Consider the following 115,343-nt stretch of genomic DNA (forward strand, 5'->3'; position numbering starts at 1 on the left):
AGAAGGTAGCTTCCTGGGCGGCCTTGCTGTGGCGGGTTTGCTGGTTTTCCTGAAATACAACAGCTCCAAAGGCAAAAAAGGGACCGTAGCCAAAAAAGAAACCGTGAGCATATGGCCTCACCAGCGTGTGCCGGACATTATTGTGATGGCGGCCATTGCAGGATTGCTGGGCGCCAAAGTGTTTCATAATCTTGAGAACTGGAACGATTTTGTACAGGACCCCATCGGGGCTTTACTTTCTTTTAGCGGCCTGACGTTCTACGGCGGCCTGATAGTAGCTACCGTCGTGATTCTGCGGTATGCCCGTAAAAAACAGATCGGCATCAAACACCTGATAGACAGCGCTGCGCCTGCGCTGATGCTGGCATACGCCATCGGCAGAATGGGCTGCCAGTTTGCCGGCGACGGTGACTGGGGCATTTACAACAGCGCCTATATCACCGATACAACCGGCCATGTAGTACAAGTGGCGCCGGCTGAATTCAGCAGCGCCGTACAACGGAACATTGCCTTCTTCCGGCAGCAATACAGCGATACCGCCCACATTCCCCATGCGGCATTTGCAAAGCCGGCTGCCCTGAGCTTTCTGCCTGACTGGTTTTTTGCTTCCGGTTATGCGCACAACGTAGTAAATGAAGGGGTGCCCCTGCCGGGTTGCGACGGACCTTACTGCCGTGTGTTACCCGTTGGCGTATACCCTACACCGTTATATGAGATCCTGGCCTGCCTGCTACTGACCGGTGTACTGTGGGCGATCCGCAAAAAAATAACCGTACCCGGTGTTATCTTTGGTATCTACCTGGTACTGAACGGCCTGGAACGTTTCTTTGTTGAAAAGATCCGTGTCAACACGAAATACAATATTTTTGGTTTTCATCCCACGCAGGCGGAGATCATCTCTTTCCTGTTGATTGTCGGAGGCATAGTCTGGATTTGGTATTGCCGTAAAAAAAATGCAGCTGTCGCGACGGCTGCCTGATATTGAGTATGCAACGTCATTCAGCACTGATACCCTTGTCGCATGAGCATAAACGCCTGTTATTCGTATGCCGCTACCTGAAAAAGGACGCGGCGCCCTATGAAGGTTTTCCTCTGGAAACACAGGCCCGGTTTGAATACATGGTGAAAGTGTTTCAGGAATTAATGGTGCCGCACATCCAAAAGGAAGAATATCTCTTTGAGAAATGTGCCGGTCATGATTCCCGGGTGGATGCACTGATTGCTGAGCTGCAGGAAGAACACCGGGTCATCTCCGGCATGTACAGCGCCATTACCGAAAGCACCCGGCTGGAAGATGACATGGACAAAATAGCCAACAGCCTGGAGACCCATATCCGGAAAGAGGAACGGGTGTTTTTTCAGCTGGTCCAGGAAATATTGCCCGGTATTCTCGAAAATATCCGCTGGGAAAAATAAAAAATGCTATATCTTGTTATAAGAACAATGAGAGGTTTCCGTAAACAGGCGCAGCCTTTGCGAGGACCGATCCCTTTTATCTGTGCGCCTTGATGGCAGCCAACTGTAGTAATTTTATCCCTGTCTTATTAAGACCTTGCATGTCCATTTTTTGTTGAGCTGTTAAACCATCAAACGGTTTTATGTGGAAGGTTTTTGCATACTATTTATTCATTTGTTTAGCAGTCGTTTCCCGGGCTTTTGCCGGCGTCGGGGAAGATAGTCTGAACCGCTACGACATGCTCGATCCGGAGGACAAACTCTCTGCTTCGTTCACTTACCAGCAGGGGAATGTAGTCCTGAACAACGGTATGGTGCTGTCTGTGCCGGAAGGATACCGCTTCCTGGACGCAGTACAGGGACGCACACTGGTGGAACGTCTCTGGGGCAACCCGCAGAACCCCGGATTCCTGGGGTTGTTATTGCCAAAGCCCGGCAGTCAGCCGGAGAATATCCTCTTCGGTATTGAAATTTCCACGGACGAAACAGGGTATCTCAGTCAACAGGAAGCCCGGCAGCTTAACTATACCACCTTGATGCAGAAGATGCAACAGCACCTCCTGCAGGAAAATAACTGGCGCAACAGGAAAGGGCTGAGCACCGTGACGGATATGTACTGGGCAATGCCGCCGGCTTACAACGAAACCGACAACACCCAGCACCTGGTCCGTATCCTGCAACTGGGAAAAAACGCGTCCATCCTTAATTACGAAATGCGGATACTCACCCGTACCGGCGCCCTTTCGCTCACAGCCGTGGCCAATACCAGCCAACTTACTGCCTTGCAGGCACTGATGCCTGCTATGGTGGCAAATATCCACCTGCCGGTAGGGCAACGTTACCTGGACTTTAATCCGCATACTGACCAGATCGCCACATGGACGGAGAGAGTGCTGCGGATGGGAGAGATCCTCGATGCCGGTCATTTTTTTGAATGGCTGCTGAATACCTGGTTGTTCATAGCTGTATGCCTGGTCATGGTCTCGTTTATATATGTCATGCAGTATATCCATCGCCGCCGGGAGCTGCCTAAGCAGTTTTTTCATGTGGATGAGCGACTGAACTAAGGATGCCTGTCTGGATTTGCTTTCTTCCCTTGGGAAGATGCCCGCCAGGATTTACCCCCTTTTCTCTTAATTCTTATCCTTCGAGGGCTTGTCCGAACGCATTCGGCCCTTTTCGATCGTCGAAGCATGTGCCTATGGTCCCCTTGTAGAAGGCTTGTCCGAACTTATTCAGCCCATTTCTCTTTTCCGGAAGAGCTCGCATTTCCAGCAGGTAGTCACGCTTTTCACGCCGTCCTGTTGCGTCCGCTAATCTTGCTAATTCCACTGGTCCCTTCTTTTTTACCGTCTGTACCCTCCCTCATACCTCCGGAACTTCTACGGCTTCGGGGCTGAAACATTTCCTTTTTTAGGTCGTCTTCTTATTGTTCCGGTTTACTTATTACCGCTCATCCCTGGTTATTGACCGTTTGTGTAACAATTAGGTACTATGTATTGCATGATACCTACTTTTACAATGTAGTTGATAAGCTACTGTAGTTGACAAACCACTGTAGTATATTAACCAAGGTTCTCTAAGAATGGAAAATCAGCAAACCAACTGAGCAGTAACCGGGAACGATCTAATCTAAAAAACCAGAAAAATTCTAAATCCGCCCTTATATGAAATCAATTTTTAAAGCGTTTGCATTAACAGCGGGAATGATAAGCGCTGTGTTAACTTCCCAGGCACAAAACGGGCCCAAAGTGGCCGGCAAAGTCATCCGGGCAGGTGAGCAACCAGTGGAGTTCGCCACCGTAACACTCTTAAAAGCCGGGGACTCTTCTCTTGTAAAAGGAGCGATCGCAGATATCAATGGTAAATATGAATTCGAACAAATAAAACAAGGTAAATACCTGATCGCGGCAGCAGCCGTAGGGATGAACAAAGCCTACAGCAAACCGTTTGAGGTAGGTGCCGGCGGTGCGGCGGTTCCCGCCCTGACCATGGAAGCCGCTTCCAAAAGCCTGAAAGCAGTCGATGTAACCGCCCGCAAACCTTTCGTAGAACAGAAAGCCGATAAAATGGTGGTGAACGTGGAAAGCAGCATCACCGCCGCAGGCGGCAACGCCATGGAGGTATTGGAGAAATCCCCCACCATCAACGTGGACAAGGACGGTAACATCTCCATGAAAGGCAAAGGTGGTGTGATCATTATGATTGATGGTAAACCTACCAATATGTCCTCACAGGAAGTGACAGAGCTGCTGAAAAGCATGCCCGCTTCCAACGTGGAACAGATAGAACTGATTGCCAATCCTTCCGCCAAATACGATGCCGCCGGTAATGCCGGTATCATCAACCTGAAACTGAAAAAGAATAAAAACTATGGTACCAACGGAAGCGTGAACCTGGGCGTTTCCCAGGGTATCAGAGGCCGCGCCAACGGCGGGATCAACCTGAACCACCGCAATGAAAAAGTAAACCTTTTCGGTTCCTATAACTACAATCACCGGGAACAACAGCAGGACCTGGGCGTATATCGCACCATGACCAACGAAGGCCGCTACCAGGTATTTGACCAGCGCAATATCTCTGAACGTAAGTCAGACTACCAGGCGGTGAAACTGGGGATGGATTATTTCATCGCTAAAAATCACACCATCGGCGTAATGGCCGACCTGGCACGCCGCGACCGCCAAAGTCCCAGCAATGCTACTACCAAAATAGGAAATGGTTCCCTCATCGATTCTATCCTGCGTACGCATACAACGGATAACGGAAGATGGCAGCGGGGCGCCTACAACCTCAACTACCGTGGTATCCTCGATTCTACCGGCAAAGAGCTGAACATTGACGTGGATTATGCCCGCAATACGAACGAACAGGCGTCTTCCATCTTCGCCATTACCCGCGATGGCGCTGACAAAGCGTTGCTGGGCAGCGATACTTCCCGTAACAACCAGCCTTCCCGCATAGAAATTAAAACGGCGAAAATTGATTATGTGCATCCGCTGAAAGGAGGCGCAAAACTGGAAGCCGGTCTGAAAACCAGCTTCGTGACCACCGATAACGACGCCCGCTTCGATTCGCTGCGCCTTGGCCACTGGATCATGGATGAGAACCGTTCCAACCACTTTATTTATAAAGAGAACGTCAATGCAGCCTATGTGAATTTCAGCAAACAGTTTAAAAAACTGCATGTACAGGTAGGGCTGCGTGGTGAACAAACCAGTATCAGTGGTAATTCAACATCTACCCAAAACCAGCAGGAGAAAGTGGTGAAGAACGATTCCAGCTACTTCAACCTGTTCCCCAGTGCTGCACTGACTTACCAACTGAATAAAAACAACACGCTGGGCCTGACGTACAGCCGCCGCGTTCAGCGTCCGGATTACGAAGAACTGAATCCGTTCGAGTATTACCTGGATCGTTATACCAAGGCTGCCGGTAACCCCGGCCTGAGGCCACAGTTCTCCAACAACTTTGAAATCACGCATACCTTCAAAGAGTTCCTCATCACCTCACTGGGATACACGCATACCAAAGACATGATGACGCAGATACTGGAAGCAGCAGTAGACCGGGCCAGCGGAGACACTTCTGCCGTGCGTTACAGGTACCAGAACGTGGCCAAGGCCGACAACTTTAACCTGAACATATCTGTACCGATGCCGATCACCAGGTGGTGGAGCTCTTTCACAACAGTGTCTGTCCTATATAATATGTACGAAACGGTGGTGGACAAAAACAATGTGAAACTTTCTTCTGCCGGCTTCTTTGGCCGTACGCAACAGACTTTCACCCTTGCAAAAAACACCACTGCCGAAGCCACTTTCTTTTATGTGTCACCGCAGGTAGCAGAAGAAGGGCTGTTCCGAATGAAGTCCATGTGCTCCCTGGACCTCGGTGTACAACAGAAAGTGCTGAAGGGAAAAGGAACGCTGAAACTGAACGTGACAGACGTTTTCAATACCCAGTATTTCCGTGGTTCCTTTGACAACGCCGGCAGGACCACCGCACTCTATAGCAGAAACGATGCCCGGCAGGTACGACTTTCGTTCAACTACCGCTTCGGCAACACCAATGTAAAAGCCGCCCGTAACCGTCAGACCGGCCTGGAAGCAGAACAAAACCGTGTTAAACAGGGAGGGAACTAAAGATGGTTTTTTAGGTATATATAAGGATGGAAAAACGCGGCCCTTTTCGTCAGGGCTGCGTTTTCTACCACTTTACCAGAAAATCAGCGTTTCGTCACAAAAAAGCAGGGTTTGGTGGATTTTTAAACAGGAAAAGCACGCTTCCCGGTAATTTTATAAAAAAATTTTTAAGAAGAAATTACAGGTATACATCTATATAAAATATTTATAATTAGATAATTACGTGTATTTCTTCCCCAGGCCCTGAGTGTCAGTCGTAGAAAATCCATAAAGAAAGGCCTTACCACATGCAACCTTTTTTACAATCATTGTCTTTATAATGAAAGCATCAGCAAACAACTTGAATCAGACGCCAATAGACGGGAATGTAATAGACCGCTGCAAAAGAGGGGATGTTCGCGCATTTCGCGAACTGTATAATGCTTATGCCGCTGCCATGTACAACATCTGTCTGCGTATGACCAATAACGTTAGTGATGCGGAGGATACCTTACAGGAAGCCTTCATACAGGTACACCGTAACATCGGCAAGCTGGAGCGCGAAGCGAGTGTGACAGCATGGATTAAAAGGATAGTGGTCAACCACTGCCTGAACAATCTCAGAAAGAAAAAAGTGTACTTTGAAGAAGTGGAAGAGGTGGAAGTAGCAGAAGAAGCAGGTATAGACGAGGATTCCTTCACCTGGACCGTGTCCGCTGTCAAATCAGCCATACACGGACTGCCGCAGGGATACCGAACCGTACTGAACCTCTATCTGTTCGAAGACTACTCTCACCGTGAGATCGCCGACATGATGGGTATTACGGAATCTACCGTAAAAACCCAGTACATGCGGGCGAAAGAGAAAGTAAGACAAATTGTAAAACAGCAAAATCTCATTCGTTAATGCCGGAAAATTTCGAAAGTTTTATCCAACAGCACCGGGACGCATTTGAGGAGCCCGGACCCTCACCCAAAGTGTGGGACGCGTTGGAGAGAGAGTTGGAGGGAAGCCGTAAAGGCAGAATAGTGTCGATGATGGGCAGAAACTGGTTTAAAGCTGCCGTGATCGCAGTGCTGTTGGTCAACGCCGCCGTACTGTTTTATATCGCGAAACATAAACAGCATCAGCAGCAGGACCTGGCCGTGGTGATACCGGAAATACAGGAGGCCAAAGTGTATTATACCAACCGCATCAACGAAAAGCTGGAACTCATCAACGCTTATCCCGCCAATGAGCTGGGGCTTGACAGCGCAGCACGACAAGAATTGCAGTTACGTAACGATACCTATAAAACACTGGAGAATGAGCTGAAAAACAATCCGGGCAACCAGAGAATCCGGGGTGCCATGATTCGTTATTATCAGCTTAAACTGGAGCTGCTTGACAAAATCCTCGAAGAGTTGCAAGATAAGCACGCAACTCCCCCCACTCACACAAAAAAACAATATGAAGCTGAAATTTAATTTACTGCTGTGCCTTGTATTGCCACTGTTCACTTTTGCCACCAAAGGCGGCGTAACGTATAAAAAAACCATCAACAAGGAATTCACCGTTAGCGCCGGCACGGCTTTCAGCCTGAGCAACAAATACGGCAAGGTGGTATTCCATGCCTGGAATAAAAATGAAGTCAAGGCGGTTATCACGATTACCGGTTTCGGTAATAATGATCAGGAAGCACAGGGGATCGCAGAAAGCGTTAGCATCGATGCCGTCCAGAACGGTGCCAACCTGAGCCTCAATACCGTATATACCGCCGCCCAATCCGGCTCCTGGTTTTCCTGGGGCAACAAGAAGGATTCCAAGGACTATGTTAACATAGACTATGACGTGTATATCCCCGAAAGCCTCTCCCGCCTGAAGGTAGAGAACCACTTCGGGGATGTGATAGCAGACCGGCTGAAGTTCCCTGCAGAACTGGTGCTCAATTACTGCGCTTACGATATCCGCGACGCTGAAGATCTGCAGCTGCGGGTGAACTACTGCGATAAAGGGCGTATCGGCAAAGCCAACAGCGTGGTGATAAAGGGAAACTACTCCGACCTGAAAGCAGAGCAGTTGGGCCAGCTGGAAGTAAGTTCCAACTACAGCAACTATACCATTACCAACCTGGGAACGCTGAAGATCGCTGCCAACTACGACAACTATAAAATTCAGCGGGTAGACAGGGTGAATGGTCATGTGACTTTTTCCGACACCAACATCGGTGACCTGGTGGAAAATATCAACATGAAGATCACCTATGGAGACCTGAACATCACAAAAGTGCTGCCCGGTTTCAAAGGAGCTGACCTGGTGCTGACTTTCTCCGACCTGAAACTGAATCTGCCGCGTAAACTACCGCTGCGACTGGATTTCGTGATGGTCAACGGCGGGCTGAGCACCAGTGGCCTTGAACTGAAAAATGTGAATTCGAATAAAACATCTTCCACCCAGATTTACAAAGCACAGGCCGGTGGTGGTGGCGAGGGTTCACCCGTCATCAGAATCAGAGGCACCAACGCAGATGCCAATGTGACCGGCTACTGATCATATTACTGTATTCACGACGAAAAAAACCATTCTAAAACCTGATTATAAATCGTTTCTAAAAAAATCCACATGAAAACAATCTTTAAGTATGTAGCACCAGCCACCTTGTTGGTAGCCCTTTGTGTAGCGTTGGTTTCTTTTACCGGTATCCGTACGGAACGGGTAAGGGGAAACGGCCAAATGAAATCTGAAACCCGGACTGCCGGCAACTTTGACAAGATCTCTACCGGCGGCGTGTACCATATAGAACTGCAACAGGGCGGCACCAACAGTATCTCGATCGATGCAGAGGAAAACCTGTTACCCTATATAGAAACAAGGATCTCCGGTGGTGAGCTGGAAGTGTATACCCGTAAAGGGGTGAATATCGATCCCACCCAAAAGATCATTGTGCATGTGACCGTACAGCAGGTAAAAAAACTGTCTGCCAGCGGCGCCTGCAGCTATACCGGTAAAGGACGTATCAAATCAGACGACCTGAAGCTGGTTTTCAGTGGCGCTACCCATGCTGACCTGGACCTGAGCGCGAGGAACCTGGAAGTGGGCATGTCCGGCGCCAGCCGTGTGGACCTGAAGGGAAACTGTGAAAAGGTAGCTTACCGGGCTTCCGGCGCCGCTAATATCGATGCCCTGGATTTCCAGACCGATGAGGCTGAAATTGGTATCTCCGGTAGTGGTGAAGCGAAAGTGGCCGTGGCGAAAAAACTGAACGTGAGCGTGTCCGGTGTGGGCAAGGTAAGATACAAAGGCAATCCCGCCGTTAGCCAGTCCGTTTCCGGTATGGGCAACGTGCGTCAAATTTAATTTTTTTTAGATTTAGATTTATATATGTCGGGCAGGTAGTTCACTACCTGCTTTTTCTTTTTTATATTTGCCGTTCCAAGATAAAAAAATTAAGATATGCCGTCCTTTGATATTGTTAGCAAAGTAGATTTACAGACGCTGGATAATGCGGTTAACACTGTGAAAAAGGAGATCACCAACCGGTTTGATTTCAAAGGTTCACATGTGGTAATAGAACTGAACAAGAAAGAACTGGTGCTGAACATAGAAGTAGATAGTGATATGAAGCTGGGGCAGGTACTGGACGTGCTGATTTCACGTTCCATGCGTCAGGGGCTGGAAGCCACCATTTACGACCAGAGCAAGGAGCCTTATCAGAGTGGGAAAGTATATAAAAAGGAAGTGCCGATCCGGAATGGCATCAAACAGGAAGATGCCAAGAAGATCGTGAAACTGATCAAAGACTCCGGATTAAAGGTACAAGCCGCCATAATGGACGACATTGTGCGCGTAACCGGCAAAAAAATAGATGATTTACAGGATGTTATACAGAAATGCCGGGAGGCTAATCTGAGTATACCTTTACAGTATATTAATATGAAATCCTGATTTTTTTACAATAAACTTTGGGTGTTAAAGAAATTTGGTTACCTTTGCACCCTGTATTTACAATAATATTTGATATGAAACAGGGAATCCATCCGGAAAATTACAGATTTGTGGTATTTAAAGATATGTCAAACGGACACAGCTTTTTAAGCCGTTCCACTGCTCCTTCCAAAGAAAGCGTAAAATGGGAAGATGGCAATGAGTATCCGTTGATTAAGTTGGAAATTTCCAATACATCTCACCCTTTCTATACTGGTAAGAATGTGTTGGTGGATACCGCAGGACGTATCGACAAATTCAACAAACGCTACGCTAAAAAAGCATAGTTCGTTTGCAACAATATTTTTACAAAGAATCCCATCGGCTTATCGATGGGATTTTTTATTTTTAGCCCCTATGGAGCGTCACTACATTCTTTTTGACACGCCCGAACGCGACTTATTATACCCTTTTACGCATACAAGACCCGTTGCCGCCTGCAGAGTTGGTATTCTCACCATCCAGGAGAAGTGGGAGCATTGGTTGGGGACTGGTGTCAGTCACTATACCGTGCCGCATTTGCAGGAGAAATTTCCGTTGCGCCGTGGAGAGGACACTACCGTAAATGTGCTGATCAGCGGGCATATTCTGCCTGATGCGGAACTGGTGGCGGCTATTATGGCCTTACGCCCGGAGGAGGAATTATACAAGGACAATCACCTGGTAGCGAAGGTGGCGCAGGGGAAGGAAGTACACCTGTTGCCCGCTGCCAGCCGAAAAAGTTATACAGGCCCAGTGACGGGCATTTTCAGGCCCTGGGATATTTTTTTGCAGAATGACCGGGCCATCCGGGAAGATTTTGTCATGCTGACCAAAGGGCGCACCTCCGCGCCGCTGCCGGAAGGCATCCAGGTATCCAACCCGGAGCAGGTGTTCCTGGAACCGGGCGCCCAGGTATACAGCAGCATACTCAACGCTGCTACTGGTCCGATCTACATTGGCCGGAATGCCCTGGTGATGGAAGGGAGTATGGTCAGAGGACCGCTGGCGATGGGAGAAGGAGCCGTCCTGAAAATGGGGGCTAAGGTATATGGGGCGACTACCCTGGGACCTTACTGCATCGGTGGCGGAGAAATTAAAAACAGCGTATTTTTCGGCTATTCCAATAAATCACATGACGGATATGTAGGTGACGCCGTGATTGGCGAGTGGTGCAACCTGGGCGGCAATACAACCTGTTCCAATGTGAAAAACAACGCGGGGGTGGTGAAAGTGTGGATGGAATCCAAACAAAGCGCGGAGCCGGCAGGGCAGAAGTGTGGTGTGATGATGGGCGACTACAGCCGTTGCGCTATCAATACCATGATGAATACCGGAACGGTAGTAGGCGTGTCCTGTAATATTTTCGGCGCCGGATTTCCACCTGTTTTCCTGCCTTCCTTTACATGGGGGCACCAGGTGGGAACGGCCGCTTACCGGCTCCCTGAAGCGCTGAGGGATGCCGCCGCCTGGATGGGCTTTAAAGGGCGGCAGCTCGAAGACGCCGACAGGAGGATATTGGAAGCCGTTTTCAGGGAAACAAACACACAACGACCATAAAACTTAATATCACAGTACATGAGAAAAAAAATTGTTGCAGGTAACTGGAAGATGAACCTCACGCTGGCACAAGGCGAGCAACTGATCAACGACATTCTGCAGGCCGGCCTGAAACTGGCGGAAGGACAGGAAGTAGTGGTGGCAACACCTTTCCCGTATCTGACCAAGGCGAAGTCCCTGCTGAAAAACTATCCCGGCTTTTTCGTAGCAGCACAGAACTGCGCCAGCGAGAAATCCGGCGCTTATACCGGCGAAGTGTCCGCTGAGATGCTGCAGTCAGTAGGCGTGGATTACGTGATCATCGGTCACTCTGAAAGAAGGGAATACTTCCAGGAAAGCAACGCGATACTGGCAAAGAAAATTGACCTGGCGCTGGCAGCCGGCATCAAGCCGATTTTCTGTTGCGGTGAGCCACTGGAAGTGCGTCAGGCGGAAACGCAGAATGCATTTGTGGCCAAACAACTCGAGGAAAGCCTGTTCCACCTGACCGAAGAACAACTGAAAAACGTGGTGATCGCCTATGAGCCGATCTGGGCTATCGGCACCGGGCTGACCGCCAGTGCAGCGCAGGCGCAGGACATGCACGCTTTCATCCGTTCACAGATCGCTAACAAATTTGGTCGTGAAGCAGCGCTGCACCTGACTATTCTCTACGGTGGCAGCGCCAAACCCGGCAATGCGGCGGAACTGTTTTCCAATCCCGATGTGGACGGCGGCCTGATTGGCGGCGCTTCCCTCGTGGCGAGTGATTTCGTGGCCATTATCCAGCATTTGGGTTAGTATTTTTTAGCAAAATAAAAAACGAACAGGGATGGGCTGAAAGGCTTGTCCCTGCTTTGTCTAGTGGTGTTTTGATAATAAACTGCGTATTTTTTTAGTATAAAATGCTAAAAAAATTAGTATTTCCAAAAAAAGGTTGTATATTCGTATTGTCATTCTAACAGTCAGTGTTAAAATATCAGGTTATGAATACGAATTATGAAACTTCGGAAGCGTTATTTGATTATTTGCTGGTAGTGAATCCGGATGTTGTGGTAGCGAAAGATGTAAACCGTATACGGCAGTTTATCGCAACATCCCTTGAAGATGCTGCGAGCATTACCTCACCGGTGTACATTCCCTTATTCAGGTCCGAGTTTCCGGCGCGTTTTGAAAATGACTTTATAGACATGGTGGAAGAAGTAGCCAAGCGCCAGTCCGGTTTTGCGATTTACACGTCGCGGCTGGAGGCGGTAAGGCATACAGACGGCCGGCAGAGTATCTGTGTGAATGTGGCCAATCCGAAGCCACTGGTGGAGTTGCACAAGAGCATCATGCAGTGTTTTGATCTCAAACCGCAAACATTTAAGCCGGGTATGACGATCGCGCGCGGGCTCGATGAGGTGGCGGTAGGCAAAGTATTGCCGGCATTAACGCAACGGTTATTTGTGCGGAGTTTTAACTGCCATTGTTTTACCCTGCTGAAGCGGCCGGTAACAGGTGGCAAATATCAACGGGTGCGGGATATCGTATTTGGGGATATTGAACACATGACAGGGTCTTTGTTCAATTATGCTGCTTAGCAGTGCAAACTTTTATAAATCATTGTCTGAATCGGGAAGAGCCGGATTGGAGATGCATTGGATGGAAATTGAACGGACTGTATCATGAATGCCCGCAGTGGTAAGGCTTGCAGGCTATTATTTTGTGACCCCTGTTTCTTCAGTTTTCATCTGTAGTTTGTTTCCCTCAAGTTAACCATTCTCAGTCTTTCCTTCAAGGTGTGGCGGCTGTCATGGCATGTCTATTTCAGCGCCCCGGAATTAATCGTTACATTCGTTTGACCAGCCACCTATATGGCCAATGGATCGTATTGTCCGTATTCATCCTGATTCAGACACTTTTGAGATAACCATGGACATCATTATGACAACCAAATCAATCATACACAAAGAGATCGTCGTGAGAGGCCGCGTGCAGGGAGTGGGTTACCGGGCTAATGCGAAACACATAGCAGATTTACTGGGAGTGCAGGGACAGATCAAAAACATGCCGGACAAAGCCGTGTGGATTCTGGCAGAAGCGGAAGAACCGGTGATGGAGCAGTTCCTCTCATGGTGCAGAAAAGGCCCGGCCATGGCTAAAGTAACGGAAATGGAGATCAGTGGGGGGCCGGTGCAGCAGGTGTCCGGCTTTACTATTCTTCATTAACGGCCGCGTCGGTTGATTTTTTCAGTTACTCCTGATCCTGGCGCCATTCCCGTTCAATCCTGATCTACTGAACACATCGATACATAGCATTATAGTTGCTATCCTTCTATATAAACCTGGTTAGATAACAGGTTCTGGTGTTCCTTTCCTATGCCCGGACTACCGCTTTCCCTATTGTGCGGTAGTCCTGAAATAAAGAAAAGCGCAAAGAATACGACGGGCCGCTGATGCAACTCCAGCCGTATCATTCTTTGCGCTTTTTCTATGATGAAGAACGATCGTTGGGCTTTTGTAAAGAAGGACTAATCTTCGATATTGATGTTCAGATTGCCGGGTTCTGCCTGCCGGATGTAAGTCCGTTTGTTTTTCAGGTAGGCGCCGTATTTTTCCGCAACACTGTCGGATTGTTTAACACCATTGATGAACAGGCCATTGGCATTCTTTTCAATGGTAAAGGACTGTTGATTGTCTATCAGTTTATCTGCTGCCATTTTATCGATCATTTCGCGGTATTTCTGCGAAGTGGTATTGGCTTTCTCCCGGGCGATTTCTGCGTTTCTGCGGGCTTTGTCCGCTTCATGGCGGGCTTCTTCTGTCTGACGGAACATGTGTTCCCGTTGCTCATCCATGTGTTCTTGCCGTTGTCTTTGACGGGACAGGGAGGAATCGCGCATGGCGTACAGCTTTTGCCTGTTGGCGGCGACGGACTGGTCGCGCATACGGCTCATGTCTTTCAATTGACGCGCCCTGTCAGCTTCCATTTTTTTCCGGTTAGCGTCCCATTCCTTCCGGAATTTTTCACTTTGTTTCCGGAAGTTTTTGCTGTTCTTTTTCCAGGCTTCATTATCAAAGTCGAACTGGAAGTTCATGCTGTTTTTTATGTCTTGTTGCATCTGTGACCAGTCGATGCTTTTCAGTGCTTCTCTGGCCGCTTCCTGCGCTGCCTGTGCTTCCTGGGCGATCGCTTTCCAGTCTACCTGGTCTACTGCTGCCTTTGCGTCTGCCTGGATCTTTTTTACATCTACTTCTTTCAGCTGTTGCATGGCTTTTTCCACGCTTTGCTGTGCCAACTGCAGTTGTTTCCTGACAGTGGCTTCAGACTGGCGGGCCTGGCCTTTTGGAACGCTGTCCCAGGGGGCCATAGGAGCCATCGGTGCCATAGGAGGCATGGGCGCCATTGGTGCTGTAGGGTAGATCATTTGTCCCTTGCCGTTCATCACGATCACATTTTGTGGTGTTTGTATGTTGGCCGGGATCGGAGGCACAGGAGCCTCCGGCGCTGAAGGCGGTGGTTCGGGAGCCTCCGGAATCTCATCTACAGCCGGTGGGGTAGGCGGTATTTCCTGTGTTGTTGGTGGTGGCGTGGGAGGAGCGGGAGGAGAGGGGGGCATCGGCATCGCCGGGATGCTGGTGTCGGCAGCCACAGCGGTTTCCGGCAGTTTCTTGCCGGCGTCTTTGCCCCTGGCGGGATTGAGCCAGGCAATAGATACCAGGGCTGTAGCGATGATGAGGACTGCCAATAATTTCTGACTATAGTTAAGATGTTTTGTTTTCATCTCCATGATTCTTTTGATGCGGTGAAACAGATGTTGTTTATCGTCTGCAGCAGCCATGGCCAGCGGGTTGGAAGTTAACCGGTACGTTTCCAACGCCATCAGTGCTTTGGCGTAATGCAGGGGTTGGACGGTGCCTGCAATGACGAGGTCGTCGCAACAGTGTTCCCTTTCCTGGCGGATAATACGGGAAATCAGCCAGACGAAAGGATTGAAGAAGAGAATGGTTTCAACGATTGATTGGAAGATATTTAACAGATAATCATTGCGTTTTACGTGTGCCAGCTCGTGCAGCAGGATGGCTTCCAGCTGTTCTTCCGACAGGTTGTTGACCATGGCGACGGGTAGCAGGATCACGGGTTTCAGGAATCCCAGCATAACCGGTACGTGGATATAACGGGAAACCAGCAGCTTCACCGGACGGGATAACTTCAGTCTGCCCATCAGCCGCTGCAGGTGTTTTTCCCAGACTTCTCCCATCGGCTCCACCATGCTGGTACGGATATGATGCAGCTGCACCAGGTCGGAAGAGAGTTTGATGGTCATGAGCAACATACCGATGAGGTATAAAGTGACCAGTACCGGAAAACATTGTTCCAGGCTGGGAAACAGCGTTACCATTTGCAGCTGGCCGGTATAGGTCGCCACCGGTGGTGCCGCCTGGGCAGGCAGATCCGCAGCATCGGCAGGGACATATTGTACCAGCAGCTGTTGGGCTGCCGAAATGGTTTGCCACTGCTGGTAAAAAGTAATGAGGAACCAGGCAAATATGCCGGAAAGCGCGAAAAACGACAGGTTGTACTTAATACGGGCACTAGCCATGGGCCATAGCTTCAGCACTACCCTCAGGCAGGCATATACGAAAAAAGCTTGCCATAAGGCATGCAGTATGCTCCAGCCAAGCGCACGTACCAAATCGCCGGTGATAGGTAATAAGTTCATAGTAGTAGCTGTTTTACCGTTTTATCGCTTTTGTTGTTTTTCTATTTCCGCCAAATATTCCCTGATTTTTTCCAGTTCCGCATCGGAGGAGCGGTGCTGTCCCAGCGCCTGCATCACCAGGCTGCTGGCCGATCCGCCGAATACAGTGTCTATCATTTTATTTAACAGCTGCTGCCGGGTTTTTTCCTGCGAAACAGCCGCTTTATACACATGTGTTTTACTGCTGGTGTCACGCTCCAGCAACTCCTTGTCATGCATGATCTGCATCAGCTTCAGTGTGGTGGTGTAACCGGCATCTTTTGTGGCAGAGAGAATATCATGCACCTCCCGTACGGTGCAGGGGCCTTTCTCCCAAAGGATGCTCAGTATTTCCAATTCACTTTCTGTTGGCTTTATTTGTTTCACAGTCACGATGTTTTATCAAGGATGATTATTATTGTACGAATATCTTCGTAGCTAATGTACGATTGTTTTCGTAAATGCAAAATTAATTATCCGGAAAATTGATAAACCTGATAAAAAGCGGATGAGCGGTTTAGCGGCCCCTTAACTGTTTGGTGGTCTGCCGGCTGCCGTCGGGGCTCCATCCGGGGGCGTCCAGCAGGTAGTGCCAGGCTTCGCGCAGGGAGCGGGCCCGCCGTAGGTCGTGCCAGATGTCCAGCCATTCGTGGGTGGCAATACGGAAGGGATTATAGGTATGGATATTTTTGGTGAGACCGTATACCGGCCGCTGCTTTTCCGGGGTGAACGTGCCGAACAGGCGGTCCCAGATAATAAGCATCCCGCCATGGTTGCGGTCCAGGTAGTCCAGATCGGAGCCATGATGCACGCGGTGATGGGAGGGGGTATTGAAGATAAACTCGACCGGCCGCGGTAGTTTGTTGATCACCTCGGTATGTATCCAGAACTGGTAGATCAGGCTGATGGCCTGCATGCTCAACACCATCACAGGATGAAATCCGGCAAGGGGCATCCATAGCCAGAACAGGAAGGTGCCGGTAAGGTTGCCGGTCCAGGTTTGACGCAGTGCCGTTGCCAGCGTATATTTTTGGGAAGAGTGGTGAATAACGTGGGAAGCCCAGAAAAAGCGGACGGTATGGCTGCTGCGGTGGAACCAGTAATAGCTGAAGTCATCAGCAAAAAAACACAATACCCAGGCCCACCAGGTAAACCCGAGCGTAAAGAGCCGGTATTGATAAACAAAGAGATAAATGCCGAGGATAACGCCCTTGGTAAACAGGCCGATGAAAACATTGCCCAGCCCCATGGCAATGCTGCTGAGGGCATCTTTGGGTTCGTAGAGGTTGCGGTGGTCTATCGTGGTAATGATAATTTCCAGCAGTATCAACAGCACAAAGCCGGGAATGGCGTACATGATCAGGTTAGGAGGCATAAAAAGAAATTTGGCTATCCAGGTATTTGGTTATTTAATTTACGATTTTTTGATCGTCTTTAAATCACCCCATGCCTGAATAGCCAAATAAAGCCTGTTGTATCTCTTATTTTACCAGTTTTTCCGCCCTGCCGACAGCAGAGGTGCCAAACCAGCCCAGGATCCTGGTCTGCCCGGAAGGAGTGGTATTATCCACGTTCGATTTTACGTTTTCAAGTACCTTGGCAAACAGTCCGCCGGCATTCACCTGGTTGTCTACCTGCGTCAGGAAATCATGACTGCGGCGGGTGAGAGACCGCAGCTTAACGATCACTTTTTCGTTCTGCTGGAACGGTTTGTCGTAATCGGTGATGCTTTCTGCGATAGGCAGGATAAAGGTGGCGCCATCAGATACGCCTTCATCATAGGAACCGTCTATGGAGAAAGCATCCTCCAGGCGACGGGTGGTGTCGGTGCGGTAAGAGCGGATCCAGTAGTAGTCTACCGCACCGCCTTCAATGTCTTTGGCGTGCATGGTGGCGTAATAACCTTCCTTTCCTGAAAGAGATTCTTCCTTGGTCTTGAATTTCAGGGTGATGGAATCAACCGGGGGGACCCTCTTAATGGTATCGTACGCTTCAAAGATCTCTCCTTTGTACTTAACATGCAGTTTGTACGCATGGCCTACAATGCCGATCGGACTGTTGGTGGCGTCGTAACTGTAAGCGTTCTGTTTAAACGCGAACGGGTATGATTTGCCGTTGGTCAGATCGTACAGGATGATGGTGGCATCGTCGATAATGGGCGCCGGATTATTGTTCGTAAAAGGCACCGACATGGTAAACTTGATCGTCTGCGGGCCTGCCTCATTGGTGATCCAGGCGTCGAGCACAGGATAGGATTTACCCGGGGCCACATCCAGATCTATTTTATCCTCGCAGGCAGTAAGCGCTGCAAACGCTGATATGATGAATAATGACAGTTTTTTCATGTAATTTCTTTTTTAGACAGATTAAAATTTGAAGTTGTACGTGATACCCGGAATGATGGAGCCGATAATCGACAGGCGAACGGCTTCCCGTTTGTTCGGATCATCTTCATTCTGCTTGAAGTAAATACTGTAGGCGTTTCTGCGGGCATATACGTTGTACAGTGAAAACACCCATTCTCCTTTCCAGCGTTTCAGCTGTTTGCCCTTAAGGGTGAAGGAGAGGTCCAGCCGGTGGAATGCCGGCAGGCGGTAGTTGTTCCTTTTTTCTGTGCTGTTGTATGGGATGTCCCAGTCCTGGAACTGCAGCCTGTTGTCGGCATAGGTGCCGGGCGTACCGGAAGCATATACCCAGTTGGCAGACAGGGAAGTCCTTTTGGTAAAGGTATGTGTGAGCACAAGGTTAATGTTGTGCGTACGGTCGTAGCGGTTCAGGAACCATTCGTTGAGGCTGATACCTGGTGTTTTCCTTTCGGAACGGGACAGCGTATAGCTGATCCAGCCGGTGGTTCTGCCGATATCTTTTTTAGCATACAGCTCGAGACCGTAAGCGCGGGTCTGAGAGGGGAGCAGGTCTGCCTCGATCAGCTGGTTCAGCTGCAGGTTGGCATTGTCGATATAATCCAGTTGATGATCGGTGGTTTTGTAGAAAGCCTCTGCGGAAAACTCGTAGGAGTCGTTCGGAGAATTGTAAAAGTAACCGATGGTATACTGGTCAGACAGGCTGGGTTCGATGTTGTTGGTGCTGGGGGTCCAGATATCGAGCGGTGTGGGAGACGCTGTGTTGGACAGCTGGTGCATGAACTGTGTTGTCCGGCTGTAAGCTACTTTCACGGCGTTCTGGTCGTTGAACGCGTAACGCGCGCTGAGGCGTGGTTCAAAGTAGTAATATCCCTTGATCAGTTCATTGGCGCCGTATTCTTTGCTGCCAACGAGTGTTCTGCGGATGCCGGGCGTGGTATCGTTGAAATAGTAGGCGGTTCCTTTACCCAGCAGCTGGTAGGCTGACAGGCGGCCACCGTACTGGATACCGAATTTTTTGCTGGGTTTCCACTCGTGGTCGATGTATACGGCAGATTCCAGCGCATGTTTATCAGTCAGCTCTTTCACCCGCTCTTTCTCGCCTTCCGTGCCGATACCGGTACCAGGACGGAAAGTGTAGTAGATGCCCTGTACGCCGAAATGCAGAATGTTATTGGTGTTCAGGTAGTAGGTGAAAGATGGTTTCAGACCGTAGTTGATAATGTTGGACGTCCATTTATAGCCCTGCAGCTGTTCGTCCTGTTGTTTTTTGGAACCGTTGCTGAAATTGAGGCTGTAATCGTATTTGGAGTAGTAGGTGGTGAGGTTCATGAAAAGGCGGTTGGTAAACACATGGTTCCAGCGCAGGGTGGCGGTGGCGTTGCCCCAGTTCATGTCCACGTCTTTACCCAGCCCGAACTTGTCTCTGCCGAAGTAGCCGCTGAGGAAGAGGGTATTGTTTTTATCGAATTTGTAGTTGGCTTTGGCGGTCAGGTCATAGAAATTCAGTTTGGTATCCTTCATGTCGCCTTTTACAAAGGGTTTCATGAGGATATCGATATATGATCTTCTGGCTGCCACGATAAAAGAGGACCTGTCTTTTACCAGCGGGCCTTCAACAGACAGGCGGCTGAAGATGTTGCCGATACCGCCGTTGATATTAAAGTTCTGGTTATTGCCGTCTTTCATGCGGATATCCAATACAGAAGAGGTGCGGCCGCCATACTCGGCGGGAAAGCCGCCTTTGATGAGGTTCAGGCTTTTCACCGCATCCGGATTGAAGACGGAGAAGAAACCGAGCATGTGGCTGGAGTTGTATACCGGGGCTTCGTCGAGCAGGATGAGGTTTTCATCGCTGTTGCCGCCGCGTACATTGAAGCCGGACGAGCCTTCACCTACGGTCGTTACGCCGGGGAGGGTCTGGATAGAACGCAATACATCTACTTCTCCCATGAAAGCGGGCATTTTTTTCATCTGGGCGATGTCCAGGCGATTGATGCTGGTATTGAGCGTATTGACTGCCCTTTCCTGCTTCTGGCCGTTAACGGTGACTTCATTCAGTTGGCTGCTGCTACTTTCCAGGCGGATGTCCAGTGTTTTATTGCTATAGAGGCTGACAGTTGTTTTAACGGGCGCATATCCCATATATGAAAACTGCAGCTCATGCTCCCCGGCAGGGAGTGTAAGGGAAAAGAAACCGTATTGGTTGGTAACCGTACCCACAGCGGTACCGGGTTTACCGATGGAAATTCCCACCAAACTTTCCCCGTTCTGTTTGTCTTTTACATAACCGCTAACGGTATATCGTTGCTGTTGTGCGCGTGTCGGACCCATTGCCAGTGCTAAGACCAGCAAAGTCATCAACATGGTGACCAAAGTTTTCATAATAGGTAAATCTCGATTTTAAATGACGTTCCTGTTTTTGTGACGTTGCTAATAAGACGTGGTGGGGAATCTGTACCCCTATCGGGATTCAGATTATTTTTTTGATTAATAATAGGGGGCGAAGATAAAGCGGAAAAGTGAAAAAGAATATTGAGGCTGAAGCCAGGGGCTTGCTCCAATCTCAATATTCGCTACAGGACTGGTTCTGAGGGCAATAAATCAATCAAGGATGTCACAATGGAACCCGAGCCGGTTCACAAATTCGATAATCGTTCTTTCCGCCAGTTGCTGAGGGCTGATCACTCTTAAAACCTTGTCACAGTCTTCAATGTCCACGCTGCAGGCATTTACGCTAAAGCTGGAAGAAATGGCGTCAACTACGTTGTCTTTATCCTTAACAGTGTTAATATTTGTACGGAATATTCCAATCATGACGTTTAGATTTGAATTTTGCGGAATATATTTGTGCAAATTTGCTACTGTTTATCCGTATAGCTGTTACACGAAAAGGATAAAAACTTATACGAAACGGATTATTTTATGGCTGTAGTAATCAAAAATGGACTTAACGAAGTATTGCTGCAGGAAGGTTTTCCTTTTTCGCCGGAAGAGTTGAATGCTACCCGGAACATCGTAGAGGAGCGAAAAGAGCAGCGGCTCGACTTCGGTGCTTATAATATACAGGAGTGCCGGTTTGACGGTATTCACCTGATCATCTGCACGGCGGAAGTGTACGAAACCCTGACGGTGGCGTCGGACGATATCATGCCCCATGTTTCCATGCTGTTTATGGAACAGGGTGATGTACGCGCCCGCATATACGGACAACGGGCGCCGCACCGGTTTTCATCGCTCGAACACAATATCATGTACTCTCCCTACCGGGAGGAGACGGCTGAACTGAGAAAACAGGATGGCATCCAGGTGCTGGGGATGAGTTTTACCCCGGAACGTTTCCTGGAGCTGGCCGACAGCAACGGGCAGACACTTGGTAAAATGGCCGACCGCGTAGCCAATAACAAAAGCGTGGCGCTCGCAGAAAAAATAAATCCGCGTATCACGCCCCGTATGAAAACGATATTGGCGGAAATACGGCAGTGCCAGTTCAAAGGGGGACTGAAAAAGCTGTTCCTGCAATCAAAAGTGCTGGAATTGCTCGCACTGCAGTGCGACCAGGTGGAAAATGACTTCGGTCATGGGGCGGTGATCCATAATATCAGCACCCGTGAACTGGAACAGTTGCAACACGCCCGCTACCTGCTGTTGCAGAACCTGCAGGAACCACCAACGCTGGCGGAACTCTCCCGGCTCAGCGGCCTCAATGAATTCAAACTGAAGTCCGGTTTTAAGACCGTTTTCGATAATACTGTTTTCGGTTATTTCAATGACCATCGCCTGGGTATGGCGCGCGAACTGATACTGGCAGGCGGTAAAACCCTCGCGGAAATCGCCGATGATGCCGGCTACTCTTCACCACAGCATTTCAGCAGTGCGTTTAAGAAGAAGTATGGCGTAGCGCCTTCCAAACTGGAACTGTGATGGCCATGATGATCGCTGATTCCGCTGATTCACGAAGATTAGCTTTATAAATATAATATGACATAATATAATAATAAGAGGACAGCCCGCCGATATTCGGCGGGCTGTCCTCTTATTTGCATGGGTGTAAACTTAGTTGACTTAATGTAGCCAGCTATTTTCCGATCCGCTTTTATTACGACGGTTTATTCGTTTTGGTCTTCGTGAATCAGTAAAATCAGTGATCATCATGGCCAGCACAGTGCCGGTTTAGTAGGCGACGGTAAACCGTTGCCGGATATGCGCCGGTTTTTCCAGTTCGTCGATAAGGGCGATGGCGTAGTCGGCGGTGGAGATTTTACTTTCGTTGTTGGCGTCGAGGAGCAGCTGGTCGCCACCGAGGCGGAATTTGCCGGTACGTTCGCCGGGTGCGATCATGGCAGCGGGACTTAATACGGTCCACTGGAGATCTTTATCCTGTTTGATGACTTTATATGCTTCGCGGGTAGCACTGGCGCCTTCTTTCCATGCAGCCGGAAATTCGGGGGTGTCCAGCAGTTCTACGCCGGGTGCCACTTCCAGGCTGCCGGCGCCGCTCACGGCAATCAGCCGTTTAATACCGGCCTGTTTCAATCCACCGATGATGGCGCGGATCGCTTTTACATAGGTCGCAGTATCATGGGCGCTGTAAGCGCTGATGACAGCGTCGTTGCCCGCAACAAGGGACGCTACTTCCGCTTCGTTGGTCACGTCGCCTTTCTTTACGGTCAGATGATCGTTTTTAACCTGTATTTTTTCCGGGTTGCGAACAATGGCGGTTACTTCATGACCTCTGTTCAATGCTTCGTTTAAAAGGGCGCTGCCAATGAATCCTGATGCGCCGATGATAGCTACTTTCATGTTGAATGCGTTTTTGTAGTGATATAATTACAGCCAGTGTTGACCGATTGTTTAACTGTTTTATTTTTTGTTACAGTTTTGTAGGGCAAATGTACGGGACTTTTTACTGTAACAAAAATAATTACAGTAATTTTTTAAAAAATGGCGGACAATATGGACTCTGTAGATGGTAAGGTGCTGGTTATCAATTAATTATTTAATATCAGCCATCTATTTCGTCGTTATTGTCCGCCAGGAGGCTGGTGAACGTCCGCGGGGGCGTACATCAGCCGGGTAGTTATTTCAGTACGTATACCTGCCGGGTTTTAGCGGCAGGTGGCGTCATGGTTTTTTCTTTGACTACCGGTGGCACTTCTTCCCTGGTATGGAATTTTTCAGACAGGGTAGGCGCAATTACCAGTGAAACGATGGACATCAATTTGATAAGGATGTTCATAGAAGGGCCGGAGGTGTCTTTAAACGGATCACCAACGGTATCGCCTGTTACAGAGGCTTTATGTGGTTCTGATTTTTTGTAGAAGGTTTCGCCGTTGATTTCCACGCCTTTCTCGAAGGATTTTTTAGCATTGTCCCAGGCGCCGCCGGCGTTGTTCTGGAAGATACCCATCAGTACACCGCTGACGGTGGCACCGGCGAGGAAGCCGCCCAGTACTTCAGGACCGGCGATAAAGCCGATGAGCAGCGGGGAGATCAGGGCGATAGCACCTGGCAGGATCATTTCACGGATAGAAGCTTGTGTGGAGATAGCTACGCATTTATCGTATTCCGGTTTACCGGTGCCTTCCATGATACCGGGTATTTCACGGAACTGGCGGCGTACTTCTTCCACCATGGCCATGGCAGCGCGACCTACCGCGGCGATGGCCAGCGAGGAGAAGATGAACGGGATCATGCCACCTACAAAGAGACCTGCCAGTACATCGGCTTTATAGATATCGATGCCCTGGATGCCAGCTACTCCAACAAATGCTGCAAACAGCGCCAGGGCGGTGAGAGCAGCGGAAGCGATGGCAAATCCTTTACCGGTAGCAGCAGTCGTGTTACCAACGGCATCGAGGATATCGGTTTTTTCACGTACGTCTTTCGGCAGTTCGCTCATTTCTGCGATACCGCCGGCGTTGTCAGCGATAGGACCGAAAGCGTCGATCGCCAGCTGCATGGCGGTGGTGGCCATCATGCCAGCCGCAGCGATCGCAACGCCATACAGGCCGGCGAAAGCGTAGGAGCCGTAGATGCCCAGTGCCAGCACCAGGATGGGCAGTGCCGTGGATTCCATGCCTACAGACAGGCCGCCGATGATGTTGGTGGCAGCGCCGGTGGCTGACTGGCGGATGATGGAACGTACCGGACGTTTGCCCATGGCGGTATAATATTCTGTGATGATGCTCATCAGGGTGCCTACTACCAGGCCCACCACGATGGAACCAAATACCTGTGTTTTGGTGAACTCATGGCCACGCAGCACCATCGGACCTTCAGGCAGTATCCAGCTCACGAGGAACCAGGAAGCGATGGCGGTGAGGATAATAGAGCCCCAGTTGCCCATATTCAGCGCTTTCTGTACCACGCCGGTATTGAGGCCGGCGCTGTCGCTGATGCGTACGAAGAAAGTACCGATCATGGAAAAGATGATGCCGGTACCTGCAATCATCATCGGCAGCAGGATGGGGGCAAGGCCGCCAAACATATCCTGGGAGGTTGTTTCAGAGCCCAGTACCATGGTTGCCAGTACTGTGGCCACATAGGAACCGAAAAGGTCGGCGCCCATACCAGCTACGTCACCCACGTTGTCACCCACGTTGTCTGCTATGGTAGCGGGATTGCGCGGATCGTCTTCGGGGATGCCTGCTTCCACTTTACCTACCAGGTCGGCGCCTACGTCGGCCGCTTTGGTATAAATACCGCCGCCTACACGGGCGAAAAGGGCGATGCTCTCAGCACCCAGCGAGAAGCCGGTCAGCACTTCGATGGTCCGGATCATTTCAGCTGTATTGGCGGCCGCTCCGAAGTAGGACTTGAGAATAATGAAGAGGGAACCGAGTCCCAGTACAGCCAGACCGGCAACACCCATACCCATGACGGAGCCGCCGGTGAAGGAAACGCCCAGCGCTTTGGCAAGACTGGTACGGGCTGCCTGTGCTGTACGCACGTTGGCTTTGGTCGCTATTTTCATTCCGATGAACCCGGCGGTAGCAGAGAAAGCAGCGCCTATGATAAAGGCGAGGCCTATCGACCAGTGGGAAGTATGATGGGAAGCTCCCATGTAACCCAACAACAGCGCAGCTATGATGACAAAGTATATCAGTACTTTATACTCCGCTTTTAAAAATGCCATAGCGCCTTCCGCAATGTGCTGCGCTATTTCTTTCATCTTTTCATTACCCGCATCCTGGCGGGAAACCCAGGAACTGCGGACTGCAGTAAATAACAAGGCCAGTAATCCAAAACAGGGAACGAGGAAAACGATACTCATAGAAGCGTATTTAAATTGCTCGGTTGAAAAAATAGCGTATTGATTGAATAAATGTTATCCAATAAATATAGATAATAAAATTTTGAATTACGAATTCGGGGTAAGGAATTACCGCAGGCAGGTAAGAAATAACAGAGAAGGGCGTATGGTGGCTCCTCTTAAGGACAAAAAACACGCTGGTAGGTGCATTCGGTTGCAGGAAGGGCGCATGGCATTGGGCCTGGAAGCCGGAGCAGTAAAGCAGGTGGGAGCGGTTCGTTGGGGAATGAGCCGGCGCGAGGTATTGGTGTTGGCGCCTTAATAAAAACACTCCCTGAAGGCCGCTCCCAGGCAGGCAACAATATCCCCTGCGGTCATGGCTTCCTGTGATAGCTGCGCAGCTGCCAGGTCCCCGGCATAGCCATGCAGCCATGCGCCCAGCAGTACCGCCGCTTTGGGCGCATAGTCCTGCGCCAGCAGGCCGGTTAAAATACCGGTGAGCACATCGCCGCTACCGCCGGTAGCCATACCGGGATTGCCGGTGGCGTTAAAATATACGGCGCCGTCGGGACAGGCAATAGCGGTATAACGTCCTTTCAGCAGGATGTAGAGCTGCAGCCGTACCGCCTGTTTGGACAACAGTTCCAGCCGCTCAAAATCATTGGCAGAGGGACCGAAGAGCCGCTCAAATTCTTTGGGATGAGGCGTGAGGATAGAACCTGCGGGAACCTGGTATAACAGTGACGGATATACGGAAAGAAGATTCAGCGCGTCTGCATCGATCACCATCGGACGTTTATAGGTGCTCAGCAGTTTTTCGAAAGACCGGGCGGTAGCTGCCGCAGTGCCCAGTCCCGGCCCAATGCCGATAGTTTTGTAACGGGCGTCGGCCTGTTCATGAAAATGCGCGCTATGGTCCTGCACCTCATCGGTGACAGTCATCGCGGCGGGCTCGCTGATCTGCATAATATCATACCCGCAGCGGGGGACATGGCACGTCAGGAGGCCGGCGCCGGCGCGCAGACAGGCTTTGGCGCTCAGTACGGCGGCGCCCATTTTACCATGACTGCCGGCAATCAGCAGGGCATGGCCAAAGGTGCCCTTGTGCGCAAAAGGTGGCCGCGGCGTGTATATTGTATGCATCATCTCCTTATCGGCCAGATGATAGCGTGCAGGCGTGTGCGTTATATATTCCGGGGACAGCCCGATGGGAAGTATCTGTACATCGCCCACCAGCGAGGCGTTTTCCGGCAGGAGAAATGCCAGTTTATGAAACTCGAAGCTCAGGGTGTAATGGGCCTGTACGACGGGCGTATTGCGGCAACCGGCATCTGCCATCAGCCCGGAGGGCATATCAATGGCAACAATCGTATGACGCCCGTGCTGGTCATTGATCTTGTGGATGATACCCGCCAGCCAGCCTTCAATGGGTTTGTTCAGCCCGGTACCAAAAATAGCGTCCACGATCACGGCAGTCGCGGGCAACTCAGGAAAACCGGTAACATCGGCTATTTCGCGGATACGGCCGGCATATTGCTGCTGCAACCGGCGGTAGTAATATACATAGTCTTCACTGGCCCTGTTGCCGTATTCCAGCAGGCAGGCGGTCACCTGGTAACCTTCTTCCAGCAGCCGGTGTGCGATCACCAGCCCGTCGCCGCCGTTATTGCCTTTGCCACAGAAAATATAAAAGGGGTGGGAAGGGGCAAAGCGGTCCAAAAGCCAGTCAGCACACCTGCCCGCAGCCCGCGCCATCAGGTCGGTACTGCTCACGGGCTCCTGTGCGATGGTAAAAGCGTCCGCCTCCCGGATCTGTGCAGCGGTGAAGATTTTCATATCCTGCTGTTGAACAATAAAAGTAGCGCAAAAATAAGGAACATAAAAAAAACGGATCATGCTTGCCTCATGATCCGTTTACGGGTTATTAGCGTTTCCGCTATGTTAGAAGGTGAATCTTGCAGATACGCCTCCAATTTCTTCTCCGATGAAGTTGGTCGGGCCAACAAACTGAACGTAAGGTTTCAGGTCGGCGCTCAGGTTCAGCGGTATATTCTTGAAAGTCCATTCCACACCAATGATACCGTCCAGGCCCGGAGACACATAAGTACCTTTGCCTTTGTCGACATAACGGTCCCAGTCATAATCACGGCGGTCATAGAAACCTACGTGCGCACCACCACCGGCATACATGTTCAGTTCCGGTCTGCCGATGTTCCAGTGATATTCATACAGACCAGTGAAGGTAACGTTGGTCTTGTGTCCGTGATTGGTGGTTACCAGTCCTTCAATGGCGTGAGGGCCCTGGATGAAATGTTTGATGGTAAAACCCACAACCCATGGATTCAGGCGGATGCCCAGGGCGGTGTTGTAGTTTTCAACGCTGTTGCCGTAGCTTTTCTTTTTTTGCGCGTTAGCCTGTACTGCCAACAGGGCAAACAAGCTGAAAAATAACACGACTTTTTTCATAGATGTTGCTATTTATTGATACAAAAATGTATGCGACTATTAACGTTGGCTATTCGCTCTAAAGTATATGACGGGCGAATAAAAAATCGGCTTAGCCTTGCAATAACAGTGCCAATACATCATTTGCTTTTCTTGATCAGGGTAACGGGCTTTAATAAACGAAGAAAGACAAATCCGGCTATACCGGCTATCAGGGAGGCCGCGATCACGGAAATAATGGAGATGATCTGATGTTCCCGCTCCACGTAGGCCAGCGAGGAGATAAAAATAGACATGGTGAAACCGATGCCGGCAATCAATCCTACGCCAATCAGCTGCATCCAGCCTGATTTGGAAGGGAGGCTGGCCAGCTTCAGTTTTACAGCGGAAAACGACAATATAAAAATACCCAGCGGTTTACCCAGTACCAGCCCTGCAATAATGCCATAACTGATGTCATTATGTAATGCGCCGAGCACATCTGACGGCAGTTGTATCGCGGTATTGGCCAATGCAAAGATGGGCATGATGACAAAGTTCACCGGATCATGGAGGTCGTTCACCATGTCCGCTATTTTGTCCTGCGGTATACAGAAGGCCAGCAATACGCCGGCAATCGTGGCGTGTACGCCGGAGTTGAACAGGCAGTACCAGAGTACCAGGCCCGGAATGAAATATAATATCGGCCGCTTTATTTTCAGGAGATTAAAAAGGATGGGTACCAGCAGCACACCGCCGGCTATCAGCAGATAATTCATATCCAGGTGCGGCGTGTAGAAAATGGCGATGGTGAGAATGGCGCCAAGGTCGTCGATGATGGCGAGCGCCATCAGGAATATTTTCAGGCTTACCGGCACACGGTTGCCCAGCAGGGAGAGAATACCGAGAGAGAAGGCGATGTCTGTTGCCATCGGGATACCCCAGCCATGGGAGTATTCGGTGCCGCTGTTGAACAGGCTGAAGATGAGCGCCGGGAACAACATGCCGCCGATGGCGGCGAGTACCGGCAGGATGGATTTACGTAAGGAAGAGAGTTCGCCTACTGTGAGTTCTCTTTTTATTTCCATGCCTACGAGGAAAAAGAAGAGCACCATCATGCCGTCGTTTATCCATAACAGGTAGGAGTTGGGTAAATGGAGGGAGCGGTACTGATAGTGATGTCCGCCGGCCGGATCGAAAAGGGCATTCCAGAAGTCGATATAACCCGCCTGCCACGATGAATTCGCCAATATCATAGACACAAGGGTGCACAGGATCAGGATGATACCTACGGCACGGCTGTCTTTTAAGAAAGTGTAAATCGGGGAGAGGAGAGTCTTGAATGCGCTTTTGATCATATTATTTCATTATTTGATTATCGGGCCATTGAAGGGATTTGCGTTCCTCTTCAATGGCCAAATAACAAAAATAATCAAATAATTACTGCATTAGTTCATATTTCGTCTTGGGCTTGCGTTTAATGTCCCAGTGAAAATTCTCCAGCTGCAGTTGCTCTTTGGGCCTTTGGGTGAAGGGGTATACCGTGCCTTCAGGGTCTTTGATAAGCACGACTTTGTCCACTTCCCCTTTTTTGAAGAATATATTAATGATGGCGCATTGCGCTTTGTTGACGCTCATATACGCGCCAGCCTCATCTTTTACGTAGTTGATGGTTTCGGCATTTCCTTCCACGTGCATCCAGTCCAGTGATTCGCCGAGCACATAGCCGGTGATAGTGTTGCCTTTCACCTGGTTATACATATCGGGGCCGGCCTCGTTGATGATAAAAGCATTTTTGATCATCAGCACTTTGTCGGCCGCCTGGTTTTTGGTAAACATCAGCATGGTGTCTGCGCTGAGCTGACTGGTATTATTGGACCACATCACCGGATCGCGGAAGAAGCGGAAGATGGAGTCTTTGGTAGAATAATACACACTGTCGGCCACGCCCTGGAGGGAGTCGGAGAACATGCGTACGTGGTGATAGGCCAGGATATAGCGCTGGTCGGCGGTGTCTTTGCCCGGAGGGGCGGACAGTGCCATGCTGTCTGCATGGTGTTTGATGCCGGGCAGCGAGTCTCTCATGACGATGTTGGGCGGCTGCGCCATCTTCACCATTTTCACCCGGTTGGAGTCCAGTTTGTCCCTTGTTTTGGCCAGCACGCTGTCGGCCACGAACATCATAACGGCGCCGGGGACGCTGTCCAGTTGTTTTTTGGCGAGGGAATCGCCCTGGTTAATGAGGGTGATGGGTATATGTTCTTCAGGCGGTCTGACGGTCCTGACGGCACGCAGCGGCTCTTTCACGGGTTCTTTCCTAAGGCCTGCCACAGATGGGATAGAGAGGCTGTCGCCCGGCCGGATGATGCCTGTGAAGAGGGTATCTGCGGCGAGGTACATGGTGTCTTTGCCTTTTTCCATGATGAGCAGCGGCTTCTGGGTGGCCAGGAGGGTCTTTGCTATCTGGTTGACGGTGCCGTGGTTGGCCAGCAGGGACATTTTGCGGACGGTGTCTTTATATACCATGTTACCGGTGGCGTAGGCCATGCCGGTGAGCTTGTCCATTTCGATGTTATCGGCGGTGAGGGTGCCGGTGCTGTCTTCGATGGTGGGGCGGTTGCCGAAGTTGCCATAGCCTTTGTCGGTATCGTAATAACCGCTGGTGGCGTACATTATGCGTTTCCCTTCATTGATGGTGGTGGGCGCGATGATGTTGGCGATTTTTGTTTCGGTATTGTACAGCAGGGCGTCGGTGCTGAGGGTATAGTCGGGGTCTACCAGCACCACGTTACGCTGGAAGTGCATCTCTTTGGTTTCCGTGTAGTAGTATCCCTCATCGCTGGTGAGGACGCTTTTGCCGTTGACAAGGCGGCCGGTTTTTACATAGCTTCCTATTTTGGCGTTCATGTCGTATTGCAGTTCCGGTCCGGTGATGGTCACTTTGCCGTCGGTGAGGCGGGCATTTTCCCGGAGGATGGCGATGCGGGTATTACCGTCGTAGTTGAGGTAATTGCCGTAGATATGGACGCTGTCAGCCTGATTGATATGTACGTTACCGTAGGCGTCCACGATATTGGTTTTATTGTTTTTAACGGCGCTGTCGCAGAAGAACAGGGTGGTGCCCTGTTTGAACCGGGCATGGCCGATAAACCGGGTGACATTGATCGTGTCTTTCTCGATGAGCTGCAGGGTGTCTGCTCCCAGGATTTCGATCACGGTCCCTTTTTTAGGCTCCTGTTGCGCCGGGAGCTGGGCATGGGCGGGCAAAATGGCCGCCAGGCACATCACTGCCAGTAAAAGGACTGATCTGATATATTGATTCATGTAGTACTGTTATTGTACCGCTGCAGTATCGGAAGGCAGTGGTTTCGTTTTATCTTTTTTGCCGAACAAAGAGAAATGCACATAACGTTTCGGGTTGACGCGGAGGTCTTCCAGCAGTTTATTCAGGTTGCCGAGAGAGTACTGCAGGTTGTTATACACCTTTTTATCGTTCAGCAGCAGGCCGGCAGTACCGTCGGTGGTATTGAGTTTGGCCATGGTGGTGTTGAGGCTGGTGGCAGTTTGCTGCAGTTGTTGTAATGTTTTGTCGATGTTGCCGTTGGCCAGTGCGCCGGTGGCTTTTTGGGCGTTGTCGAGGATACCGCTGATTTTTTCATTGTTGGCCTTCAGGTTGCCGCTGACGGAGGCGAGGTTATTGACCGTGGCCTGTATGTTTCCTTTCTGCGGGTCCAGCATGGCGCTGAGGGAGGCGGAGGTATGGGAGAAATTGCGCATGGTGGTGTTCAGGTTGCGCATGGTTTCCTGGAGGTTGCCTTTGGCGGTGGTGTCGAGGATAGCGCTAACTGCCAGCAGTACGGTGTCGATATTGGACAGGGTGCCTTCAAGTTTTTTCACCAGCGGGGTGATTTGTTCTTTGATGGCGTCTGTCATGGTGCCGTCTACTGCGGCGTAGATGGTGTCGCCGTCGGCCAGGTATTCCGTGGCGTTGCCGAGGTCCATCTGAACTGTTTTGGTGCCCAGCAGGTCGCTGCTGATGCGGGCGACGGAGTTGCGGGGGATGTCTACTTTTTTCTTGAGGGTAAGGGTCACCAGTATTCTGGATGGATCGTGGTCCATAACATTCAGCTCCGATACGTTTCCTACCACCAGTCCATTTACCTGTACGGCGTTGGAGGGCTGCAGTCCATTCACCTGTTTATAGACAGCATAAATGGTTTTTGTTTTTGAAAACAGGCTCTTTCCCTTCAATAAATTAAAGCCCAGTACGAGTAAGGTGATACCCAGCACGGTAAGTATGCCTACCTTGGTTTCATTAGATAATTTGAGCATGAGATTCGTATACGTTCACCGCAAAAATAATCAAAAAGCATGCACGGGGCGTAGGTAGCAGAAAATGTTGACAATAAAAAAGAGAAGTGGGGGAATGGGGGGATCGGGGAGGGGGAAAGGGAATGATCAGCAGGAAGTTACGAAAGCATCTCTGAATCCGAGCCTGCGGGCTTTTCGTACAGCCGTGGAGGCCTGGCGGTCTGTTTTAAAGTGCCCCCAGGTGTATCGGTGCATTTTTTTTTTATTCATGACGATCTGTTCATGGCTGATGTTTCCGTGGAGCTTCCTGAAAATGGAAGCTCCCGGTGTATATAATTTGTCGGTGGTCATCAGTTGAACGCAGTACTGGTCGTCAGGCTGCGGAACGGAACTTTTGCCTTTACCGGCTGGTTTGCGGATGTTATTGAATGCCTGCGGGCGGCTGGCAGTGGTTTCTTCGGTGGTGGAAGAGCGGCGGTTGGTAAAGCGTTCCAGCTCGTCGCGGTACCGTTTGATGGCTTTAAAGATGCCGAGGGCCAGTTCCTGCTGTCCACCGGAGGAGTTGAGGTATTCTTCCTCTTCCGGGTTGCTGATGAAGCCCAGTTCCACGAGTACGCTGGGCATGGCGGTGGCCGAGAGCACCCAAATGCCTTTTTCATTCCGTTGACGGGCGCCTCTGCTGATGCGGCCGGCTTTGGTGAATTCGTCCTCGATGAGGGTAGACAGCCGGAGGCTCTGGTCGAAGTAGGCGTTACGCAGGGTATTGAGGAGGATGAATGTTTCCGGGTCCTCGTCTGCGAGTTGTTTGGTTTCTTCGGAGTCAGCGTCCAGTACGATCACGGAGTTTTGTTTAAGGGACTCCATTTTCGCGTTGTTCTTACTGGTAGCCCATATGTATGTCTCTGTACCTTTGGCGTTGCTTGGGTAATAAGCGTAAATGGGTCGTTTTACGGGTATTTTCTTTTTCCCTTTCCGGTGGTAAACGGTCTTGTAGCCGGTCACCTTTCTGATTTTGCCGGTGGAATTACAGTGGATAGACACGAAAAGATCTCCTTTGGCATCGTTGGCGATCTGTGCTTTTTTGCGGGGATCGTCGAAGCGGTCTGTTTTTCGTGTATACACGACCTTTACATCCGGGAGGTTGTCTTCCAGGATTTTGCCCAGTTTCAGGGCTACGGCCAGCGTCACCTGTTTTTCTGTGGAGTAGCTTCCTCTTGCCCCGGGGTCTTCACCGCCGTGACCGGCATCAATTACAATAGTGCGGATAGGGTTTTCCTGTTTCTTTGAAACTGGATTGTTTTTTGCCTGAATAAAAAAGGTACAGGTGAAAAGAGTTCCCAGTCCTAAAATCCAAAATCGGTTCCAGCGCATGATTCTCATTTTAATGGGTGCTGTTATCACAAAAAATAAAAAAAAAGTTTATCTGTTAAATTAGTAATTCCTTTGCTCCATGTGTGTTTACAGTTATTTTCCCGTCGTTGGCCATCAAACTTTACAAGTGGTCATTTGTAATAAATTGTATAATTTCTTGTAGGTTTGTGCCCGCCTTAACACATGAGCTCTAGCTACAAAAATAATTATAAAAAGTTTTTACGGCAGACATACCTGGCTTTTGCAGGTGTGGTTATCGCCGTTCCCTTTATTATAGATGCATCAGGGGTCGGAAGGCCACACGCATCGCTGACTTTTAACAAAACTTTGGCAGATGCCGTTCCTGCCCGCAAAGACACTGTAAAGCCCAAAGCGCTTAAAGTGACTGCCAAACCGGGCGTTGATACCAACGTGGTGTCAAAAGACCAGGATACGACCGGAGCGGTGAGCGTGGACACCGTTTTTATCCCCAAGGTGTCCAAAGATACGCTGGATGCGCCGGTAACCTATAAGGCAAAGGACTCTATTATCCTGATGGTGCCCGACAAACGTTTTTACCTGTATGGTACTGCCAGCACCAAATATAAAACGATCGATCTTTCTGCCGAAAAAATGAATTTCGACCAGGCCACGGGCGTACTGGAGGCTACCAATGCCAAAGACACCGCAGGCAAGATCATCGGCCGGCCCGTGATGAACGACGGCGGCCAGAGCTTTGAGTCCGACACGCTCCGGTACAATTTCACCTCCCAGAAAGCAAAGATCTACAATACCCGCTCCCAGTACGGCGAAGGTTATATCCACAGTGAACTTACCAAAAAGGCCGCGGATAATACCATTTTCGGCTTTAAAAACGGTTATACTACCTGTAACCTCGACACGCCGCACTTCAGCTTCCGGGCCCGTAAAATAAAGGTTATCCCTGACAAACTGGTGATTTCCGGGCCGGCAAACCTGGAAATTATGGGAATTCCCACCCCGCTGTACATCCCGTTTGCCATTTTCCCGATCACGCAGGGCCAGCGTTCCGGTATCCTGCCGCCGCAGTATGTGGTGAACCAGCAGAAAGGGATGGGCCTCGAAAACGGCGGTTACTATTTCGGCATGGGGGAGCACCTGGACCTTACCCTGCGGGGAGACGTTTACTCCTACGGCAGCTGGAGCCTGACGGCCAGCCCTACCTACCGCAAACGGTATAAATATAATGGTGGCCTTAACCTGAGCGTCGCCAACACCCGCTTCGGAGACCCGGCAGTACCGTCTGAGTTTACCAAGTCCCGCGACTTCCGTATCACCTGGAACCACAGCATGGACAGCAAGGCCCGTCCGGGGGTGAACTTCGGCGCCAGCGTGAACTTCGGTAGCTCTTCCTATAACAGGTTCAACGTATTTGACTATAGCACCCGTGTCAACAACAACATCGGGTCGTCTATCACCTTCTCCAAAACATGGCAGGGCAAGCCCTACAACCTGACCCTGGGCCTGAACCACTCGCAGAACCTGGCCACCCGCGACGTGTCTATCTCTTTCCCGGACGGTACCTTTACGGTGAACACCATCTACCCGTTCCAGCCGAAAGAAATGGTAGGCACGCCTAAATGGTACGAAAAAATCGGTGTTTCCTATAATGCCGTACTGCGTAACCAGGCCAGCTTCAAGGATTCCCTGTTCGGCAAACAGGCCATGTTCGACGCGATGCAGACGGGCATGCAGCACACCATCCCGGTGTCTTTCTCCATCCCGATCCTGAAAACGCTGACCCTGTCGCCGGGTATCAACTACAGTGAGTACTGGTACACCAAAAAGATGACAAAGAGATGGAGAAACGATAAAATTGTTTCCAAAGACTCTATCGGCGGTATCGATACCAGCTACCAGGCCGGTTTCTTCTCTGCCCGTGATATCAGCGTGAGCGTGTCGCTGTCTACCGCCGTATATGGCATGTACGCTTTCAGTAAGAACTCAAAAGTGAAAGCCATCCGCCACGTATTACGCCCTACCATCAGTGCCAGCTACCGGCCGGACATGTCCAGTCAATACTATTATTATTACTATTATAATCGCCTCCATGACTCTACCAGGGTGTCTTATTTCGATGGGTCTATTATCGGGGTCCCTTCCCCCGGCGCCTTTGGTGGTATCAACTTCGGGTTGGACAATAACCTCGAGATGAAGGTGTTCTCGCGGAAAGACACATCAGGCAACCATGAGAAAAAGGTGAAACTGCTGGACGGCTTCGGTATCAACGGCAGTTACAACCTGGTGGCAGACTCTTTTAAACTCTCCAATTTCAGTCTCTACGCCCGTACCAACCTGTTTGACAAGGTGAATATCTCCGCCAGCGGTACCCTGGACCCCTATGCGACCGACGGTCGCGGCCGCCGTATCGACAAGTTCGTGTGGCAGCAGGGGAAAATCAGCCTTGGCCGGTTGACCAATGCCAGCATCTCCCTGAGCACCTCTTTCCAGTCGAAAGACAAGAAAGGACAGGACAAACAGAAAAAGATCGATTCCCTTGAAAATATTTCCAATGCAGATGCCGCCATGGCGGCGCAGCAGCGGCAGTTGCAGATGATGCGTAACAACCCCGGTGAGTACGTGGATTTTGACATTCCGTGGCGGCTGGACCTGTCTTACAGCTTGTCCTACACCAACCAGCTGATTCCAGACTCCGGCGGCGTGATAAAGCGTATAACCCAATACGTTAGCTTCAACGGAGATTTCAGCCTGACCCCCAAATGGAAGGTGGGCCTGAACAGCGGCTTTGACTTTACCAATATGCAGATCGCCTATACGAACATGTATATATCGAGGGACCTGCACTGCTGGCAGATGTCGATTAACCTGATACCGTTTGGTACCTTCCGGCAGTTCAGTATCACCATCAACCCGAAAGCCGGTATCCTGCGGGATTTGAGGATCAACCGATCGCGGCAGTTCTACGACTTTTAGCCTGCTGGCTATATATCTTATTATTCAGATGGAAAAATGCAGCGAGGGATCGCTGCATTTTTTTATGCTCGTCAAATTCCGGTGTTATTTTCTCTTCTTTTTAGATGATCTCTGCATGATAATGATTTCATAATATTAAACCCGTCTATGTATTTTTAATTTTATTTCCTGTTGCGTAATTTAAAGTCGATATCGATCTGCCATAATCCAATGATCTGATGAAGCTAACCGGAGTCAACGAGGAAACGTTATGGAATAACGTGATAGCAGGCGATCAGCAGGCTTTCAGGGTACTGTATGAAGCGTCGGCTGATATGCTCTATGCCTATGCATTGCGATATTTTCCCGATAGGGAGATGATCATGGACTGTATTCATGATCTGTTTACTGACCTGTATCTGCAGCGCCGCAACCTGGCGCGGCAGGTCAATATCCGTTTTTACCTGTTGGTTTCTTTCCGGCGTAAACTGAATGCTTCCCTTAAGAAAAACGCCCGGTTCTCCTTTCAGGCAGACATGTCCCAAGCTGAAAGCTATTTCCAGCTTACCTTTGAAGCCAACGACGCGCAAAGCAGGATCATTGCAAAGGAAGAGCAGCAGGGCGCGCTGCACCGGCTGGCCGCTGAGATGAACAAGCTGCCGGCGCGGCAGAAAGAAATCCTTTACCTGAAATATAACTGTGAACTTTCCTACGAGGAGGTAGCCCGGCTGATGCAGATATCCGTACCTACCTGCAGGACCCTTGCCTACAGGGCTATCCGCCAGCTGCGGCAGGACATGCCGGTCACCACTATGCCGGCTTTCGGCTTGTTGCTGCTTACCTGCCTGAAAAATTTTTAAAATTTTTTTCCGGAAGAAGTCTATAAAAACGAAACAGCCTGCTCTGTTATATAGGGGCAAATAGTAGCTATGGATATCAACAACCATTCATATGGCAGAGAAGACGACCTACCTGGAGGTGCCGGGGACGATAAAGAGAAAATGATCTCCATCGTACGTGCGTCCGGTAACGAGCTGTTGTCCGTAGCTGAGAAAGCCGGTCTGTGGGAACGTATTGCCGCCGATATCACGCAGCCGCCGGTGCGGCTCTGGTGGCAGTCGTGGAAGGTGGCCGCCGCCGTCGCTTTGCTGCTGACGGCCGGAATGGGCTGGTGGCAATGGCAGCGCACGCAGGAGGCGCTGCCGGCTCTGGTGGCTTTTGCTACTGATCAAACTTATGCCCGGGGCGATTCCACGATGATCCGGATGATACTGGGCAACCAGCAACAGCTGAACATCCGTAATACACGTGCAGCCATCACCTATCAGGCAAAAGGCACACAGTTGCGTGTAGACTCGCAGGAGGTAAGGCAGGAGCTGGCCGCCGGCCGGCAGGTGTTTAACACGCTGCTGGTGCCTTATGGCAATGTGGCGTCGCTGCAGCTGGAAGACGGTACCAAAGTATGGCTCAACGCCGGTTCCCGCCTGGTGTATCCTGCAGCATTCGTGTCCGGTAGGCGCGAGGTGTTCCTCGAAGGGGAAGCTTATTTTGAAGTGGCCACTGACGCGGCCCGCCCGTTTAGTGTATACGCCAACGATATGAAGATCGCCGTATTAGGCACGGCATTTAATATTTCGGCTTACCGGGAAGATATCGCCTCGCAGGTAGTCCTCGCCAGCGGCAGCGTACAGCTGGAAGCTTTCAGAGGACCGGGGAAAACGGCGGCGCCGGTACAGCTTTCTCCGGGTAACAGAGCCTCGTACACCGGTGGCGATGGACATATGACAGTGGATAATGTGAACGTCGCCGGGTACATCACCTGGAAAGACGGGATAATAGTAGCGGAACACACATCTTTACTTGAAATACTCAAAAAACTGTCCAGGTATTACAATCAACCAATAACAACAGACGCGCGGTCGGGCAATGAAACATTTTCGGGTAATCTTGACCTGCAGAAAACACTGAACGATGTACTTGACATAATAGCAGCTTCCACTTCATTGAAGTACGAAAAACAAGGGGGGACAATCATTTTTAAAACCAGATAAACATCAGCGAAAAGCCAAAAAAAACCGGAAGATGCGGTAACATCTTCCGGTGAAGACTGCCTGCGGTAACAGGCAGCCCGGCTAACTATTTCATTAATTAAACCAAACAAATGTATGCAAAAATTTTACGTTTGTTGGCGCTACCTGCCCGCGGGCATAGTGCCAGCCAAATTATGGCATGTTATGCGGCTAATCATAATCCTGTTGTTCGTAGGGCTGGTGAGCGCCTACGGAAAAACTTACTCGCAGAATACCCCGCTTCATGTGCGGGTGACCAACGCTCCGCTGCCGGAGCTTTTCCGGCAGATACAAGCACAGAGCAACTGGCGTATTTTCTACAAAGATGAACTGCTGCGTGGTGAGAAAAACATCACGTTGCATCTGCGCGGTAAAAGGCTGGTGGAGGTGCTGGACAAAGCCCTCGATGGCACCAGTCTCGGCTACACGATCGTAGGCACCCAGGTGGCGATCGTTCCCAAAGAAGAACAGCCGGTACGCCCGCTGAAACTGGCACGGGAAGACAGTATGCTGACCATCAAAGGCCGTGTGTACGACACGCACGAGCCGCCGGTAGCGCTGCCCGGTGTTTCTATCGGCGTAAAAGGTTCTTCCCGTGGCACTACCAGCGACGCAGATGGTTACTTCACCATCCAGGCGCCCAGAAATGCTACGCTGGTGTTTAGCCTCGTGGGATTTATTGCGACGGAGTACAACGTCCTGCGCAGCAACAACGGCCTATCCATTTCATTGAAAGAAAAAGTGTCGGCCCTCGATGAAGTAGTCGTAGTGGGGATTACAGAGCAACAGCGTAAACACATCGCGAGCTCGGTGGCTTCCCTTAATGTAAAATCGGCCATGAGCGGCAAGCCTATCACCACCATTTCCCAATCGCTGCAGGGCGGTGTGACCGGTCTGCAGGTAAGCCAGGCGTCCGGTCTGCCCGGCGGGGATGCTGCCACCATCAAGATACGCGGCATCACCTCCCTGAACGGTTCCAACCCGTTGGTGCTGGTAGACGGTATCCCGATGGACATGAACTATATAGATCCGCTTACGGTAGAAAGCGTGACCGTATTGAAAGATGCTGCTGCCGCCTCAATCTACGGCGCCAGAGCCGCCAGCGGCGTGATCCTGGTCACCACCAAAAGAGGGACGCCCGGCCGTGTGGCTGTCACCTATGACGGTTACTACGGTGTGCAGTCACCCACTAAAATGCCTGCGCTGGTAGACGCTCCCCAATATATGCGCATGTACAATGAAGCACTCGCCAATTCCGGTAAAACACCCCTGTATTCCGAAGAAGATATTCAACAAACCATTGCCGGCACTGATCCGGTAAAATATCCGAATACCGACTGGCAGAAAGTCATTGTCAACAAAAGAGCGCCTATCACCAGTCATTCCGTAGGGGTGAGCGGAGGTAACAGCCTTGCCCGTTTTGCGCTGAACGCCAACTACCAATACCAGGATGGTATGACACCGCTGACCAGCAGCAGGAAGTATAACATTCGCGCCAATACTTCCGTGTCGCTGACCAAGAATTTCCAGATCAATATGGACCTGCTGGCCATCAAACGTAATATCCTGCTGCCTAACAGAACACTGGGGCATGACGGTACCCGCTTGCTGGAAGATGTGTTCCGCGTGCCGCCTACCATTCTTCCCAAATATCCGCAGAAGGAGGGTTCTTCCGAGATCTATGGCCGCTACGTTGATATCGTGAATCCGCTGGCCTACGCAGAAAAAGGCGGTCGATTTGTCAATGAATACGGGCAGTCCAGCATCAACCTGCAACCCAAATGGGAGGTGATACCGGGGCTGAACCTGCGGGGACAGTTCAGCTACCGCCTCAACAGCGATTTGCTGGGCAGCCTGCGCGACAACTATAATTTCTTCGACTATTATACCGGCCAGCTGCTGCAAACGTGGACACAGCAACGCGCTTACTCACAGGCCAGGACTACGTACTATTACATTGCCGCCAATGCTGATTACACGCTCGATGTAAAAGATCATCACTTCTTCCTGATGGCAGGGTATTCGCAGGAAGAGAAAAATACAAGTGCCAGCTCCGCCGGAACTTATTTGTATATCAACTCTCTGTTATCGTCTTATGCCAAATTGAATTACTCTTACCAGGACCGGTATCTGCTGGAACTAACCGGCCGTATGGACGCTTCTTCCAAATTTGCCAAAGGCCATAAGTATGGTTTCTTCCCTTCGGTGGCGTTTGGCTGGAATATCAGTAAAGAGAAATTTATGTCTTCCGTGAAGGCGGTCAGCAATATGAAGCTGCGCGCTTCCTATGGTCAGCTGGGCAATGAATCGGACGTGGAATTGTACCAGTATCAGACGACCATCAACTCCGGTTCCGGTCTGGAGACCAACTACGGTAATCCGGACCTGAGCTGGGAAACAGTGAATATGGCTGATGTGGGATTAGACATCGGCTTGTTTAACAACAAGCTGGAGATTGTGGTGGATTATTATAATAAACTCACCAAAGACATCATTCTGCGGCCACCGCTGTCCTATACCGGCGGCTTTGAAGGCAAGGTGCCTGTCAACGCCGGCAAGCTGCGGAACACAGGCTGGGAAGCATCTGTGAACTACAACGGTAACATCGGCAAAAATGTGGCGGTGTCTTTCCGGCCGGGCGTGACCTATAACAAAAACGAGATCGTGTCCCTGTTGAGCGGCCCTTATGTCAGCTCCACCACCATTCAGCAGGAGGGCGGCCCATATGGCGGCATCTTCGGCTATAAAACCGCAGGGTTGCTGCAGGAGAGCGACTTTGATAAAGATGGTAATCCGCTGATACCGGTGTTGCCAGGCGCCAAACCCGGTGATATCAAGTACCTTGACCTTAGTGGCAATAAAGTCATTGATGGGTCTGACCAGACGTTAATTGGTAATCCGCTCGCGCGGCTGAATTACTTCGCCAATTTCCGGGTGGCGTACAAAAACTTCGATCTCGAATTTTTGTTGCAGGGTACCGGTAAGTCTGATGTGGTGCTGGAAGGTATGTTGGCATTGCCAATGGACAATAGTAAAGACGGTGGTGTGCCTACCCGTTTTTATGCAGACAACTACTGGACACCCCAACGCACCAACGCTATGTTCCCGCGTTTGAACACGTTGCCTACCAACAACAAGTTATCCTCTGATTTCTGGTTCCAGAACGGCGCGTACATGCGGGTGAAGTATGTTCAGCTGGGGTACAATTCGCAGGCAAACTGGCTGAAACGTGTTGGTATCCGTGGTTTGCGGGTGTATGTGAACGCGCAGAACCCGATCACCTTCACCAAAATGAAGCTCACTGATGCCGAAAGCCAGGGAGATCAGTGGACCTATGGTATCATGAAGGCATTTATTGCCGGTATTAATGTTCAACTTTAATAATGGTCGTATGAAAAAGATATATGCAGTCATTTTTTCAGCCGTGATGCTGACATGCAGCTGTGAAAAATTTCTCACCCATGATGACCCGGTGAGTGTAACGGATGATAACTGGTGGAGGACAGAAGCCAATGCCACCGGTGCGTTAGGATCGGTGTATGCCGGTTTGCCTGGAGGTTCCGGCGGGCGGCAGCTGATGTTCCTCTCCGCTTTGAGTGATGAGGCGGTGGCACGTCAGGATACCCGTGGCGCCTATGAGGCGTATGCCAAAGGATTACAGAACAGCAACTGGGACGTAGCGCTGAACCTGTGGCGGGATGATTATAAGGATATCCGCCGTGCCTGTCGGTTTCTTGAAAATGTGGATCGCTGCTACATGGATTCTTCGCTGAAAGACCGTTACAAATACGAAGCGAGGGCCATGCGCGCTTACTATCATATGGAGATGATGCTGTTCTTTGGCGGTATTCCGATTGTCACTGAATCGCTGGAACCGGGCAATAGCAATACCACCCGCAACTCCGAAAAAGAAGTGTATGATTTTGTGGTGAGTGAGCTGACAGCATGTGCGCCACATTTGCCGGACGTGTATAACAATAATGAAGCATGGCGTATTTCTTCCGGTGTTTGCTGGGCGCTGATCGCCAAGCTATCCATGTTTTACAAGGAATATGAAACTGCGAAGATGGCTGCGCAGAAGGTGATTGATCAGAACGTGTATAAATTATACCGTAGTACCAATACAAAAGTCAACAGTTTCGCCGAGCTGTTTACCTACGCCGGTGAGCTGAACAAAGAGCGGGTATTTTTCCGTGATAATGGTTGTTCCAACGCCTGGCGGACTTTTGCGCCTTACGGTGTAGGCGGGCAGACAGTCGTGTCGCCCACCATGAAGCTGGTCAACAGTTTTGAGACGCTGCAGGGTAAAACGTTACAGGAGCTGGGAGCGGATTCGCTGGCAGTTTACCAGAAAGACCCCTTCTACAAAAATAACCGTGATCCGCGCCTGGTGGCCTCAGTGCTGGTGCCGGGGCAGGTGTACGAAAAAGATACGCTTCGTCCGTTTGCCAGCGAGGGTAGTGACCGTATTGGTATCCTCAACAGCACCGCCACCGGTTTCTGGGTGAAAAAATACCTCGATCCCAAAGACCGTAACGGCGCCAGTCCTTCGCTGGATTATATGATCATCCGTTATGCCGAGGTGTTGCTGAACTATGTGGAGTCGCTGGTGGAATTGGGCGATTGGCAGAACCCTGACGTGCTCCATCATCTGAATGATATCCGTACGCGTGCAGGCATGCCCGTAGTAGATGCCGGCAAGTATAATACGCAGGAGAAGCTGCGGCAGCTGATACGCCGTGAGCGTACCGCCGAGCTGGCGTTTGAAGGCGCCCGTTTTTATGATATCCGCCGCTGGGGTATACTGGGAGAGGTAATGAACGGGCAGGTGCATGGCGCTGTAGATCCGGCTACCGGAGCGCCGGTGATGGTAGAGACGCGTTCCTGTAATGTGGAAAGGGATTTCCGTTATCCTATTCCGTTGAACGAGCTGTTAGCGAATCCGAAGATGACGCAGAATCCGTTGTATTAACAGTAACTGTGATAACGATGACTATCACTGATTTTTTCTGATTCAGGAAGATTACAGCGATTGAAACCGGTCTGCCTTTTTCGCTTATACTTATACGAAAGCACCCGTTTGATATTGATCAAACGGGTGCTTTGTTTTTATCTTTTGTGATTACAGTTTATCCTTTGTTGTGACGTAATAATCCAGCATGAGGTTAAATACTTTCTCTTTCAGCGCCGGCAGGTCGTCGCGGGTCATGCCGGTGGTGGAGATGGGAGGAAGTACATGATAATGGATCGGGTGTGGCCAGGCGAAGAATGTTTTACCGGGCGGTTGTATTTTCCTGGTGTTAAACAGCAGGGAGGGCATCAGTGGTGTCTGTGTGTCTATGGCAAGGGCGAACGCGCCGTCATAGAATGCTTTCAGTGGTTCGGCGGTGCGGTTGCGGGTACCTTCGGGGTACAGCAACATGTGGATACCAAGGCTGAGCGCATGTTTCATGTCCACTACACTTTGTTTGCGGCTGGCTTCACTGCTGCGGTCTACCAGTATGCTGCCTATTTTGTACAGGACATTGAATACCGGTATTTTAGCCATGGAGGCTTTCGCCAGTGTTTTATTGGCGCCGGGGACATAACCGGTGGTAACGGGGATGTCCATCAATGCGTTGTGATTGCATACGATGACATAGGTTTGGCCGGGGGCGAAATATTCCTGGCCTTTCAGTCTGGCGGGGCACCCGATCAGCGGCAGGTAGACGTTCATCCACCAGCGGCCGAGGCCCACGAAGAATGCCGTAGGCTTAGGTTCTGGCCAGAAAGAGGCGATCCAGATAGGGATAAAGACGATCAGCATTGTGATGACAAACAGCAGCAATGCGTACAGCGCATAAATTCTTCCCAGTATATTTTTTAGCATAACAGAGAGGTTATCGTAAAGATACTGATAGTATGCCAATGATCAGAGGCGCCAGTCCACCGGTTCGATGCCGGCTTTCAGCAGGAGCTCGTTGGTTTTGGAAAAATGTCTGCAGCCGAAGAAGCCGTTGGCCGCGCTGAAAGGCGAGGGGTGAGCCGCTTTCAGGATATGGTGGCGGGTGGCGTCTATGAGGATTTGTTTATCCTGTGCGAAGCGGCCCCACAGCAGAAATACCACATCATTTTTCATGTCTGATATTTTGCGGATGACAGCGTCGGTAAAGTTCTCCCAGCCTATTTTGCTGTGGGAGGCGGGTTCACTGGCTCGTACCGTCAGGAAGGCGTTGAGCAGCAGCACGCCGTGTTCGGCCCATTTGGTGAGGTTGCCGCTGGTGGGTATGTCCAGGCCGAGATCGGTTTTCATTTCCTTGTAGATGTTGCCCAGTGACGGCGGCGGTTTGATGCCGTCCGGTACGGAGAAACTGAGGCCGTGTGCCTGTCCTGCACCATGGTAGGGGTCTTGTCCTAAAATCACTACCTTTACTTTGTCGAAAGGTGTTTGTTGGAAGGCGTTGAAGATGTTGTTACCTGCCGGGTAGATGGTTTTTCCCAGTGCTTTCTCATGTTTCAGGTGCATCACAATCTCCGCGAAATAGGTTTTGTTGAACTCATCTTTGAGCACTTCTTTCCAGCTTTCTTCGATCTGTACGTCCATATTTTTCAGTCAATATTTTAGAAAAATTAAATTAAATTTGATTTATTGGAAAATATTTCCATAAATTTGCACTCCCAAAATGAGAGATAAATATAGGAATTTATTTCACATTGACGGAAAAAACAAAATATAAGTCTCGGTAGCTCAGCTGGATAGAGCAACTGCCTTCTAAGCAGTAGGTCATTGGTTCGAATCCAATCCGGGATACAAAATAAATAGGGGAAAATTGCGGTAGCGGTTTTCCCCTATCTATTTTTGTGAGAAATTCCTAAAACCACATTTTGTTTTCTCTGTTATTTTCATCTCCTGTGTGTTTTTATCCTATTTATCTTATTTATTTTGGTCTAAAGAGGTTGCTTTTCCGTTTTTTGTTATTGACAAAAATGTATCTTACAATAACAATGGACTGCCTGAAAGTGATCTTTTGTAACTATTCTAAATGAGGTAATCAGATGAGTAAGATAAGGATAAAGCATTTTGGGCCTATCGTTGAGGGGTATACGCAGGATGATGGTTGGATAGATATACGTAAGGCGACGGTACTTATCGGTAATCAGGGCTCAGGAAAGAGCACAGTCGCGAAGCTGATTTCTACCTTTACGTGGATTGAAAAAGCATTGGTGAGGGGTGACTATCCTCAAAAGTGGTTTGAACGCAAGAACAAACTAAAAAATCAATATTTACCGTACCACAGGCTTGAGAACTACCTTAAGTCTGACAGTTCTGGTCAGACTGAAATAGACTTTCAGGGGGAGGCATATTCTATTAAGTATCGAAATGGTTCGTTGATAATTGAAGAGATAAGCCATTCGTCCTATCCTTTACCGCAAATAATGTATGTTCCGGCAGAACGTAATTTTATCACCTATATGAAGACGGCTAAGGAATTGAAGCTTTCTTCTCCGTCTATGCAAGAGTTTCTCACAGAATTTGATAAAGCGAAAGAAAACCTGAAAGCCCCTGAACCCCTTCCAATAAATAGTACTGCTATAGAATATGATAAATTAAATGATACGCTAAATCTTAGAGGCACTGATTATAAACTTAGATTATCTGAAGCATCCAGCGGGTTCCAGTCTCTTGTGCCTCTGTACCTGGTATCATCTTACCTGGCCAATTCCATTCTTATTAACAGAGCCGATGATTTGGAAGGCAAAGATGGAATGACAGCAGAAGAAATGGAGAGATTTAAAAAGGGGGTCGCAGAAATCTGGACAAATGAGAGCTTTACAGATGAACAGCGTAGACTGGCTCTTTCTGTATTGGCGGAAAAATTCAACAAGTCTGCATTTATTAACATTGTTGAAGAACCCGAACAAAATTTGTTTCCCGGCTCCCAATGGGAAATGTTGCAAAGCTTACTTGGATTTAATAGTATGGCGGCTGGAAATAAACTAATATTAACTACCCACAGCCCTTATATTATCAACTTTTTGAATATTGCTATCCTTGGTTATGATTTAAGAGAAAAAATAAAGGAAGCTAATCGGGTAAACGATTTACTACCAAAATTGCAGAAAATAGTTAAAGAGAATTCTCTGATTAGTTCGGAGGATGTAGTGGTGTACCAATTAGATGAAAAAGAAGGTGTTATTCGGAAGCTGCCTGCTCCGGAAGGGATTCCGACTGATAAAAATCTTCTTAATATGAAAATTCGAGAAGCTAACCAATTGTTTGATGCTTTATTAGAAATTGAAGAAGATCTAGCAATATGAATTTTTTTGACAGCAATTGCCAGGAACCTCCACGTGATGATGAATTATTTGGTATATGTGATGACCAGAATGGAACAAAAGCTTATACTAATATAGATGACAACACCAAATGGGTGGCGACTGTCGTTAATAGGAAAAAGGTCGAATTGGTTTTTACCGCAATCGATGCGTGTGTAATTAAAAGCAATGAGCATGAGGGGAGAGGACGCTGCGATGGAATGTTGACTTCTGAAGAGCATATATTCTTTGTGGAATTGAAAGATCAGAATGCAAGTTGGAGGACGCTGGCCATTAATCAGTTAGAATCCACAGTTCGGTTTTTTCTGGAAAAAAACGGTCTCATGCAATACAGACATAAAAAAGCTTTTGCCTGTAATAAGCAACGTCCCCATTTTCAGGAAATTGATCAGGAAGAACAAATGAGGTGGTTTAGGACATATGGTGTGAGACTTGATGTACAAGCAGAAGTTATTGTCGTTTGATTTCGAGCGTCTAAAGCCAACCCCAAGACTATCCCAATAGGTTCACCCTGCCGCTCTCACCCAATCCGGCGCATTGCCGGTGTCTTTTTTCAGTATCATGTTCAACTGTGCTGCGTGATGTTGAACATGGCGCATGTTATACAGGAACAGTTCAAAAACAGGCATTATTTTATTGCTTTCCACTTCTACCCACAATTGCGTGAAATCAGTTTCCGTCATGTTAAAAATGAGGTCATGGCATTTTTTTCTGCTGGCCTGCAGATAGGCGAGTATTTCCGCCTGACTGTAAATATTGTCCGGAACGATGTCGTCGATGCCCTCAACAGGAATCACTTCACTAAGGGTGAATGAAAGTGGAGAGGAGAGCGGGCCTGCGGGAATGGTTAAATAATAGTCCAGGAAGACTGACACATGATAGGAGATATAGAAGAACTTCTTCTGTTCGTTCCAAAGGTTTTCAGGGTAAGCGGAAATGGCATTGGTCAACATGTCGATGCTGCCGCCAAACTGGTTCCATAAGCTTTCCCGGATAGTCTGTATCATGAAGTGTTATTTAGAAGGTTATTCAGGTCAAAAGTTAATTATTTTCCTATCAATTTACAGGAAAAACAGGACCTTCCTGCAAAAGAAATCGCGTTTGATAGACCGGCAGGAGGATAAAATTGGCAGGAGGACAAGAAAAGATATCACAATTAGTTTCGTAGCTTGCAATAATTATATCAACCAATATTTGCCACTGGAGAATAACTTATGAGAAAATTGTTCTTATTGTTTTTGCTGTCACCATTTGTGGCCTTGCAAGCGGCCACTGCGTCCGTAGAACCACAGGCAACGGACGACAGCCTGAAAATCTACAACAGAGTGCTCACAACCCGTGAGATGAAGGAAGACCTGCTGCTTTTTCGCGATATCCGGGAAAAAGCCAATTCCGGGTTATACCGCTATCGCACCAAAAAGCAGGTGGACAGTATTTATAAAGTGGCTTTCAGAGAGATCAGGAAGCCGCTGACTACTACTGAATACTTCAAGGTAATATTGCGGTTGACTGATTTCGAAGGCAGCTGCCACAACTACACCGAAGTGGGAAAAGACCTGATGGATTTTTATAACCGTCAGCGTGGTTATTTCCCCTACGATCTGAAGTATATTCAAGGTAATATCATTTTCAACCATCAAACAACGGAGATACCTGCGGGCTCCCGGGTATTAAGCATTAACGGTGTGCCTGACACCACCCTGATGCAGTCGTTCTATAAATACTTCACGGCTGACGGGTTTAACACCACACAGAAATGGACCGGAAGCGTACACCGTTCCTTCAATTACCGTTATATGATAGAGTATGGTGTGAAGGACAATTTTACCGTTACTTTCAACCCGCCCTACAGCAAGGAAGTAAAGACGATTACCCTGCCGGCCGTTACATTGACTACCCGTAAGGAAAACCTGACGCATCGTTACAGCGCTGCGGTGGATAGCCTGATAGATTACAACGTACAGCCGAAATACAGTTTCCGGATGGTGGACAACGCTACCGGCCTGCTCAGCTTCCGCATCTTCAGTATGGCAGACGGAGCGGATGATCCAAGGTTCCCGGGATATGTCCGTTTTATTGATAGTGTGTTCCAGACGCTGGACAAAAACGCTGTACCGAACCTCATCCTGGACATCAGAAGCAATCCCGGCGGCAGCGATCCTACTTTCGAGCAACCGATGATGTACCTGACAGACCATCCTTTTAAAGAAAACATATCTGCCTATGCTAATTTCGACCGTGATACTATTCCGTATATGCAGTATTTCTGGGGCGTAAGCACCGACAGCAAATGGGGCCCGGAAGAAGTGAAGGCAGGCAGAGCATTCCTGAAAAGCTATCTCCTGCCGTACAAAAACGGGAAAAGTTACCAGGACAGCGCCCATAACCCTGTTTACCATCCCAAACAACCGGCGTATAAAGGGCATTTATACCTGATGATCGACGAGAATACAGCTTCGGCGGCCTCTCACCTGGCATCACTGGTAAGGGCGTACGCCAGAAATGTGACCATTGTTGGCGTTGAAACGGTAGGCGGATATTATTGCCATAACGGACACGCCGGCGTGGTGTATGAATTACCGCATTCTAAAATCAAGACAAAGTTTTCTATCATGTATGTGGTACAGGACGCCCCTGTAAAGCCCATGCAGCCGGAGGGAAGAGGCATTATGCCGGACCATGAAGTATGGCAGTCCTACGAGGACTATATGAACCGGAAGGATTCCCAGATGGAGCATGTGCTCCGGCTTATCCGTGAAAAGAAGCAGTAGTTTACATCATTAATAGATCTAAAGCCTTGCAGTTTTGAACTGTAAGGCTTTTTGTTTTTCCCGGAAATCCCTATCTTTGAAAAAGAAACAGAACGTTCTGTTTCTTAATTCAGTTATTATGAGCAGAAAACGGCAGTTTACCCGGGAGCAGTACACCACTGCCGCCCGGCAGATTGTGCAGGAGGAAGGCGCTCATCACCTTTCATTCCAGGCTGTTGCTGTCAGGTTAGGGGCCAGTAGAGGGGCACTTACCCATAATTTCCCTACCAAACGCCACCTGGTAACGGCGATGATAGCGGATACACTGGCCCTGGCAGAGACGATCATAGAAAAAGAAATTGCGAAAGCACCTAATGGCAACAACCCGGTGCTGACGGGCTTTCTGCGTGCCATCGCGCACCCGTCGGGCGAACTGATCCGGTTATGGAAAGGAATGTTCAACGCCGGCGCCATGGAGGAACCGCCCATTACAGATTTATACGCGGACTTTTACGAACGTTACTGGCAGCGCATCGCCGCTGAAGTAAAAGACCCCGTCAGGGCGCTGCTGATATGGGCCGCACTGGAAGGATTGGAGCTATATGAGGTGTATTACAAAACACCCTTCACAAAAGAACAGCGGACCGCCGCATTACAAAAATTGCTGGAAGACGCTGTTCATGTGTAACAACAACATACAGCATGAATCCCCTGAAAAGAAAAGACCGAAAAATTGTCAATATATCCAAACCGGAAAGAAGAGTATTGGAAGCGCTATCCAGAGGAGGGAGGGTCATCTTCGAACGGGATGAAAAAGGAAAAATAACGGAAGTAATGTGCCTCAGCGCGGAAGGCAGCTGGCTTGAGAAATGCGACCTCGACATGTTCCGCAGGCTCAAAAACAAAAGGCTCATCGCCAGTATAGATGGCGGCCCTTACAACATCACCCGGGCCGGTAATGACGCCCTCTGAATTATACGACATATCCCGGAAGCAACATCGTTTGTTTCCGGGATTATCTTTTCTCCCGGCTGCAGGCGCCTGTCTGCATATTGATTTTGACAATATCCACCTGATGACGGTTGTTCTCATCTTCTTCTCCGAAAACATAAAAACCGCCCTCTTCCCCCATCTCTATCCGGTAGAGGATCTGTGAAACAAGATGTTTGTTGCGCTTGTTTTTACCGAAGATTTCCTGCGCTTTTTCATATGAAACTGGGCTTTTCCCGGAAATACTGTCAAATGCCGGTGTTTGGGGAAGAATGATCTGTTTAAGGATATCTTTCTCGGGATGCAGCCATCCGTCATTTTTAACGAGCGTCCCGTAGGGCGCCGGCTCATTGTTGATCACCACTGCTTCTGCCAGCCGGCAGTCATGACTGCCTACATACCCCATCATGCCATAATGCAGATACGCGCCATGGTGATAGCCTGAAATGTAATAGTGGAGGGCTCCTCCGGTGGTGACGACAATAGTGTCCGTTTTCAGAAAGACCGGATAAGGGATTTTCACGGAGCAATACATGCTGTCATCCGAGATATAGGAAAAATTACTTTTTACCAGTGTATCCTGAACAACCTGCCCGTTGCGCAGGATTTTAAACTGCAGCTGCCGGATTTCTTTTTGCTGAAACCCTGAAAATTTAATTTCGGGTTGCTCCGTAACGGTGATGACGGAATCACATTGTTTGCTGTATTTTTCTTCGTCTTCGACCGCCTGCCGGCGTCTTTGTTCGGTACTCACCCAAAAACATCCTGCCACGAACAGCAGCAGCACGGCTATGATGCCCAGGAAAAAGAGGCTGTATTTTAGAAATTTCTTTAAGGTCAACATTCATTCAAATATATAACATGACAGTGAATGTTGAAATTTTTTGCAAAATTTTCCAGCGCACTAGTTCATATATCCTTCCTCCGTGTTTTAATGGCTAAATAATTATCATTAAATGCTGCTTAGAAAGAATTGTTGCAGGCGGGGAGGACTATACTTGTTGTTATATGCCCTGCTGTGCAGTTGCGGATCACGGCATACAGCGCCGGGAGGCCGGGAAATGCCTGCCAGAAGTATGTTGCCCGACCAGCATATCCTTGATCTGGGAGAAGACCGGGACGAAAATCATCTCCCGGGGACCCTGGCGGGATTTCCTTTTACCCCCCGTTATTTTGAGTGGCAGGCGGACGGAAGGCCTGCTAAATTTCTCGCCTTGTCACTTCCTGATGTATCTGCTGACCAACAGGCGAACGAGCTGATAAACCGTTACCAGTTACTGGCCCCCGCACTGATTCATCAATGGGCCCCACGTCACACCGGCATTGTCATTGACCTGCGTAACAACGGCGGCCACGCCCAAAAGGCAACCTACCAGGTGCAGGCGGCAACCGCCGTTTTTCCGGTGGTGCTGGTGTGGGATGACAGCACCGCCAGCCGGGCAGACCGTTACATACAATGGATCGCCTCTATGGAGGCATATGTACAAAAAACAGACGGGCTGCTGGTAAATGACAGTCTGCTGCTGCAACTGCCTGCCACCGGAATACCCGACAGGCAACTATTACAGGATATCCCGGTAAAGGACTGCCTTCACCAGGTGTACTAATCGCCAATATCAATTTTATCGCCTAATGAATCGCTATGCTTATCTGCCATTGCTAATGGTAATGGCGTCCTGCGCCATGTTTAAAAAAAGCGGCAGGAAGGGACCCCAACCCGCCCAACAGCAGGTCCCTACAGGAAAAAACGGGGTACAACCCTACGACAAGCTGATCACCATGGAGATGCATACACAACATGGCCTCTTCACCGTTCACAGTACCAAAGAACTGGACACGGTATTATTTGAGGTCGGGGAAAAACTGTTGCACAAAAACATCCTCACAATCAACCGTATCCTGAAAGTAACGGGCGGCGTGAAAATGTATGCAGGGGAACAACTCACTAACACGACTATATTTTTTGAACGGGGAAACAACGGGACGTTACTATTGAAGCAGTGTAACCTCTCCAGCCGCGCAGACACTTCACAGGTTATCCATCGCGCGGTGACAGTCTCCAATACCCAACCGGTACTGGCGGTGCTGCCCATCCTGGCCTATGGAAAAGACAGCGCCAGCTTCGTAGTGAACATGACCGCGCTGCTGAAAGATCCCGCCAGTTTCGTGAATGACGCGGAAGGGGCGCAGATCAATAGCTTTCTGACAGTAAAATCCATGAAAGACCATGCTGTCACGGACATACGGACGTATCCCTCCAACGTGGAAATTGCCATCTCCAAAAATGGCGTGGCCGATAAAACCCTGTACAGTAAGCTCCCTTCGCCGGCATCGCTGGAAACAAACACGTCGTTTGTGATTTTGCCGGAAAAGCAGATGCAGCCACGTTATGCCGATAAGCTGGTCGGATATTTTACTGATAACTTTATTGAATACAGCGATACACAGCAGATTGTAAAAAAACAGGAGCTGATCCACCGCTGGCGGCTGGAGCCCAAACCGGAAGACAGCGCACGTTATTTCCGCGGAGAACTGGTGGAGCCTGCCCACCCCATCGTATTGTATATTGATCCGGCCACGCCTAAGCAATGGCGGAAATACCTCATCCAGGGCGTTGCCGACTGGCAGCCAGCCTTTGAACAGGCAGGATTCAAAAACGCCATCACCGCAAAAGAATGGCCGGAGCATGATACCACCATGCATATGGAAGATGTACGCTACTCCTTTATCAACTATCTGCCATCGGAGATCACCAACGCCTATGGTCCTAACATCCACGACCCCCGCAGCGGTGAAATCATACAGACCAATATCGGATGGTACCACAACATTGTGGAACTGCTGCAAGGCTGGTATCAGATACAAGCCGGTCCAAACGACCCTATGGCCCGCTTTCCCGGATTTGACAGTGTGCTGATGGGGCAGCTGATACGCTTTGTATCAAGCCATGAGATAGGGCACACACTGGGACTACGCCATAACTTCGGCAGCAGCAGCTGTACGCCGGTAGACAGCCTGCGCAGCATTACCTACCTGGAAGCCCACGGCCATACGGCCAGTATTATGGACTACGCCCGGTTTAATTATGTTGCGCAACCGGAAGACAGCATCCCGCAAAGGCTCCTGTTTCCCCGGGTGAATGATTACGATAAATGGGCCATTGAATGGGGCTACCGGTTGACCGGCGCGGCCACGCCGGAGGCAGATGCCACCATCATGGCACGGCTGGCAAAAGATAGCCTGGCGGCCAATCCCCGGTTGTGGTTCGGAGATGGAGAGTCGGAAGCCGGTGATCCCCGCTGCCAGACGGAAGACCTGGGCGATGATAACGTGAAAGCCAGTACGCTGGGTGTGCGCAATCTGAAACGGGTGATGGCCAACCTGCCCCGATGGGCAGCCGAAGAGGGCGGTTTCCGCGAAAATCTCTTTCGGATGTATGACCTGTTGCTTGGCCAGTATTACAATTATCTCAACCATGTGGGGAACAACATCGGCGGCGTATGGTATACTCCCCGTTCCGATGACGATGATCAACCCTCCTTTGTTCCGGTGGAAAAAGAAAGACAAATCGCAGCAGTAACCTATGCCAACAGGGAACTGTTTACCACGCCGGACTGGCTGCTGGATACCGCTGTGCTGAACAAATGCCAGCTGCCTTATACGTCCGACTATATTGAAGACATGCAGGTCAAAGCTGTCAGTTTATTGTTGTCGCCCACGAAGCTCAACAGACTGTTAAGCCTGACTAAACGTTTTGGCGCCGATAAAACACTGCAGGCAGCGGAGTTGCTGGCGATGGTAAGAAGTACCATCTGGCAGGGACTTGACAGCAGCAGCGTACACATCGACGCGTATCACCGCAATATGCAGAAAGCCTATGTAGGCGCACTCTTTAGCCTCCTGATGCATAAAGAAAGAGAGGTGAACGAATCGGATGCCGTGACGGTTGCCGTCACAGAAATTAAGACAATAGCGGACGTGGTCCACAAAGCATTGCCTCACGCGGGCAATGCCGTGGTGGCCGCTCACCTGGCTGACCTGCAGGAAAGGATCGAACGCCTGTCATCTTCTCTGTATAAAAATTGATTACCTACTAAAACCATTCATATTCACAAATGAAACGTTATCTCTATATTCCATTTCTCGCTGTGATGGCTTCCTGTGCGGTGTTTAAAGGTGGAGACAAAAAGAAGAAAAAAACGGCGGCCACTCCGGCGGCGCCAGCTGTGAAGCCTGTGGCGACAGCCAATAAAAACGGTGTGAAGCCTTATGCTTCGGTGATTACCCCCGGACTGCAAACACAAAAAGGGCTTTTTACCGTGCATGCCACCCGCGAAATGGACAGTATCTTTTTCGAAATAGGCGCCCCGCTGCTGGGCCGGGACATCCTGGTGGTGAACCGCATCCGTAAAGCGCCGGGCGGCACGGGCGCCTACGCTGGTGAAGAGCTGGACAATCACACCGTGATCTTTGAAAAAGGGGCCAATGAGACGATCCGTGTCCGTTTAAACCTGGTCATCAGTGATGCGGATTCCGCCAGCAATATCTACCGCGCTGTTGTAAAATCCAATCTGAACCCGGAACTGGTGTCTTTCCCCATTAAGGCATATGGAAAAGATTCTGCCAGCTATGTGATCGATGTCAGCAAATTCCTGCGGGACCCAGCCGCTTTCGTTAACTCCGGTGACGGTCATGAAGGCCTGAAAAAAGCGCTGGATGTAAAAACGATGAAAGACCTGGAAGTACAGTCTATTATGGCTTTCCCGGAAAATATAGAAATCGCGGTTTCTAAGAACGGTGCCACCAAGCCGACAGGAGGATTGACGCCGACCCCTTCCCGCCCGGCCACCCTGGAAACCAATACTTCTTTTGTAGTGCTGCCTGAAAAACCACTGCAGCGCAGGTTTGCAGACCAGAGGGTGGGTTATTTTTCAGACTATTTTATGGAATATGGCGATAACCAGCAGAAGGTGACCAAACGGAATTTTATACATCGCTGGCGGCTGGAGCCTAAACCCGAAGACATGGAAAAATACAAACGCGGCGAGCTGGTGGAACCGGTAAAGCCAATTGTATTGTATATCGATCCGGCTACGCCCAAACAATGGCGCCCTTACCTGATCGCCGGGGTAAACGACTGGCAGGCGGCCTTTGAACAGGCGGGTTTCAAAAACGCCATTGTGGCCAAAGAATGGCCGGAAAACGATACGACCATGCATCCGGAAGATGTACGTTATTCTTTTATCAATTATTTTGCCTCGGAAATTTCCAACGCCTATGGTCCCAATACCCATGATCCCCGTAGCGGAGAGATCATACAGACCCATATCGGCTGGTATCACAATGTAATAGACCTGTTGCACAACTGGTACATGGTGCAGGCCGGTCCTAACGATCCGCAGGCGCAGCTGCCTAAGTTCGACGAAAAGCTGATGGGACAGCTGATCCGGTTTGTGTCCAGTCATGAAGTAGGCCATACCCTGGGCCTGCGCCACAATTTCGGCAGCAGCAGCCAGACACCGGTTGATAGTCTGCGCAGCATCACCTATCTGCGTAAAAACGGTCATACGGCCAGCATTATGGACTACGCCCGGTTCAACTATGTTGCCCAGCCTGAAGACCGGATACCGCAGGAACTGCTGTTTCCCCGCATCGGTGAATATGATAAATGGGCCATCGAATTTGGCTACAGAATAGTAGGGGCGCCTACTGCTGCAGAAGACAGCCGCATCATGGGCCAATTGGTGACGAAACGCCTGGATGCCAATAACCGCCTTTGGTTTGGTGATGGCGAGACCCGTCAGATTGACCCGCGCTGCCAGACAGAAGACCTGGGAGACGATGCCGCCAAAGCAGGTACCTATGGCATCAAAAACCTGAAGCGGGTGATGGTCAATCTGCGCAAGTGGACCCGGGAGGAAAACGGACAGCGGGCAGCGCTGAAAACGATGTATGACAATGTGATGCAGCAGTTCCACCGTTATGTGGTGCATGTGGCAAAAAATATTGCAGCGGTGCATTATACGGTATATCCCGATGGAGACGACCGTCCGTCTTATGTTCCGGTGCCGAAAGCCCGGCAGGTGGCAGCTGTAAAGTTCTTCAACGATGAGGTGTTCAACACGCCCCATTGGTTGCTGGACCCGGCTGTAACAGACCGTGTTGACAACCCCGCCGAACAAACGCCGGTAGACCTGATGCAGATCAATGCCGTGAACAGCCTGCTGGATGTGAAACGGATTAATTACGTGATGATGCTGGAACGTCGTTATGGCGCTGCCAAAACGTTGGGCATTGAAGCTTATATGACGATGCTGCATCAGGGTATCTGGTCTGATCTCAGCAACAACAGCGTGAAGATCGATGCCTACCATCGCAATATGCAGAAAGCATACCTCGGTGCTTTATACAAGATCACCCGGGAAAGCAAAATAACGGTGAGCGAGTCGGAAGCCTCCTCCATCGCCAGTGCCGATATACGCGCGGTGGCAGCCATGATCAGCCGGGCTATGCCCCGTGCGGCCGACGCAATGACCAAAGCGCATCTGATATCGCTGCAAGAAAAGATTACACTGATGGCCAAAAATGGCTGATACTTTTTCTCATAAGCATAAATCAATAGTTGATGATGAGCCCTGTGGATGTTTATCCACGGGGCTTTCTATGAATTATGCTTTCAGGAGAGCGCCGCCGGCCAGCAGGAAAAATACCATGAGTTGTTCATCTGTGAACCGCAGCCGGAGCTGTGCCAGCGCTTTGGCTTTATGCTCCTTCACCGTAAAAACGGATATGCCCATTTGTTCAGCTATTTCTTCCAGCCGCAGTCCTTCGAAGTATATCATCCGGAATACCTGCTGCCGCTTAACGGGTAACAGCGCTATTTCCCGGTGAATGGACTGCAGTAGCTCGGCGTGGATCATTCGCTGCAGTACATAGTCGTCTTCCTGCTGGTCTTCCAGGTACATCATTTCACGGGTGTAATGGTCTTTCACTTTCCGGTGGCGCAACTGATTGAGACAGGCGTTGCGGGTGGATGTATACAGAAAGCCACGGATGCTCCCGGGATGGTCGAAGTCGGCACGTCTGTGCCATAACTTGACATAGCTGTCTTTTACGATGTCTTCCGCCTCAGCGGCGTCGGCAAGCAGTTGTCCGGCAAAAAATACCAGCGCTTTGTAGTGTGCTTTAAAGAAAGCGTCGAAAGCTTGTGGATTCCCTTGTTGAAACGCAGGGATGATTGCTTCCAGATTATCTAGACTCTCCATGACAATAAACGGTATTGGTTGATAGACCATCCCAGGCGGGCTAAACTAAGCAAATATGCGGATACCTGCAAGCTATGCGCCCAACGGAAATTTTTTTTTGGGTGGACTAGTTCAAACTATCAGTCACCGTGTTTTAGAGACAATACCGGCAGAAGGCGCAGTGAAATTGTTATTGTCATGTGAACGGGCTGAAAATGTGTGAAGGCCATAGTATTTTGCGCGCCGGTAAAATTTCAGGTATAAAAGCAGTACAACTTGTCGATATCATTATCAGAGAAGGACCAGCGGCAGCTGGACACTATGGAGCGGATAGCGGAACTGTTGCACCGCCGTTTGCAACAGCGTATTACCGCGGCGGAAGCCGGGGAGCTGGAGCGTTGGCTGGCAGCGCAGTCACCAGCGGCCCGGCAGTTTTATGAAAGCATACAGGAGTGGCCTGCACTTAAGAAAGCGTTGCTGGCCATGGAGCAGGTGGATGAAAAGGCTGCGCTGCAGGAGGTGTGGGACCGGATCGGCACCATCGCTCCACAAAAAGAAACCGTTATCCGGAAGATGTCGTGGTGGCGCATTGCAGCGGCTGCGGTATTGATGTTGGCAGGTATCGGCATGTTGTGGAAACATTACGCGCCCCGGCCGTTGGATAGTCTGCCGATCGCAGCACGTTATCAGGGAGAAGCACTCCCCGGCGGTAACAGGGCCATCCTGCAACTGGCCGATGGCAGTATCATCGCGCTGGACAGTGCTGCTAACGGAACACTTGCCCGTCAGCAACAGACAGTAGTGAAGAAGACGGCTGAGGGAACATTGCAATACGAGCCAGTGGGTGCGGCCAAAGAGGCGGCTGTCGTATTTAATACTATCACCACTCCCCGTGGCGGACTGTATCAGGTAGTGTTGCCGGACGGCACGCGGGTATGGCTCAACGCTGCTTCTTCGCTGCGCTACCCGACCGCTTTCACCGGGCAGGAGCGGGTGGTGGAACTGAGCGGCGAAGCTTATTTCGAAGTAGCACCGCAGGCTGATAAACATTTTCTTGTGAAGACCGGTGGTGAACAGCCTACCGACATCACCGTGCTGGGCACAGCCTTTAACGTGAACGCCTATGCTGACCAGCCAAATAATGTTACCACCCTGGTGAACGGAAAAGTGCGCGTGTCCGGAAAAGGCGGGCAGGTGGTCCTGCAGCCGTCGCAGCAGGTGGTGGCCGCACGCGGCATGTCGCCGGTGGTACGTGCAGCTAACCTCGAAGCCGCCCTGGCATGGAAAGAAGGACTGTTCTCGCTGGAAGGCGCCGGCATTGAAGAGATCATGCAACAGATCTCCCGTTGGTATGACGTGGAGATCGTATACCAGGGAAAAATCGAACAACAGTTTGTGGGAAAGATCCCCCGTAATATGAAATTATCCGCAGTATTAAAAGTATTAGAGTCTACCGGATGGGTGCATTTCAGCATATCCGGAAAAACAGTCACGGTAGCGCCGTGATAAAAAACAACCAATTATCTAAACGAAGTTTAGTTACATGCAACAACCGAACAATGTCAACCGACGGCGCTCCGACGCCGCCCGGGGAGGTAGTATGCGCCGCCGCAGCCTGATCATCGGCCTGCTGTTCTGCGCCCTGCTGCCTGCTCTCTCTCTTTCCGCCCAAACCGTCACCTTAAACACCTCCCGGATGCCGCTTGAAAAAGTGTGCAGGGAGGTGGAGAAACAAACCGGCTATTATTTCGTATACCCGGAGCATCTGCGGCAAAATAGCCCGCTGATCACTGTATCGCTGAAAAATGCGGAGATAAACACAGCCCTGCGACGCATTTTTGAACACACGACCTATCGTTATGAGGTGACGGACAAAGTGGTGTCCGTCAACACGGCGCCGCAGAAGAACAAATTGGAGAAGCCTTCGTCCGCAAAGGATTCCGTGACGATTACCGTAAAGGGAAAAATATTGTCAGGACAGACGATATCACCGTTGGAGAATGCTTCTGTGTCCACATCCTACAGCCAGAAAACCACGCTGACCAATGAAAGAGGTGAGTTTGAACTGAAGGGAGCCTATCCCGGAGAAGAGCTGATTGTCAGTTATGTAGGCTATGAAAAATACAAGGCGGTTGTTCTCAAACCCACCGTCACTATTGTGATGAAGCCGGCAGACAATATGCTGGACAAAGTGGTGGTGAAAGCTTATGGTGTGACGAGCAAACGCTTTAATACCAGCAGTATCGTAACTGTATCAGGCAAAGAGTTGCAGGACCTGCCCGTACAGAATCCGCTGATGGCACTTGAAGGAAGGGTGCCGGGGCTGCAGATCACGCGGGCCAACAGCTCGCCGGGTTCGCCGTTAAAGATAGAGGTGCGTGGCCGGAACGGTATCAATGGCCTTGTGTCGTCCGATCCGCTGTTTGTGATCGACGGTGTGCCGCAAACGGTGCTGGACCTGTCGCAACAGGACGTCGCGCGGCTTCGCATGTTCAACGGTAAAAACAACCTGATCTCCGACGGCCTCGACCAGTCGGGAATGGGAGTGGGATTAAGCCTGATGTTTGGTCTCAGCGTCAACGATATTGAGTCCATCGAGGTGCTGAAAGATGCCGGTGCTACCGCCATCTATGGCAGCCGTGGCGCTAATGGCGTTATCCTCATCACCACCAAAAAAATCAAACAGGGGAAAAACCGCTTTTCCCTGAACCTGTCGCAGGGTATTAAAGCGGCGGTGAAATATCAGCCTTATCTGAACACGCAGGATTACCTGGCCATGCGCAGGGAAGCATATGCCAACAGCGGCCTTACACCCTCGAAAGTGCCCGGCCAGCCCGGATATGCACCGGAACTGTTTGTGATGGACACGACCCGGTACACCAACTGGCAGCGGTACATGTATGGCGGCACCGGTTTATATACTACTGTGAACCCGCGGTTGTCGGGTGGTTCTGCCAGCAGTTCCTACCTGTTGTCGGGCACCTATACACGACAAACAGACATCACCCCGGTGAATACCAAAGCGCAATCTGCCAGCGTGTTGCTGAAGCTCGATAACCGCAGCCTGAACAACCGGTTCAAATCCTCTTTCAGCGCGCTGTACATCAATTCTGTCAATACCGGCCTGGGATCGATAATGGCACAGGGCGACCTCCGTCCGCATGAAGCAGATGCTTTCGATAGCCTTGGTAAACTGAACTATGCCGCCTATAAAAGAGCAAATGTAAATTTTCCCTTTCAGGGGTTGAAGCAGCGCTCTGTTTCCACCACTAATCGCATCAACGCAGGCTTTAACGCTTCTTATACCTTATTCGAAGGGCTGGAGCTGGCCACGCAGATCGGCTACAATATTTCCGTGAACAATCTCGATTATTTGAGCCCGGTAGCGTCTGCAGCGCCTAAGGCAGTCAGCGGCTCCGAAGCTACGGGAACGCATACACTGGGCAGCACCAACATTAACAACCTGACCGTAGAACCGCAGTTGCGCTGGAACAAATCTTTTGGCAACGGTGTGGTGAACGTGCTGGGGGGCGGCACCTATCAGGCTAACACCACAAAAACGACCTATACTTCCGGGATGAATTACCTCAGCGACGATATGATCAATGCACTTGCAGCGGCCCCCTCCCTGCTGGTGAAGAATAACAGTGGTCAGTATAAGTACGTCGGTGTTTTCGGTGCGGTGGATTATAACCTGGCAGAACGGTATATGCTGAGCCTGAGCGGCCGCCGGGATGGCAGCAGCCGGTTTGGCCCCGGAAAGCAGTTTGGTAATTTCTGGGCCGTGGCGGCAGGGTGGATCATCACCGAAGAACCATGGGCCCGGACCATTATACCGAAGCCGCTGACTTTCCTGAAATTGCGGGGCAGCTATGGTCTCACCGGCAGCGACGGTGTGGGCGACTACCAGTATCTGTCGCAGTGGGCTTATCCCCAGTACACCAACGGGATCAAGACTTTTCCTTTGCTGTATAACGGCGTGGCGCCGCTGATGGAAACACTTGTGGCCAACGACCAGTTCCACTGGCAGACAAATAAAAAGCTGGAGCTGGCGCTGGAGTTCAACCTCTGGGATAAAATCAACGTAGTGGCTGACTGGTACCGCAATCGCTGCGACAATCAGTTGCTCGGGTACCCTTTGCCGTTATTTACCGGTTTTAATACGATCACGGCCAACTCTGTAGCGAACGTACAGAACGCCGGTTGGGATTTTATGATTACCGCCGCGGTCCTGAAAACAAAAACCATTAACTGGAACGTCAGCGCTAACTTCAACCTGCAATCCAATAAGCTGTTGTCTTACCCCGGACTTGAGCTGTCGCCTTATGCCACGCTGTACAGAATAGGGGAGCCACTGAACAACCAGGCGGTGTTTCATTTCCTCGGCAGGGACCCTGCTACCGGCGAGGGGCATTATCTGGATGCCAACCACGACGGCAAAATCAACGTCAATTATAGCGTGTCGCCCGGAACGGCAGACGACGACCGTGTCGTATTCCTCGACATGAACCCCCGCTTTAGCGGTGGCTTTCAGACTACTTTTCAGTATAAGAACTGGAGCATCAATCCCTCTTTCAGTTTCCAGCGTGTCAACAAGCCCATTGGGTATAATATGTGGGGGCCGGAGCCCAGGAATATGAGTTACTGGCAATGGGAGCGGCAATGGGCACCAGACAGGCCCGGTGGTTTGCTGCCTCCTGTAACGGCGGTGTCTTCGCCGGAGGCAGACCGCTTTTCCAATTCAGACGCCAGTTACGAAATGGTGAACATACTGCGGATGAACAGCCTGCGGCTGGGCTGGGCCATGCCTGCCGCGAAAGTGGCTAAAGCGAGGATGTCGCAGGTGGTTTTCAACCTGAGCGCTGACAACCTGTGGTTGCTGACCAACTACAAAGCAGGCGTTGATCCTGACATCCGGAACGGTATCCCCAGCACCCGTACCGTTACGCTGGGCTGTAATATTTCCTTCTAAAGCAAAGTTATTTATGGTAAACCTGACGCATACACGCAGTACTGTCACTATACTTTTTTTCGTCCTGTTGCTGGCTGCCAGCGGCTGTAAAAAGCTGATAGAGATCGATCCGCCGATAGATTCTGTGAATACCGGCGTTGTGTTCAACGACCCCGACAAGATTACCGCCGCTCTTTCAGGCATCTATTTTACATTGATGACCAACACCGGTACGCCTGCTTTCAGTAACGGGCATATGACCGTTTACGGCGGACTGATGGCCGATGAGTTGGTTCCCTATGCAGGCGTTTCCAATACGGCGGACTACCAGTTTTTTACCAACAAACTGTTGCTCTCGAACGAGCTGGTACAGCCGCTATTCTGGAACCCCGCTTACAGGGCCATTTATCTGTCTAATTCTATTTTGGAAGGGTTACAGACAACCAGCTCGCCCGCTATTACCGATAGTGTCCGCCGGCAGGCGGAAGGGGAATGCCGCTTTGCCCGTGCCTTTTGTTATCTGTACCTGACCGTCAATTTTGGCGATGTGCCCATGCCGCTGTCCACCAAAGTCATGGAGGAAGCCGAACAAAAGCGGCAGCCCATTGGGAAAGTACAGGAGCAGATCACGGCAGACCTCCGGGCGGCATCGCAACTGCTGCCGGATAATTTCGCTCTCACAAAAGGAGAGAAGCTGCGTCCCAACAAATATGCCGCTATAGCTTTGTGGGCCAGGCACTACCTGTATATGGAAAAGTGGGAGGAAGCCGCAACCCTGGCAGATGTTGTGATCAACAGCGGTGCTTTTAGTCTGCCTGGTTTGGAAAAGACTTTCAGTCCTTCCAGTGCGGAAGCTATCTGGCAACTGAAACACTCCACCGAGGGCACCGTTTCCCCCGTAATGGAAGAACCAAGGCTGCTGATGCCACAGGCCAGTTTGTCCTTACTGGACCCCGCCACACAGGAGATGATGCTGGAGCCTGCCATGTTTGAAGAATACAGTTACATGTTTATTGCCTCCTTTTCCATGACGGACGGGCTGATACAGGCCTTTGAGCCCGGCGACAAGCGGTTGGACAAATGGACGGACAGCCTGACCGTTCCGTTGGCCGCACCGTGGAACGGGAAAAAATACCGGTTTGCCGCTAAATATCAACGGCTGGTGGCAACTGGAGAGGCGCCGCCGCCTTATTACAACGTGTTGCGTCTGGCCGAACAATACCTGGTCCGGGCAGAAGCCCGGGCGCATACCGGCAACCTCGCCGGCGCTGTGGCCGACCTCAACGTCATCCGTTCACGGGCGGGGCTGCCGGCTATCAACGCAACGGGTAGGACCGCCGTGCTGGATGCCGTTATGCAGGAGCGACGCATAGAGCTGTTTGCAGAATGGGGGCATCGCTGGTTTGATCTTAAACGTACAGGCAAGGCTGCACAGGTGCTTGGCAGGATTCCGGAGAAGCAGCCGTGGTCCGATACCAGGCTCCTGCTGTTTATTCCTCCTGCTGAAATACAGAATGCACCCGGACTTTCGCAAAATCCCGGATATACCTGGTAAGTAGTCCTGACACCCATCTTAGACAGCAGCCCCGGAAACAGCACTGTTTCCGGGGCTGCTGTTTGTTAACCTTTACAGATCATTGCTTATTCCCCGATCTTTTAGTAAATTGATCGTATCCGACATAAACCCACTTTCACATATGAGTACCCGAATACCATCCACCTCCCGGAGGATCATAGAAACGATCATTGTGCTGCTGTTGCTGCTCGGGCTCATGTATGCCTTGTACGACGTACTGAAGGTCTTTTTCGGCGTCTTCACTTTTGCCATCATTTTTTCCGTGTCGCTGTTTGGCCTGTACGAAAAAGCAGTCGTGTGGCTGGGAGGACGGCGCAAGCTGGTCGCTGTTATCTACTCCTTCCTGCTGGTGGCGGTGGTGGCGTTGCCGTTTGCCTATGCGGTGTCCACGGTGAACGACCATCTGAAAGAAATCGGTTACTGGCTGGAATCGGCGAAAGATGAAGGTATCCCGGACTTACCGGTGTGGATCACTAACCTGCCGCTGGTAGGGAAAGAGGTATCGCAGTTCTGGCATGAGCTGCAGCTGCGCCCAAGGGAAACGGCCGGTATTTACGAACGGCAGATCATGCACAGTATTCACCGTGTGGTGACGACAGGCGTGGGCATCCTCGGGATGGCCCTGCAGGTGGTGCTGGGCATTATCGTTTCCGCCATTTTCCTGGTCAGCGGTGACCGGCTGATGCGGCCGGTACGCGCCACCATGACCCACATGTTCGGCGACAAAGACGGCTACGCCCTGCTGGCGGCCACAGCACAGGCAGTGAAAGGTGTTTCTATCGGCGTCATGGGCACCGCCCTGGCCGCAGCCGTTGTTTCATGGATAGGTTTCAAAATAGCCGGCATTCCTTTCGCCCTCGCGCTGGCGGCCGTCGTTTACTTCCTGGTGCTCATACAGGTAGGACCGCTATGGGTGTGGATACCCCTCGTTATCTGGATGGCGATAGAGGGACACACCGGCTGGGCCATCTTCCTCGCCATCTACGGCGCCGGCGTTTTAATACTGGACGGTGTTTTAAAACCGGTGCTCATTGCAAAAAGCGGAAAACTTCCGTTTCTTGTGCTTTTCCTCGGAGTTATCGGCGGCATGATCGCATGGGGGTTCACCGGCATGTTCAAAGGCGCCATTATCCTGGCGGTGTTCTATACTGTCTTTAACTCCTGGCTGGAAAAAACCAAATACTATGCACCTAAAGAATAAATAATGAAACATTTTTTCCTGCTGAGCACCGTAGCCGTGCTTATCCTATGCCGGACAGTGACAATGGCTCAAAACGCTTTCAAATTTGCGCTGATGACTGACATCCACGTGGGCAGCGATCATGCTGCAGAAGACGTACAGCGCAGCGTAGCCGATATCAATCAGGACCCTTCCATCGCCTTTGTGATCATCTCCGGAGACATCACCGAATTCGGCGCGGATGAAGAACTGCAACTCGCCAAACGACTGCTCGACAGCCTCAACAAACCCTGGCACATCATTCCCGGAAACCACGACACTAAATGGTCTGAAAGCGGTGGCAATACCTTCCGCCGCGTGTTCGGCAGTGAAACTTTTTCGTTTAAGCATGGCGGTTACTGGTTCATCGGTACCAACTGCGGCCCTAATATGCGCATGGGGCCCGGACAGGTGCCCCGCGAAAATGTAGTGTGGCTCGATAATTTGCTGAAAACAAAGGATACCACCACACCGATTATTTATATCAATCACTACCCGCAAAACGCAGACCTCAATAACTGGTATGAAGCGCTCGACCGCCTGAAACAACACAACATCCAGTTGATCCTCTGTGGTCACGGTCACGCCAATAAAACCTTCGATTTCGAAAATATTCCCGGCGTGATGTGCCGCTCCAACCTGCGTGCGAAAGACAGCATCGGAGGGTACAATATCATCACGGTTGCCAACGGCCAGGCTACTTTTGAAGAGCGAACACCGCTGATCGGCAAAAACCGCCAGTGGACGGCTCAACCGCTGAAAAGCCACCATGCCCGCTATGATGCTGCGCCGTTTGAACGACCGTCCTATGCCATGAACGACTCATTCCCTTCGGTGAAAGCGCTCTGGACCTTCCAGGACAACAGCGACATCGGCTCGGGCATGGCGCTGGTCAAAAACCTGGTGATCTCTACCAATACCGCCGGCGAGGTGTACGCCCTGCAGGCGGCCAACGGCAAAAAGAAATGGACCTTCAAAACCGGCGGTAAAGTGTATGCCACCCCGGTAGTCGATGGTGACAATATCGTAGTGGCTTCTTCCGACCACTACATCTATTGTATTCAGGCTTCCAACGGAAAACAACGCTGGCGCTTTGAAACGGGTAAACCCGTGGTCGCCAGTGCGGAGATTGCTAACGGTATCGCCTATATCGGCGCATCTGACGGGCGTTTCCGGGCTATCAATGTAACCACCGGCAAACTGGTATGGGAATTTGCCGGTGTGAAAGGTTTTGTAGAAGACAAACCCCTGGTATACCAGGGCAATGTGTACTTCGGCAGCTGGGGCAACGATTTTTATGCCCTCGATGCTACTACGGGAACACTGAAATGGAAATGGAACAATGGCGCTTCCAACCGCATGTTCTCCCCGGCGGCCTGTTACCCTGTGGGCGCACAGGGTAAAGTGTTCATCGTGGCGCCGGACCGCTACATGACGGCCTTCGACAGCCAGACCGGCAACGTTATCTGGCGTAAGACCGTGCCGGGTGTAAGAATGCGCGAATCGATCGGACTGGCGGCAGACAGCAGCCAGACTTTCATTAAAACGATGGATGGCAATCTGTATGGTGTGTCTGCCACAGCGGATACCATGCAGCTGCTGTGGAAATCACCCATCGAAATGGGCTATGAACTGAACCCTGCCGCTGCGGTGGAGCGCGATGGTATTATCTTCACGCCTACCCACTCCGGCGTAGTGTATGCGGTTAACCGGAAAGACTATACGCTGCTATGGAAACATAAGTTGTCCAACTGCCTGGTAAATGCTGTATTGCCTATTGGCAACAGGAAAGTGCTGGTAAGCACCATGGACGGGAAACTGGCTTGTATCGGTTACTAACCGTAAAGTATATAGGAAAAGAGCGGGCCTCTCTAATGGCCCGCTCTTTTTATTTAGATGAAAAAACTACCATTTTTACCCGGAGGCAGCGGATTATTCTGCATTTTCCAGTACCATCTGGCATAACTGCCGGCAGCCTGTGAGTTAAAGTCAGGATGGATCTTACTGATCTGGTTGTTACTGAAGTCAGCATTGTTGATAAAAATATGAGCGATCTGCCCGGGTAATTCGGTCAACCGGTTGTTTTGCATCCAGAAATCACCAAAGCGGGAGCCGCTGTCAATAGGCGGCAGCTCGGCAATCTGGTTGTGATGGCCATAAAAATCGGTCAGCGGCGCGTTGAAAATGGATGGGTGAAGCTCCGTCAACTGATTATGTGAGATATCCAATACGCGCGTGGTGAACTCACAGTGGGTCATTTCGAAGGAAGACAGCTCGTTGCGCGACAGGTCCAGTTTTTCCCATGCTATCGGTTGCCCGCCTGAAACCGTGGCCAGCTGACGGGTATCTACTTCCTGTATTTTATTGGAACGCAGCAGCAGTTCAGATAATTTGTATTTGCCCAGGAAATAGGGAAATGCGGTGATCAGGTTGCTGCTGAAATCCAGCTGGTCCAGCTTCGGTAGACGTGTTAACGCTTCGGGAACGGCTGTCAGCTTGTTGTTACGCGCTTCGAGCAGGATCAGTTGCTGCATGTCAAACACCGCTTGGGGAACGGCTGTCAGCTGATTGTTGCTTATCATCAGCCCCATCAGGTTTTTCAGCGATCTTAACCAGTCCCAGTTTTTTAGTTTTACGCCGGTGACATTCAGTGATTTCAGGTGTACCAGTGATTGCAGCGAATCTTCCACCGTCAGCGTGTTATGCGCTATGTGTAACGTATGCAGTTGCGTGAGTGTGCCGATAGATGCCGGTATCTCTATATGACAGCCATTGAGCCGCAGGTGTTTTATACCCGGCATCTCCGCGAAAATAGGAATGGCTGTGGCTATATCGAAGCCTTTACAGTTTTCAAAATCCCAATCGGCGATCTGTGTGAAGAACGCTATTTCAGGCGGAAGAGTAATGTTTTCAATGCCCTTCATGCTGAAGGAATCTGCCTTTACCTTACTGATATTATTGTTGGTGCCGGCCACCAGTTGGTACATCAGGCGGAACATCACTTCGTCCACATCCTTGTTGGATACGACGCGTTGCAGTTTGGAACTCACGTTGCCGCCTACACGCAAAGACATTTTGTTGTTTTTTATGTGTTGCCGGAATGCCTGAGAGCCGTATTTGTCATACAGCTTCTCTGCCTTTTTATGGATCGTTTTATCCGGGTGGGCCAGCATGACCACGGCCAGCAGCGTCTGGATGATTTTGTTGGCGCCGCCGGTTTCGATGATCTCGAAGGCCAGCTGGTAGTTGTCCGGGTCATTGGAGGTGAAGAGGCGCAACAGCTGCGTGTTGGCAGCTTCGTTGTCGTCCTGCAGCAGCCAGTGATCGTCTTTATTGATCAGCACCTCGTTGAGCTGGTCGGTGGTGATGACCTGGCAACCTGTGTCCAGTAAGGGCATCAGGTCTTCCATGGTGGTATTGGTGCCGATGACCACAATCGTATTGCCGCCTGTTTGTTTGTTGTTGACAGCAATACCATACTGTTCCAGCTTTTCACTGATGGATTTCTGGCTTTCTCCTTTGGGCCTGGCCAGCAAATACAGGCCGGGACGCTGCTGCGCGGCGATGGCGCTTGTCAGTGCGTTTGGCAGCAACGCATTGATCGCCGGGATTGCCTTCAGGTGGATACCGAACAACAACTGTAACTGCTGGTCGTTGTAGTTTTTGTCTTTTACTTTCAGCCTGAATTCCGGTAATGTTTCCCGGAAGGCGTAATGTATCTGTACCCGCCGGGTGGTGGCCACACACAAAGGTGTTCTGTGCGGTTCGGCGCGCCATAGGCCATTGTAACGAATCTCGATCTTACGGAGTTTGTCCAGCAGTGGCATATGTTGCAAGGACAACAACTGGTAATAATCATCTCCGGTAACAGTGATATCCAGCTCCTGAAGGTCCGGCAAGGCTGCCAGCAGGGGTATGATTTGCGGGATAGCCCCGGTCATTTTATCATTGTGGATCGTCAGGTGTGTTAGCTGCTTCAGTAGCTTCAGATTGTCCGGGAAAGCGTTGCCCCGCCAGTTGCTCAGGTCAATCGAGCGAAGCGCCGGGAGTTGCGCCAGCAATAGTAATCCTTTGTTGACATCCATATTGCCGTTGTTGAGCCGGATGCTTTCCAATTGTTGGAACTGAACGATTTCTGCTGGCAGCGTTTTTATTTTGGACCATGAAATATTGATGGACTTCAGCTGTTTCAGGGAATAAATGGAACCCGGCAGTTCGGTCATATTTTTGACATGGAGCGTGGCATGTTCTGTGTGGGGATATTGCAGGAAGATGTCGTCCGGCAGTTCGTTGATTTCTCCGTTGGAGTCCTGGATTTCCAGTTCTTTATTCGTTGTGTAGTAGATGTATTTACTCAGGTCTTGCATCACATTACATTTTGGCGAGCAGCAACTTGGCTACTTCGGGTATGCTGTATAGTTTTTTAAGGCTTTTGTTGGTGGCGTTCACCAGGTCCTGCGCCATGGCCAGCCGGAGGTCGTTGGGGATGAAGCCCAGCAGGATAAATGCTTTCAGGTTGTTGAAAGCTTTGTCGCTGAGGTCTTCTTTCATATTGAGCAGGTGGTTGGTAAGCCTGGTCATCATCACGGAGAGGATGTCCATGCGTTTAGTCTGCCCGTCTACCAGTGCTTTGATCTGCGCTTCCATGATGGGGAAATTCGGTGCGTTGAGGATGTCCTGCGGTGCGATGAGCTTATCGAGGTCCATGTTCACGAAGGTGATGAACGCGGAAGTGGTGGCTTCGTCGAGGCAGCCGTCGCCGAGCATTTTCACCAGGTCGAGGTCGGCCCGCAGGTCAGCGATGGTTTCGAGCGACTGGAAGAACTGCACCAGCGAGCGTGGCGTAGTACGTGCGCCGGTAACTACTTCCGGGTAGGTGAGGATGAAGTCGATGCCGCGGGGATCGATGCCGGCGCTTTCTGCCCAGCGCGCCCATGTTTTCACGTCAAACTCCATGGTGATGTGCATCATACGGGTGAGCATAGCGTCGTCCATGGTGGAAACGGAATAGTCGCCGCCATCGGGGTTGGCGGTGAGGACGATGATCCATCCTTCCGGGAAGCGCCAGCTGACCAGCTCGTAGTTCTGCAGCAGCTGCATGATACCGCGCAGGATGCGGTCGTCGGCGCGGTTTACGTCGTCTATCAGGAAGATGCCGGGACCTTTCTGTTTGGGCACCCAGTCGGGCGCCACAAATTGGGTGGCGGCATTGTCGGTGAGCTGTGATATTTTGGGCATCCCCAGCAGGTCGCCCATTTCTTCAAACTGAGCGGGGGCGATGTAGGTGAAGTGGTAGCCTTTGCGCAGTGCGAAATCGCGTACCATTTCTGTTTTGCCGATACCGTGCAGGCCCCAGATACAAACGGGGGTAGGCCTGCGTTTGCCGGCATGTTCGGGGTTGTCAAAGTGCTGATGGGTTACATGTTCGAGCATTCTCTCCACCTGTTGGGCATTGACTTTTGTTCCGTAGGTGATGTAGTTGAATTGCGGTGTTTTCGTTGTTGTCATAGTTTTTTGCAGTATCTCGGAATATAAGTTCAGGATGAAATCAGTTTGGCTTTTCTGCCGGGCAGTGCGCGGAACTCGTCTGTATCGCTGCCGATGCCGTTGTTGCTGATGACCCACAGCAGCGGGAAACGCGCGGTGACGGTAGGTGCGGGCGCGACGCCATCGGTGAAGTAGATCAGCCCGTCCGGGCGGAAGTTATCGTTGCCATAGGCAATCGGCGGGTTGAAATCGGTGCCGCCGCGGCCCAGGATAAATTCAGGCGGTGTGCCCTTATAGGTGTACACCCGTTGTACGGCGGCGTCGCATTCGAGCACGTGTATTTCGGCGCCCTGCCGCCAGAGATGATGTACTTCGTTGAAAAAGGTAGCCAGCTCATCGCCGCCTACGCTGCCGGAGGTGTCCACTGCTATCAGCAGTTTTTTCTGTTTCCGGATTTTGATGCCGGGATTGGTGCCAAAGCGCCGGGAGGGGCGTTTGAGCGTATTACGCACTTTTGTTTTGCTGCTGCTTTCTGAAAAAAGCCGGATGACACGGCGCCAGTCTACCAGTGGTTTGCTTTTGAGCAGGATAGAGTCGAGGTAGGCCCTGAAAGAACCGGGCAGTTTACCGTAGCTTTTTTCGCTGGTTTTGGAACGGGCAATGTTGATAAGATTATCAATTTCAAGGCTCGTCAGGTCTTTATCCAGCTGGCTGCGTTCGAAGATCTCCCGCCACTGGCGGTGACGTTCCATGCCGTGGGAGGCTGCTGAGATAGAACATAACATGCGCGCGCTTTCACAGTCTTTATACAACGTGTCGATGTTATCGCGCAGGTGTACCAGTTTCTCGTAATAATATTGCCATGTCTGGTTTTTTTCGAGATTTAAATCCGGAAAACCTTCCAGGAACACTGATTCCACCGGCAGCTGCGCCCGGTCGATGTATTGGTTGACCACAATGTCCATGGCGATGTTGACCAGCAGGCGGTCGGCCGTCGGCTCCCATACCAGCGTATGTTTGAAAACGATGTGTAATACTTCATGTTTTACTACTCCATAACGGTGACGCTTATCTGTAAAAAAGTGGTCCCAGAAGGTGGGATTGATATAAAGCGTATGGCCTCTCTGGCGCAGGCCTACAGCCATGGTCTGTATCTCTGAATCGGGGCTGGTCACTTCTTTATTGATGGCGGCAAAAAAGTGGGAATAGAAAGGCTCCTGCATCAATAGTTCTATGCTGGTCCGGGTAACTTCTTCCAATATTCTTCTATGGTCCATTGCTGTGGGCGGGGTGGTTTGCGACAGCAAAATATAATAAAAAGATTAATGCACAAAGGCGGGACGGAACAGATGGGCAGGATCTTTGTGCAAAGGGGCGCCGGTGCGATGTTTTGCGGGCATCAAATAATTCCCGCCGCGCACCGTTAATAGGAGTATATTTGCAACGTTTTTTATTTGCCAGGCTATTATGATTGCATCCATATTGACCAGACTGGAGTCATCCCGAAAAGAGCTGCTGGATCTGGGACTGAAGAATCCCCTTTTAAACTACAAGTTATCTGCCAGCAAAGGGTTACACATTGTCGACGAAGTATCAGCAGCGGTATATGAACTGCTGGTGGTGGAAAATAAGACGCTGACATTTCTTGACCGTCCGGATAAAAAAGCCGGACAGGCCGATGCGATGTACCAGGAGCGGCCTGCTGCCACTGGTAAAGACGCCGTACACGACACCAGGCTGCAGACCAACGAGTCGCAGCTGAACCTGCATACCCGTTTGCTCAATACCTACTATGCCGCCAGGATGAGCATAGAAGAACAGGGTTTTAACATCCTGTACCTGTCGCTCGGTATGCTGCAATGGTGCGAGGCAGGCAGCACAGAGCCGCGGCTGGCGCCACTGGTGCTGGTGCCGGTGCAGCTGGACCGTTCCGATATCCGCGAACGTTTCCGGTTGAAATACACGCTGGAAGAAGTGGAGTCTAATATCTCGCTGGAGGCGAAGATGAAGGCGGACTTTAATATCAGCATCCCGGAGCTGCCGGAGACAGAAGATTTTGATATCACCGAATATTTCAAGGCCGTAGCGGCCGCCGTAGATGGTATGCCCGGTTGGAAAGTGGAACCTGACGCTATTGAGCTGGGCTTTTTCTCGTTCGGCAAATTCATGATCTACAATGATCTGGATGCCACCAACTGGCCGGGAGAGAGCGGTCCGCTGAACCATCCTGTGATCAACAGCCTGTTTGGCGGCGGTTTTTCTGATAACCAACCGGGTATTCCGGAAGATGCTTTTATAGACCATGAGCCGCGTGCCGATGAGCTGTTCCAGGTAGTAGACGCCGATAGTTCGCAGATCCTGGCCATGCTGGCCGTGCAGGAAGGAAAACACCTGGTGATACAGGGCCCTCCGGGCACCGGTAAATCGCAGACCATCACCAATATCATCGCCGATGCGGTGGGCAGGGGAAAGAAGGTGTTGTTCGTGGCCGAAAAAATGGCCGCACTGGAAGTGGTGAAACGCCGGCTGGACAATATCCAGCTGGGAGAAGCCTGCCTGGAGCTGCACAGCCACAAAGCCAACAAAAAGGAATTACACCAGGAGCTGCGCCGTGTGCTGGAACTGGGCCGGCCTTCCGTGCAAAAGCTGCGCGAAGAGGTGCTGTTGCTCAACACCCACCGGCAGGAGCTGAATGAATACTGCCAGGCTGTCAACGAACCGATAGGGCAGAGCGGCCTTTCCGTACATCAGATCACAGGCTACCTGTTACGCATAAACGAAGAATTAGCCGGGAAGCAGTTACCGGCTATCACGCCGCCGGATATGGCTTCCTGGGACGCCAGCGCCATGAACAAGGCAACGGCCATGGCCCAACGGATACAGGCTTGCCTGAGTGAAGCGGGCATGCCATCGCAACTATTATTCCTGGGCAGCGGGCTGAATGTATTGTTGCCGCATCAGCAGGAAGTACTGCAAAGGCAACTGCAGGACACCGCCGCGGCGGTATACGACTTGCAACAAACCCTCGCCGCTGTTGCCGGAAAGATGGGGCTGCAGGTACCGGAAGATGTGACGGGCATGCAGCAGCTGGTCCATGTATGCGACCTGTTGTCGCGCAAACCGGACCTCAGCGGGCTGAATACCGGCAACAAAGCGTGGTTGCTGCAACAGCAGGACATTATTTCCTGGCTGGAAGCAGGCCGCCGCCTGACCGCCATTCATCAGGCCTATCAGGACATCCTGATACCGGAAGCTTTTTCGCAGGATTTGATGGAAGTTCGCCAGAACCTGCTGGCCCACGGCGACAAATGGTACAAGTTCCTCATCGGCGCTTATAACCGCAGCAACAAACAGCTGGCCGCCCTGTGTAAAGGCGCGTTGCCCAAAGACAATACCGGGAAACTGCAATACGTAGACAGCATCATGGAATACCGCCGGCACGACGCGTTATTACAGGAACATGCCGCACTTGCGCGCGACCTGTTCGGCGCGCGCTGGCAGAAACACCAGACCGACTGGGATGCACTGGACACTGCGACCGCATATATAACGGATATGCATAAACGTATTTCTGCCGGTACGTGCCCTGACGCTGTATTGGATTGTTTGCATAAAAATATCGATCCTGCGGTGGCCGCGGCGGACCGCGATGCGCTGCAACAGGCAGGTGATAAGACAGCCGGGCTGCAGGCCGGCGTGCTGCAACAGCTGGAGATGCCCGGTTATCAATGGCCGGCCACTTTCGCCGGGACAGCGCGACAGCTGGGCCTGTGGAAAGACAGGCTGCCGGAGATCCATCATACCATTGCGTGGAACAACATTACCGAAACGGCGGCGCAGGAGCAATTGTCCTGTCTTATTACGCCATCGGCAGACTGGCCCGAGGCTGTCCGCCTGCTGAAGACCGTACTACAGAAAACATGGTACGAGTACTTGCTGGAAGCGGCGGTGAAAGCACATCCTGCGCTGCGCCGGTTCGACAGGGCGGGGCACGAAGAGCTGGTACAACAGTTCCGCCGCCTCGACGCCATGAATTTACAGTATAACCGTGCCCGTGCCGCGCTGAGCCACTGGGAGCAGATGCCCCGCATGGAAGCCGGCGGCCAGGTGAACATCATCCGTACAGAGTTCAATAAAAAAGCACGGCATATGCCGGTGCGCAAACTCATGAAAGAAGCCGGCCTGGCCATACAGGCCATCAAGCCGGTGTTTATGATGAGTCCTTTGTCCATCGCTAATTTCCTGCCACCGGCAACGCTGGAGTTTGACCTGGTGATCTTCGACGAAGCCAGCCAGGTGCGGCCGGTAGAAGCGCTGGGGGCTATCCTGCGCGGCAAACAGCTGGTCGTGGTGGGTGATACTAAACAGCTGCCGCCGACCAGTTTCTTCGACACCCTCACCAAAGAAGTAGAAGATGAAGAAAACATCACGGCAGATATGCAAAGCATCCTCGGTCTCTGTGACGCACAGGGCGCGCCGCAGCGTATGCTGCGCTGGCATTACCGCAGCCGGCATGAATCGCTGATCACTTTGTCGAACCACGAGTTTTATGAGAACAAGCTGGTGATATTCCCCAGCCCTGGCTCCAAAGACAGCCGCGGCCTGGTGTTTCATCACCTCACCGATACCGCCTACGACCGGGGTAAAACCCGCTCCAATCCCAAAGAGGCCGAAACGGTGGCGGACGCCGTGATGGAACATGCGCGCCGTCATCCGGGGCAGAGCCTTGGGGTAGTGGCATTCAGCACTTCGCAGCGTGAAGCCATCACGGTAGCACTGGAAACGCGCCGCCGCAACAATCCTGAACTGGAATCGTATTTCCGCCAGCATGCCGATGAGCCGTTTTTTGTGAAGAACCTGGAGAACGTACAGGGAGATGAAAGAGACGTGATTTTTATCTCCATCGGTTACGGTCGTACGGAGGAGGGTTATGTGGCCATGTCTTTCGGTCCGCTGAACAACGAAGGCGGCGAACGCCGGTTGAATGTACTGATCACCCGTGCGAAATCGCGCTGCGAGGTGTTTACCAATATTACCGCAGACGATATTGACCTTAACCGCACGCAAAGCCATGGTATTGCTGCGCTGAAGAACTTCCTGTACTATGCACAGCATGGGCGGCTGAATACGACCGTGGAAACCGGTCTGCCGGCGGACAGTCCTTTTGAGGAAAACGTAGCGGCCAAACTGGAGGCAAAGGGGTACATCGTCAGGAAACAGGTAGGTTCGCGTGGTTTTTATATCGATATGGCTATCGTGGACCCGGACAATCCCGGCCGCTATATTTTAGGGATAGAGTGCGATGGCGCCGCTTATCATTCCGCCCGTTCTGCCCGTGACCGAGACCGCCTGCGTCAGCAGATGCTGGAGGCTATCGGTTGGAAGATACACCGTATCTGGAGCACTGACTGGTTCCGCAATCCCGCAAAAGAGCGAGACAGGCTGGTGGCGGCAATAGAAGCCGCCAAAGCCTGTCTCGCTGCAGATGACCAGGAGAAGGAAGCCGAGATGATGCCTGTAGCGGCCCCGCTCCTGAAGCGGGAAGTGGTGGAGGAAGACATTGATGAGGCGCCGATGTACCAAATAGCCACGCTACCGGACGAGATCAGGGACCAGGAGTTTCATGCCGCGCCTATCGGCAGCCTGTGTGGCTGGATAGAGCAGGTGGTGAACATAGAAAGCCCGGTACACTTCGACGAAGTGGCCCGTCGCATGGTAGAAGCGGCCGGTATCACAAGGGTGGGTCCCCGCATCCGGGAGATACTGCGCCATGCCGTAAGACATTCCGATGCCAGCAAACGCATCAAAATAAAAGGACAGTTCTTATGGCATACCGCCCTGCCGGAGCCCGTGGTGCGTAACCGCAGCCTGCTGCCGTCCGGCGCCCGTAAGATCAACTATATTTCCGTGGAGGAAATGGGCGTGGCGCTGGAAAAGGTGGTAAAAGACGCTATCGCCATCCAGCGGGAAGATGCCGTGCCTTTCATCGCAAAGATGTTCGGCTACAGCCGTGTGACAGAAGAAATGAAAGAAGAGATCCTGAAAGCTATTGACATCAGTATCGCCAATAACGTAGTACAGCTGGAAGGCGATCTGCTGAAAGCATAAACGAACAGCCTGTGTATCGGAACCGGACATGTGTATATTTTTTATTATACATATGTCCTTTCTTTTTATAGTCATGCCTGCATGGCATACTTTTGAGCAACTGTTCTGTGTGAGGGAAGTGAAGCGGAAGTGATTCACCCTAAACTGCAAACACATGTTCAGGAACTATTTGCTGATTGCCTGGCGCAATCTTGTCAGGTATAAGTATTATACATTGATCAATATCGCGGGGCTGGCCATTGGACTGGCTACCTGTTGGTTATTGCTTTTATATGTGCTGGGAGAAACCAGTTATGAAAACTTTTTCCCGGAGCGGGAGCGGGTGTACCGTGCGGTAAACGACGCTACGTGGTCTGGCGGCAGTTTGAATATTGCCACTACCTCTGCCCCGTTCGCCGCTTTGCTGAAAAAAGACTATCCCGAAATAGAAGAGGTGACGCGGGTGCTGGCCGATGGAGGTAGCCTGCTGGATTACAACGGGAAAAAACTGCAGGTAGACGATATCATTTTTGCCGACAGTACTTTCCTGAAAGTGCTGCCTTTTCCGCTGGAGGAGGGCGATGCCAGTGTTTGTATGTCGCAGCCCAATGCTTTGTTGCTGACCCATTCCCTGGCGAAGAAGCTGTTTGGCGATGCATCTGCGGCCATGGGAAAGACGCTCCGTACAGAGGATAGTGCATTCTTTTTCCAGGTGACCGGTATCCTGAAAGATGTGCCGGCCAACTCTCATTTTAAGTTTAGCGCTTTGCGGGTGCTGCCTGCGGGTTACAATGCCGACGGATGGCAGAATTTTGACGTGTATACGTACCTGTTATTACGCAAAGGGGCGAATATTAAATCGCTGGAAAGCAAACTACCGCTATTCGGCGACCGGTATGTGATACCACAGATGGGAAGCGGGGTTACTTACCACATGACGCTGCAACCGCTGACATCTATCCATCTGCATTCGCATCTGGGATACGAGATGGGACCTAACGGCAATGTGCTTTACGTATATGTGTTCCTGTTTGTGGGACTGCTGATTTTAGTGATTGCCTGTATCAACTATATGAACCTGGCTACGGCCCGTGCTGTGGGCCGTGTGAAAGAGGTGGGCGTGCGTAAAACGCTGGGCTCGGGAAGAGAGGAGATTGCCAGGATGTTTATGGCAGAATCGCTGCTGCTTACCTTGGTTTCCGCTGTGGTGGCGCTGGGCCTGGTGATTGTGGCGCTGCCGTATTTTAATCATTTTGCGCACCGGCAACTGGTGTTATGGCAGTTTGGGGTGGCGCGCACGGTTGGAGCGGTGTTGCTGTTGGTGCTTTTTACGGGGTTGATAGCAGGGATTTATCCCGCTGTGTTTATGTCCGGTTTCCGGGTGCTCTCCGCGCTGAAGGGAAAGCTGAGTGGCAGCAGTCACGCCGGTTTCCGTAAGGGGCTGGTCACTTTTCAGTTCATGATCGCTATTGTGCTTACGGCCAGCACGCTGGTGGCCTACGATCAGCTGCAATATGTGATGCATACCAACCTGGGGTTTAACAAAGAGCAGCTGCTTTCTTTGCATCTGAACGACGTGCCTTCCCGCAATAACATTCCCGCGATCAAGCAGCAGCTGCTGAGTAATCCGCTGATACAGGACGTGGCGGCGGTCAACAATCCGATAGGACGTAATGACCTTAGCTCCAACGGCTTCTTTTTTGAACAAACGGACGGTAGTATTTCCGCATCTTCTATTCTGGCACAGCGGCTGATGGCAGATGCTGATTTTGTTAAAACGATGGGCGTGAAGATGGCCGACGGCCGTAATTTTTCGGACACCGGTAATGCAGACCGTTTTCATGCGGTGCTGGTCAATGAAACGCTGGTGAAAAATTTTAACCTGAAAAATCCACTGGGCAAGCGGGTACAGTTTAAGATCGACAATCTGGGCAACCGCGCGGAACGGGTAGTGGTAGGTGTAGTCCGTGATTTTCATACGTATTCGCTGCAGCATAAAATAGCGCCGCTGGTAATAGAGATGGCGCCTTTCCCTGAAATGGAAGACAACCTGTATGTGCGGGTAAGCCCGAAGAATATCCCTGCGGCGTTGGCGCATATCGAAAAGGTGTATCGGCGTTTTGATGCTACACATCCTTTCACTTACCAGTTCCTTGACGACAGTTTTGCCAAACAGTACGAAGGGGAGCAGCAACAGGAGAAGATATTCCTGATGTTTACCGTGCTTGCGCTGGTGATTGCCTGCCTGGGACTTTTCGGATTGGCCGCATTTACGGCGGTGCAGCGTACCCGTGAGATTGGTGTGCGTAAGGTGCTGGGTGCTTCTTCCGGCAGTATTGTGCGGATGTTGTCGCAGGATTTTCTGCGGCTGGTGATCATTGCAGCCGTACTGGCGTTCCCGTTATCCTGGTGGATCATGGACCGCTGGTTGCAGAGTTTTGCTTACCGTACCGGTATCAGCATATGGGTGTTTGTACTGACAGGTATAGGCGTCGCCGTTGTAGCGCTGCTAACTGTCAGCTATCATGCGTTCCGGGCGGCTATGGCCAACCCGGTGAAGAGCCTGCGGGCTGATTGATTATGCGGTCCGGAAGCAGCGCATGCTGATGCTGCCGTTTTGAATTTCTTCGTAGGTGAATTGAATTTCTTCGTTTTTATTGACCAGTCCGAGCGTATAGAGCATGGGGAGGTAGTGGTCATTTGTGGGGATGGACAGCTGTGCTGCCGTTCCGAGTGTGTGATAGTTGATCAGGTCGTCGAATGTTTTCTGCTCCAGTTTCTCTTTGACGAGCTGGTCGAAGGAGATAGCCCAGTCGAAAGGTTTGGCGTTGTTGGCAAAAGAGATCTGGCGCAGGTTGTGCACGATGTTGCCGCTACCCATGATAAGTACACCTTTGTGACGGAGCGCCTGCAGTTCCGCTGCCAGTTTAAAATGATATTCCGGCGGCTGGTGGTAGTCGATGCTTAACTGGTATACCGGGATATCTGCCAGCGGGTACATATGTTTCAGTACTGTCCATGCACCGTGGTCGAGGCCCCACTGATGGTCTTCCACCACCTTGGCGGAGGTGATCAGGTCTTTTGTTTCGCGGGCCACTGCCGGTGCGCCGGGAGCGGGGTATTGCACGGCGTACAATGCTTCAGGGAAACCGCCGAAGTCATGGATGGTTTGTGGTTGTGGCGCCACCAGTACATGAGTGCCCCGGGTCAGCCAGTGTGCGGAGATGACCAGGATGGCACGTGGTTTATCGGGTATTTGCGTTCCCATTTGTGTGAGGGCACGGGTAAAGGCATTGTCGCTGATACCGTTCATGGGGTTGCCATGTCCGATAAACATGACCGGCATTGCTTTTTCAGCGGTTTTCAGGTCGCTGGTGATATGATGAAAACCTTGTAAGTCCATAATCTCAAAATTTATTGGCGAAATCCGCCAGGGTGACCCCTTCCAGTTTCCGCAACAGGGCGCCTTCTATGTCTTTATACAGCTCATCGAGATGCTGATTGATCTGTTTGCCTACGGGGCAGTCGGGATTGGGATGGTTGCGGCTGTTGCCCAGCAGGGAGGTTTGTTGTACGGCGTGATACACATCCGATAGCAGGATGGCCGCGGCGGGTTTGGCGAGGGTGGCGCCCCCGTTTTTCCCCTCTTTGCTTTCCACCATGCCGTGGTTGCGCAGGTTGCTGATTTCCTTTCTGACCAATACCGGGTTGATATTGATACTGCCTGCGATGTAGTCGGACGACAGCAGGGCGCCGTCCTCCTTCGCAAGGAGCGTCAGTATGTGTAAGGATATGGGAAACCGGGCGTTGTTCATTCTGTAATTCTATTTATTACAGTACAAATGTACGCCAAACGGCGGGAAACGAAAAATTTATCCTGATGGGTCGGGGCCGGTTATCGCCGGGTATAGAAGTAAATGACGCTGGCGATAATTAATAGTATGATAATCAATGCGATAACGCATCCGTTTCGGCTGGGTTTTTTCACGGCGCTGGACAGTCCGCGGGCCTGCAGCAATGCTTCTACGGTTTCTTTAGACTGTTGCAGGGAGCTTTTGGTGTCTGGCAGTTTGTTGATTTCTGTATGGTAGTATTTGATCCCATGGAGTTTGCCGCTGCTGAGGCTTACCTGGATGGCTTTTTCGGCGATAGCGCGTACAGCGGAGGTGGTTTTGCCGGAGGGGCCGGCAGTATCGGGGGAAATCACCCGCTGGCAGCTATGGCAGATAACCATGACATTAAACGGGTCTTTTTCGGGAACAGTGCGTATCAGTTCTTTGCTGCCGCAATAGGGGCAGATAGTTGGTGGAATTGATGTCATTAACAGTTTTTAGGATTCCTTAAAATAGGAAAAAATTACGAATTACAGGTATAAAATGGGGTGTAACGCCCTTCTGGTGCGGTATTGTTGCAGTGGAGCCAGGTTTTAAAAATAACAGGCCGGGTCTTTTAACCCGGCCTGTAAATGCTTTCACCGCTCCATTCCGGGTTATTGTTTCTTGAGGTGGTCTTTAAACACCTTTTTGAATTTTTCCAGTTTGGGTTTGATCACGAAGGTGCAGTAGGGCTGTCGTCCGTTCAGTTTATAATAGTCCTGGTGATAGTTCTCCGCCTTATAAAAGGTGGTGAGCGGGGCTATTTCCGTCACGATCGGTTTATCGTAAGCGCCGGAGCCCTGCAGTTTTTTCAGGTAGAACTCGGCTTTTTCCTTCTGTTCCGGCGTATGGTAGAAAATAACGGAGCGGTACTGGGTGCCTACGTCGTTGCCCTGGCGGTTGAGCTGGGTGGGATCGTGGCTTTCCCAGAAGGCCTGTAGCAGTTCATCGTAACTGATTTTAGCCGTATCGTAGGTGACCTGGATAACTTCCGCATGGCCGGTATTGCCTTCGCATACCTGTTCATAGGTAGGGTTGGGCACTGAACCGCCGGCATAACCGGATTCCACTTTGAGCACACCGTCGAGGTATTGAAACTGGGCTTCTGTGCACCAAAAGCAGCCGCCTCCGAAAGTGGCTTTTTCTACATGTGTATTATTGGGTATTTCCATATCTCCGGGTACTTTTTCTTTTTTGTTTTGCGCACAGGCGAACAGCGCCAATGTTACGAAAAAGATGAATATTGAGTATGTTCGCATAAAATATTTGTTTAAAAATACTTTCTTTTTTATATATGTAAGATCCGTTACTGTAGTGGCATTTCAGGACATTTTCTTAGATTTGCATCCCCTGTTTCAATAATAATTTACGTAAAAAATGATGCAGGTTAGGCGACAAGTTAGTAACTTTAACATTCTTTTTTAGCCAGAAGGAACCCATTAAGGGCCTGAAAGCCCTCAAAAAAGTAGTCAGCAGCAGCAGCAATATAGATAGAAACACCGGGTAACCGGATACTATTGATAGTACAATGACAAACCGATGAGAAAGAATTAATTTTATTCCCAGCACACTTCTTCCCAGGCAGCTACAGCGCTTAATGTAGCAGCATATTTTTTTATTTATTGGCTCCGGCGGAAGCCGCAGCACATTTCATTTCAACCGGCAGCATACTTCTGTTGTTGTAAGTTTATGCCGTTCAACTAAATATATTATCACTTGAAATATTTTCCTGAGTCTGCGTTGGTGCAGTTGGAATTCGATAAAATACAAGCATTGCTCCAGGACCATTGTAAAACGGAACTGGGCACGCAAATGGCTATTGATCTTCGTTTGCATACGCATATAGACTACGTAAAAGCCGCGCTGCAACAGGCGCATGAATATAAACAGCTGATCCTGTTGCAGGAGCATTTCCCCAATGATCACGTCCTGAACCTGCATACCGAACTACGGTTGCTGTCTATCCAGGGCGCTGTACTGACCGGCGACCAGGCGATGTCCATCCGCAAACTGGCAGAAAGCATGCATAGCATTGTCCGGTTTTTTGACCATGACCGCCGTATTCAGTACTCCGGCCTGTATGATGTGATCAAGGACACTTATTATGAGAAAAAGATCACTGCACTTATTGATGAAGTGCTGGATGAAACCGGGCAGGTACGCGACAATGCGTCCCCGGAACTGGCCAAGATCCGTATCTCCCTGTTCCGTAAGAGGACAGAACTGCGCCGCGTATTTGACCGCATCCTGCAGAAGTTGCAGAAGCTGAACTATTTGGCTGACCAGGAAGAGGCTTTCCTCAACGGCAGAAGGGTGGTGGCCATCTACGCTGAAAACAAACGCATGATCAAAGGTATCATCCATGGTGAATCCGATACCCGTAAAACCGCTTTCCTGGAGCCGGAAGAAACGATCGAACTGAATAACGATATCCAGTCGCTCGAAAGAGAAGAAGGCCGGGAAGTATACCGTATCCTGAAGGCGCTGACCGGTTCCCTGAGCGGTTATAATGAACTGCTCAACGGCTATTACCAGATACTGGGCACATACGATTTTATCCGTGCAAAGGCAAAGCTGGCGCTGGATATGGACGGCAACTATCCGTCGCTGGTCCCTCACGCGCAGCTGCACCTGATACAGGCTTACCATCCGCTGTTATTATTATACAACCGTAAAAACAGCAAGCCTACGGTGCCGGTGAGCATCAGCCTGGACAAAGACGCGCACATCCTGGTGATCAGCGGTCCCAATGCCGGTGGTAAAACGGTGACGCTCAAGACTATCGGCCTGATACAGCTGATGTTGCAGTCCGGCCTGCTGGTACCCGTGCATCCGTCTTCCCAGCTGGGCATCTTCAAACAGTTGATGATCCACATCGGGGACACCCAGTCGCTGGAATTTGAACTGAGCACCTACAGCTCCCACCTGAAGAACATGAAGTATTTCATGGAGACGGCCAACGGCAGGACCCTGTTCTTCATCGACGAGCTGGGCAGCGGTTCGGACCCTAACCTGGGCGGCGCTTTCGCAGAGGTGATCATGGAGGAACTGGCCAAGAAACATGCTTTTGGCGTGGTAACCACCCACTACCTCAATCTTAAGGTGATGGCCAACAAAGTAAAGGGCATCATCAACGGGGCGATGGGATTCAATGAAGAGACCCTGATGCCGATGTATAAGCTGATGATCGGTAAACCCGGCAGCTCTTATACTTTCTCTATTGCAGAAAGGATCGGCCTGAACCCGGCACTCATTGCCCGGGCCAAAAAGCTGGTCGATGAGGGGCATTTTCAGCTGGATAAACTGCTGAACAAAGCAGAACAGGATCTCCAGAAAGTAGAAAGCAAAGAGAAAGAATTGCAGAAGCTGGTCAAAGAAAACGAGAAGCTGAAGCGCGAATACGAAATCCTGTCCGACAAGGAGAAAAAACATCAGCAGATCACCTTCCTGAAGCTGCAGAACCAGATCAAGGAAAACGACCTCGCCTATCTGAAGGACATGGAACGTAAGCTGAAGCAGATCGTGGTAGAGTGGAAAAGGGCCAGCGACAGCAATGACAGGGAGAAAGTGATGAAACAGGCAGAGATCCTGCTGTTCCGTCGCAGGGAAAAACAAATCAACGAGAAGCACAACAAAAAAGTGCAGGACAAATTTGAAGAGGTGGGCCGCGAAGTAAAGGTTGGCGACCAGGTGAAGATCCTGACCAACCGCCAGGTGGGCCGCCTGATAGAAATCCGGGAGAAGCGCGGTATCGTACAGCTGGGTAATATTCCGATCAACGTAAAGTTGAGCGACCTGGTGGTAGTACGGGAAAAGCCGGCGGAACCTGTTGACTGATCACTTCAAAAACCATTTCAAACATGGAAGTAACAAAAGCAGGAAAGATAGCAGATATACCCATGTACCGTCTGGAAGATTGTGTGAATGGTATGCCGTTTTTTATCGGTCAGATAAAGGGCGACTGTGAGGAGGATGTGGAGCATTGGGGGATACCTCACCGGCATAACGGATTCAGCATCGACATACTGCTGAAGGGAACTATCCGTCAGGCGATTGACTTTAAACAATACGAAGTGACTGCACCCGCCATCATGCTGATGGAACCCGACCAGGTCCATCAGCATGCGATGGGGGACGATGTGGAGATCATCAATATATCCTTTACGCCGGACTTTTTGGTGCCTGAAATGCGGGGCGTGATCAGTTGCTGGCATTGTATTTTTAATTCCGGCATGGTGCCGCTGACAGCAGAACAGCTGGAAGAGCTGTTGTCTTATGCGCGGCTGCTGGAGCGGGAGTACGAAAGTGACAAAGCGCGAAAGGAAGCGGTGCTTCGCAACCTGCTGAATGCGATGGTGATCGCCATTGGCCGTATTTCCGAACCGTCCAATGCGTGGCTCAACGGAGAAAACTCCCAGTATAATATGGCGCGCCAGTTTAAGGTGCTGGTGGACCAGCATTTTCATGAGAAGACGCAAGTGTCTGATTATGCGGAGATGCTGTTCGTAACGCCCGGACATTTAAATGACACGGTGAAAAGCCTGCTCGGCAGAAATGCCAAATATGTGATAGATGAAAAAAGAACGATGGAGGCCAAGCGGTTGTTATACTGGGGTGAACACTCCGTAAAACAGATTGCTGCCCGCCTGAATTTCGAGGATGATGCTTATTTTAACCGGTTTTTCAAGAAACATACGGGACTTACCCCGGCTTCGTTCCAGAAGACGACCCGTGAAAAGTACAATTAAACCCGTAATAATTTAAACGTCCGTTAACATTATTGTATTAATTTTGCATCGTTGTCAATAAGAAAAATGATGTTGCCCGTACATCATTTCAAAAATTTGAAAACCATGGAGATTCATTAGCAGTTCAACTGCAATGCCCTTTCTTTTTTATTTTATTTACAGAAGTAACATTTTGTTGCGTGCTTACGTATAACCAGCTGTGAAGTTATGCGTGGCCCGAAGCCGCAACGTTGACTGCCTGTATTTCCTCCCGAACGCTGTTTACTAAAACTGCTGCTGTGAAGCAATGTGAGTTGTATTGTCTTCGCACCGGAGAGGGAACAAATTGTCGTATGATTAAAAAAACAAGTATGAAACCAAAAAGATCCGTTTTTGCAAACTTGCCGGCAGGCTTACTCTATAGTGTCGTGATTCTTTCCTTGTTGTCTGGCTGCGGCGCTTCTGAGGCGCACCAGGGAGAACAGCAGGCGGCAGCTTTACCGGTATTGAAACTGAATGCAGTACCTGCCACTACCTACCGCGAATACAGCGCAACGCTGGAAGGCCGCGTTAATGTGGACATCCGCCCGCAGGTGGAAGGTATACTTGATAAGATTTATGTAGATGAAGGCGCTTATGTGAAAGCCGGTCAGCCGTTGTTTAAAATCAACGACCGTGTGTACACGGAAGCACAGAGCAACGCGAGTGCCACATTGCTGGCTGCTAAGGCGAACCTGGAAAAAGCGCAGCTGGAAGTAGACCGGCTTACCCCGCTGGTCAATAACAATGTGGTAGGCGAAGTACAGCTGAAAACTGCACAGGCCAACTATCAGGCTGCTAAAGCGGCGGTAGGGCAGGCACAGGCCCAGCTGGGCAGCGCAGGCATCAATGTAGGCTATACGCTGATCACCGCACCGGTGAGCGGTTATATCGGCAGAATCCCTTATAAAGTGGGAGCGCTGGTAGGCCGTGCAGAGCCGCAGCCATTGACAGTGCTGTCTGACGTAAACCAGATGTACGCTTACTTTTCCATGAGCGAAGCCGACTTCCTGAAATTTAAAAACGAAACAGCCGGCAGCAGCATTGCTGACAAAGTAAAACAGCTACCGCAGGTAGAACTGAAACTGGCAGACAATACCATCTACAGTGAAAAAGGAAAGATAGAGACAATGGAAGGTCAGTTTGACAAGACCATGGGCGCTATCAGCTTCCGGGCTACTTTCCCGAACGGTGCAGGACTGCTGCGTACCGGCAACACCGGTAAGATCCGCATCCCTGAGCAATTCACCGATGCGGTGGTGATCCCGACAGAAGCTACTTATGAGCTGCAGGACAAAGTGATGGTGTTTATCGTAGCCGACAGCAACAAAGTGACAGGTGTTCCCATTACTATATCCGGTAAAAGCGGTAACTACTATTTTGTGGAGAAAGGAGTGAAGTCTGGTCAACAGATCGTTTACTCCGGCCTGGACCGTCTGCATGACGGTACGGTGATCGCTCCGCAACAGATGTCACTCGACAGCCTGCTGAAAGTAAAACCGCTCTAATGTTTCGTGATGCGTCCGCAAAGCGGGGCGCCAGCCATTGAATGGTGTTGCGCTTTGCGGATAACCCTCATTCTTCATCATCTTTTCCGATGATGCTTAAATGCTATTGACTTTATGTTTAGAAAATTCATAGAACGGCCAGTATTGGCTACCGTTATATCGATCCTCCTGGTCTTACTGGGCATACTGGGGCTGCTGACCCTCCCCATGAGCCAGTTCCCGGACATTGCACCGCCCAGCGTGGCAGTAACGGCCTCTTATCCGGGCGCCAACTCCGAAGTGGTGGCCCGTTCCGTGGCCACGCCTATTGAAGAGGCGGTGAACGGTGTGGAGAACATGACTTACATGACCTCCACTTCCAACAACGATGGTTCCATGACGCTCAACGTGTATTTCCGTCTGGGTACCGATCCGGACCTCGCTGCGGTGAACGTGCAGAACCGCGTGGCCAAAGCCACCAGCCAGCTGCCCGCAGAGGTGATACAGGCAGGTATCAGCACACAGAAAGTACAGAACAGTATGATCATGGTGGTGAACCTGCAGAGTGACAAGCCTGAGTACAATGAGACCTTCCTGCAGAACTACGCGAAGATCAACATCATCCCGGAGATACAGCGTGTGAAAGGGGTAGGCCAGGCCATGGTGTTTGGCGCAAAAGACTATTCCATGCGTATCTGGTTGCGTCCTGACCGGCTGACAGCCTATAATATGTCTCCGCAGGAAGTGCTGGGCGCTATCCGCGACCAGAACCTGGAAGCAGCCCCCGGCCGTTTCGGTGAAGGGAGCGTGGAGTCTTTCGAATATGTGATCAAATACAAGGGTAAGCTCAACAAAGACCAGCAGTATGAAGATATCATCCTGCGCGCTAACCCGGACGGTTCTGTGCTGCGCCTGAAAGACGTGGCCCGCGTGGAATTTGGTTCCTTCACTTACGGTAGCGATACCAAAGTGAACAGCAAGTACGGTATCGGTATCGCGATCAACCAGACCGCTGGTTCCAACGCGAACGAGATCCAGGAGACGATCAACCAGCTGATGGAAAAATCTGCGAAGAGTTTCCCTACCGGCATCGAGTATTTTAATATCTATAGCACCAAAGAATACCTGGACGAGTCGATAGACCAGGTAAAACATACACTGGTAGAGGCTTTCATTCTCGTGTTTATCGTGGTGTTCATCTTCCTGCAGGATTTCCGTTCTACGCTGATTCCTGCGATAGCCGTACCGGTGGCCATTATCGGTACCTTCTTCTTCATGAAGTTGTTTGGCTTCTCTATCAATCTGCTGACGTTGTTCGCGCTGATCCTGGCGATCGGTATCGTGGTGGATGACGCCATTGTGGTGGTGGAGGCGGTCCATGCCAAGATGGAGAAAGGGGCCAACCCGCGTATAGCCACGTTGTCGTCCATGCAGGAGATCTCCGGTGCCATCATTTCCATTACGCTGGTGATGTCTGCCGTGTTTATCCCGGTAGGTTTCATGGAAGGCCCCGCGGGCGTGTTCTACCGGCAGTTTGCCTTTACGCTGGCCATTGCGATCCTGATCTCGGCATTGAACGCGTTGACGCTCAGTCCTGCGCTTTGCGCCCTGATCCTGAAAAACAACCATGCCGATCATGGAGAGGAGCATGGTAAACTGAATGGTCATGCGCCGCAGCCGAAAAGCTTTGGTAAACGTTTCTTTGCCGCTTTCAATACCGGTTTTAACGCTATGACAGAAAAGTATGCGCGCAGCCTGCAGTTCCTCATCAAACGTAAATGGTTGACGATCGGTGGACTGGTGATCATTGGAGGCGTTACTTTCTGGATGATGCGTACCACCCCTTCCGGCTTTATTCCTACAGAAGACCAGGGCTTTGCGGTATATGCCGTGACCATGCCTCCCGGTTCTTCCCTGGAGCGTACAAGGCAGGTGGTGGATAAAGTGGAGCATATTGTGAAAGACCTGGAATCTACCAGCTCTTACCTGAGCGTGTCCGGTTTTAACTTCCTCAGCAACTCCAGCAGCGCCACTTCCGGTGTAGGGTTTATCAAGCTGAAGCCGCACGCCGATCGTGGTAAGATCAAAGACATGGAGGCCCTGATGGGTATGTTGCAGGCTAAGTTTGCCGCCATCCCGGAAGCCAGCATTTTTGTGTTCAACATGCCTACCGTACCGGGCTTTAGTAACGTGGCCGGTTTTGAGGTGGTATTACAGGACCGTACCGGCGGATCGCTGGATAAACTGGGCGGTACCGCTTACGGATTTATTGGTGAGCTGATGAAGCGTAAAGAGATTGCTTTCGCCTTCACCACTTTCAACAATAGCCATCCGCAGTATGAGATTGAGATTGACGATCGTAAAGCCAAGCAGCTGGGGATCGCCGTGAGCGAGATCCTACAGACCATGCAGGTGTATTATGGTAGTATGTTTGCGTCCGACTTCAACCGCTTTGGTAAATACTACCGTGTGATTGTACAGGCTGATGCAGAGCAGCGTAAAGACCCGGGCTCACTGGATGGGGTATACGTAAAAAATCAGTTTGGCGAGATGGTGCCTATCAACACCGTAGTGACGCTGAAACGTGTATACGGACCAGAGACCGTGACCCGTAATAACCTGTTCAATGCTGTTACCATCAACGGTCAGGCGAAGCCGGGCTTCAGTAGCGGTGACGCTATCAAGGCAGTGGAAGAAGTGGCAGCGCAGTATCTGCCCAGAGGTTACACCTACGAATGGGTGGGTATGACCAAGGAAGAGATCAGCGCCGGTAACCAGTCCACCATTATCTTCACCCTGTGTCTGATATTCGTGTACTTCCTGCTGGCTGCGCAATACGAAAGTTATATCCTGCCGCTGGCGGTGATCCTCTCTATACCGTTGGGTATCTTCGGTGTGTTTGCGTTCATCAACATGTTTGGTATCGATAACAATATATATGTACAGGTAGGCTTAATCATGCTGATAGGGCTGCTGGCGAAAAACGCCATCCTGATCGTGGAATACGCGGTACAGCGAAGACGCAGTGGCATGGGACTGGTAGCATCCGGTATCCGTGCGGCCCGCCTGCGTCTGCGCCCTATTCTGATGACGTCCTTCGCCTTTATCGCAGGTCTGTTGCCACTGATGCGCGCCACCGGTTCGTCCGCGTTGGGTAACCGTTCCATCAGTACCGGTGCAGCCGGCGGTATGCTTACCGGTGTAGTGTTGGGCGTATTTGCCATCCCGGTATTGTACGTGATATTCCAGTTCCTGCAGGAAAAAATCAGCCGCAAGCCTATTGTGACAGCGGAAGAGAAGAAAGCGGAGATTGCCGAACTGGTGCACTAATCCTCAACAGATCTATTACCAGAAACAGAAAAAAGACAGATGAATACCAGATATAGCACCTTTATAATTTTGTTGTTGTCCTTAGTTGTAGGGTTAGCAGCTTGCCGGGTAGGCCGCAATTACGAGCGGCCCCCGGTGGCGCTGCCCAACCAGTTCGGCAACGTAGCGCCTTCCGACAGCAGTATTGCTGAAATGGAATGGAAACGATTCTTTTCTGACGCCACCCTGCAGCAGCTGATCGACAAAGCCCTTACCGGCAACTACGATTTACAGCTGGCCGTAAAAAGGGTAGAAGCGTCGCAGGCTTACCTGAAGCAGGCTAAAGCCGCATGGCTGCCGGCGTTCAACGCCACCGCCACCGCCAATACCAATTTCCCGTCCAAGAACAGTTTCACCGGTATGAACCTGAGTAATTTCAACTTCGGGGACCATATCGAAGACTATAACCTTGGCGTGGGCATGTCCTGGGAGATTGACGTATGGGGTAAAATCCGCCGTCAGCGCGAAGCCGCACAGGCCACGCTGTTACAGTCCTACGAAGGACAGCGTGCCGTTCAGACCGGCCTGGTAGCCGCCATCGCCAGCAGTTATTTCAACCTGCTGATGCTGGACAACCAGCTGGCCATCGCCAAACGCAACGTGGAGCTGAGCGACACCATCGTGCAGATGATCCGCCTGCAGAAGACCGCCGGTGAAGTGACCGAGCTGGCCGTACAGCAGGCTATCTCCCAGAAACAGACCGCCGCTTTGCTGGTGCCCCAGCTGGAGCAGGGCATCGCCATCCAGGAGAACGCTATCCGCATCCTGACCGGTGAACTGCCTGCACCTATCAGCCGGACCAGCCAGCTGCATGATTTCAAAGTAGCAGACTCCCTGCCTACCGGCATTCCTGCTGCCATGGTCAGCCGCCGTCCGGACGTAAGGTCCGCTGAAATGGGGCTGGTGGCCGCCAACGCCCGCGTAGGTGCAGCGCAGGGCAATATGTACCCTTCGCTGAGCATCACCGCCAACGGCGGCGTGAACGCCTTCAAAGCCAGCAACTGGTTCACCCTCCCTGCTTCTTTGTTTGGTACCGTGGCGGGTAGCATTACCCAACCCATCTTCCAGCGCCGTGCCCTGAAAACACAGCTGGAAGTAGCCAAAATAGAACGCGAGCAGTCCGTGATCTCCTTCCGTCAGGCTACACTCAACGCCGTAGGCGAAGTGAGCGACGCACTGATCAAACTGGACAAGCTGAAGACACAGCAGCAGATAGCAGGGGAGCAGGTGAGCACCACCCAGCTGGCCGTACAACAGGCACAGATGCTGTTCCGCAGCGGTATGGCCACTTATCTTGAAGTGATCACCGCCCAGTCACGCGCCTTACAGGCTGAACTGGGGCAGGCTGATGTCGACCGTCAGCGCCTGAGCGCGATGGTGGACCTGTACCGCTCACTCGGTGGCGGCTGGAAATAACATCGACCTAAAAAAAATAACAGACAGGCTATCATCCGCAGACAGGATATCAGAGACGATAGCATGGCCATAGCAGATAAAGACACAACAGACAGAATTTAAGAATAACAGCAGAACAAAAGCTCAACAGCAAAAACAGTAAGCCAGATAGAAAGAGGGGCCCCGTTCAGTTGTCAACTGAGCGGGGTTTTTTCTTTCAGGCTGTTTTGCGGAGCCCCAAAACAGGAAAGATGAAACAGACGATTTTAGGCGCCGGCGGCGCCGTAGGCGTGGAAGTAGCCAGAGCGCTCACCGCCTGCACCCACGATATCCGGCTGGTAGGCCGTAACCCCCAAAAGGTGAATACTGCCGACGAACTATTTAAAGCAGATCTTACGAACAGAGAAGAAGTATTCCGCGCAGTGGCCGGCAGCAGTATCGTATATCTGACCATCGGCTTTGAATACAGCACGCGGATATGGAGGCGGTCATGGCCCGCACTCATCCGCAATGTCATAGACGCCTGCCTCACGCATAACGCCAGGCTGGTGTTTTTCGACAATGCCTATGCCATCGGCGGGAACGGCGTAAACCATATTACCGAAACAACGCCTTTCCGCCCGTCCAGCCAGAAAGGCGTTATCAGGACAGAAGTGGACGATATCCTTCTGCAAAGTATCGAACAGCAGGGACTGCAGGCGCTCATCGCCCGCTCACCGGACATCTTTGGGGACATCAAGGTGAACAGCGTATTGATGCACCTGGTGTACGATAACCTGGTAAGAGGGGAGAAGGCCGTCTGGCTCTGCAACGCCGATGCGGTTCACAGTATCGGCTATACGCCGGAACTGGCTAAAGGCACCGTGATGCTCGGCAACACACCTGACGCCTATGGCCAACTGTGGAACCTGCCGGTAGATACGCGGCCTATCACGGGCAGAGAATGGATACAGCTGTTTGCAAAGGCGCTGGGGAAGAATAACGCCCTGGAAGTGCTGCCCGCAGCGCTGGTGAAAGAGCTGGGCACAGATAACCAAATCATGCACGAGCTCTTCGAAATGTTGTACCAATACGACCGTGATTACTATTTTGACAGTACGAAGTTTAATCAGCGCTTTCAGTATACGCCCATCACCCATGCACAAGCCGTGCAGGAGACGGTGGCGCGGCTGGCCCGGAAAGCGGATTAATACCAGCGCCAGCCGGCGGCAGCAGGCCCACATGCTGCTTTCCGGCTGGTTTGCATTTTTTTTTGTTTATTTAAACGGAGTTATATACCTTTGCGCTCCACTGGAGAGTTGGCAGAGCGGTCGATTGCGGCAGTCTTGAAAACTGTTGACTGTAACAGGTCCCGGGGTTCGAATCCCTGACTCTCCGCTGAGAAGACGAGCAATCGTTTAACATCTTAAAAAAGAGCGCCTTTAAATGGCGCTCTTTTTTTATTGCCATCAATGATTATAGTTTGGTGTTGATGTTATCTGCTGTCATCTCACCACATACGTCGCCTGCATCCCCAGGAGCACCCATCCCTTTTCCGCGAATATATACGTTTCCGTTACCCGCTCATCCATACTTTGCGTTTTATCGCCTTTAGTGATGGTAATGTGGACAATGGCGGTGAGTACTGCGGTGCTTCCTGCGATCACTACTTTTTTGTCAGTGGAGGTTAATTCAGTAAACCTGATGCCGGGATTCATGGCAAAGCCCTCCACAAATAGTTGTTTGTCCATGAGTACGGCGTCTGCGCTGGTGAAGGAGAACTGCCCGTACAGTTGTGTAGTCAGGCCGTCGCGGTTTTTCTCTAACAGCGCTTTGTAAACATCGTTATGGATGCGGATGATTTCCTGGCTGGAAGTGTTGGAGGTTGTCATGATGGTTTGCCCTTGGTTTGTGAAACATAATGAGAGAATAAACAATGTGATGGCGATCTGTTTCATACATTATTTTCTTTCAAAATTAAAAGGCGGGCGGGTATCCATTGTATAACCCGGGTTATAATCCGCTTTTCGACATCAATCTTTTTCTTATCCGGCTCAAAGAGGGCTGTCTGACGCCTATGTACGACGCCAGGTGGTATAAGGGAATGCGTTCAATAAGCTGAGAGCGGTTCATGACAAGACTGATATACCGCTGTTCTGCTGTTTCCAGTAACAGGGCTTCCGCCCGCTGCTGTGAGGAAATGTACAGCCTTTCTGTTACCAGGCGGCCGAACCTTTCCCAATAGGTGGAGTGGCTAAACAGGTACTGTAACGTATCATAAGATACTAAAAACACTTCGGTATCTTCCAGCGCTTCCACCCATATTTTGCTTTTTGATTGCGAGAGAAAATTATGATAGGCTTTCGCCCATTGTCCTTCGAGAAAAAAATCGACGCATTTTTCTTCACCGTCGATGATATAGTAAGCCCGAAAAGCCCCTTTTAGTACAAAGGCTATCTCTTGACTGACTTTACCTGCTTCAATAAAACAGGTTCCTCTTTTAAAGAAAGCCGGGCGTAGTTTCTCCTCAAAGGCGGACCAATCCCCCGGGGAAACCGGATGTACCGCGTTGACAGCGTCGAAAACTTGTTGCTTTTCAGGTGTTATGTTCATAAAGAACGGATTTTTGTTAGTGGCTGATGGAGAATTTTTTCGGTTTCATCCCGATATGTGCTTCAAATACCCTTGAAAAATGACTGAGATTAGAAAACCCTAATTGATATCCCACCTCAGAAACGGAAAGTGTTCCTTCTTTTAACAGCCGTGCCGCTTCCTGCATCCTGTATTTTTGATAATGTTCGAAAATACTGTCGCCGAAAATCTGGCGGAACAATGTTCTTAATTTAGTTGGGCTCATATTGGCGGCTATCGCCAAATCATTTATCACCGGCGGTTCATCGAGTTGGGAGAGGATGCGTGCTTTGATATCGTAAATGGTTTGTACATCGTTCCCTTTCAGCGGGTACAGCTGTTTTTCCTGCCTTTCTTCCAGCTTCATCAGCAGCATGCAGATCAGTTCTTCTGCTTTAATTTTTCTAAAGACCCATTTGAAGCTGTCTTCCACACTTTCGGAGATGATGTCATGCAGGATTTTTTGGATAGCGGGTGATATCATCTGCTCAAACAGCAGTGGTTGCGCATTTTCAGCTAAGCTTTGTAAGACAGGCGATTTTTGGGAAAGCGTAAACAGCTCCTCCAGGTATTGCGGGGCGATTTCAATATTCACGGAAGACGTATTCTCCTGGATGGAGATGACCGCATCGGTGTTAAACCGGCTGGTGGCTATCAGCACCGAGGGACTTTGTTTTGAACGCGGACCGGCATCGATATGCTGGAATTTAAAAAGGATCGTTTTCCCCGGGGTGTTGATCTCCGGGTTCCCGATGACTGTTTCTTCGTTCAACCGGTAGTGGAGGATCAGCATCCGGATGTTTTCATTGAACACACAGCCCGCACAGTACCCGGTGCCGTAGGCTGCCGGAACATCGATCCTGCCTTTCTTCACTTTTACGCCCCATAGCTTCGCCAGTTGGGCGAAAACAGGCGGTGTAACGTAACGGGGTGATTTTGATTTTGTCATTTACGACTATTTTATAGTTAAAAGTAACTATTTTATTCCTGATGGATATGTCAACTTTGCATTGTTAAACGTAGCGAATATGACTATAAAGGCAATGCAATATAAGGTGTATGGCGCCCCAGAGGCTGTTCTTGAAGTAGCCCGTATTTTAAAACCTGCGCCTTCGCCCGGACAGATACGGATAAAAGTCCGTGCAGCAGGGGTGAACCCTTCGGATTGGAAACGAATGGAAGGACAATACCAGGCTTTTGACGAGGTGGTTTTCCCTTCCGGCGTTGGTGTGGAAGCGTCCGGGACCGTGGATGCGATTGGCGAAGGCGTAACGGGCGTGCGTATAGGTGATGCCGTTTTTGGTTATGGGAACAGCACGATGGCCGAATATGCTGTTTTATCCAATTGGGTGAAGAAACCGGAGGGGGTGCCTTTCGAAGTGGCGGCGGCCATCCCGGTAGTGTCAGAAACAGCCTGGCGCTGCCTGGACGACCTGGATGCGGCTCCCGGTAGTACCATTCTGGTGAGTGGCGCCGCAGGCGGGATCGGGTCTGCTGTGGTGCAGCTGGCACGCAGACGGGGTCTACAGGTGATTGGTACTGCCAGCGTGCGCAATCACGATTATTTACGTGAATTGGGAGCCATCCCCACCACTTACGGCGACGGGCTGAAAGACAGGGTAACAGCGCTCGCCCCGGATGCTATTGCCGGTGCGCTGGATATTGCCGGTTCGGGCATTATCCCTGAGTTGATCGACATCGTGGGATCTCCTTCCATGGTGGTATCCGTGACGGATTTTTCCGCCCTGGACTATGGCGCGCGCTTTTCAGCCGGTCCGCCGAGAAATGTCCATCAGGTGCTTTCCGAAGTGGCAGGTCTGTATGAGAAAGGTTTGTACCAGCTGTATATACAAGCCGTTTTCCCGCTGGAAGAGACTGTCCGCGCACTGACGATCAGCTCGCAGAAACAGGTGAGAGGAAAACTGGTGATTGTTGTTAACTAAATAATGTGATGATGAAACCGAAGAAAATTCCTCTATTTATTTTGTTGGCCATTGTGCTGTTAAATTCCATTGGCTTCTCCATTGTGCTGCCGCTGCTGCCGTTTTTGGTCGGTAAATATTTGCCGCAGCAACAGGTAGTGGCAGGCATGAGTGCTTTACTGTCTATCTATGCCGCCTGCACCTTTTTCGCCGCACCGGTCCTCGGAGCACTGAGTGACCGTTTCGGCCGGAAAATCATTTTGATGGTTAGTCTGCTCGGTTCTGCCGTAGGATTTGTATTGTTCGGCATTGGCGGGGCTTTATGGGTCCTTGTCCTGGGCCGGCTTATTGACGGGCTTACCGCCGGAAGCATCAGTGCTATCTTCTCTTACATTTCAGATACTACGGAAGCAAAAGAACGCACCAAATGGTTTGGCTACGTAGGGTCTGTGATGGGTATTGGTAAAATCGGCGGGCCGGCGTTAGGCGGCCTGCTGGGCAGTATCTCGGTGGCGTTGCCTTTTTATGTGACTGCCTTTCTGATATTCTTTTCTGCAGTGTTGGTGTATTTCCTGTTACCGGAATCCCTTGCGTCTCATAAAAGAACGAAACGTATAGCGCTGAATAGTTTCAATGTATTTTCCCATTTCAGCAGTGTTTTTCGCCTCCCGGGTGTTGCCCTGCTGTTAGGCGTAGGCGTATTGTTTTATATCGGAATAGGTGTTTTCCAGTTCAACTTTACACTTTTCCTCAAGGACGTATACGAGTGGTCTCCTGCATTGATCGGTAGTTTACTTACCCTGGTGGGTATTTGCGAAATCCTGGTACGTGCAGCATTGTTGCCTCGTTTGCTGGGGCGTTTTACCGCGCGGCAGATTGGCATATGGGGACTCTTGCTGATGGCGACGGGACTGGTGTTGATACTCTCCGGTGTTTATGTGCATGCCAGCCTGTTGATTTCTCTTGCGGTTGTCTGTATCATTTCCGGCGAAGGTTTGTTTGAACCGACATACACCGGGAGGCTTTCGGAATCTGTCGACGAGACGCAACAGGGGACATTGCAGGGTGTGAACCAAAGCCTGCAGTCTCTCACCAATATCCTGGTGCCAGTCGGTGGCGGCGTCATTTATTTTTACAGCGCAGGTTGGCTATACGCTACCGCTACCATGGTTGTTCTATTGGCTGTTGTGATCTATGCCAGGTCTATGCCGGCTATAAAGGAAGTACACTCCTTATAGGCTGCCATGAAAAAATATTTGCCATCTGCTATTTTTTTAATAGCTTAGGTACAGATTGTTAATTGGCTATCCGCCCTACTCGTAAGATTCAACAGATCGTTTGTTCTGCAGCATTCGTTTTATTTCAGACCTCAATAACCATTACTGCTCAAAGTTTTCAAAGACAAAGTTTAGTCAACATCCTTCTGAATGGAAGCCTGTAGCGCTTACTGTACCGGTATGCCTCATATCGCCGGATACAGCGTGGCCTGTATTTTCATGTCTCCATGAAGACCGGCCTTTTATTGTACCCATATCATCTTACCAAACAGAACATCTTATGAAAAAAGCACTCGTTATTGTTTTTGCAGCCATAGCGGCAGTCGCTGTCCTTATTGTTTCGTTTAGGAACGCACCCTCCGGAGCTGCTCCTGTGCCTGAAAAAAAAGCACAGTATCCGTTCCAGATAACATTTAATCCGGATGTTCCCAAGAACCTGGCGGAAGACGCCGATTCCGTGGCCCTGGTCTCGTTTGCCTGGAATGAGTTCTTTGCCCTAAACTGGAAATCGACTTATAACACGGTGACAAAAGAGCGGGGATATCCCGATAAAAAATGGAGTTTGAGTGAGAATGTTCCTTATCCGCAGGAGCCTGTGGTATGGGAAACCTATGCGCATCGCGTAGAATTGAGGCCCAGCAATGATACCATGCTGGCCTTTGACAAAATTCCCAAATATGTGTACCTGACCCCGCCGGTTGTAGGCGCAGGGGTAGATGTTACCTTGTTCAATAACCTTGATGAAAACAATGAAATCGGTTCCTGCAACCTCTATGCGAAGATCACTCAATACGGCAAACAGTTACAGGTGCTTTATCAGGCGAAGGTCAACAGGGACGAATATATGTACCTGTATAACCATTATCCGGACTCCAATAAATTAAAGAAAGCGGTCGGCATAACGGCGGCTAATATCAATCAGTTTTCGGCTTATTATTCCCCTGTTCTTTATCCTTCCTATAATGGGACTACCTGTAATTGCCCGCCGCAGGCGAACGTTGTCTGCCTGCCGTGTGGAGGCGCCAAGATCCCCGGTACCATGCGTGCCACCTACGTCGGGGCCCTGGAAGTAAAGACAGCATGGAGGGAAATATTCCCCGAAGAAGCCGCCCGGTATTTTGTCAGAAAAGTGATTACTTACGAGAAATCCGGTAATAACGCTGTCGCCCGCAACAAATACTATGGACTTATCGGTATTCATATCATCCGTAAAATGCTCCACTTTCCATCTTTCGTGTTCGCTACCTTTGAACATGTAGATGTAGAAAAAAGTAACATGGGGTTTGTCAGACTGGACACCCTGCCCACACCGGACCAGCTGCCGCAGCGATATAAACGCGCCCATCCTATCACAGCCGTGGCGGATTCTTCCACTGCCTATGTACACAGAGAACTGAAGAAAATTAATCCCAACTCCATCTGGAAATACTATCGTCTGGTAGGCGTACAGGGCAATCCCACCAATGATACCAAATCATTCAATTATTACCTGGCCAATTATGTTATTGAATCTGATCCGCCACTGGCCAACTTCAGAGGTAGCAGCATCAACAACCCGTATGACAGCGGCGTTAATTCACTGTACAAAGGGAAGTTTTACACGATGGGCGGCTGCCAGGGCTGTCATGGCGTTACCCAGCTGCGGGGAAGCGACTGTTCCTTTGTGATGGGCCTTGTAGACGAACCACATACTACCCCCGATATTTCACGAACAACGGATAAACTGGAATTATACAAACAGGCATTTTTGAGTATCTCGGGCATGGGGAATAGGAAGTAAGTGCCTTCGCTTATAAGGACAAAAAGGTACCATTTAAGGCCAAAGGGTACCTTTTTGCGTTTGGATTCACAATAAACGTCTATTTTGGGTGCGGTATATATTCATCCAAAATCCCGGCAGGCCTATGCGGCATATAGTTGTTGTCATTATATTTTTGTTGGTCCATCTGACGGTGGATGCACAGACGAACGAAAGCATCATTGCTATTGGTAAAAAGTATACGATCTACTCCGATATTTTAAAGGAGAAGCGCACTTACAACGTCTATCTGCCACCTTCGTACCAATGGAGCCCTCATAAAAAATACTTTGTGGCCTATGTGCTGGATGGGGAGAAAGCCAAATTTCAGGAAGTCACCGGTATTGCACGGTCGATGAATTCTGCCTATGATTTAAAAATGCAAATCCCTGAACTGATCATCGTCTCTATAGAAAATACAGACAGGACCAGGGATTTTACGCCCACACATGCCTTAAATTACCTGGATACGGAAAACATTGGCGCTTTTGCCAATAGTGGCAAGGCAGATGCATTCAGGCGTTTCCTGGAGAAAGAGCTAATGCCTGTCATCGACAGCTCCTACAGAACTCTGTCTAAAAATCTGATCATCGGGCATTCTTTGGGAGGTTTGTTTGCCATCCACTGCTTGTTGGAAGCGCCCAGGTTATTTGCTTACTACATCCTGATAGACCCGTCCTGGTTTTGGGACCACAATTACATCGGGAAAAGGACCAGGGAGGTTTTAAAAACCAAAACAGACCTGAATGCCCGCGTGTATATCGCCCTGGCTAATAATATGTGGGAAGACAGCAGGCACTATCAATGGGGACAGGAATTTTATACCATGTTAAAAAACGCTGCATCGCCGGGATTAGCGGCCAAACTACGGTATTTTGAAGACGAAAAGCACCTGACAGTGCCGTTGCCGGCTACTTACTACGGGCTTCGTTACATTTTCGACGGTTATGAATTAGACATCAACGAGGTGTTAAAAAAACCTTCACTGATCAATGAACACGACAGCCTGATGTCGAAAAGATTGGGGCTGGACATCAAATCAGACGAAAACTACGTGAACACGCTGGGGTATGTAGCACTAAATGATAGAAACATACCCGATACCGCTGTTACTGTATTTGAAATCAATGCCAAAAACTATCCCGCTTCTGTCAATGTGTGGGATAGCCTGGCGGACGCCTATCTGAAAAAAGGACAGACAACAAAAGCGAAGATGTGTTATGAAAAGATCCTTGCGCTGCAGCCGGATAATGCGAAGGCCAGGAGTATGCTGGAAAAATTGAAGGGTGTTTCCAGGTGAGTAGCGGACGTATCATTAAAAGGTTGCCCGCTGCCGGGCAACCTTTCCTCTCTTAATGTCGCCGCATCGGCGGCATCTTCTTCTCCTCTTCATTGTTATGTACTTTCATAGACCCAAACTTCCAGTTGAGCGTGATATGGAAACTACGGTTGTAGTAGTTGTTTACTTCCGTGCTGCGGAAAGTGGGTGCTGTGGCATAACTGCGTTGCAGCATGCTTCTCTGGAAAGGGTTGGAAACGCCTACCAGCACACTTGCTTTTTTGTTAAGAAATTCCTTTTGGGCGGTGAAGCTGTACGACCAGGAAGCTGAGTTCCTGCCCTGTAGCGTCACGTAGCCGTTGCTGTAGTCCCCGGAAGCCTGTAGTGTGACGTCCCTGGGCAGCGTGTAGGAAAGGTTTAGATTGAAAGCATAGAAGCCGGCGTCGTTTTTCACCTGCAGGGCGTCGCTTTTAAACCATACCTGGTACAGTTCCACACCACCGTTGACCGTGAGGTTACCAATCTCCATGGCGGCGTTTATGTTGGCGCCTAACCGTTTGTTGGCCGCAATGTTGCTCGGTAATGTTCTGGAGATACCCAGACTATCGACGGTCGTCAGCATTTCGATGGCGTTACTGTTGGAGCTGAAGTAGACACTGTTGTTGAGCGTAAAGCCAGATGCGGCGTTATAGTTATAGCCTGCCTCGATCGTCCTGGTGGTCTCCGGCCGCAGCAGCGGGTTGCCCGATGTCAGGTTACGCGGATCGGCTGCGTTGACGAACGGGTTGAGGTCCCATATCCACGGCCGGCGGATACGTTCTGTGTAGGAAAGTTTCACGTCATGCTGCTCATTCAGTGTCTTAGTCAGCAGTATGCTGGGTACCAGGTTGCCGAAGGTGGACCGGAACGGAGCGGAAGTACGCTGGAACTCAGCGCCCAGCTGCGTTGCTTCGTAGCGAAGACCGGCACGGAACATCCATTGGTTACGGGTCTCAAATTTTAAGCTGAGATAAGCGGCGTAGATGTTCTGGAAATATTTCATCTCGTCAGAACGTGAGGGGATCTCCACGAGGTCATCGCTGCCGGGCGCATGTTCATTGTTCCGCGCACTGTAAGCGCTGGTGGCGCTGGTCCTGCTAAATTTAAGGCCTGTTTCAACGAGGTTTTTGCCGGACAGGTCCAGTGGATGGGTATAGTCCGTTTGCAGGTTAAAATCCCACGATTTGCTGTTGTTGGGCCCTGTTTCCCGGAAAGCCGGTACGCCTGCCAGCGTGTGCTGCTGCGTGACATATCTGGACCGGTCGGCGCTGTTGCTGACCATCCCCAGTACCTGCAACTCCTGGCTTTTGCGGCGGAACAGTTTCTGGTAGCTGGTGGACAGCTCATAGTAGCCGGAGTGGTTGGTCTGATCGCTTTTCTGGTTGTAGGCAGTGCTGCCTTTGCCGTCCTGGTAGAGGTTGTACAGCGTATTCTTCGAAGGCCAGGCGCCATTCCAGAGGGTGAAGGTGGTACTGATTTTTTGCAGGGAATCGATCCGGTATGTGACCCCGAGGTCTCCATACAACCCGCGTTCATGCTGGGTGACGTCATTCTCCTGCAGCAGTTCGCCTGCCGGCAAGCCCTTGAGCAGAGACGTCCTGTTGAGGGTTGATGTTTTTCGTTCCCGCTGGTTACTGGCGTTGATATTCAGGCTCAGGTCGAAATTGCCCCTGATGGTGTTCAGTGACGCGCTGGCTGATTGCTCCAGGTTACCGGCGCTGAGGCTGATATCGGCACTGCTGCCTTTTATTTTCTTTTTGGTGACGATGTTGATAACGCCGGCGGCGCCTTCTGCCTCGTATTTGGCGGAAGGGGAGGTGATGACTTCCACAGCGGCGATAGTGCCCGCCGGGATGATCTTCAGCGCTTCCTTGAGGTTTTTCGCCAGGATGCCTGAGGGCAGACCGTTCAGGAGCACTTTTATATTTCCGTCGCCCCGCATTTTTACTTCCCCGTCGGCGCTGACGGTCAGCATAGGGACTTTCCTCAGCACGTCAGCTGCCGAGCCCGCTTTGTTGCTGATGTCGACGGTGGCATTGTATACCAGCTTGTCGCCTTTCGTTTCAATCAATCTCTTTTTAGCATTGACAGTGATGGTTTGCAGGGTAGCGGTAGATTTGCGGAGCAGCACCTGGTACGGCTGTTGCATACCGGGAAACGCCGTGGGAGCAGACAGGTAGTTGTTATAGCCGACAAACGAAACACCTATGGTAAAGACGCCTTTTTCACGCAGCGGGATGCTAAACCTGCCCAGTGAATCGGTAGTGGCGGAGCTGATGACTTTCCCTTCCCGCAGCAGCACGACGGTGGCGAAGCTGATCGGGGACCTGTCAGCGGAATCACGTACGGCGCCGCTGATGGTAAGGCCTCCTGTAGTCCCTGAAACGGGTTGTTGTGCCTGGGAGCAGACGGTGGTCAGCATCGCAAAAAAAAGTAACAATAGAAATTTGGGTACAGTAACCGAATACATGGTTTAAAGTTGAAATATCTGCAAAGGAAGCAGCTGTACGATCAATACAAAAAAATGAATGAGCAAATGGGGGGATAGGATGATCAACACGGTTCATCATCCGGTTTTGCTATTTGTATTAAAATGACTGAGATTTGTTTGACTTAACATTGATGGATGGAGAATAAGGCAAAATGGCTGCGAAGCCGGTTCCTGCAGGAGCTGGTGGTATTTATAGCGATGTTTATCCTGACGATGTTGCATGAGTGGATCAAACTGGACACTTTCATGGCATTTCTTCAGGGGCTGATATTTTTCATATTGCTGTACGGGCAGGCGCAGCTGCACCTGCACCTGATATTCCCGTTGCTGATGGCTAAAAAGTACGCCGCCTACTTCTCCTTTTTTGTAGTATCAACACTGGTCGGCGCCCTGGGGCTGCTTGCGCTGGATTACTACTGGATTGCGCCGGAACTATATCAGGAGCCTGATACATCCTTCCCGATGGCCATTGCGTACGACTTCGTGCTTTGTATTATCAGTACCGTCACTATCCTTTCCCTGTTCCTGGTAAGGCAATATTCAATTGAACTGCAAAAGCGGAGCGAAGTACAGCTTAAACTCAGTGAGATGAACATGAAATACCTGCACGCGCAGCTGAACCCGCATTTCTTTTTTAACATGTTCAATAACCTCTACGGTGTAAGTCTTACGGAGCCTGCCCGGACACCGGACCTCATTCTCCGGTTAGCTGAACTGATGCGCTATCAGCTGGAGAACGGAAGCCGGCCTACTGTCACCATCAGGGAAGAACTGAAGTTTATCGATAACTACATCGCCATGGAGCGGGAGCGTATCGGCAAGCGATGCCGTATCCGCTGCGATCTTCCGGAAGAAAGCTCACTGGCGGCAGACTACCGGATAGCGCCCCTGATCCTGATCACGCTGGTGGAGAATGCCTTCAAGCACAGCGTGACCATCACCCGGCCGTGGTTCGTCGACATCCGCATTCGTTGTGAAGAAGGTGTTCTGACGGCGGAAGTGCGTAATTCCCTGCCGGATGAAGCATTGAAAAATACCTCCACCGGCATAGGACTTATCAATATCAGGGAGCGGCTGGAAATGCTTTATCAACATCAGTATACTTTGATCAGTGCAACAGAGGACCAGGAATATCGGATCACTTTAACACTCAGGTTAAATGCAATTAAAAATGGATGACACACTGAAATGCATCATAGTCGATGATGAAGAGGGGGCGCACCTCGTGCTGAAACAATACATCGGGCAGCTGCAACACCTGGAGCTTACCGGCGCTTTTTATACGGCGGTGGAAGCGATGGGGTATATCTATAACAACCGGGTAGACCTGATTTTTTTAGACATCAATATGCCGGGACTAAGCGGCCTGGAGTTACTGCAAACCCTGTCGGACCCGCCGTTGGTGATACTAACGACTGCTTACCGCGAGTATGCGCTCGAAGGATATAAATACCGCGTAGTGGACTACCTGGTGAAACCGTTCCATTTTCAACGGTTCATGGCCGCTATCGATACCGTATACTCCAGGCTCCGGCCAAGAGCGGCCATGACCGCCGAGGTAAGTGCCGCAGCTGCAACACCGGCTTTTGTGATGTTGAAAGTAGAGGGGGAAATGGTAAAGGTAATGTACGACCAGCTTATTTATATCCGCAGCTGGGGCAATTATGTAAAGGTTTTTACCACAGAAACCGTTTACCTGAGTCCTGTTACAACCACAGAAATAGAACAGAAGCTGGATAAAGTCCGGTTCCGGCGCATCCATAAATCCTACATCGTTGCCATGAACCGTATCAGTAAGATCAGTGGCGGCCACGTAGTGCTCGATGATGGTACCGAACTGCCGGTTGGCAATACCTATCGCAGAGAGCTGCTGGACAACTTTCAGTGAGGGGTGTTTTGGTTAAAGCAGATATCTTTAAATTACACCAAACAGATGATCATATGACCAGCAGAAACGAAACGGAAATGATGGACTTGATTCTCCGCGTGGCAGAAAAGGATCCGCGGATACTGGCGGTATTGCAGGACGGCTCACGGTCCAATCCCAATGTAACACCGGATATCTTCCAGGACTTCGACATCATCTATGTGGTGGAGGAACTGGTCCCTTTTCTGAAGGACCATCACTGGGTGGATGTTTTCGGAGAACAGATGATACTGCAGATGCCGGAGGACATGGAGCTGTACCCGCCGTCGCCGGAACTGGAAGGCGCCTTTTCCTACCTGTTGCAGTTTAAGGATGGTAACCGTATAGACCTGATGATGGTGCCCCTGGGAAAACTGGATAACTTTACGGAAGACAGTTTGTGCAAAGTGATATGGGATAAGGCAGGACTGTTCAAAGACCGTCCGCTGCCGCCGGCCAGCGACGCCAGTTATGTTGTGGAAAAACCATCGGAACGTTCTTTCATCGACTGCTGCAACGAGTTCTGGTACACCAATGCCGGTCTGGCGAAAGGCTTGTGGCGGCAGGAAGAGATACTGATCAGGGAGCTGAGCAACCAGGTGATCCGTGGCGCCCTGCTGCAGATGATGAACTGGTATATTGGTTGCCGTTATGACTTCACCGTCAACCCCGGCAAATTCGGGAAGTTCTACCAACGTTACCTGGAGCCGGCTGTCTATGAAAAATTACTGGCCACGTATCCGGCTGCCGGCATGCAACAGGCATGGGAGGCGGTGTTTACCACCACCACGCTCTTCCGGGAAGTGGCGGGCGTGGTGGCCAAAACCCTGGGTTATCAATACCCCGACCACTGGGACAGGGACGTCACAGCGTTTATGTTGCACGTACAGCAGCTGCCGAAAGACGCTGCACAGATTTATTAAACCGGATAAACACATCACATGGAAATAGGGATCGACAGCTTTGCTGCCACGAAATCGCAAACCGGCGGCCACAACGCCGCTGCTGATATGAAAGAGATGGACAACCTCCTGGAGCGGATGGTGCTGGCAGACGAGGCAGGCCTTGCGGTATTTGGACTGGGAGAACATCACCGCCGTGAATTCCTGGATTCAGCTTCTACGCTGATACTGGCAGCGGCTGCGGCGCGGACAAAGCAGATCAGGCTTACCAGCGCCGTTACTGTATTGAGCGCCGCCGACCCCGTACGGGTATTCCAGAGCTTCGCCACACTGGACATCATTTCCAAAGGAAGGGCGGAGATGGTGGTGGGCCGCGGCTCCTTCATAGAAGCCTTTCCGCTTTTCGGATATAACCTCGATGACTATGATGCCTTGTTTACAGAGAAGCTGGACCTGCTCCTGAAGATCAGGGATGAAGAGCGTGTGGAATGGAGCGGTCAGTTCAGGGCGCCGCTGGAAAATGCGCCTATTTATCCGCGACCGGTGCAGGAGCCGCTGCCCGTGTGGGTGGGTGTTGGCGGCACGCCGCAGTCTTTCGTACGGGCAGGCACGTTGGGACTACCGCTGATGGTGGCGGTAATCGGTGGCGAAACGCACCGGTTCAGGCCATTGGTAGACCTCTACCGCGAAGCCGGCCGGAAAGCCGGGCATCCCGAGGAAAAATTACAGGTGGGACTGCACTCCCTGGGATATATCGCCGAAACATCGCAACAGGCAAGAGATGAGTTTTTCCCCGGTTACGCCGAAGTGTTTACCCGTATCGGCAGGGAACGGGGCTGGGGACCGGTTACCCGCCCTCAGTTTGATGCGCAGAATGGTCCCACCGGCGCATTACTGGTGGGCAGCCCGCAGGAAGTGGCGGAAAAAATCCGTCGCCACAGCGAAGCGCTGGGCGGCATCTCCCGTTTTACCTTCCAGATGGATAACGCCAATCTTCCACATGATAAACTGATGAACTCCATCGCGCTGATCGGTAAAGAGATTGTGCCATTGTTACAATAGCGGATGCTTTTTCTGCCACACCCAGGCCGGACCAGCGTATTCGAATATTAAACCAAACCCGGCGAATATTGGTTGAGATGGTCCGCTGCCGGTAAAATCTCTACTTTTGAAGTATGTATACCTTGAAGCATATACGTTTTTCTGTTTTTACAACCTTGTTGTTAACTGCCGGAATCATGACGCCCGACGCTCACGGACAGCAATTGCAGATAGACCGCCTGTTGACGGCGCCTGTGTGGCCACAGCTGGAAACTGCCGGTATACGGACAGATACCGTCGCTTTTGATGAAAATCAGAATTACACCGTAGGCCTCTATGGAGAAAAGGTCCCGGAGCAAATCACCACCGTTGTCAGCCCCCGGTACAATATCGACTGGAACAAAGAGACGATCCGGCCGGTCGTCTATTTCAAAACTGTTCCGTTGCGGAACCCCGGTTTACTCACCGATAAAGCCGGCCGGCTGGTCATTTTTGTCGCTGAAGTGGGCAACCACGGCCCGAAAGGGAAACTGATGGCTGGTGTGTTTTCCGACGAGGATGTGGTAACGCTCAGAAAAGAGCTGAGCGCCGTATGGGGAACGGAGAAAAAAGTGCGGGAGAAAAGTTACAACGGCAGCGTGTACGTCTGGAAAAAGAATGGTGTCGTTGCCCGGCTGACCATCGAAAACGAAGCGCTCGACGGAACCGCCTCTGAAACAAGAAATGGCGTCAAACAAAGTGGAAGGAGAGGCCGGCTGACGATCTACAACCAGGTAGTACCTGCTTTTCACAGCCAATCAGAAGACTATTTTAACGATCCTGACATCAGGAAGAAGACAACGACCCACCAACCATGAGATCATTCGCCTTATTACTATTGTTTTTCCCAATGCTTTCCTTTGCGCAAAAAAGTTATTGGCAGGTAGAGCAAACCAAACCTGTTATCGTTACCTCGTTGTTTTTCGACGCGCTGATGCAGGAGTTTTCGTCACTGGACTACCTGACCTACGACCCAACAACAGGTAGCATCCTGTATTACGATGCCTATAAAAGGGGGTTGCAGCCTGCGTCTTTTGACAGCAGTAAACTGTCTGAGAAAAAGGAATGGGAGGTAACGCCCAAAATTGCGGATGGTAAGTTGAAAGTGCTGATTTATGGCAATAACAATAACATCGGCTTCATCGTTTGTAAGCCGGCGGCCGACAATGAACCGGCTTTCCTGGAAAAGGTAAAGGCTTCCAAAATGCTGGTGCATCACCAGCTGATGGAGGCTGTTAAAGAACACCCGGTGGTCAATCTGCCGAAAAATAACCCGGAAAACACTGATGTGGAGGTGAACCTCGGCGCGTACAGCCTGCGGTTGCCCCGTGACAAATATTTTATTGTCCGCACCGCCGATAGCTACCAGTTCCTGCCGAAAACGGGGGATAGGCCGGAAAGTGATTTTAATCTTTTCGATGCCGGATTTAACGATAATGATTCATTGTCTAACAGAGGTTTCTGGCCGGTGGCGAAGGAAGAAAACCTGTGGTTGAGCATCCATCCTTATTACGACTGGAAAACGAAAGAGAAAGGGGCCGGCGGCTACCTGTTGACCAACAGCGTGCCGGTATCCGGCGGGTATGTTAGCATGGCTACCGCGCAGAAGGAAAGCGCGGAGGAGTTGCTTCCCCTGGTACCGGTATTCCGTTCCCTGAAAGCAGAGAAAAAGGGGATCAGCCGCGATGCCTATAATTTTCCGGGCTGTAATACCGAAGGGGTGAAGCAGGCCGCGGGAGCGCTGGCCATCACCTTACCGCCTGCTTACCGCATCCGTGAATTCCATACGGGCGGCAGTAATTTTTACTCATTTGGCGTAATGGATAGCCTGATCTTTTCGAGCGATGACCCGAACAGCCAGTATTATCCCGTGGAAGAAACGGATAAAAACGGGAACAGATCGCTGGAGCTGGCCAGTGGCGGGATATACGCGCTGAAAAAAGCCCGGTTTTCTACCGATATCGGAAAAATTGCTGCCGATTTTGAAAAAGAGGGTATCAATATCCTGGAGCAGGACGATAATGGCATCTTTTACCGTTACCATGGGTCCTACTATCTGCTTCGGTATATTCGTAAGGGCGGTACCCATTATGTTTATTCCATGCAATTCAGAACGTTACAGCGCTGTTTGTCAGAGTTTTGCCGTTCCAGGAAAATATTTTTATAGGTGTCGTTGTAAATAAGCGACACTTTTTGCAACTTTTTTTAAACCCGATCGTCTTTGTACTACAACATATGTTTGTTATAAATCGATCTAAACATGAAGTCCTTACCTGTATTACTCCTGCTGGCAGGGTTAAGTGCCCCTGCTTTAGCGCAACAATTGCCCGTTATCCGTGCCAACGCTACAACCGTCAGTATTAAAGACGGGCGCAATTTCTCCAAAAATGTCTGGACCATCGAGCCGGCTACCAAACCGGATATTTACATCACCTCAGCAAAGAAGGTGGTTTTCTATACTGACGTGGATTCTATCTCCATCCAGGTAAAGCAGGACAAACCGCAGGACTTTTATATTCTCCTGAACGGAAAAGATTCCGCATTGACCAGGGTACAATATCAGTTGCCCCGCCTGGAGATGCTAAAAAAGGCAAAGAAGTACAATTATGCCGATAAAAGAGAGGTCCCGGCATTCACTTATCAGTCGGCCGACGATGAGGTGCTGAAAAATATCCGCCGGGAATTCAAACTGGATTCCATCGCGGGCAACGGCAATGAGATCTCCCAAATGATCAATCTGATGCACTGGGTACATGATATCATCCGGCATGATGGTAACAGTAATAACCCCAAACTGAAAAATGCTGTGGATATTATAGCTGTCTGCAACAAGGAAAACCGGGGCGTTAACTGTCGCATGATGGCCACCGTATTAAATGAATGTTATCTTGCGATGGGCTTCAAATCCAGGTTTTTAACCTGTATGCCCAAAGAGTTGAAGTTCGATGACTGTCATGTGATCAACATGGTGTATTCAACAGATAAACAAAAGTGGCTCTGGATGGACCCTACCTTCAACGCCTATGTGATGAATGAAAAAGGAGAACTGCTGGGTCCGGGTGAAGTAAGGGAAAAGCTGATCAGCGGACAACCGCTGATCCTGAATCCCGATGCCAACTGGAACCGGAAAAATTCGAGCACTAAAGAACAATACCTGGAAACCTATATGGCCAAGAACCTCTACCGCCTGGAAACACCGGTTGCCAGTGTATACAATGCGGAAACCGGTAAATGGCCAGCTTATGTACAGTTGGTGCCGCTGGATGCGCTGAACCAGGAGAGTACTAAGGCAGATAGTATGATGAAAAACGGCTACCGCTACCAGGTGACCAACAACCCGGACCTGTTCTGGGTGAAACCATAACTATCCCGGCGCTAAAGCCCCGGACGACGATATTTTAGCCGTTTGAACAGCAAGACAAGGAGTGCGATGATCAGACATCCCACGCTGGCCCAAACCACGTTGGCGATGCCGTAGCCAGCAATCCAGTGCCCGCCGAGTAAAGCGCCGGCCGTGACGGCGAAGTTGCCACACGAGGTAAAAATACTATTGATCAGCTCCGACCCCTCTGGCACGGAGCTGGTCACCTGTATATTGCTGATAAGAAAACCGCCGGCATGAATCAGTCCCCATACGGCAATCAGCAGCACCATCGGCAGGAGCGTGCCACCCAGCCAATATAACAGCACATGCACTGCTGATAATAATAACAGGAACAACAGCGTGGTCACATAGGGCTGTCTGCTCATATATCTCCCTGCGAGATAATTCCCCCCGATACCTACCACACCGAATAATAACAACATCATGCTGATCGTACTACCGTTCATGTGAGATACCTGCCTTAAAAAATCTGCCATGTAACCATAGGTGGCATACATCGCTGTGATGATGAAAAAGGCCAGCATTAAATTGATCCACAACAGGCCGTTACGGAAAATACTTTGCTGTGATGCGGCTGCCTCCCTTTGGTCTGCCGGTACTGGCGGCAGCCATCGCTTCACGCCCGCGAAAGCTACTACGTTAATGAGAGCGGTAAGCAGAAACGCGCCCTGCCAATTGAACATCGCGGAAACAAAAGTGGCCAGAGGCACGCCCAGCACTGTTGCTACCGTAAGACCGGAGAAAATAATACTGACTGCTTTGGAAGTGTTCTGCCGACTACTGTTATTGATCGCAAAAGACAGCGCAATGGACCAGTACACCGGATGAAAAAAGGCCGGCAGCATTCTGATCAGCAGCAACTGGTAAAAGTTCATGGCAAAAGCAGAGAGCACATTCGCCACCGCAAAAAGCAACAGTGAAAAAAGCAGCAGGCTTTTGCGGTCGGTCTTCGAAAAGAGCATCATCATAAAAGGGCCGAAGAAAGCTACGATCAGCGCAAAAGCGCTGAGAAGCCAGCCAGCCTTGTCAATGGTGACATGAAAGGCGGCCGCAATATCCGGTAATACCCCGATCACCCCAAATTCAGTAGTGGTAATACCAAACACGCCCAATGCCAGCAACCAGAGATTTTTTTCTGAACGCATAGAAAAATTTTTCCGGCAAAGTTGCAGTTTGACTGTTGTAAACGGCTGTACTGACGATTTCGTGAGATACTTTCTCTTTGGTAAGTATCCCCTTTCAGGAGAGGTTTCGTATTTTAGCGGGAAATAACCGGATGCCTGAATTTTTTCACGATAAGAGACTGTATTACACGCCGATCGAATTTGCGTTGAGCCATATTGGTGGGACGTGGAAGATGCCGATACTGTGGCGTTTGCAGGAGAAACCGCAGCGGTTTAGCGAACTGAAAAAAGACATCCCGCATATTACGGATAAAATGCTGACCAGCCAGTTGCGGGAACTGGAAAGCAAAGACCTTATCAGCCGCGAAGTGTTTCCGGTGGTGCCGCCGAAAGTGGAGTACCGCCTGACGGAGAAAGGAAGAAGAGCCATCCCCATTATCGAAACGATCATGAAGTACGGCTATGATCTGATAAAAGAGGCGGGCATTGAATACCCGCCTAAAGAAATCTAGTTACAGTTTCACGACTTTTTTTACCACTTGTTTACCCCCGCCGCTTAATACCAGCCAATACATTCCGGAACGTATATTCGACAACGATAGTTCAAATTGTTGCCGTCCGTTTAGCTTTTCTGTACGCAGTATTTTTCCGGCTGCATCTCTTAACTCCGCCTGTTGCCATGGCGTGGCTGTCTGTACCCTGATGTGATCAGCAGCGGGGTTGGGCGATAGCGTAATCCCGTCGCTGGTGGTTTTATCTGCCGCCATCATGGCGGCGAAGGTGTTGTTGTTACTGCTGCAGACGAGTACGGGCCGTTGCGTGGAATCACTGCCCTCCCGGGAGATGAAGATCGCATCGGTGGTGGCGCCTGCCAGTCCGGATACTAGCTTCAGCGTCAGGATTCCGTCTGCTGCCTTTTCCGCAAGCGCGATGTCTGTCACGTCCCATTCGGCGTAGTTGCCCGCGCCTCTTCCTGTGATGGTGTCTACCGCTTTAACGACAGCGGGTTTGTTGCTGTCGGTGATACCGGTTTCTGTCCAGCTGTCGTTGCTGACGTACCGGGCTATCCAGGGCACGGTGGCGATGCTGGTGTTGGCGTAGTTGACATACATGCGGAGCTTTACCAGGTTGGTGCCGGCCGGTATGGCGCTGACGTTGAACTTCAGGAACACTTCCCGGGTGTAGCTGCTGCTGCCGTCCTGCTTGAGTACGAGGTTGCCGGTACCGTAATTGGTGGTATTGTAGCTACCTCCCCGCACATATGCATCTGCGATGGCGGTGATGGTAGAAGCGGAATATACCGGTGTGTTATTGTTCACCTGGTAGGTGGCCGTTGAGCCGGCATAGGGTCCGGAAGGCAGGCTGGCGGCCAGGTGGCGCATCTGCGGAATTCCCGGCAGGGTCAGGTAAATGTTAACCGGTGCGGAAGACTGTGCCGGGTCGGCGACGGATACTTTCACATGGCTGGTGCCAATATCATGCAGCATCAGGGCACAGGCCCGGTCGACGGTGATCGTTACGGAGTCTTTATGGAAAGTGCCGGCCTGGTAAAACACCAGCTGCCGGATATTCAGACCGGCATGATATACGGCCTGTATGTCGGCCGTGTTTTGTTCGATTCGTACAGCGGTGGTGTCGTAGGTGTTCATGTCCTGTCCGGGCAATACGTAATAGGCATAGGTGCCGTTCACCGGGGCGTTGCCATGATTGAACCAGAGCTGGAACACGTTCATGTTCTGTACGGTGGTGCTGCCACCGTTGTTGATGCTTCTCCAGGTGCCGGACTGCGACTGCATGCTCAGCTGCAGCTGGCCGCCGGCAGGGAAATAGTAGCCGATGCCGTTATGCGTGATCCATTTCAGGTTGTTGTTATAACTATAGGCGCCGTTGCCGATGGTATTCACAACGCCGTCTATTCTGGCAGACACGGCGCCGCTGAGCAGGCACTGGTTCACCGTGGTGTTCACTGGCTGTGCGGCGGTGGAACTGATGCCTGCTCCCAGGCACACCACTTCTTTATCGAAAAAGAACCAGGCTTTGCGGGCTTGTGTGTTGTAATCGGAGAACTGCAGCGCGGACACGCCGTACAGTGAATCAGACACGCCGCCGGCAAAAGCGGTAGTGCCGAAGTTACCGCCCCAGGGCGCACGTACCGGGATGGTGGTGATGTAAGGCACCGTGGTGCCGGGAATGCGGCTCCAATCCCATACCGGTGGGATATTGAAATAGTCGTTGCCGCTGGCGGCAATATGGGTGGACCCGTCTGACAGGTAGTAGCCTTTCAGGTTTTCGCCGTTGCCGTTTTCCTGTTTGGCGGTACGGGTAGAAGTGAGGTGTAGCCCGAACAGGTAACCGCTGCGGTGATGCTGGGTGTAGTCCGAACGCCAGAAATGATGGTGGAGGGAGGGTAAATGATAACCGGGCGGCTGGCTGCCGCTGAGCCGTGCAATGTTGTCGTCGTATTCACTGACATAGGCGGTATCCAGTACTTTGAGTTTTTGCAGCAGGCTGGTAACGCCCGCCTGCAGATTGTTTTCCCGGCTGATGCTGCGGCCGTTGGTGCCGAAGTCGATGTATTTGGCGCGCATGGCTTTCAGAAAACTGTTACGCACGAAACTGCTGAAGAGCGCCAGCCTGTTGCCCGACAGGGCGTAGGGGGTGCCCCGGAGATAGTAGGCCACTTTCGTTTCCCCATCCACGAATACTGTACCGTAGCCATAGATATACAACTGCGGGCCGTGCTGCTGGTACGACAGGTCATGCTGTATCCCTTCAGCGGTGGTAAGCACCAGGGGATAAAAAGCTTCGCCCACGCTGTACTGCATCAACGAATCGTTGGCGGTAAGGCAGGAGCGGTACATAAAATGGATGGCTTCGTCCAGCTTGTTGGCCCCGGTCTGTTTGCTGGGGTTGCCCCGGCTCATCTGCGTAAGCAGCGCACTGCGCAGGCTGCCGAGCGACTGCGGCGCTGTCTCCAGCAGGATGAGGATTTCGCCGATGCGCTGGGGGTTGGAGATGTCGTTGTGGTACCAGTTCCAGCTTTTGGGATCGGCGGAGTTCCAGTAGGTAAGGCTGTTGACGATGGCGGTAAACAGCGTGCCGCTATGGTAGTGGGTGCTGGCGGGTTTCGTGTAGGCCTGCGCAAAAGCCTTCACCCGGTTGATATGCACATCCGCCGTGTAGGTGGTGGAGCTGTAGGCATAGCTGACGTCCGGCCACGAGCCGTTGGCCTGTAAGGTGGACAGTGTGGCGGTGACGTTGTTGTCCAGCGTGGTGGTGTTGGATGCCTGGGCCAACAGCTCCTCCCGGACACGGTCCATGATGGTGGTGTATGCCGTTTGGGCCGCTGCGTCAAGGGTACAGCACAGGAGCCCGAAAAAGAGTAGCATTTTCAGTTTCATAACAGTGGGATTTGTAACAAATCTACGGATAGCCGTTGTGGTGGGGGGGGGGTTTTTCTAAGAGAATAGGGGGAATTTTCACAATTCCGGGGCTTCCGCGAACTCGGA

At 50.7% G+C, this 115,343-nt stretch carries 86 protein-coding genes and 2 tRNA genes (2 of these 88 only partly in view); 55 read left to right on the forward strand and 33 right to left on the reverse strand.

Translation table 11 applies throughout. From position 1 onward, the window contains the following. The 14 genes from B5D63_RS06415 to B5D63_RS06485 form a co-directional block, all read left to right on the forward strand. Positions 1-979, forward strand: the 3' portion of a protein-coding gene (locus B5D63_RS06415) for a prolipoprotein diacylglyceryl transferase (protein ID WP_078667893.1). It extends 320 nt beyond the left edge of the window; only the last 979 of its 1,299 coding nucleotides appear in the window; the start codon falls outside the window, past its left edge; it ends in the stop codon at positions 977-979. A gap of 8 nt (positions 980-987) precedes the next feature. Beyond that, positions 988-1,416, forward strand: a complete 429-nt coding sequence (locus B5D63_RS06420; RefSeq protein WP_143312785.1) for a hemerythrin domain-containing protein — start codon at positions 988-990, stop codon at positions 1,414-1,416. A gap of 182 nt (positions 1,417-1,598) precedes the next feature. Next, the gene (locus B5D63_RS06425) at positions 1,599-2,522 is read left to right on the forward strand and encodes a DUF2167 domain-containing protein (protein ID WP_078667895.1); all 924 of its coding nucleotides are present in this window, start codon (positions 1,599-1,601) and stop codon (positions 2,520-2,522) included. 600 nt (positions 2,523-3,122) lie between these two features. Continuing rightward, the gene (locus B5D63_RS06435) at positions 3,123-5,600 is read left to right on the forward strand and encodes an outer membrane beta-barrel family protein (protein ID WP_078667897.1); all 2,478 of its coding nucleotides are present in this window, start codon (positions 3,123-3,125) and stop codon (positions 5,598-5,600) included. A gap of 319 nt (positions 5,601-5,919) precedes the next feature. Then, a complete protein-coding gene (locus tag B5D63_RS06440) occupies positions 5,920-6,486 on the forward strand; it encodes an RNA polymerase sigma factor (RefSeq protein ID WP_078667898.1) in 567 nt (188 codons plus the stop codon). Then, positions 6,486-7,046, forward strand: coding sequence for a cytochrome P450 family protein (locus tag B5D63_RS06445; RefSeq protein ID WP_078667899.1), 561 nt, complete (start codon positions 6,486-6,488; stop codon positions 7,044-7,046). The genes B5D63_RS06440 and B5D63_RS06445 overlap by 1 nt, the downstream gene beginning before the upstream one ends. Beyond that, positions 7,030-8,109, forward strand: coding sequence for a hypothetical protein (locus tag B5D63_RS06450; protein ID WP_078667900.1), 1,080 nt, complete (start codon positions 7,030-7,032; stop codon positions 8,107-8,109). Before B5D63_RS06445 ends, B5D63_RS06450 begins: the two co-directional genes overlap by 17 nt. 72 nt (positions 8,110-8,181) lie before the next feature. Beyond that, a complete protein-coding gene (locus B5D63_RS06455) occupies positions 8,182-8,916 on the forward strand; it encodes a head GIN domain-containing protein (protein ID WP_078667901.1) in 735 nt (244 codons plus the stop codon). A 96-nt stretch (positions 8,917-9,012) separates the two neighbouring features. Further along, entirely contained in the window at positions 9,013-9,504 is a 492-nt protein-coding gene (locus B5D63_RS06460) for a YajQ family cyclic di-GMP-binding protein (protein WP_078667902.1), read from the forward strand. 74 nt (positions 9,505-9,578) lie between these two features. After that, a complete protein-coding gene (locus tag B5D63_RS06465) occupies positions 9,579-9,830 on the forward strand; it encodes a type B 50S ribosomal protein L31 (RefSeq protein ID WP_078667903.1) in 252 nt (83 codons plus the stop codon). A gap of 70 nt (positions 9,831-9,900) precedes the next feature. Continuing rightward, the gene (locus tag B5D63_RS06470; RefSeq protein WP_078667904.1) at positions 9,901-11,082 is read left to right on the forward strand and encodes a putative sugar nucleotidyl transferase; all 1,182 of its coding nucleotides are present in this window, start codon (positions 9,901-9,903) and stop codon (positions 11,080-11,082) included. 18 nt (positions 11,083-11,100) lie between these two features. Continuing rightward, the gene (gene tpiA / locus B5D63_RS06475) at positions 11,101-11,862 is read left to right on the forward strand and encodes a triose-phosphate isomerase (protein WP_078667905.1); all 762 of its coding nucleotides are present in this window, start codon (positions 11,101-11,103) and stop codon (positions 11,860-11,862) included. A 185-nt stretch (positions 11,863-12,047) separates the two neighbouring features. Continuing rightward, positions 12,048-12,644, forward strand: coding sequence for a 2'-5' RNA ligase family protein (locus B5D63_RS06480; protein WP_078667906.1), 597 nt, complete (start codon positions 12,048-12,050; stop codon positions 12,642-12,644). Positions 12,645-12,987: 343 nt separating this feature from the next. Beyond that, positions 12,988-13,272, forward strand: coding sequence for an acylphosphatase (locus tag B5D63_RS06485; RefSeq protein ID WP_078668563.1), 285 nt, complete (start codon positions 12,988-12,990; stop codon positions 13,270-13,272). 302 nt (positions 13,273-13,574) lie between these two features. Here the strand turns inward: B5D63_RS06485 and B5D63_RS06490 are convergent, their stop codons facing one another. The 6 genes from B5D63_RS06490 to B5D63_RS06515 all read right to left on the reverse strand — a co-directional run bounded on the left by B5D63_RS06490 (position 13,575) and on the right by B5D63_RS06515 (position 20,965). After that, a complete protein-coding gene (locus B5D63_RS06490) occupies positions 13,575-15,767 on the reverse strand; it encodes a M56 family metallopeptidase (RefSeq protein WP_078667907.1) in 2,193 nt (730 codons plus the stop codon). Positions 15,768-15,788: 21 nt separating this feature from the next. Next, the gene (locus tag B5D63_RS06495; protein WP_235021471.1) at positions 15,789-16,172 is read right to left on the reverse strand and encodes a BlaI/MecI/CopY family transcriptional regulator; all 384 of its coding nucleotides are present in this window, start codon (positions 16,170-16,172) and stop codon (positions 15,789-15,791) included. Between the two features lie 130 nt (positions 16,173-16,302). Continuing rightward, on the reverse strand, positions 16,303-17,160 hold the full coding sequence (locus tag B5D63_RS06500) for a sterol desaturase family protein (RefSeq protein ID WP_078667909.1): 858 nt from the start codon (positions 17,158-17,160) through the stop codon (positions 16,303-16,305). 106 nt (positions 17,161-17,266) lie between these two features. Then, positions 17,267-18,130, reverse strand: coding sequence for a DUF4249 domain-containing protein (locus B5D63_RS06505; RefSeq protein WP_078667910.1), 864 nt, complete (start codon positions 18,128-18,130; stop codon positions 17,267-17,269). A gap of 21 nt (positions 18,131-18,151) precedes the next feature. Then, the gene (locus tag B5D63_RS06510) at positions 18,152-20,533 is read right to left on the reverse strand and encodes a TonB-dependent receptor (RefSeq protein WP_078667911.1); all 2,382 of its coding nucleotides are present in this window, start codon (positions 20,531-20,533) and stop codon (positions 18,152-18,154) included. 219 nt (positions 20,534-20,752) lie between these two features. Continuing rightward, positions 20,753-20,965, reverse strand: a complete 213-nt coding sequence (locus B5D63_RS06515; RefSeq protein WP_078667912.1) for a hypothetical protein — start codon at positions 20,963-20,965, stop codon at positions 20,753-20,755. Positions 20,966-21,073: 108 nt separating this feature from the next. Here B5D63_RS06515 and B5D63_RS06520 point away from each other — a divergent pair, with 108 nt between their 5' ends. Further along, positions 21,074-22,072, forward strand: coding sequence for a helix-turn-helix transcriptional regulator (locus B5D63_RS06520; RefSeq protein ID WP_078667913.1), 999 nt, complete (start codon positions 21,074-21,076; stop codon positions 22,070-22,072). A 249-nt stretch (positions 22,073-22,321) separates the two neighbouring features. On the opposite strand, the gene B5D63_RS06525 is transcribed toward B5D63_RS06520, so the two are convergent. From B5D63_RS06525 to B5D63_RS06565, 8 genes are all read right to left on the reverse strand, one after another. Beyond that, positions 22,322-22,951: an NAD(P)-dependent oxidoreductase gene (locus B5D63_RS06525; RefSeq protein ID WP_078667914.1), complete on the reverse strand. Its 630-nt coding sequence runs from the start codon at positions 22,949-22,951 to the stop codon at positions 22,322-22,324. A gap of 277 nt (positions 22,952-23,228) precedes the next feature. Continuing rightward, the gene (locus B5D63_RS06530) at positions 23,229-25,424 is read right to left on the reverse strand and encodes a sodium-translocating pyrophosphatase (protein WP_078667915.1); all 2,196 of its coding nucleotides are present in this window, start codon (positions 25,422-25,424) and stop codon (positions 23,229-23,231) included. A 297-nt stretch (positions 25,425-25,721) separates the two neighbouring features. After that, complete coding sequence (locus B5D63_RS06540) at positions 25,722-27,239, reverse strand: NAD(P)H-hydrate dehydratase (RefSeq protein ID WP_078668564.1); 1,518 nt, start codon at positions 27,237-27,239, stop codon at positions 25,722-25,724. A gap of 105 nt (positions 27,240-27,344) precedes the next feature. After that, entirely contained in the window at positions 27,345-27,869 is a 525-nt protein-coding gene (locus B5D63_RS06545) for a hypothetical protein (RefSeq protein WP_078667917.1), read from the reverse strand. A gap of 119 nt (positions 27,870-27,988) precedes the next feature. Next, positions 27,989-29,185 carry a Na+/H+ antiporter NhaA gene (nhaA, locus tag B5D63_RS06550; RefSeq protein ID WP_078667918.1) on the reverse strand — a complete coding sequence of 399 codons (1,197 nt, stop codon included), beginning with the start codon at positions 29,183-29,185 and terminating at the stop codon, positions 27,989-27,991. 82 nt (positions 29,186-29,267) lie between these two features. Further along, positions 29,268-31,151 (reverse strand): OstA-like protein, encoded by a 1,884-nt coding sequence (locus tag B5D63_RS06555; RefSeq protein WP_078667919.1) that lies wholly within the window; start codon positions 31,149-31,151, stop codon positions 29,268-29,270. 9 nt (positions 31,152-31,160) lie between these two features. Further along, complete coding sequence (locus B5D63_RS06560; RefSeq protein WP_078667920.1) at positions 31,161-32,159, reverse strand: MlaD family protein; 999 nt, start codon at positions 32,157-32,159, stop codon at positions 31,161-31,163. Positions 32,160-32,285: 126 nt separating this feature from the next. Continuing rightward, on the reverse strand, positions 32,286-33,509 hold the full coding sequence (locus tag B5D63_RS06565) for an N-acetylmuramoyl-L-alanine amidase family protein (protein ID WP_159455913.1): 1,224 nt from the start codon (positions 33,507-33,509) through the stop codon (positions 32,286-32,288). Between the two features lie 183 nt (positions 33,510-33,692). On the opposite strand from B5D63_RS06565, the gene B5D63_RS06570 reads away from it, so the two are divergent. The 5 genes from B5D63_RS06570 (at position 33,693) to B5D63_RS06590 (ending at position 43,481) form a co-directional block, all read left to right on the forward strand. Next, positions 33,693-36,461, forward strand: a complete 2,769-nt coding sequence (locus tag B5D63_RS06570) for a putative LPS assembly protein LptD (RefSeq protein ID WP_078667922.1) — start codon at positions 33,693-33,695, stop codon at positions 36,459-36,461. 218 nt (positions 36,462-36,679) lie between these two features. Continuing rightward, on the forward strand, positions 36,680-37,300 hold the full coding sequence (locus tag B5D63_RS06575) for an RNA polymerase sigma factor (RefSeq protein ID WP_078667923.1): 621 nt from the start codon (positions 36,680-36,682) through the stop codon (positions 37,298-37,300). A gap of 69 nt (positions 37,301-37,369) precedes the next feature. Further along, positions 37,370-38,491, forward strand: a complete 1,122-nt coding sequence (locus tag B5D63_RS06580; protein ID WP_078667924.1) for a FecR family protein — start codon at positions 37,370-37,372, stop codon at positions 38,489-38,491. A 183-nt stretch (positions 38,492-38,674) separates the two neighbouring features. Next, positions 38,675-41,890 carry a TonB-dependent receptor gene (locus B5D63_RS06585; RefSeq protein WP_200816923.1) on the forward strand — a complete coding sequence of 1,072 codons (3,216 nt, stop codon included), beginning with the start codon at positions 38,675-38,677 and terminating at the stop codon, positions 41,888-41,890. Between the two features lie 10 nt (positions 41,891-41,900). Then, entirely contained in the window at positions 41,901-43,481 is a 1,581-nt protein-coding gene (locus tag B5D63_RS06590; protein WP_078667926.1) for a RagB/SusD family nutrient uptake outer membrane protein, read from the forward strand. A 150-nt stretch (positions 43,482-43,631) separates the two neighbouring features. Here B5D63_RS06590 and B5D63_RS06595 read toward each other — a convergent pair whose 3' ends face one another. Further along, positions 43,632-44,378: a 1-acyl-sn-glycerol-3-phosphate acyltransferase gene (locus tag B5D63_RS06595; RefSeq protein WP_078667927.1), complete on the reverse strand. Its 747-nt coding sequence runs from the start codon at positions 44,376-44,378 to the stop codon at positions 43,632-43,634. A gap of 42 nt (positions 44,379-44,420) precedes the next feature. Then, on the reverse strand, positions 44,421-45,092 hold the full coding sequence (gene ung / locus B5D63_RS06600; protein WP_078667928.1) for a uracil-DNA glycosylase: 672 nt from the start codon (positions 45,090-45,092) through the stop codon (positions 44,421-44,423). 133 nt (positions 45,093-45,225) lie between these two features. Here ung and B5D63_RS06605 point away from each other — a divergent pair. The 3 genes from B5D63_RS06605 to B5D63_RS06615 all read left to right on the forward strand — a co-directional run bounded on the left by B5D63_RS06605 (position 45,226) and on the right by B5D63_RS06615 (position 47,289). Continuing rightward, positions 45,226-45,299 (forward strand) — tRNA-Arg (locus tag B5D63_RS06605). A gap of 245 nt (positions 45,300-45,544) precedes the next feature. Then, on the forward strand, positions 45,545-46,807 hold the full coding sequence (locus B5D63_RS06610; RefSeq protein ID WP_078667929.1) for an AAA family ATPase: 1,263 nt from the start codon (positions 45,545-45,547) through the stop codon (positions 46,805-46,807). Continuing rightward, entirely contained in the window at positions 46,804-47,289 is a 486-nt protein-coding gene (locus tag B5D63_RS06615) for a hypothetical protein (protein WP_078667930.1), read from the forward strand. The genes B5D63_RS06610 and B5D63_RS06615 overlap by 4 nt, the downstream gene beginning before the upstream one ends. A gap of 42 nt (positions 47,290-47,331) precedes the next feature. On the opposite strand, the gene B5D63_RS06620 is transcribed toward B5D63_RS06615, so the two are convergent. Then, positions 47,332-47,832: a DinB family protein gene (locus tag B5D63_RS06620; protein WP_078667931.1), complete on the reverse strand. Its 501-nt coding sequence runs from the start codon at positions 47,830-47,832 to the stop codon at positions 47,332-47,334. Positions 47,833-48,039: 207 nt separating this feature from the next. Between B5D63_RS06620 and B5D63_RS06630 the strand changes: the two genes are divergently transcribed. From B5D63_RS06630 to B5D63_RS06640, 3 genes are all read left to right on the forward strand, one after another. Beyond that, complete coding sequence (locus B5D63_RS06630) at positions 48,040-49,596, forward strand: S41 family peptidase (protein ID WP_078667933.1); 1,557 nt, start codon at positions 48,040-48,042, stop codon at positions 49,594-49,596. A gap of 118 nt (positions 49,597-49,714) precedes the next feature. Further along, complete coding sequence (locus tag B5D63_RS06635) at positions 49,715-50,263, forward strand: TetR/AcrR family transcriptional regulator (protein WP_078667934.1); 549 nt, start codon at positions 49,715-49,717, stop codon at positions 50,261-50,263. 14 nt (positions 50,264-50,277) lie between these two features. Next, entirely contained in the window at positions 50,278-50,547 is a 270-nt protein-coding gene (locus B5D63_RS06640) for a YjhX family toxin (protein WP_078667935.1), read from the forward strand. A gap of 43 nt (positions 50,548-50,590) precedes the next feature. On the opposite strand, the gene B5D63_RS06645 is transcribed toward B5D63_RS06640, so the two are convergent. Then, positions 50,591-51,409 carry a hypothetical protein gene (locus tag B5D63_RS06645; RefSeq protein ID WP_078667936.1) on the reverse strand — a complete coding sequence of 273 codons (819 nt, stop codon included), beginning with the start codon at positions 51,407-51,409 and terminating at the stop codon, positions 50,591-50,593. 112 nt (positions 51,410-51,521) lie between these two features. On the opposite strand from B5D63_RS06645, the gene B5D63_RS06650 reads away from it, so the two are divergent. The 3 genes from B5D63_RS06650 to B5D63_RS06660 are packed head-to-tail and all read left to right on the forward strand — an operon-like array spanning position 51,522 to position 57,158. Next, positions 51,522-52,172, forward strand: a complete 651-nt coding sequence (locus B5D63_RS06650; protein WP_143312787.1) for a hypothetical protein — start codon at positions 51,522-51,524, stop codon at positions 52,170-52,172. 25 nt (positions 52,173-52,197) lie between these two features. Then, a complete protein-coding gene (locus tag B5D63_RS06655; protein ID WP_078667938.1) occupies positions 52,198-54,651 on the forward strand; it encodes a zinc-dependent metalloprotease in 2,454 nt (817 codons plus the stop codon). A 29-nt stretch (positions 54,652-54,680) separates the two neighbouring features. After that, a complete protein-coding gene (locus B5D63_RS06660) occupies positions 54,681-57,158 on the forward strand; it encodes a zinc-dependent metalloprotease (RefSeq protein ID WP_078667939.1) in 2,478 nt (825 codons plus the stop codon). A 75-nt stretch (positions 57,159-57,233) separates the two neighbouring features. Here B5D63_RS06660 and B5D63_RS06665 read toward each other — a convergent pair whose 3' ends face one another. Next, on the reverse strand, positions 57,234-57,830 hold the full coding sequence (locus tag B5D63_RS06665; RefSeq protein WP_159455914.1) for an RNA polymerase sigma-70 factor: 597 nt from the start codon (positions 57,828-57,830) through the stop codon (positions 57,234-57,236). A gap of 255 nt (positions 57,831-58,085) precedes the next feature. On the opposite strand from B5D63_RS06665, the gene B5D63_RS06670 reads away from it, so the two are divergent. The 5 genes from B5D63_RS06670 (at position 58,086) to B5D63_RS06690 (ending at position 67,394) form a co-directional block, all read left to right on the forward strand. Then, positions 58,086-59,315 carry a FecR family protein gene (locus B5D63_RS06670; RefSeq protein WP_078667941.1) on the forward strand — a complete coding sequence of 410 codons (1,230 nt, stop codon included), beginning with the start codon at positions 58,086-58,088 and terminating at the stop codon, positions 59,313-59,315. 37 nt (positions 59,316-59,352) lie between these two features. Further along, positions 59,353-62,781, forward strand: a complete 3,429-nt coding sequence (locus tag B5D63_RS06675) for a SusC/RagA family TonB-linked outer membrane protein (protein ID WP_078667942.1) — start codon at positions 59,353-59,355, stop codon at positions 62,779-62,781. Positions 62,782-62,794: 13 nt separating this feature from the next. After that, entirely contained in the window at positions 62,795-64,315 is a 1,521-nt protein-coding gene (locus B5D63_RS06680; RefSeq protein ID WP_078667943.1) for a RagB/SusD family nutrient uptake outer membrane protein, read from the forward strand. A 142-nt stretch (positions 64,316-64,457) separates the two neighbouring features. Continuing rightward, positions 64,458-65,537, forward strand: a complete 1,080-nt coding sequence (locus tag B5D63_RS06685; RefSeq protein ID WP_078667944.1) for an AI-2E family transporter — start codon at positions 64,458-64,460, stop codon at positions 65,535-65,537. A 3-nt stretch (positions 65,538-65,540) separates the two neighbouring features. After that, positions 65,541-67,394: an outer membrane protein assembly factor BamB family protein gene (locus B5D63_RS06690; protein WP_078667945.1), complete on the forward strand. Its 1,854-nt coding sequence runs from the start codon at positions 65,541-65,543 to the stop codon at positions 67,392-67,394. Between the two features lie 53 nt (positions 67,395-67,447). Here B5D63_RS06690 and B5D63_RS06695 read toward each other — a convergent pair whose 3' ends face one another. Genes B5D63_RS06695 through B5D63_RS06705 form a run of 3 tightly spaced genes read right to left on the reverse strand, consistent with a single transcriptional unit; the run spans position 67,448 to position 72,319 of the window. Then, positions 67,448-69,922 carry a leucine-rich repeat domain-containing protein gene (locus B5D63_RS06695; RefSeq protein WP_078667946.1) on the reverse strand — a complete coding sequence of 825 codons (2,475 nt, stop codon included), beginning with the start codon at positions 69,920-69,922 and terminating at the stop codon, positions 67,448-67,450. A gap of 4 nt (positions 69,923-69,926) precedes the next feature. Beyond that, a complete protein-coding gene (locus B5D63_RS06700) occupies positions 69,927-71,063 on the reverse strand; it encodes an AAA family ATPase (protein ID WP_078667947.1) in 1,137 nt (378 codons plus the stop codon). Positions 71,064-71,092: 29 nt separating this feature from the next. After that, positions 71,093-72,319, reverse strand: coding sequence for a vWA domain-containing protein (locus B5D63_RS06705; protein WP_078667948.1), 1,227 nt, complete (start codon positions 72,317-72,319; stop codon positions 71,093-71,095). A 190-nt stretch (positions 72,320-72,509) separates the two neighbouring features. On the opposite strand from B5D63_RS06705, the gene B5D63_RS06710 reads away from it, so the two are divergent. Both B5D63_RS06710 and B5D63_RS06715 read left to right on the forward strand, forming a co-directional pair. Beyond that, positions 72,510-77,150: a DUF3320 domain-containing protein gene (locus B5D63_RS06710; RefSeq protein ID WP_078667949.1), complete on the forward strand. Its 4,641-nt coding sequence runs from the start codon at positions 72,510-72,512 to the stop codon at positions 77,148-77,150. A gap of 154 nt (positions 77,151-77,304) precedes the next feature. Continuing rightward, positions 77,305-79,707, forward strand: coding sequence for an ABC transporter permease (locus B5D63_RS06715; RefSeq protein WP_078667950.1), 2,403 nt, complete (start codon positions 77,305-77,307; stop codon positions 79,705-79,707). Here the strand turns inward: B5D63_RS06715 and ygiD are convergent, their stop codons facing one another. The 4 genes from ygiD to msrA form a co-directional block, all read right to left on the reverse strand. Beyond that, entirely contained in the window at positions 79,708-80,532 is an 825-nt protein-coding gene (ygiD, locus tag B5D63_RS06720; protein WP_078667951.1) for a 4,5-DOPA-extradiol-dioxygenase, read from the reverse strand. A gap of 4 nt (positions 80,533-80,536) precedes the next feature. Continuing rightward, complete coding sequence (locus B5D63_RS06725; protein ID WP_078667952.1) at positions 80,537-80,944, reverse strand: Rrf2 family transcriptional regulator; 408 nt, start codon at positions 80,942-80,944, stop codon at positions 80,537-80,539. Between the two features lie 80 nt (positions 80,945-81,024). Then, positions 81,025-81,450, reverse strand: coding sequence for an FYVE zinc finger domain-containing protein (locus B5D63_RS06730; RefSeq protein WP_143312788.1), 426 nt, complete (start codon positions 81,448-81,450; stop codon positions 81,025-81,027). Positions 81,451-81,618: 168 nt separating this feature from the next. Continuing rightward, positions 81,619-82,263 (reverse strand): peptide-methionine (S)-S-oxide reductase MsrA, encoded by a 645-nt coding sequence (gene msrA, locus B5D63_RS06735; RefSeq protein WP_078667954.1) that lies wholly within the window; start codon positions 82,261-82,263, stop codon positions 81,619-81,621. Between the two features lie 457 nt (positions 82,264-82,720). On the opposite strand from msrA, the gene B5D63_RS06740 reads away from it, so the two are divergent. The 7 genes from B5D63_RS06740 (at position 82,721) to B5D63_RS06770 (ending at position 93,398) form a co-directional block, all read left to right on the forward strand. After that, on the forward strand, positions 82,721-84,841 hold the full coding sequence (locus B5D63_RS06740; RefSeq protein ID WP_078667955.1) for an endonuclease MutS2: 2,121 nt from the start codon (positions 82,721-82,723) through the stop codon (positions 84,839-84,841). 23 nt (positions 84,842-84,864) lie between these two features. Continuing rightward, positions 84,865-85,752: a helix-turn-helix domain-containing protein gene (locus B5D63_RS06745; RefSeq protein WP_078667956.1), complete on the forward strand. Its 888-nt coding sequence runs from the start codon at positions 84,865-84,867 to the stop codon at positions 85,750-85,752. Positions 85,753-86,102: 350 nt separating this feature from the next. Continuing rightward, positions 86,103-87,278, forward strand: coding sequence for an efflux RND transporter periplasmic adaptor subunit (locus B5D63_RS06750; RefSeq protein ID WP_078667957.1), 1,176 nt, complete (start codon positions 86,103-86,105; stop codon positions 87,276-87,278). Between the two features lie 114 nt (positions 87,279-87,392). Then, positions 87,393-90,587, forward strand: a complete 3,195-nt coding sequence (locus B5D63_RS06755) for an efflux RND transporter permease subunit (protein ID WP_078667958.1) — start codon at positions 87,393-87,395, stop codon at positions 90,585-90,587. Between the two features lie 75 nt (positions 90,588-90,662). Continuing rightward, positions 90,663-92,042, forward strand: coding sequence for an efflux transporter outer membrane subunit (locus tag B5D63_RS06760; protein ID WP_235021472.1), 1,380 nt, complete (start codon positions 90,663-90,665; stop codon positions 92,040-92,042). Between the two features lie 230 nt (positions 92,043-92,272). Then, a complete protein-coding gene (locus tag B5D63_RS06765) occupies positions 92,273-93,211 on the forward strand; it encodes an NAD-dependent epimerase/dehydratase family protein (protein ID WP_078667960.1) in 939 nt (312 codons plus the stop codon). A 102-nt stretch (positions 93,212-93,313) separates the two neighbouring features. Beyond that, a tRNA-Ser gene (locus B5D63_RS06770) sits at positions 93,314-93,398 on the forward strand. A 107-nt stretch (positions 93,399-93,505) separates the two neighbouring features. Here the strand turns inward: B5D63_RS06770 and B5D63_RS06775 are convergent. From B5D63_RS06775 to B5D63_RS06785, 3 genes are all read right to left on the reverse strand, one after another. Continuing rightward, complete coding sequence (locus B5D63_RS06775; RefSeq protein WP_159455915.1) at positions 93,506-93,892, reverse strand: nuclear transport factor 2 family protein; 387 nt, start codon at positions 93,890-93,892, stop codon at positions 93,506-93,508. 121 nt (positions 93,893-94,013) lie between these two features. After that, a complete protein-coding gene (locus tag B5D63_RS06780; RefSeq protein WP_078667962.1) occupies positions 94,014-94,613 on the reverse strand; it encodes a Crp/Fnr family transcriptional regulator in 600 nt (199 codons plus the stop codon). Positions 94,614-94,629: 16 nt separating this feature from the next. After that, positions 94,630-95,580: a helix-turn-helix domain-containing protein gene (locus B5D63_RS06785; protein ID WP_078667963.1), complete on the reverse strand. Its 951-nt coding sequence runs from the start codon at positions 95,578-95,580 to the stop codon at positions 94,630-94,632. A 79-nt stretch (positions 95,581-95,659) separates the two neighbouring features. On the opposite strand from B5D63_RS06785, the gene B5D63_RS06790 reads away from it, so the two are divergent. The 4 genes from B5D63_RS06790 to B5D63_RS06805 all read left to right on the forward strand — a co-directional run bounded on the left by B5D63_RS06790 (position 95,660) and on the right by B5D63_RS06805 (position 100,928). Beyond that, positions 95,660-96,574: an NADP-dependent oxidoreductase gene (locus tag B5D63_RS06790; RefSeq protein WP_200816924.1), complete on the forward strand. Its 915-nt coding sequence runs from the start codon at positions 95,660-95,662 to the stop codon at positions 96,572-96,574. A gap of 11 nt (positions 96,575-96,585) precedes the next feature. Further along, complete coding sequence (locus B5D63_RS06795; protein ID WP_078668566.1) at positions 96,586-97,791, forward strand: MFS transporter; 1,206 nt, start codon at positions 96,586-96,588, stop codon at positions 97,789-97,791. Between the two features lie 319 nt (positions 97,792-98,110). Next, the gene (locus tag B5D63_RS06800) at positions 98,111-99,610 is read left to right on the forward strand and encodes a hypothetical protein (RefSeq protein ID WP_078667964.1); all 1,500 of its coding nucleotides are present in this window, start codon (positions 98,111-98,113) and stop codon (positions 99,608-99,610) included. A 124-nt stretch (positions 99,611-99,734) separates the two neighbouring features. After that, positions 99,735-100,928, forward strand: a complete 1,194-nt coding sequence (locus B5D63_RS06805; protein ID WP_078667965.1) for an alpha/beta hydrolase-fold protein — start codon at positions 99,735-99,737, stop codon at positions 100,926-100,928. A 52-nt stretch (positions 100,929-100,980) separates the two neighbouring features. On the opposite strand, the gene B5D63_RS06810 is transcribed toward B5D63_RS06805, so the two are convergent. Beyond that, positions 100,981-103,368 carry a TonB-dependent receptor gene (locus B5D63_RS06810; RefSeq protein WP_159455916.1) on the reverse strand — a complete coding sequence of 796 codons (2,388 nt, stop codon included), beginning with the start codon at positions 103,366-103,368 and terminating at the stop codon, positions 100,981-100,983. A 204-nt stretch (positions 103,369-103,572) separates the two neighbouring features. On the opposite strand from B5D63_RS06810, the gene B5D63_RS06815 reads away from it, so the two are divergent. The 7 genes from B5D63_RS06815 to B5D63_RS06845 all read left to right on the forward strand — a co-directional run bounded on the left by B5D63_RS06815 (position 103,573) and on the right by B5D63_RS06845 (position 110,689). After that, positions 103,573-104,616 (forward strand): sensor histidine kinase, encoded by a 1,044-nt coding sequence (locus tag B5D63_RS06815; RefSeq protein ID WP_078667967.1) that lies wholly within the window; start codon positions 103,573-103,575, stop codon positions 104,614-104,616. Then, positions 104,609-105,325 (forward strand): LytR/AlgR family response regulator transcription factor, encoded by a 717-nt coding sequence (locus B5D63_RS06820; protein WP_078667968.1) that lies wholly within the window; start codon positions 104,609-104,611, stop codon positions 105,323-105,325. Before B5D63_RS06815 ends, B5D63_RS06820 begins: the two co-directional genes overlap by 8 nt. Positions 105,326-105,378: 53 nt before the next feature. Then, positions 105,379-106,266, forward strand: a complete 888-nt coding sequence (locus B5D63_RS06825; RefSeq protein ID WP_078667969.1) for an aminoglycoside 6-adenylyltransferase — start codon at positions 105,379-105,381, stop codon at positions 106,264-106,266. Positions 106,267-106,284: 18 nt separating this feature from the next. Further along, positions 106,285-107,307 (forward strand): LLM class flavin-dependent oxidoreductase, encoded by a 1,023-nt coding sequence (locus tag B5D63_RS06830; protein WP_078667970.1) that lies wholly within the window; start codon positions 106,285-106,287, stop codon positions 107,305-107,307. 176 nt (positions 107,308-107,483) lie between these two features. Beyond that, entirely contained in the window at positions 107,484-108,143 is a 660-nt protein-coding gene (locus B5D63_RS06835; RefSeq protein WP_143312789.1) for a hypothetical protein, read from the forward strand. Next, complete coding sequence (locus B5D63_RS06840; protein ID WP_143312790.1) at positions 108,140-109,492, forward strand: hypothetical protein; 1,353 nt, start codon at positions 108,140-108,142, stop codon at positions 109,490-109,492. Before B5D63_RS06835 ends, B5D63_RS06840 begins: the two co-directional genes overlap by 4 nt. Positions 109,493-109,585: 93 nt before the next feature. Further along, positions 109,586-110,689, forward strand: a complete 1,104-nt coding sequence (locus tag B5D63_RS06845; RefSeq protein WP_078667973.1) for a transglutaminase domain-containing protein — start codon at positions 109,586-109,588, stop codon at positions 110,687-110,689. An 11-nt stretch (positions 110,690-110,700) separates the two neighbouring features. On the opposite strand, the gene B5D63_RS06850 is transcribed toward B5D63_RS06845, so the two are convergent. Then, positions 110,701-111,855, reverse strand: a complete 1,155-nt coding sequence (locus B5D63_RS06850) for an MFS transporter (protein WP_078667974.1) — start codon at positions 111,853-111,855, stop codon at positions 110,701-110,703. A gap of 131 nt (positions 111,856-111,986) precedes the next feature. Here B5D63_RS06850 and B5D63_RS06855 point away from each other — a divergent pair, with 131 nt between their 5' ends. After that, positions 111,987-112,346 (forward strand): winged helix-turn-helix transcriptional regulator, encoded by a 360-nt coding sequence (locus B5D63_RS06855; protein ID WP_078667975.1) that lies wholly within the window; start codon positions 111,987-111,989, stop codon positions 112,344-112,346. On the opposite strand, the gene B5D63_RS06860 is transcribed toward B5D63_RS06855, so the two are convergent. After that, positions 112,347-115,235, reverse strand: coding sequence for a polysaccharide lyase family 8 super-sandwich domain-containing protein (locus tag B5D63_RS06860; protein WP_078667976.1), 2,889 nt, complete (start codon positions 115,233-115,235; stop codon positions 112,347-112,349). It abuts the gene before it with no gap. 78 nt (positions 115,236-115,313) lie between these two features. Next, positions 115,314-115,343 carry the end of a hybrid sensor histidine kinase/response regulator transcription factor gene (locus B5D63_RS06865; RefSeq protein WP_235021473.1) on the reverse strand. The gene runs 3,945 nt beyond the window's last position, so only the last 30 of its 3,975 coding nucleotides appear in the window; its start codon lies off the right edge, out of view; its stop codon occupies positions 115,314-115,316.

Source organism: Chitinophaga eiseniae (genome assembly GCF_900167135.1).
GTDB lineage: Bacteria > Bacteroidota > Bacteroidia > Chitinophagales > Chitinophagaceae > Chitinophaga > Chitinophaga eiseniae.

Coding starts and splice junctions, on each gene's coding strand:
- B5D63_RS06420 (WP_143312785.1), top strand. CDS start 988: ATGCAACGTCATTCAGCACTGATACCCTTGTCGCATGAGCATAAACGC.
- B5D63_RS06425 (WP_078667895.1), top strand. CDS start 1,599: ATGTGGAAGGTTTTTGCATACTATTTATTCATTTGTTTAGCAGTCGTT.
- B5D63_RS06435 (WP_078667897.1), top strand. CDS start 3,123: ATGAAATCAATTTTTAAAGCGTTTGCATTAACAGCGGGAATGATAAGC.
- B5D63_RS06440 (WP_078667898.1), top strand. CDS start 5,920: ATGAAAGCATCAGCAAACAACTTGAATCAGACGCCAATAGACGGGAAT.
- B5D63_RS06445 (WP_078667899.1), top strand. CDS start 6,486: ATGCCGGAAAATTTCGAAAGTTTTATCCAACAGCACCGGGACGCATTT.
- B5D63_RS06450 (WP_078667900.1), top strand. CDS start 7,030: ATGAAGCTGAAATTTAATTTACTGCTGTGCCTTGTATTGCCACTGTTC.
- B5D63_RS06455 (WP_078667901.1), top strand. CDS start 8,182: ATGAAAACAATCTTTAAGTATGTAGCACCAGCCACCTTGTTGGTAGCC.
- B5D63_RS06460 (WP_078667902.1), top strand. CDS start 9,013: ATGCCGTCCTTTGATATTGTTAGCAAAGTAGATTTACAGACGCTGGAT.
- B5D63_RS06465 (WP_078667903.1), top strand. CDS start 9,579: ATGAAACAGGGAATCCATCCGGAAAATTACAGATTTGTGGTATTTAAA.
- B5D63_RS06470 (WP_078667904.1), top strand. CDS start 9,901: ATGGAGCGTCACTACATTCTTTTTGACACGCCCGAACGCGACTTATTA.
- tpiA (WP_078667905.1), top strand. CDS start 11,101: ATGAGAAAAAAAATTGTTGCAGGTAACTGGAAGATGAACCTCACGCTG.
- B5D63_RS06480 (WP_078667906.1), top strand. CDS start 12,048: ATGAATACGAATTATGAAACTTCGGAAGCGTTATTTGATTATTTGCTG.
- B5D63_RS06485 (WP_078668563.1), top strand. CDS start 12,988: ATGACAACCAAATCAATCATACACAAAGAGATCGTCGTGAGAGGCCGC.
- B5D63_RS06490 (WP_078667907.1), bottom strand. CDS start 15,767: ATGAACTTATTACCTATCACCGGCGATTTGGTACGTGCGCTTGGCTGG.
- B5D63_RS06500 (WP_078667909.1), bottom strand. CDS start 17,160: ATGCCTCCTAACCTGATCATGTACGCCATTCCCGGCTTTGTGCTGTTG.
- B5D63_RS06505 (WP_078667910.1), bottom strand. CDS start 18,130: ATGAAAAAACTGTCATTATTCATCATATCAGCGTTTGCAGCGCTTACT.
- B5D63_RS06510 (WP_078667911.1), bottom strand. CDS start 20,533: ATGAAAACTTTGGTCACCATGTTGATGACTTTGCTGGTCTTAGCACTG.
- B5D63_RS06515 (WP_078667912.1), bottom strand. CDS start 20,965: ATGATTGGAATATTCCGTACAAATATTAACACTGTTAAGGATAAAGAC.
- B5D63_RS06520 (WP_078667913.1), top strand. CDS start 21,074: ATGGCTGTAGTAATCAAAAATGGACTTAACGAAGTATTGCTGCAGGAA.
- B5D63_RS06525 (WP_078667914.1), bottom strand. CDS start 22,951: ATGAAAGTAGCTATCATCGGCGCATCAGGATTCATTGGCAGCGCCCTT.
- B5D63_RS06530 (WP_078667915.1), bottom strand. CDS start 25,424: ATGAGTATCGTTTTCCTCGTTCCCTGTTTTGGATTACTGGCCTTGTTA.
- B5D63_RS06540 (WP_078668564.1), bottom strand. CDS start 27,239: ATGAAAATCTTCACCGCTGCACAGATCCGGGAGGCGGACGCTTTTACC.
- B5D63_RS06545 (WP_078667917.1), bottom strand. CDS start 27,869: ATGAAAAAAGTCGTGTTATTTTTCAGCTTGTTTGCCCTGTTGGCAGTA.
- nhaA (WP_078667918.1), bottom strand. CDS start 29,185: ATGATCAAAAGCGCATTCAAGACTCTCCTCTCCCCGATTTACACTTTC.
- B5D63_RS06555 (WP_078667919.1), bottom strand. CDS start 31,151: ATGAATCAATATATCAGATCAGTCCTTTTACTGGCAGTGATGTGCCTG.
- B5D63_RS06560 (WP_078667920.1), bottom strand. CDS start 32,159: ATGCTCAAATTATCTAATGAAACCAAGGTAGGCATACTTACCGTGCTG.
- B5D63_RS06565 (WP_159455913.1), bottom strand. CDS start 33,509: ATGCGCTGGAACCGATTTTGGATTTTAGGACTGGGAACTCTTTTCACC.
- B5D63_RS06570 (WP_078667922.1), top strand. CDS start 33,693: ATGAGCTCTAGCTACAAAAATAATTATAAAAAGTTTTTACGGCAGACA.
- B5D63_RS06575 (WP_078667923.1), top strand. CDS start 36,680: ATGAAGCTAACCGGAGTCAACGAGGAAACGTTATGGAATAACGTGATA.
- B5D63_RS06580 (WP_078667924.1), top strand. CDS start 37,370: ATGGATATCAACAACCATTCATATGGCAGAGAAGACGACCTACCTGGA.
- B5D63_RS06585 (WP_200816923.1), top strand. CDS start 38,675: ATGCGGCTAATCATAATCCTGTTGTTCGTAGGGCTGGTGAGCGCCTAC.
- B5D63_RS06590 (WP_078667926.1), top strand. CDS start 41,901: ATGAAAAAGATATATGCAGTCATTTTTTCAGCCGTGATGCTGACATGC.
- B5D63_RS06595 (WP_078667927.1), bottom strand. CDS start 44,378: ATGCTAAAAAATATACTGGGAAGAATTTATGCGCTGTACGCATTGCTG.
- ung (WP_078667928.1), bottom strand. CDS start 45,092: ATGGACGTACAGATCGAAGAAAGCTGGAAAGAAGTGCTCAAAGATGAG.
- B5D63_RS06610 (WP_078667929.1), top strand. CDS start 45,545: ATGAGTAAGATAAGGATAAAGCATTTTGGGCCTATCGTTGAGGGGTAT.
- B5D63_RS06615 (WP_078667930.1), top strand. CDS start 46,804: ATGAATTTTTTTGACAGCAATTGCCAGGAACCTCCACGTGATGATGAA.
- B5D63_RS06620 (WP_078667931.1), bottom strand. CDS start 47,832: ATGATACAGACTATCCGGGAAAGCTTATGGAACCAGTTTGGCGGCAGC.
- B5D63_RS06630 (WP_078667933.1), top strand. CDS start 48,040: ATGAGAAAATTGTTCTTATTGTTTTTGCTGTCACCATTTGTGGCCTTG.
- B5D63_RS06635 (WP_078667934.1), top strand. CDS start 49,715: ATGAGCAGAAAACGGCAGTTTACCCGGGAGCAGTACACCACTGCCGCC.
- B5D63_RS06640 (WP_078667935.1), top strand. CDS start 50,278: ATGAATCCCCTGAAAAGAAAAGACCGAAAAATTGTCAATATATCCAAA.
- B5D63_RS06645 (WP_078667936.1), bottom strand. CDS start 51,409: ATGTTGACCTTAAAGAAATTTCTAAAATACAGCCTCTTTTTCCTGGGC.
- B5D63_RS06650 (WP_143312787.1), top strand. CDS start 51,522: ATGCTGCTTAGAAAGAATTGTTGCAGGCGGGGAGGACTATACTTGTTG.
- B5D63_RS06655 (WP_078667938.1), top strand. CDS start 52,198: ATGAATCGCTATGCTTATCTGCCATTGCTAATGGTAATGGCGTCCTGC.
- B5D63_RS06660 (WP_078667939.1), top strand. CDS start 54,681: ATGAAACGTTATCTCTATATTCCATTTCTCGCTGTGATGGCTTCCTGT.
- B5D63_RS06665 (WP_159455914.1), bottom strand. CDS start 57,830: ATGGAGAGTCTAGATAATCTGGAAGCAATCATCCCTGCGTTTCAACAA.
- B5D63_RS06675 (WP_078667942.1), top strand. CDS start 59,353: ATGCAACAACCGAACAATGTCAACCGACGGCGCTCCGACGCCGCCCGG.
- B5D63_RS06680 (WP_078667943.1), top strand. CDS start 62,795: ATGGTAAACCTGACGCATACACGCAGTACTGTCACTATACTTTTTTTC.
- B5D63_RS06685 (WP_078667944.1), top strand. CDS start 64,458: ATGAGTACCCGAATACCATCCACCTCCCGGAGGATCATAGAAACGATC.
- B5D63_RS06690 (WP_078667945.1), top strand. CDS start 65,541: ATGAAACATTTTTTCCTGCTGAGCACCGTAGCCGTGCTTATCCTATGC.
- B5D63_RS06695 (WP_078667946.1), bottom strand. CDS start 69,922: ATGCAAGACCTGAGTAAATACATCTACTACACAACGAATAAAGAACTG.
- B5D63_RS06700 (WP_078667947.1), bottom strand. CDS start 71,063: ATGACAACAACGAAAACACCGCAATTCAACTACATCACCTACGGAACA.
- B5D63_RS06705 (WP_078667948.1), bottom strand. CDS start 72,319: ATGGACCATAGAAGAATATTGGAAGAAGTTACCCGGACCAGCATAGAA.
- B5D63_RS06710 (WP_078667949.1), top strand. CDS start 72,510: ATGATTGCATCCATATTGACCAGACTGGAGTCATCCCGAAAAGAGCTG.
- B5D63_RS06715 (WP_078667950.1), top strand. CDS start 77,305: ATGTTCAGGAACTATTTGCTGATTGCCTGGCGCAATCTTGTCAGGTAT.
- ygiD (WP_078667951.1), bottom strand. CDS start 80,532: ATGGACTTACAAGGTTTTCATCATATCACCAGCGACCTGAAAACCGCT.
- B5D63_RS06725 (WP_078667952.1), bottom strand. CDS start 80,944: ATGAACAACGCCCGGTTTCCCATATCCTTACACATACTGACGCTCCTT.
- B5D63_RS06730 (WP_143312788.1), bottom strand. CDS start 81,450: ATGACATCAATTCCACCAACTATCTGCCCCTATTGCGGCAGCAAAGAA.
- msrA (WP_078667954.1), bottom strand. CDS start 82,263: ATGCGAACATACTCAATATTCATCTTTTTCGTAACATTGGCGCTGTTC.
- B5D63_RS06745 (WP_078667956.1), top strand. CDS start 84,865: ATGGAAGTAACAAAAGCAGGAAAGATAGCAGATATACCCATGTACCGT.
- B5D63_RS06750 (WP_078667957.1), top strand. CDS start 86,103: ATGAAACCAAAAAGATCCGTTTTTGCAAACTTGCCGGCAGGCTTACTC.
- B5D63_RS06755 (WP_078667958.1), top strand. CDS start 87,393: ATGTTTAGAAAATTCATAGAACGGCCAGTATTGGCTACCGTTATATCG.
- B5D63_RS06765 (WP_078667960.1), top strand. CDS start 92,273: ATGAAACAGACGATTTTAGGCGCCGGCGGCGCCGTAGGCGTGGAAGTA.
- B5D63_RS06775 (WP_159455915.1), bottom strand. CDS start 93,892: ATGACAACCTCCAACACTTCCAGCCAGGAAATCATCCGCATCCATAAC.
- B5D63_RS06780 (WP_078667962.1), bottom strand. CDS start 94,613: ATGAACATAACACCTGAAAAGCAACAAGTTTTCGACGCTGTCAACGCG.
- B5D63_RS06785 (WP_078667963.1), bottom strand. CDS start 95,580: ATGACAAAATCAAAATCACCCCGTTACGTTACACCGCCTGTTTTCGCC.
- B5D63_RS06790 (WP_200816924.1), top strand. CDS start 95,660: ATGACTATAAAGGCAATGCAATATAAGGTGTATGGCGCCCCAGAGGCT.
- B5D63_RS06795 (WP_078668566.1), top strand. CDS start 96,586: ATGAAACCGAAGAAAATTCCTCTATTTATTTTGTTGGCCATTGTGCTG.
- B5D63_RS06800 (WP_078667964.1), top strand. CDS start 98,111: ATGAAAAAAGCACTCGTTATTGTTTTTGCAGCCATAGCGGCAGTCGCT.
- B5D63_RS06805 (WP_078667965.1), top strand. CDS start 99,735: ATGCGGCATATAGTTGTTGTCATTATATTTTTGTTGGTCCATCTGACG.
- B5D63_RS06810 (WP_159455916.1), bottom strand. CDS start 103,368: ATGCTGACCACCGTCTGCTCCCAGGCACAACAACCCGTTTCAGGGACT.
- B5D63_RS06815 (WP_078667967.1), top strand. CDS start 103,573: ATGGAGAATAAGGCAAAATGGCTGCGAAGCCGGTTCCTGCAGGAGCTG.
- B5D63_RS06820 (WP_078667968.1), top strand. CDS start 104,609: ATGGATGACACACTGAAATGCATCATAGTCGATGATGAAGAGGGGGCG.
- B5D63_RS06825 (WP_078667969.1), top strand. CDS start 105,379: ATGACCAGCAGAAACGAAACGGAAATGATGGACTTGATTCTCCGCGTG.
- B5D63_RS06830 (WP_078667970.1), top strand. CDS start 106,285: ATGGAAATAGGGATCGACAGCTTTGCTGCCACGAAATCGCAAACCGGC.
- B5D63_RS06835 (WP_143312789.1), top strand. CDS start 107,484: ATGACGCCCGACGCTCACGGACAGCAATTGCAGATAGACCGCCTGTTG.
- B5D63_RS06840 (WP_143312790.1), top strand. CDS start 108,140: ATGAGATCATTCGCCTTATTACTATTGTTTTTCCCAATGCTTTCCTTT.
- B5D63_RS06845 (WP_078667973.1), top strand. CDS start 109,586: ATGAAGTCCTTACCTGTATTACTCCTGCTGGCAGGGTTAAGTGCCCCT.
- B5D63_RS06850 (WP_078667974.1), bottom strand. CDS start 111,855: ATGCGTTCAGAAAAAAATCTCTGGTTGCTGGCATTGGGCGTGTTTGGT.
- B5D63_RS06855 (WP_078667975.1), top strand. CDS start 111,987: ATGCCTGAATTTTTTCACGATAAGAGACTGTATTACACGCCGATCGAA.
- B5D63_RS06860 (WP_078667976.1), bottom strand. CDS start 115,235: ATGAAACTGAAAATGCTACTCTTTTTCGGGCTCCTGTGCTGTACCCTT.